At 67.2% G+C, this 111,004-nt stretch carries 106 protein-coding genes and 1 pseudogene (1 of these 107 running past the window's edge); 52 read left to right on the top strand and 55 right to left on the bottom strand.

Features of this window, described 5'->3' with window-relative positions; all coding sequences use genetic code 11:
- Nucleotides 1–262 (bottom strand): transposase family protein (locus tag BMZ38_RS14045; RefSeq protein WP_175484749.1); only part of this gene is annotated, 262 nt, incomplete at its 3' end.
- 334 nt (nt 263–596) lie between these two features.
- Here BMZ38_RS14045 and BMZ38_RS14040 point away from each other — a divergent pair.
- On the top strand, nt 597–1,688 hold the full coding sequence (locus BMZ38_RS14040; protein WP_175483834.1) for a serine hydrolase domain-containing protein: 1,092 nt from the start codon (nt 597–599) through the stop codon (nt 1,686–1,688).
- 94 nt (nt 1,689–1,782) lie between these two features.
- On the opposite strand, the gene BMZ38_RS14035 is transcribed toward BMZ38_RS14040, so the two are convergent.
- The 8 genes from BMZ38_RS14035 to BMZ38_RS14000 all read right to left on the bottom strand — a co-directional run bounded on the left by BMZ38_RS14035 (nt 1,783) and on the right by BMZ38_RS14000 (nt 15,411).
- On the bottom strand, nt 1,783–3,525 hold the full coding sequence (locus BMZ38_RS14035) for a M1 family metallopeptidase (RefSeq protein WP_091338940.1): 1,743 nt from the start codon (nt 3,523–3,525) through the stop codon (nt 1,783–1,785).
- 99 nt (nt 3,526–3,624) lie between these two features.
- The gene (locus tag BMZ38_RS14030; RefSeq protein WP_091338934.1) at nt 3,625–5,475 is read right to left on the bottom strand and encodes a sulfotransferase; all 1,851 of its coding nucleotides are present in this window, start codon (nt 5,473–5,475) and stop codon (nt 3,625–3,627) included.
- Nucleotides 5,476–5,584: 109 nt separating this feature from the next.
- The gene (locus tag BMZ38_RS14025; RefSeq protein ID WP_091338931.1) at nt 5,585–8,476 is read right to left on the bottom strand and encodes a TonB-dependent receptor domain-containing protein; all 2,892 of its coding nucleotides are present in this window, start codon (nt 8,474–8,476) and stop codon (nt 5,585–5,587) included.
- Between the two features lie 202 nt (nt 8,477–8,678).
- On the bottom strand, nt 8,679–10,004 hold the full coding sequence (locus tag BMZ38_RS14020; protein ID WP_091338928.1) for an aspartyl/asparaginyl beta-hydroxylase domain-containing protein: 1,326 nt from the start codon (nt 10,002–10,004) through the stop codon (nt 8,679–8,681).
- A gap of 77 nt (nt 10,005–10,081) precedes the next feature.
- Nucleotides 10,082–11,476: a leucyl aminopeptidase family protein gene (locus tag BMZ38_RS14015; protein WP_091338925.1), complete on the bottom strand. Its 1,395-nt coding sequence runs from the start codon at nt 11,474–11,476 to the stop codon at nt 10,082–10,084.
- A 152-nt stretch (nt 11,477–11,628) separates the two neighbouring features.
- Nucleotides 11,629–12,330 carry an HAD family hydrolase gene (locus BMZ38_RS14010; RefSeq protein WP_091338922.1) on the bottom strand — a complete coding sequence of 234 codons (702 nt, stop codon included), beginning with the start codon at nt 12,328–12,330 and terminating at the stop codon, nt 11,629–11,631.
- A gap of 12 nt (nt 12,331–12,342) precedes the next feature.
- Nucleotides 12,343–13,671 carry a LysM peptidoglycan-binding domain-containing protein gene (locus tag BMZ38_RS14005; RefSeq protein ID WP_091338919.1) on the bottom strand — a complete coding sequence of 443 codons (1,329 nt, stop codon included), beginning with the start codon at nt 13,669–13,671 and terminating at the stop codon, nt 12,343–12,345.
- 363 nt (nt 13,672–14,034) lie between these two features.
- A complete protein-coding gene (locus BMZ38_RS14000) occupies nt 14,035–15,411 on the bottom strand; it encodes a Do family serine endopeptidase (RefSeq protein ID WP_091338916.1) in 1,377 nt (458 codons plus the stop codon).
- Between the two features lie 391 nt (nt 15,412–15,802).
- Here BMZ38_RS14000 and BMZ38_RS13995 point away from each other — a divergent pair, with 391 nt between their 5' ends.
- The 6 genes from BMZ38_RS13995 to BMZ38_RS13970 all read left to right on the top strand — a co-directional run bounded on the left by BMZ38_RS13995 (nt 15,803) and on the right by BMZ38_RS13970 (nt 22,859).
- Complete coding sequence (locus tag BMZ38_RS13995) at nt 15,803–17,953, top strand: adenosylcobalamin-dependent ribonucleoside-diphosphate reductase (protein ID WP_091338913.1); 2,151 nt, start codon at nt 15,803–15,805, stop codon at nt 17,951–17,953.
- 47 nt (nt 17,954–18,000) lie between these two features.
- The gene (locus BMZ38_RS13990) at nt 18,001–18,591 is read left to right on the top strand and encodes a histone H1-like repetitive region-containing protein (RefSeq protein ID WP_175483833.1); all 591 of its coding nucleotides are present in this window, start codon (nt 18,001–18,003) and stop codon (nt 18,589–18,591) included.
- A 238-nt stretch (nt 18,592–18,829) separates the two neighbouring features.
- Complete coding sequence (locus BMZ38_RS13985) at nt 18,830–19,564, top strand: TSCPD domain-containing protein (RefSeq protein WP_091338910.1); 735 nt, start codon at nt 18,830–18,832, stop codon at nt 19,562–19,564.
- A 314-nt stretch (nt 19,565–19,878) separates the two neighbouring features.
- Complete coding sequence (locus BMZ38_RS13980) at nt 19,879–20,373, top strand: toll/interleukin-1 receptor domain-containing protein (RefSeq protein WP_245747349.1); 495 nt, start codon at nt 19,879–19,881, stop codon at nt 20,371–20,373.
- A 511-nt stretch (nt 20,374–20,884) separates the two neighbouring features.
- Nucleotides 20,885–21,778, top strand: coding sequence for a BRCT domain-containing protein (locus BMZ38_RS13975; protein WP_091338904.1), 894 nt, complete (start codon nt 20,885–20,887; stop codon nt 21,776–21,778).
- A gap of 745 nt (nt 21,779–22,523) precedes the next feature.
- On the top strand, nt 22,524–22,859 hold the full coding sequence (locus BMZ38_RS13970; RefSeq protein WP_091338901.1) for a hypothetical protein: 336 nt from the start codon (nt 22,524–22,526) through the stop codon (nt 22,857–22,859).
- A 234-nt stretch (nt 22,860–23,093) separates the two neighbouring features.
- Here the strand turns inward: BMZ38_RS13970 and BMZ38_RS17895 are convergent, their stop codons facing one another.
- Complete coding sequence (locus BMZ38_RS17895) at nt 23,094–23,459, bottom strand: YdeI/OmpD-associated family protein (protein ID WP_217638743.1); 366 nt, start codon at nt 23,457–23,459, stop codon at nt 23,094–23,096.
- A gap of 493 nt (nt 23,460–23,952) precedes the next feature.
- Here BMZ38_RS17895 and BMZ38_RS13960 point away from each other — a divergent pair, with 493 nt between their 5' ends.
- Entirely contained in the window at nt 23,953–24,843 is an 891-nt protein-coding gene (locus tag BMZ38_RS13960) for an acyltransferase (RefSeq protein WP_091338897.1), read from the top strand.
- 231 nt (nt 24,844–25,074) lie between these two features.
- On the opposite strand, the gene BMZ38_RS13955 is transcribed toward BMZ38_RS13960, so the two are convergent.
- Nucleotides 25,075–25,992 (bottom strand): NADP-dependent oxidoreductase, encoded by a 918-nt coding sequence (locus tag BMZ38_RS13955; protein ID WP_091338893.1) that lies wholly within the window; start codon nt 25,990–25,992, stop codon nt 25,075–25,077.
- A 268-nt stretch (nt 25,993–26,260) separates the two neighbouring features.
- Between BMZ38_RS13955 and BMZ38_RS13950 the strand changes: the two genes are divergently transcribed.
- Complete coding sequence (locus tag BMZ38_RS13950) at nt 26,261–26,980, top strand: polyamine aminopropyltransferase (RefSeq protein WP_091338890.1); 720 nt, start codon at nt 26,261–26,263, stop codon at nt 26,978–26,980.
- Nucleotides 26,981–27,362: 382 nt separating this feature from the next.
- Here the strand turns inward: BMZ38_RS13950 and BMZ38_RS13945 are convergent, their stop codons facing one another.
- On the bottom strand, nt 27,363–28,025 hold the full coding sequence (locus tag BMZ38_RS13945; protein ID WP_091338886.1) for a dihydrofolate reductase family protein: 663 nt from the start codon (nt 28,023–28,025) through the stop codon (nt 27,363–27,365).
- Nucleotides 28,026–28,376: 351 nt separating this feature from the next.
- Here BMZ38_RS13945 and BMZ38_RS13940 point away from each other — a divergent pair, with 351 nt between their 5' ends.
- From BMZ38_RS13940 to BMZ38_RS13930, 3 genes are all read left to right on the top strand, one after another.
- A complete protein-coding gene (locus BMZ38_RS13940) occupies nt 28,377–28,862 on the top strand; it encodes a hypothetical protein (protein ID WP_139202423.1) in 486 nt (161 codons plus the stop codon).
- A 220-nt stretch (nt 28,863–29,082) separates the two neighbouring features.
- Nucleotides 29,083–29,550: a hypothetical protein gene (locus tag BMZ38_RS13935; RefSeq protein WP_139202424.1), complete on the top strand. Its 468-nt coding sequence runs from the start codon at nt 29,083–29,085 to the stop codon at nt 29,548–29,550.
- A 308-nt stretch (nt 29,551–29,858) separates the two neighbouring features.
- On the top strand, nt 29,859–30,560 hold the full coding sequence (locus BMZ38_RS13930) for a methyltransferase family protein (RefSeq protein WP_245747234.1): 702 nt from the start codon (nt 29,859–29,861) through the stop codon (nt 30,558–30,560).
- Between the two features lie 135 nt (nt 30,561–30,695).
- Here BMZ38_RS13930 and BMZ38_RS13925 read toward each other — a convergent pair whose 3' ends face one another.
- The 3 genes from BMZ38_RS13925 to BMZ38_RS18080 form a co-directional block, all read right to left on the bottom strand.
- The gene (locus tag BMZ38_RS13925) at nt 30,696–31,463 is read right to left on the bottom strand and encodes an EAL domain-containing protein (RefSeq protein WP_091338874.1); all 768 of its coding nucleotides are present in this window, start codon (nt 31,461–31,463) and stop codon (nt 30,696–30,698) included.
- Nucleotides 31,464–31,772: 309 nt separating this feature from the next.
- Nucleotides 31,773–32,654: a hypothetical protein gene (locus BMZ38_RS13920; RefSeq protein ID WP_091338872.1), complete on the bottom strand. Its 882-nt coding sequence runs from the start codon at nt 32,652–32,654 to the stop codon at nt 31,773–31,775.
- Between the two features lie 34 nt (nt 32,655–32,688).
- Nucleotides 32,689–32,823: a hypothetical protein gene (locus BMZ38_RS18080; protein ID WP_281243891.1), complete on the bottom strand. Its 135-nt coding sequence runs from the start codon at nt 32,821–32,823 to the stop codon at nt 32,689–32,691.
- 288 nt (nt 32,824–33,111) lie between these two features.
- On the opposite strand from BMZ38_RS18080, the gene BMZ38_RS13915 reads away from it, so the two are divergent.
- Both BMZ38_RS13915 and BMZ38_RS13910 read left to right on the top strand, forming a co-directional pair.
- The gene (locus tag BMZ38_RS13915; RefSeq protein ID WP_091338869.1) at nt 33,112–33,648 is read left to right on the top strand and encodes a GNAT family N-acetyltransferase; all 537 of its coding nucleotides are present in this window, start codon (nt 33,112–33,114) and stop codon (nt 33,646–33,648) included.
- 124 nt (nt 33,649–33,772) lie between these two features.
- On the top strand, nt 33,773–34,360 hold the full coding sequence (locus tag BMZ38_RS13910) for a DsrE family protein (protein WP_139202425.1): 588 nt from the start codon (nt 33,773–33,775) through the stop codon (nt 34,358–34,360).
- 52 nt (nt 34,361–34,412) lie between these two features.
- Here the strand turns inward: BMZ38_RS13910 and BMZ38_RS13905 are convergent, their stop codons facing one another.
- The 3 genes from BMZ38_RS13905 to BMZ38_RS13895 all read right to left on the bottom strand — a co-directional run bounded on the left by BMZ38_RS13905 (nt 34,413) and on the right by BMZ38_RS13895 (nt 35,938).
- Complete coding sequence (locus BMZ38_RS13905; RefSeq protein WP_091338863.1) at nt 34,413–34,643, bottom strand: hypothetical protein; 231 nt, start codon at nt 34,641–34,643, stop codon at nt 34,413–34,415.
- Between the two features lie 279 nt (nt 34,644–34,922).
- Nucleotides 34,923–35,513: an NADPH-dependent FMN reductase gene (locus BMZ38_RS13900; protein ID WP_091338995.1), complete on the bottom strand. Its 591-nt coding sequence runs from the start codon at nt 35,511–35,513 to the stop codon at nt 34,923–34,925.
- 182 nt (nt 35,514–35,695) lie between these two features.
- Complete coding sequence (locus tag BMZ38_RS13895; protein WP_091338861.1) at nt 35,696–35,938, bottom strand: helix-turn-helix domain-containing protein; 243 nt, start codon at nt 35,936–35,938, stop codon at nt 35,696–35,698.
- 256 nt (nt 35,939–36,194) lie between these two features.
- Between BMZ38_RS13895 and BMZ38_RS13890 the strand changes: the two genes are divergently transcribed.
- A complete protein-coding gene (locus BMZ38_RS13890) occupies nt 36,195–38,918 on the top strand; it encodes a TonB-dependent receptor (protein WP_245747235.1) in 2,724 nt (907 codons plus the stop codon).
- A gap of 54 nt (nt 38,919–38,972) precedes the next feature.
- Nucleotides 38,973–41,060: an Atxe2 family lasso peptide isopeptidase gene (locus BMZ38_RS13885; RefSeq protein WP_245747236.1), complete on the top strand. Its 2,088-nt coding sequence runs from the start codon at nt 38,973–38,975 to the stop codon at nt 41,058–41,060.
- An 18-nt stretch (nt 41,061–41,078) separates the two neighbouring features.
- On the opposite strand, the gene BMZ38_RS13880 is transcribed toward BMZ38_RS13885, so the two are convergent.
- From BMZ38_RS13880 to BMZ38_RS13855, 7 genes are all read right to left on the bottom strand, one after another.
- Complete coding sequence (locus BMZ38_RS13880; RefSeq protein ID WP_091338857.1) at nt 41,079–42,815, bottom strand: asparagine synthase-related protein; 1,737 nt, start codon at nt 42,813–42,815, stop codon at nt 41,079–41,081.
- Nucleotides 42,815–43,492 (bottom strand): lasso peptide biosynthesis B2 protein, encoded by a 678-nt coding sequence (locus BMZ38_RS13875; protein WP_175483734.1) that lies wholly within the window; start codon nt 43,490–43,492, stop codon nt 42,815–42,817. The genes BMZ38_RS13880 and BMZ38_RS13875 overlap by 1 nt, the downstream gene beginning before the upstream one ends.
- Before the next feature lie 49 nt (nt 43,493–43,541).
- Nucleotides 43,542–43,682 (bottom strand): benenodin family lasso peptide, encoded by a 141-nt coding sequence (locus tag BMZ38_RS17635; RefSeq protein ID WP_139202426.1) that lies wholly within the window; start codon nt 43,680–43,682, stop codon nt 43,542–43,544.
- Between the two features lie 171 nt (nt 43,683–43,853).
- A complete protein-coding gene (locus tag BMZ38_RS13870) occupies nt 43,854–44,483 on the bottom strand; it encodes a GntR family transcriptional regulator (RefSeq protein ID WP_091338850.1) in 630 nt (209 codons plus the stop codon).
- Between the two features lie 243 nt (nt 44,484–44,726).
- Complete coding sequence (locus BMZ38_RS13865; protein ID WP_091338990.1) at nt 44,727–45,023, bottom strand: hypothetical protein; 297 nt, start codon at nt 45,021–45,023, stop codon at nt 44,727–44,729.
- A 156-nt stretch (nt 45,024–45,179) separates the two neighbouring features.
- Nucleotides 45,180–46,100 carry a hypothetical protein gene (locus BMZ38_RS13860; RefSeq protein ID WP_245747237.1) on the bottom strand — a complete coding sequence of 307 codons (921 nt, stop codon included), beginning with the start codon at nt 46,098–46,100 and terminating at the stop codon, nt 45,180–45,182.
- A 399-nt stretch (nt 46,101–46,499) separates the two neighbouring features.
- Nucleotides 46,500–46,979, bottom strand: a complete 480-nt coding sequence (locus BMZ38_RS13855) for a DUF2946 domain-containing protein (protein ID WP_175483735.1) — start codon at nt 46,977–46,979, stop codon at nt 46,500–46,502.
- A 400-nt stretch (nt 46,980–47,379) separates the two neighbouring features.
- On the opposite strand from BMZ38_RS13855, the gene BMZ38_RS13850 reads away from it, so the two are divergent.
- Nucleotides 47,380–47,730 (top strand): gamma-glutamylcyclotransferase family protein, encoded by a 351-nt coding sequence (locus BMZ38_RS13850; RefSeq protein WP_091338842.1) that lies wholly within the window; start codon nt 47,380–47,382, stop codon nt 47,728–47,730.
- 117 nt (nt 47,731–47,847) lie between these two features.
- On the opposite strand, the gene BMZ38_RS18215 is transcribed toward BMZ38_RS13850, so the two are convergent.
- From BMZ38_RS18215 to BMZ38_RS13810, 8 genes are all read right to left on the bottom strand, one after another.
- The gene (locus tag BMZ38_RS18215; protein WP_425477790.1) at nt 47,848–48,144 is read right to left on the bottom strand and encodes a hypothetical protein; all 297 of its coding nucleotides are present in this window, start codon (nt 48,142–48,144) and stop codon (nt 47,848–47,850) included.
- A 367-nt stretch (nt 48,145–48,511) separates the two neighbouring features.
- A complete protein-coding gene (locus BMZ38_RS13840) occupies nt 48,512–49,282 on the bottom strand; it encodes a hypothetical protein (RefSeq protein WP_091338838.1) in 771 nt (256 codons plus the stop codon).
- A gap of 23 nt (nt 49,283–49,305) precedes the next feature.
- A complete protein-coding gene (locus BMZ38_RS13835; protein WP_175483736.1) occupies nt 49,306–49,743 on the bottom strand; it encodes a nuclear transport factor 2 family protein in 438 nt (145 codons plus the stop codon).
- Nucleotides 49,744–49,892: 149 nt separating this feature from the next.
- Complete coding sequence (locus BMZ38_RS13830; protein WP_091338832.1) at nt 49,893–50,813, bottom strand: alpha/beta hydrolase family protein; 921 nt, start codon at nt 50,811–50,813, stop codon at nt 49,893–49,895.
- A 411-nt stretch (nt 50,814–51,224) separates the two neighbouring features.
- Nucleotides 51,225–52,655, bottom strand: coding sequence for a MocR-like pyridoxine biosynthesis transcription factor PdxR (gene pdxR / locus BMZ38_RS13825; RefSeq protein ID WP_091338831.1), 1,431 nt, complete (start codon nt 52,653–52,655; stop codon nt 51,225–51,227).
- A 192-nt stretch (nt 52,656–52,847) separates the two neighbouring features.
- On the bottom strand, nt 52,848–53,792 hold the full coding sequence (locus BMZ38_RS13820; protein WP_217638745.1) for a thioredoxin family protein: 945 nt from the start codon (nt 53,790–53,792) through the stop codon (nt 52,848–52,850).
- Between the two features lie 98 nt (nt 53,793–53,890).
- Nucleotides 53,891–57,043, bottom strand: a complete 3,153-nt coding sequence (locus BMZ38_RS13815; protein WP_245747239.1) for a TonB-dependent receptor — start codon at nt 57,041–57,043, stop codon at nt 53,891–53,893.
- 199 nt (nt 57,044–57,242) lie between these two features.
- Nucleotides 57,243–57,671, bottom strand: coding sequence for a helix-turn-helix domain-containing protein (locus BMZ38_RS13810; RefSeq protein WP_175483737.1), 429 nt, complete (start codon nt 57,669–57,671; stop codon nt 57,243–57,245).
- A gap of 800 nt (nt 57,672–58,471) precedes the next feature.
- Here BMZ38_RS13810 and BMZ38_RS18000 point away from each other — a divergent pair.
- Nucleotides 58,472–59,797 carry a pyridoxal phosphate-dependent decarboxylase family protein gene (locus tag BMZ38_RS18000; protein WP_245747240.1) on the top strand — a complete coding sequence of 442 codons (1,326 nt, stop codon included), beginning with the start codon at nt 58,472–58,474 and terminating at the stop codon, nt 59,795–59,797.
- A gap of 519 nt (nt 59,798–60,316) precedes the next feature.
- On the opposite strand, the gene BMZ38_RS17995 is transcribed toward BMZ38_RS18000, so the two are convergent.
- From BMZ38_RS17995 to BMZ38_RS13785, 4 genes are all read right to left on the bottom strand, one after another.
- Nucleotides 60,317–61,000 carry a c-type cytochrome gene (locus tag BMZ38_RS17995; protein ID WP_245747241.1) on the bottom strand — a complete coding sequence of 228 codons (684 nt, stop codon included), beginning with the start codon at nt 60,998–61,000 and terminating at the stop codon, nt 60,317–60,319.
- An 11-nt stretch (nt 61,001–61,011) separates the two neighbouring features.
- Nucleotides 61,012–62,163, bottom strand: coding sequence for a copper resistance protein B (locus tag BMZ38_RS13795; RefSeq protein WP_175483738.1), 1,152 nt, complete (start codon nt 62,161–62,163; stop codon nt 61,012–61,014).
- Entirely contained in the window at nt 62,160–63,959 is a 1,800-nt protein-coding gene (locus BMZ38_RS13790; protein ID WP_091338818.1) for a copper resistance system multicopper oxidase, read from the bottom strand. Before BMZ38_RS13790 ends, BMZ38_RS13795 begins: the two co-directional genes overlap by 4 nt.
- A 543-nt stretch (nt 63,960–64,502) precedes the next feature.
- Nucleotides 64,503–64,859: a hypothetical protein gene (locus tag BMZ38_RS13785; RefSeq protein WP_175483739.1), complete on the bottom strand. Its 357-nt coding sequence runs from the start codon at nt 64,857–64,859 to the stop codon at nt 64,503–64,505.
- A gap of 165 nt (nt 64,860–65,024) precedes the next feature.
- On the opposite strand from BMZ38_RS13785, the gene BMZ38_RS13780 reads away from it, so the two are divergent.
- A complete protein-coding gene (locus BMZ38_RS13780; RefSeq protein WP_091338815.1) occupies nt 65,025–66,020 on the top strand; it encodes a TolB family protein in 996 nt (331 codons plus the stop codon).
- Here the strand turns inward: BMZ38_RS13780 and BMZ38_RS13775 are convergent.
- Nucleotides 65,944–66,189, bottom strand: a complete 246-nt coding sequence (locus BMZ38_RS13775) for a hypothetical protein (protein ID WP_091338812.1) — start codon at nt 66,187–66,189, stop codon at nt 65,944–65,946. The genes BMZ38_RS13780 and BMZ38_RS13775 overlap by 77 nt on opposite strands.
- 311 nt (nt 66,190–66,500) lie before the next feature.
- Here BMZ38_RS13775 and BMZ38_RS13770 point away from each other — a divergent pair, with 311 nt between their 5' ends.
- From BMZ38_RS13770 to BMZ38_RS13750, 5 genes are all read left to right on the top strand, one after another.
- Entirely contained in the window at nt 66,501–67,463 is a 963-nt protein-coding gene (locus BMZ38_RS13770) for an ABC transporter ATP-binding protein (RefSeq protein WP_091338974.1), read from the top strand.
- Nucleotides 67,463–68,224, top strand: a complete 762-nt coding sequence (locus tag BMZ38_RS13765) for an ABC transporter permease (RefSeq protein WP_091338809.1) — start codon at nt 67,463–67,465, stop codon at nt 68,222–68,224. The genes BMZ38_RS13770 and BMZ38_RS13765 overlap by 1 nt, the downstream gene beginning before the upstream one ends.
- 185 nt (nt 68,225–68,409) lie before the next feature.
- Entirely contained in the window at nt 68,410–70,218 is a 1,809-nt protein-coding gene (locus BMZ38_RS13760) for an amidase (protein WP_091338806.1), read from the top strand.
- Nucleotides 70,219–70,427: 209 nt separating this feature from the next.
- Nucleotides 70,428–70,865: a hypothetical protein gene (locus BMZ38_RS13755; protein ID WP_139202427.1), complete on the top strand. Its 438-nt coding sequence runs from the start codon at nt 70,428–70,430 to the stop codon at nt 70,863–70,865.
- 253 nt (nt 70,866–71,118) lie between these two features.
- Nucleotides 71,119–71,589, top strand: coding sequence for a hypothetical protein (locus BMZ38_RS13750; protein WP_091338801.1), 471 nt, complete (start codon nt 71,119–71,121; stop codon nt 71,587–71,589).
- A gap of 83 nt (nt 71,590–71,672) precedes the next feature.
- On the opposite strand, the gene BMZ38_RS13745 is transcribed toward BMZ38_RS13750, so the two are convergent.
- The gene (locus BMZ38_RS13745) at nt 71,673–72,275 is read right to left on the bottom strand and encodes an SEC-C metal-binding domain-containing protein (RefSeq protein WP_091338797.1); all 603 of its coding nucleotides are present in this window, start codon (nt 72,273–72,275) and stop codon (nt 71,673–71,675) included.
- Nucleotides 72,276–72,649: 374 nt separating this feature from the next.
- Between BMZ38_RS13745 and BMZ38_RS17885 the strand changes: the two genes are divergently transcribed.
- Nucleotides 72,650–73,168, top strand: a complete 519-nt coding sequence (locus BMZ38_RS17885; RefSeq protein WP_091338794.1) for a PH domain-containing protein — start codon at nt 72,650–72,652, stop codon at nt 73,166–73,168.
- 102 nt (nt 73,169–73,270) lie between these two features.
- Entirely contained in the window at nt 73,271–73,876 is a 606-nt protein-coding gene (locus BMZ38_RS13735) for an OmpH/Skp family outer membrane protein (protein WP_091338791.1), read from the top strand.
- A gap of 57 nt (nt 73,877–73,933) precedes the next feature.
- Here the strand turns inward: BMZ38_RS13735 and BMZ38_RS17820 are convergent.
- Nucleotides 73,934–74,089, bottom strand: a pseudogene (locus BMZ38_RS17820) (HupB); the annotation flags it as partial.
- Nucleotides 74,090–74,283: 194 nt separating this feature from the next.
- Here BMZ38_RS17820 and BMZ38_RS13725 point away from each other — a divergent pair.
- On the top strand, nt 74,284–75,207 hold the full coding sequence (locus BMZ38_RS13725) for a M14 family metallopeptidase (protein ID WP_091338971.1): 924 nt from the start codon (nt 74,284–74,286) through the stop codon (nt 75,205–75,207).
- A gap of 439 nt (nt 75,208–75,646) precedes the next feature.
- Here BMZ38_RS13725 and bla read toward each other — a convergent pair whose 3' ends face one another.
- Nucleotides 75,647–76,519, bottom strand: a complete 873-nt coding sequence (bla, locus tag BMZ38_RS13720) for a class A beta-lactamase (protein ID WP_091338783.1) — start codon at nt 76,517–76,519, stop codon at nt 75,647–75,649.
- Nucleotides 76,520–76,736: 217 nt separating this feature from the next.
- Nucleotides 76,737–76,925 (bottom strand): hypothetical protein, encoded by a 189-nt coding sequence (locus BMZ38_RS13715; protein WP_091338779.1) that lies wholly within the window; start codon nt 76,923–76,925, stop codon nt 76,737–76,739.
- 158 nt (nt 76,926–77,083) lie between these two features.
- Here BMZ38_RS13715 and BMZ38_RS13710 point away from each other — a divergent pair, with 158 nt between their 5' ends.
- From BMZ38_RS13710 to BMZ38_RS13690, 5 genes are all read left to right on the top strand, one after another.
- Complete coding sequence (locus tag BMZ38_RS13710) at nt 77,084–77,551, top strand: DUF1203 domain-containing protein (protein WP_091338776.1); 468 nt, start codon at nt 77,084–77,086, stop codon at nt 77,549–77,551.
- A 123-nt stretch (nt 77,552–77,674) separates the two neighbouring features.
- A complete protein-coding gene (locus tag BMZ38_RS13705) occupies nt 77,675–77,944 on the top strand; it encodes a hypothetical protein (RefSeq protein WP_091338773.1) in 270 nt (89 codons plus the stop codon).
- An 85-nt stretch (nt 77,945–78,029) separates the two neighbouring features.
- Nucleotides 78,030–78,239, top strand: coding sequence for a hypothetical protein (locus tag BMZ38_RS13700; RefSeq protein WP_091338771.1), 210 nt, complete (start codon nt 78,030–78,032; stop codon nt 78,237–78,239).
- A gap of 71 nt (nt 78,240–78,310) precedes the next feature.
- Nucleotides 78,311–78,772 (top strand): hypothetical protein, encoded by a 462-nt coding sequence (locus BMZ38_RS13695; protein ID WP_091338768.1) that lies wholly within the window; start codon nt 78,311–78,313, stop codon nt 78,770–78,772.
- Entirely contained in the window at nt 78,769–78,969 is a 201-nt protein-coding gene (locus BMZ38_RS13690; protein WP_091338763.1) for a hypothetical protein, read from the top strand. Before BMZ38_RS13695 ends, BMZ38_RS13690 begins: the two co-directional genes overlap by 4 nt.
- Before the next feature lie 94 nt (nt 78,970–79,063).
- On the opposite strand, the gene BMZ38_RS17625 is transcribed toward BMZ38_RS13690, so the two are convergent.
- Together BMZ38_RS17625 and BMZ38_RS18150 are read right to left on the bottom strand one after the other, a co-directional pair.
- Nucleotides 79,064–79,234, bottom strand: a complete 171-nt coding sequence (locus BMZ38_RS17625) for a small, acid-soluble spore protein, alpha/beta type (RefSeq protein WP_139202428.1) — start codon at nt 79,232–79,234, stop codon at nt 79,064–79,066.
- A 159-nt stretch (nt 79,235–79,393) separates the two neighbouring features.
- Entirely contained in the window at nt 79,394–81,544 is a 2,151-nt protein-coding gene (locus tag BMZ38_RS18150) for a PAS domain S-box protein (RefSeq protein ID WP_091338760.1), read from the bottom strand.
- A 239-nt stretch (nt 81,545–81,783) separates the two neighbouring features.
- Here BMZ38_RS18150 and BMZ38_RS13680 point away from each other — a divergent pair, with 239 nt between their 5' ends.
- Nucleotides 81,784–82,005, top strand: coding sequence for a hypothetical protein (locus tag BMZ38_RS13680; RefSeq protein WP_091338756.1), 222 nt, complete (start codon nt 81,784–81,786; stop codon nt 82,003–82,005).
- 6 nt (nt 82,006–82,011) lie between these two features.
- Here BMZ38_RS13680 and BMZ38_RS13675 read toward each other — a convergent pair whose 3' ends face one another.
- Nucleotides 82,012–82,221 (bottom strand): hypothetical protein, encoded by a 210-nt coding sequence (locus tag BMZ38_RS13675; protein WP_091338751.1) that lies wholly within the window; start codon nt 82,219–82,221, stop codon nt 82,012–82,014.
- Nucleotides 82,222–82,434: 213 nt separating this feature from the next.
- Here BMZ38_RS13675 and BMZ38_RS13670 point away from each other — a divergent pair, with 213 nt between their 5' ends.
- Both BMZ38_RS13670 and BMZ38_RS13665 read left to right on the top strand, forming a co-directional pair.
- Nucleotides 82,435–82,977, top strand: a complete 543-nt coding sequence (locus BMZ38_RS13670) for a hypothetical protein (RefSeq protein ID WP_091338748.1) — start codon at nt 82,435–82,437, stop codon at nt 82,975–82,977.
- A gap of 230 nt (nt 82,978–83,207) precedes the next feature.
- The gene (locus BMZ38_RS13665; RefSeq protein ID WP_091338745.1) at nt 83,208–83,825 is read left to right on the top strand and encodes an OmpA family protein; all 618 of its coding nucleotides are present in this window, start codon (nt 83,208–83,210) and stop codon (nt 83,823–83,825) included.
- A 106-nt stretch (nt 83,826–83,931) separates the two neighbouring features.
- Here the strand turns inward: BMZ38_RS13665 and BMZ38_RS13660 are convergent, their stop codons facing one another.
- Nucleotides 83,932–85,089, bottom strand: coding sequence for a TRCF domain-containing protein (locus BMZ38_RS13660; protein ID WP_091338742.1), 1,158 nt, complete (start codon nt 85,087–85,089; stop codon nt 83,932–83,934).
- A gap of 214 nt (nt 85,090–85,303) precedes the next feature.
- On the opposite strand from BMZ38_RS13660, the gene BMZ38_RS13655 reads away from it, so the two are divergent.
- From BMZ38_RS13655 to BMZ38_RS13625, 7 genes are all read left to right on the top strand, one after another.
- On the top strand, nt 85,304–85,495 hold the full coding sequence (locus tag BMZ38_RS13655; RefSeq protein ID WP_091338739.1) for a KGG domain-containing protein: 192 nt from the start codon (nt 85,304–85,306) through the stop codon (nt 85,493–85,495).
- Nucleotides 85,496–85,616: 121 nt separating this feature from the next.
- Nucleotides 85,617–86,171 (top strand): hypothetical protein, encoded by a 555-nt coding sequence (locus BMZ38_RS13650; protein WP_091338737.1) that lies wholly within the window; start codon nt 85,617–85,619, stop codon nt 86,169–86,171.
- A 59-nt stretch (nt 86,172–86,230) separates the two neighbouring features.
- Nucleotides 86,231–86,620 carry a YciI family protein gene (locus BMZ38_RS13645; RefSeq protein WP_091338734.1) on the top strand — a complete coding sequence of 130 codons (390 nt, stop codon included), beginning with the start codon at nt 86,231–86,233 and terminating at the stop codon, nt 86,618–86,620.
- Nucleotides 86,621–86,950: 330 nt separating this feature from the next.
- Nucleotides 86,951–87,106: a DUF3309 family protein gene (locus BMZ38_RS13640; RefSeq protein ID WP_091338731.1), complete on the top strand. Its 156-nt coding sequence runs from the start codon at nt 86,951–86,953 to the stop codon at nt 87,104–87,106.
- Between the two features lie 58 nt (nt 87,107–87,164).
- Nucleotides 87,165–87,896, top strand: coding sequence for an HAD family hydrolase (locus tag BMZ38_RS13635; RefSeq protein WP_091338728.1), 732 nt, complete (start codon nt 87,165–87,167; stop codon nt 87,894–87,896).
- A gap of 8 nt (nt 87,897–87,904) precedes the next feature.
- Complete coding sequence (locus tag BMZ38_RS13630; protein WP_091338725.1) at nt 87,905–88,393, top strand: PIN domain-containing protein; 489 nt, start codon at nt 87,905–87,907, stop codon at nt 88,391–88,393.
- Nucleotides 88,372–88,560, top strand: coding sequence for a CPXCG motif-containing cysteine-rich protein (locus BMZ38_RS13625; RefSeq protein WP_091338721.1), 189 nt, complete (start codon nt 88,372–88,374; stop codon nt 88,558–88,560). Before BMZ38_RS13630 ends, BMZ38_RS13625 begins: the two co-directional genes overlap by 22 nt.
- A gap of 199 nt (nt 88,561–88,759) precedes the next feature.
- Here the strand turns inward: BMZ38_RS13625 and pncA are convergent, their stop codons facing one another.
- On the bottom strand, nt 88,760–89,374 hold the full coding sequence (gene pncA / locus BMZ38_RS13620; RefSeq protein WP_091338970.1) for a bifunctional nicotinamidase/pyrazinamidase: 615 nt from the start codon (nt 89,372–89,374) through the stop codon (nt 88,760–88,762).
- A gap of 91 nt (nt 89,375–89,465) precedes the next feature.
- On the opposite strand from pncA, the gene BMZ38_RS13615 reads away from it, so the two are divergent.
- Nucleotides 89,466–89,834, top strand: a complete 369-nt coding sequence (locus tag BMZ38_RS13615; protein WP_091338718.1) for a hypothetical protein — start codon at nt 89,466–89,468, stop codon at nt 89,832–89,834.
- A gap of 9 nt (nt 89,835–89,843) precedes the next feature.
- On the opposite strand, the gene BMZ38_RS13610 is transcribed toward BMZ38_RS13615, so the two are convergent.
- From BMZ38_RS13610 to BMZ38_RS13600, 3 genes are all read right to left on the bottom strand, one after another.
- Complete coding sequence (locus BMZ38_RS13610; protein WP_091338714.1) at nt 89,844–91,247, bottom strand: FAD/NAD(P)-binding protein; 1,404 nt, start codon at nt 91,245–91,247, stop codon at nt 89,844–89,846.
- A gap of 25 nt (nt 91,248–91,272) precedes the next feature.
- A complete protein-coding gene (locus BMZ38_RS13605) occupies nt 91,273–91,842 on the bottom strand; it encodes a cupin domain-containing protein (RefSeq protein WP_091338710.1) in 570 nt (189 codons plus the stop codon).
- Nucleotides 91,843–91,931: 89 nt separating this feature from the next.
- Nucleotides 91,932–92,606, bottom strand: coding sequence for an energy transducer TonB (locus BMZ38_RS13600; RefSeq protein WP_091338707.1), 675 nt, complete (start codon nt 92,604–92,606; stop codon nt 91,932–91,934).
- Nucleotides 92,607–92,781: 175 nt separating this feature from the next.
- On the opposite strand from BMZ38_RS13600, the gene BMZ38_RS13595 reads away from it, so the two are divergent.
- Nucleotides 92,782–93,216, top strand: a complete 435-nt coding sequence (locus tag BMZ38_RS13595) for a hypothetical protein (protein WP_091338967.1) — start codon at nt 92,782–92,784, stop codon at nt 93,214–93,216.
- 86 nt (nt 93,217–93,302) lie between these two features.
- Nucleotides 93,303–93,968, top strand: coding sequence for a PAQR family membrane homeostasis protein TrhA (gene trhA, locus BMZ38_RS13590; RefSeq protein WP_091338704.1), 666 nt, complete (start codon nt 93,303–93,305; stop codon nt 93,966–93,968).
- 597 nt (nt 93,969–94,565) lie between these two features.
- On the opposite strand, the gene BMZ38_RS13585 is transcribed toward trhA, so the two are convergent.
- The 5 genes from BMZ38_RS13585 to BMZ38_RS13565 all read right to left on the bottom strand — a co-directional run bounded on the left by BMZ38_RS13585 (nt 94,566) and on the right by BMZ38_RS13565 (nt 99,737).
- Nucleotides 94,566–96,341 (bottom strand): DUF885 domain-containing protein, encoded by a 1,776-nt coding sequence (locus tag BMZ38_RS13585; protein ID WP_091338701.1) that lies wholly within the window; start codon nt 96,339–96,341, stop codon nt 94,566–94,568.
- A 69-nt stretch (nt 96,342–96,410) separates the two neighbouring features.
- The gene (locus tag BMZ38_RS13580) at nt 96,411–96,890 is read right to left on the bottom strand and encodes a DUF456 domain-containing protein (RefSeq protein ID WP_091338698.1); all 480 of its coding nucleotides are present in this window, start codon (nt 96,888–96,890) and stop codon (nt 96,411–96,413) included.
- Between the two features lie 78 nt (nt 96,891–96,968).
- Entirely contained in the window at nt 96,969–97,742 is a 774-nt protein-coding gene (locus BMZ38_RS13575) for an alpha/beta hydrolase family protein (RefSeq protein ID WP_091338695.1), read from the bottom strand.
- A complete protein-coding gene (locus BMZ38_RS13570) occupies nt 97,729–98,868 on the bottom strand; it encodes a DUF3182 family protein (RefSeq protein WP_175483740.1) in 1,140 nt (379 codons plus the stop codon). The genes BMZ38_RS13575 and BMZ38_RS13570 overlap by 14 nt, the downstream gene beginning before the upstream one ends.
- A 92-nt stretch (nt 98,869–98,960) precedes the next feature.
- A complete protein-coding gene (locus tag BMZ38_RS13565) occupies nt 98,961–99,737 on the bottom strand; it encodes a ferredoxin--NADP reductase (protein WP_091338690.1) in 777 nt (258 codons plus the stop codon).
- Between the two features lie 574 nt (nt 99,738–100,311).
- Between BMZ38_RS13565 and tviB the strand changes: the two genes are divergently transcribed.
- The 7 genes from tviB to BMZ38_RS13530 form a co-directional block, all read left to right on the top strand.
- On the top strand, nt 100,312–101,589 hold the full coding sequence (tviB, locus tag BMZ38_RS13560; RefSeq protein WP_091338687.1) for a Vi polysaccharide biosynthesis UDP-N-acetylglucosamine C-6 dehydrogenase TviB: 1,278 nt from the start codon (nt 100,312–100,314) through the stop codon (nt 101,587–101,589).
- Nucleotides 101,589–102,650 (top strand): SDR family oxidoreductase, encoded by a 1,062-nt coding sequence (locus BMZ38_RS13555; RefSeq protein ID WP_091338685.1) that lies wholly within the window; start codon nt 101,589–101,591, stop codon nt 102,648–102,650. Before tviB ends, BMZ38_RS13555 begins: the two co-directional genes overlap by 1 nt.
- 118 nt (nt 102,651–102,768) lie before the next feature.
- On the top strand, nt 102,769–103,416 hold the full coding sequence (locus BMZ38_RS13550) for a 4'-phosphopantetheinyl transferase family protein (RefSeq protein ID WP_245747258.1): 648 nt from the start codon (nt 102,769–102,771) through the stop codon (nt 103,414–103,416).
- 184 nt (nt 103,417–103,600) lie between these two features.
- Nucleotides 103,601–104,995 carry a TIGR03013 family XrtA/PEP-CTERM system glycosyltransferase gene (locus tag BMZ38_RS13545; RefSeq protein ID WP_091338679.1) on the top strand — a complete coding sequence of 465 codons (1,395 nt, stop codon included), beginning with the start codon at nt 103,601–103,603 and terminating at the stop codon, nt 104,993–104,995.
- Between the two features lie 143 nt (nt 104,996–105,138).
- Nucleotides 105,139–106,056, top strand: a complete 918-nt coding sequence (locus tag BMZ38_RS13540; protein WP_091338675.1) for a JmjC domain-containing protein — start codon at nt 105,139–105,141, stop codon at nt 106,054–106,056.
- A gap of 125 nt (nt 106,057–106,181) precedes the next feature.
- On the top strand, nt 106,182–107,012 hold the full coding sequence (locus BMZ38_RS13535; RefSeq protein ID WP_139202431.1) for a hypothetical protein: 831 nt from the start codon (nt 106,182–106,184) through the stop codon (nt 107,010–107,012).
- A 162-nt stretch (nt 107,013–107,174) separates the two neighbouring features.
- A protein-coding gene (locus tag BMZ38_RS13530; protein WP_245747242.1) for a hybrid non-ribosomal peptide synthetase/type I polyketide synthase crosses the window boundary here: on the top strand, nt 107,175–111,004 show its 5' portion. The gene runs 3,448 nt beyond the window's last position; only the first 3,830 of its 7,278 coding nucleotides appear in the window; the start codon lies at nt 107,175–107,177; its stop codon lies beyond the right edge, outside the window.

Below are 111,004 nucleotides of genomic sequence, written 5' to 3'. Positions count from 1 at the left end.
CGCCGCAGCGATCGCACCATACCCGTCGGCGCGGCACCACGAGCACGACCCGAAGCGCAAACAGCGGAAGGTCACGCACCCGGCGAACGGTCGTCTCATGGACCTGCCGGCATCGGTTGCCGCAATGCGCGCAATGCATCGTTTTGGCGGACGGCTTCAGGTGGATCATCACCGTGCGGCTCTCGCCCTCCGGCCACACGACCCGCTCCACCCGGTATCCCTTCCAGCCACCCAGCGCCTCGATCGTCTTCCGATCCAGCATGGAACGTCCCTTAGACCTCTCTCGAAAGGTCTAAGTTATCGATGCTAGGGAAAACGCTCCACGGAAACCTGCGAAGAACCTTTTTTTTGGCCTCCGCGCCGCGGGGGCGCGCTCGTCGGGAGCGCTCCGCAGAATGCGTGGGATCGGGGGCCGGGCCCGCAGATCCCTGTGAAGAACGGAGTCGTACCGTGGCGAACCTGTAGCTGCCGCTTGCGTCGCGCGGCAGCGGCCAGGCACGCGCGGCCTCGCCTGCGCCGCCTCCATCGATGCCCCGCCCCAGGCGCCTCGGTGTCCTCCGGGCCTAGAATCCCAGCTCCTCCCCATGGAAACGGCCATGCGCCTTCTGAGTCGGATTGCCGCCGCCCTGCTCGCCTTGCTGGCGCTGCAGGCGTCCGCCGTGTCCCGCCCGGTCCCGAAAGGCCTGGCCGGCACCATCGACAGATTCGTCAGCGCGCACGCCTTCAGCGGCGACATCCTGCTCGTCGACCACGGGCATCCCGTGTTCGAGCATGCGTACGGTCTTGCCGACCGCGCAGACAAGCGGCCTGTGACAGCCGAGACCCGTTTCCAGGTAGGGTCGGTGTCGAAATGGTTCACCACGCTGGCCGCACTGAAGCTGGCCGACCGGGGTCGCCTGGACCTGTCGGCACCGTTGAGCCATGACCTGCCGGGCTACCCGGCCAGCGTTGGCGATCGCGTGAACCTGATCCAGGTGCTCTCGAACATGAGCGGCATCCAGGACCGCCTGTCCACCCGATACATCAACCGCCCGGACGTGGCGGCGCAGCGCTTGTCCGCGGCTGAGGCCGTGCGCCGTTACGCCCAGGGGCCGCTGGTCTTCGCCCCCGGGACCCGCTTCGACTACGCCCATACCAACTGGCTACTGGCACAGGCGGTGCTCGAAAGGGCCTCGGGCATGCCGCTGGAGCGGCTGCTGCAGACATCAGTGTTCGGGCCCGCCGGGTTGAAGGACAGTGGGGTCACCCATGGCGATTTTCGCCACACGCACCATCACGCGGTGGCGTACGCGTCGCCCGAGCCGGACGCGGCGGTCGAGGTCCACGTGATACCCGGCTACCTGGTCCCCACCGGCACCATCTACAGCACGGCAGGCGATCTTGCGCGGCTGGCGCATGTCGTCTACGAGACGCCGTGGCTGTCCCGCGACAGCATGCGCGCGCTGATGACCGTGCACGACACGGCCGAACACTATGCGATCGGGGGGCGGGTGATGCAGCGGGAACTGGGAGGCGGGCGCGTCACCCTGGCCTGGGAAATCGGTTCCATGGGCGGCTTCAAGGCGCTGCTGGTCCATGCCGTGGGAGACGACCGTTCGCTGGTCGTGCTCAACAACGCCAACCTGGACGAAGACACGCTTTCGGCCTTTGCCGACGACGTGCTGGAGGCCTGGTACGCGAGGCCCTGACGCCGCGGCCTGATCTCCGCCGCAGCGAAGACCCGGCGGCCGCACATGCCCTTGGCGCGGCGGCAACAGAAACGCCGCCGCGCCCGCGCACCGCTCAGTCCTTCTTGCCGTCCTTCTTCTGCGCCGCCTGCGCCTTCTTCCACGCCTGGAACGCCTCCACGTGCGGCATCTCGCGCAGCACCTTCGAGCGCGGGTCGACGATCATCAGGCTGCCCTCCGGAACGCTGAGCTCGCCTGCGCCGCCGGTCATCGGCAGCGTGTGCACGGTGTGGCCGACCTGCACGTCCAGCGGCATCGGGAACGGCTCGCCATGCCCCGTTACCCAATGGAACTGCAGCATGTCGCCGTGGCGCGTCGTCTCCAGCTTCGGCAGCGCGGCGTCATACAGATAGACGTCGAAGAACCACTTCAGGTCCTTGCCGGTGACCTGGTCGACGATGTCGATGAAGTCCCCGGTGGTGGCGTAGCGCGGCTTGAAGTTGCCCGGCTTGGGGTCCGGCCGGCCGTAGACCAGCCGGCGCACGCTCTCGAAGAAGGCGTCGTCGCCGATCAGCCCACGCAGCGTGTGCAGCACCAGCGAGCCCTTGTAGTAGATGTCCAGGCCCGGGCCGGTCTTACCATCGTAGACCTGCTCCTCGGTTTTCGGCTGGCCCGACACGATCGGCTTCTTGTTCGAAAGCGCCATCCGCTCGGTGTGCAGCATGGCGAAGTAGGGCATGTCGCCGTGCAGATACTGGCCGTACAGCGGCTGCATGTAGGTGCCGAAGCCCTCGTGCAGCCACATGTCGTCCCAGTTGCGGTTGGTCACCTGGTTGCCAAACCACTCGTGCGCGAACTCGTGCTGTAGCAGCCAGTCGAAGCCGAACTCGCTCTTCGGGTAGCCATTGCCGTAGGCGTTGATGGTCTGGTGTTCCATGCCCAGGTGCGGCGTCTCGACCACGCCCATCTTCTCGTCGCCGAACGGGTAGGGGCCGATCTCCTGCTCGAAGAAGTCGAGCATGCGCGGGAACTCGGCGAACAGCGCCCTGGCACCGGCCTCGTGGCCGCGCAGGTACCACAGCTGCATCGGGATGGTGTTGCCGTAGCGGCTCTTGTAGTCGCCCTTGAGCTCCTCGAACGGACCGACGTTGATCGTGATCGCGTAGGTGTCCGGCTGCTTGATGCGCCAGTGCCAGGTGCGCGTGGCGCCGTTGTCCTTGATGCCGACCAGTACGCCGTTGCCCGGCGCCGCCAGCGCCTTGGGCACGGTCACCCAGGTGTCGACCAGGTCGGGCTCGCCGGTGGGCTGGTCGATGCAGGGCCAGAACAGGTCGCAGCCCTCGCCCTCGACCGCGCTGGCGATCCACGGCTGGCCATCGGCGGTGTGGCTCCATACGAAGCCGCCATCCCAGGGCGCCTTCTTGGCCACGTGCGGCTGGCCGCCATAGACGATGGTGGTGCTGACGCTGCCGCCCTTGGCCAGGGCATGCGGCAGCTGGATGCGCAGCCGGCCATCCGGATTGCTCCAGGCAGTCGTGGCCAGCGGCTTGCCGTCCACGGCCACGCGCTTGATGGGGAGGTTGCGGTCCAGATCCAGCAGCAGCACGTCGGTCGGCTCGCGCGCGGTGAAGCGCAGCGTCGCCTCGCCGTCGAGATGGCGCCTGGCCGGATCGATGGTGAAGTGCAATTCGGCGTGGTCGAAATTCAGGCGCGCCTGCTCGGCCGGCATGACGCCGCCCGAATCGAGCGTCTGCGCGGTCAGCTTGGGCTGCGCGACGGCGGCGGGTTCGGCGGCATGCGCGCTGGCGGCGAGGCCGAGCGCGATGCCTAGCGCCAGCAAGGGCAGGCGTGGTTGCATGGGGGAGGGCTCCTTGGGGTTCGATCGGGCAGCATGCCGCGTGCGTGGTCGTCGCGACTAGGCCAGAAGTCACGCCGCTGCCGACCGGCCGCACACCACTCAGATCGCGTAGCCGAGGCGGTCGATCAACGGCTGCAGCAGGGGCAGCACCGGTTCGAACCGGTCGCGGTAGCCGTGCCAGCGGTTCACTGCCCGGGGATGAATGCCCTGCGTGACCTGGGCATAGCTGGGCGTGCTGATGAAGCGCTTGTTCCGTGCATGGTCGGCGAAACGTGCCATGGGTGACGGGTCGGCGATGTCCAGAAATTCGCCCAGGCGCCGGAGGTGAGCATCGACGTCGCCGACGACCGTCTCGTAGCGCCACTCGAACACCCGCGGCCCGAACACCTCGACCTGCCGATACCACTGCTCGAAGGCCTGCACGTAGCCCTGCGCCAGGCGCTGCAGCGAGGAACACAGCACCATGAAGGCCGGCGAGCGGAACGGCTGCATGCTGCAACTGAGCAGCACGTCGCAGGGATGGCGCAGGCACAGGATGATCCGCGCCTGCGGGAACAGCCGCATGATCATCGGCAGGCACAGCATGTTGAGCGGATTCTTGTCCACCAGCCGGCGCGCTCCGAGATCCGGCAACACGCGCCCGACCATGCGGAAGTAGACGGCGCGCAGCTGGTCGGCCTCGGATGCGGTCAGGTTCGCCAGGTCGGCGGGGTAGTGCTGGCCGGCCTGCTCCATGCGCCCGGTCAGTTCATGGATGAACGCCCGCTCGTCCATGGAGCGGAAATCCGGATGGGCATCGAGCATCTGCTCCAGCAAGGTGGTGCCCGAGCGCGGAAATCCGACGACGAACACCGGGCTCTGCCGGCTGGCGGGAGCGGGCAGCGGCTTCCAGCGGGCGTGCGCGTCGCGGTCGACCTCGGGCATCTGCAGTGGCCGGCTGTCGGGCGCCAGCAGTTCCGGCAGCACGTCGCGCGCGATCTCGAGCTGCGCCGCGTGCGCGGCCTGCAGGGCCTGCCATGCTTCCGAACGATGCCCCTGCCGATCACACGCCGCGGCCAGGCCGAATCCGGCGCCGGCGCGGACCTCGTCGGTCGCGTCAAGCGCAAGCGCGCGCCGGTACAGCGCCGCAGCCTCGGCCCAGGCGCCAGCGCGCATCGCCAGCGCGGCGTGCGCACGCCAGCCATCCGCGCGTGCCTGGCTTGCCTCTGGCGGCAGCGCGTCGAGGCCGGCGAGCGGCAGCTGTTGCAGCTCTCGTTGCGCCTGGTCGAGTTGGTTGTTGCGCTCATGCAGCAGGACCCGCTGGGCAGTGATGCGCAGCCGCAGCGGCTCGTCCGCCGGTCCGCCGGGCAACTGCGCCCGCGCCAGCGTGCGCATGGCCGTGTCCAGGTCGCCCTGGGTCGACAACATCGCTGCCAGGACCAGCGCCTGCTCGGCGGGCTGGGCGGGCCAGTCGGCCGCCCCGGCCAGCATGGCCTCCTGCTGGACGTTGTCGCCGCAGACGTAGCAGGCGTACGCGGCCTGCAGACGGGCCTCGACGAAGCCCGGCGACCGTTCCACTGCGCCGAGCAAAGTCTCCCGCGCCAGTGGCCAACGTCGCTGCTGGATGTAGAGCAGGCCCTGGTTGTAGAACACTTCGGCATCGTCCGGCGCCAGCGACCTTGCCCTCGACAGCGCCTGCGCGGCGGCGTCGGCATCGCCACTCAGCCGACAGGCAACACCCAGGTTGTTCCAGTAGGCCGAGACCTCCGGCCGTCGCTGCGCCAGTTGGCGAAACGTGGTCGCGGCCTGGTCGTATCGGCCGGTCGCCTGCTGTGCTGCGCCAAGCAACAGTTGCACGCCTTCGTCAGCCTCGCTGCCCGCCTGTGCCGCAAGTGCGATGACACGCTCCATGTCGCCGGCGTTGTAGGCGCCGGCGATGGCGTTGGCGAGGTCGCTGACTGGATGGGGCATGCGTTTCGATCGCGGGTCGGCCGACGCATTATGCAAGAGGGGCCGCGGAGCTATCCGCGACCCCTCCGGTGCTTCGACGCCTTGCGACGTCTGCTTGCGGTCTATGGCCTCAGAACTTCACCGTCGCACGGGCCCAGTAATAGCGTCCGAGGACATCGTAGGTAGCGGTGTCCACGTTGTAGTTCGAACCGTTCTGGTAAAGCCGCGGCGGCTGCTTGTCCATGAGGTTGTCCACGCCGACGTCGAAGCGGGTGTGGATCGAGGGCACCGCGTAGCCCAGCTGGATCGAGTGGTAGAGCACCGAGGCCACCGGGATGTTCACGCCGCCAATGACGGCGTCGGCATTGAGCGCGGTCAGGTGGTTGATGTAGCGCGACTGCCACTGGGCGTTCCAGTTGCCCTTGTTCCAGTTGAGCGTGACCGTACCGCGCCAGCGCGAGATGTTGCCGAATTGCGGGGAGAAGGTGCCGGCGTAGTTGACCGTCTCGGCACCCGGCAGGCCCGGTGTGGCATTGACGTTGTACGTGGAGGTGTAGCTGGTGCTGAGGCCGGCCTGGAAATTGCCCGGGTCCACGCTGCCCACGTCGAAATGCGGGATCTTGTAGCGCAGCGTGTAGTCGATGCCGCTGGTGCTGAGGTTGCCCAGGTTGACCACCGGCGTATTGATCAGGAACACCTGACCCGGCTGCCGGCTGGTGTTGTCCTCGCGATGGATGAACGAGCAGTACGGGCTGCTGGCGTTGTTGAAGCAGGAATTGACCACGATGTCGGCCTGGATCGCCGTCAGCGTGTTGGACAGGTAGATGTGCCAGAAGTCCAGGCTGGTGGACACGCCGGGCAACCAGTCCGGATCGTAGACCAGCCCGATATCGACGGACTTGCCCTTTTCGGGCTTCAGCGTCGAACCCACCGTAGCCGCACCGGAATAGAACGTGTTGACCTGCGCCGGCGAGTTGCCGGCCCAGTTCACCGGAACGAACTGGCAGGCTGCCTGGTGCGCCGCGAGGTCGGCTGCGCTGAGCCCGCGGCACGGATCGTTGAGGTTGGGCTGGACCAGCGTGCGACCATCGTAGAGTTCGTTGAGGTTCGGCGCGCGGAACACCTGTGACACCGTACCGCGCACCAGCAGGTCGTCCGACGGACGCCACTCGATCGCGACCTTGCCGTTCGTGGTGGTGCCGGTGGTGCTGTAGTTGGAGCTGCGCACGCCCAGGTCGATGTTCAGCGAGCGCGCCCATGGCACGTCGGAGACCAGCGGGATCAGCGTTTCGGCAAAGACTTCCTTGACGTTGAAGCTGCCGCGGCCGGGCGAACCGCAGGCTTCCTGCAGGATCTGGCAGGTGGTGGTCACCGGATCGAGCACGGCAAAGTCGCTCACCGTGTAGTTCATGAACTGCTTGCGGTACAGGGCGCCGACGGACAGCTGCACCGGCCCGGCGGGCAGGTCCCACAGCTCGCCGCTCGTGTCGAACTGGGCCTGCTTGGTGGACTGGGTATAGACGTAGATCGGCGTTTTCACGCCGGCACTCAACAGATCGCCGGCGTTGGCCTGGTCGAAAATATTCGCGCCTGCATCGACGGCGGCCTGCAACGAAGGGATATCCACCTCGTTGGTGTCGCGCTGGTCGCGCTTGGTGTGGCTGTAGTTGATCGAGGCATCCCAGATCCAACTGCTGGTCTGGCCGAAATTGCCACGCAGGCCCGCGTTGATCTGGCCGGTGTTGGTGGTGTAGCTGTGCACGCGCGTGCCGGCGCCGGTCAGACGGGTCTGGAAGTTGTAGCCGCTGTTCGGATCGCCAGGAACCGGATCATGGCTGAAGGTGACACCGAACGGATTGATCGGATTGCTGGAGGAGATGATCAGGCCGTCGCCCGTGCCGACCGGGGAAGGCGCATCCTGGCCACTGGATGAGGTGTGGTTGTAGAACGCATCGACGAACGCGGTCACGTTGTCGGTGATGTTGAAGTTGGCCAGGACGAAGCCGTTGGTGCGCTTCTGCGCCGTCTGGATGTAGTTGAGGGCTGCGTAGTTGTAGGTATCGGAAGAAAGGCGGCACCGGTAGTCCGCCTGGCTCGAGCCGTCGCCCGACGCCAGCGTCACCTGGGCGGTATTGGTCGCCGGATCGATCGCGCAGCCATATTGAGCGGCCACGGACGCGGGCACCTGGATGCGGCCGGTCGGGATCGAGCTGGAGCCGGCCGCCACCACCGAACCGCTGGAGAGATAAAGCTGCTGCTTGGAGAACTTGCGCTCGGCGCCGAGTGTCGCGTCGTACTTGTTGTAATCCAGGCCGGCGGCAATGCTGTAGCGCTCGCCCGTCAGGCCGCCGGTCAGGTTGAACCCGCGGCGCTGGGAATCGCCATGGCTGGAAATGCCGTCGTTCAAACTGAGCTGGGCGCCCTTGAAGTCCTTGCGCAGTATGAAGTTGACCACGCCGCCGATGGCGTCGGAGCCGTACACCGTGGAGGCGCCCTCGGCCAGCACGTCGACCCGCTCGATCATTTCCGGCGGAATGAGGTTGATGTCCGGGTTGGCCATGCGCTGGCCGTTGACCAGCACCAGCGTGCGGTTGATCCCCAGGCCACGCAGCGAGACGCGCGAGGCGCCATCGCCGGCCTCCAGCAACGGACTGGCCACGCCACCGCCATTGCTGTTGTTCTGCGGGTTGGTCGCATTGCCGGAAATGCTCGGCATCTGCTGCAGTACGTCGCCCAGTACGGGTTTGCCCGAGTTGGCGATGGTCGCGCGGTCCAGTGTCACCACCGGGCTGGCGGTTTCGGCATCCACGCGACGTATGAGCGAGCCGGTCACCAGGACCGATTCCAGCGTCTTGGCTTCCTTCTTGGAAGGCGGCGTGGTCTGGGCCGGCGCAGTCTGGTCGGCCGGCGGCGGATTCTCCGGCGTCGACACCTGCGCTTGGGCTACTCCCGCTGCCGAAAAAACACCCACACTCAACGCCAGACGCACTGCCAATGACAAGTGGTTCAAGTCGTATTTCATGTGCACTCCCCGGTGAAGTAGATCCCTGCTTCCCCCGCTCTTGCGAGCGCGCCGAGTATGACAGCAAGAACTGTTCGCCCAGCAAGTGCCCCTGCGCTTGGTCATGGGTGCCCCGGTGGGCTGCCGCGGCCCACGCAGAGACTGCCATGGAAGGTATCTGCCGCCGATCCGGACACCGGCGGATGGGGCCCTTGCGGCGAGGCTAGGGCCCCGGCACCGACCGGTTGAAGTCGCCGATGGCCGCGACCAGGTCGGTCACCGCCAGCCGTTCCACCTCGGTCAGGTCGGGGTTCCAGCTGTCCATGATCAGCACCACGCGGGTCTGCCCGCTGTGGTTCCAGGCCTCGTGTTCGAAGGTGTCGTCGAAGGTGACGCAGCGGCCTTCTTCCCACACGTGGGTTTCGCCCCCGACGCGCAGCGCGCAATCCGGCGGCACAACGAGCGGAAGGTGCGTGACCAGGCGCGTGTTGGTGACACCGCGGTGCGGCAGGATGTGCGTGCCCGGACGCAGCACCGAGAACAGCGTTTCCGGCGCGTGGTCGCGCACCCTGACCAGTGGCATGGCGTCCAGCAGTGCGCTGGTGTGCGGGCAGCGCGCGCTGTTCGCGTCGTGGCGCACGCCGTGCCGGTAGAAGAAGAACGCATCCCACGCGCCCTCTTGGGTGCCGGTCGAACCGAGCAGTTGCGCCGCCTCCGCCTCGGCCGTGGATGCACCCAGGAAGGGAACGAGCCGATCCGCCTCCGACAGCACGGCGCGCAGCTCTGCGCCGATCATCTGCACCGCCGCCTCCAGTTGCGTGTGTAGCGCAAAACGCTCACGCGGGTAGAACGGCTGGCTGGGCACGCCGGGAAAATAAAGGAACAGCGGACGCTGCCTCGGATCGGGCAAGGAGGCGGGCTGCTCCTGCAGGTAGATGGCCAGGCACTGGTCGACGCGGTCCAGTTCGGCCCGCCCGTAGCGCTGCCGCAGCGGCTCGATGACCGCGTTGAACAGCTCGCGCCGACCCGCGGCGACATACCGGGTGGCGTGTTTCACCGCGTCGCGCACGCCCGGGGCGGTGGTTTCGTCGCTGAGCCAGCGGCCCTGCGCCTGCGCGGCATGGATCGCGCCCAGATAGGCCACCATCGCTTCGTGCCGGCGCCCTTGCTGCTCGTACACCACACCCAGTCGCAGGCGTGCCACGAACATCCCGGGTGCCAGTTCCAGGCCTTGGCGCAGGCTTTCCTCGGCGCCGCGCAGATCTGCCGCCTGCACCTGTGCGGCGCCCAGCTGATGCAGGATCGCCGCGTCCCTGGGGCGGGCGCGGTGTGCGGCGCGCAGCCAGTCGATCGCGCGCGCCGCTTCACCCCGGCCGAGCTGGCAGGAGGCCAGGAACTGGAGCGCGTCGACGTCATCGGGCTGGATATCCAGCAGGCGCGAAAACGCCCGCTCGGCAAGCGCGACGTCGCCGCGCCGCAAGGCTTCCAGCGCCTGCGCGCGGCAGGTCGCGGCGGCTGCGTCCGGGTGGTCGTCCTTCGGCGCGTTCATCGCGCGAGCGTACCTGACAAGTCCCGGAGCGGGATCATGTGGCAGAGCGCCCGTCAGGCGCCGGCTACGGCGGCAGGTCAGTGCGCGTAGCGGTTCTGCAGGAACGCGAACGTTGCACGCACGCCCATCGCCTCGCCACCACGCGGCCGTCCCGGCCGGTCGGCATCGTTCCAGGCATAGGTATCCAGGTGCAGCCACGAAAGGCCATCGGGCACGAACCGCTCCAGGTAGAGCGCTGCGGTGATCGCGCCGGCGTGCCGCGACGGCCCCGCGTTGGCGAAGTCCGCCACCGACGAATCCAGCATCTTGCGGTAGGGCCGCCACAGCGGCAGCCGCCACAGCGGATCGGCCACCGCGCGGCCGGCATCGAGCAACTGCTCGGCGGCGCCGTCGTGGTTGGCGAACAGCACCGGCAGGTCGGGTCCCAGCGCCACGCGCGCGGCGCCGGTGAGGGTGGCGAAGTCCAGCATCAGGTCCGGCTGCTGCTCGGCGCCGTAGGCGAGCGCGTCGCACAGGATCAGCCGGCCCTCGGCGTCGGTGTTGTCCACTTCCACCGTGTGGCCGGCGCGGGTGGTGATGATCTCGCCGGGGCGCATCGCGTTGCCGGCCACCGCGTTCTCCACCGCGGGGATCAGCAGGGTCAGGCGCACCGGCAGCCCGGCCTGCATCACCAGCCCGGCCAGGGCGATTGCGTGCGCCGCGCCGCCCATGTCCTTCTTCATGTTGCGCATGCCATCGGCGGGCTTGAGGTCCAGGCCGCCGGTGTCGAAGCACACGCCCTTGCCCACGATCACCAGCTTCGGGTCGCTCGCCTTGCCCCAGCTCAGCTCGACCAGCCGCGGCGCGCGATGGCTGGCGCGGCCGACCGCGTGGATGGTCGGAAAGTTGGCCGCAAGCAGTTCCTCACCGACCCACTCGCGCACCTTGGCCTTGTGCGCCTTGGCCAGTTGCTTGACCGCCCCGGCCAGTTGCTCCGGCCCCATGTCCTCGGTGGGCGTATTGACCAGGTCGCGCACCCGTGCGGTGGCCTCCACCAGCGGCGCCAGCGCAGCCAGATCCTCGGCGTCGACGGCCAGCGTCGCCGCCGCCCGGCCGCTCTTGCGATAGCGCTCGAAACGGTAGGCGCCCAGCGCCCAGCCCAGTGCGGCCAGGCGGGTATCGCCCAGCGCGCCCTCGTCAGCCAGGTGGTACGTGCCCGCCGGCAGCGCATGTGGCAAGCCGGCCAGGGAGCCCAGCGGATCGGCCGGATCGATCGCCACCAGCACGCGCGCGAGCTTGCCGTTGCCGTCGGGCACCAACACGAAGCGTCCGGGTCTGGGCTCGAAGCCGGTCTGCTCGACCCAGCGTCGCTGGGTGGCATCCAGCCGGCGCAGGGCCTGCTTGCAGCGCGCGCTGTCGACGGTCTCGATGGCGGTGCCCTGGGCCTTGCCGGCCTTGCGTTCGATCAGGGCGGAGGTGGCGCTCTCCGGCATGGCTTCGTGCCTCGTGGCTTGCGGCGAGTCGAACATGATGCGCCGAACGGCCGGGTATGCCAAACCCGTACTCACTGCCTGGAACAACAAATCTCACGCTCGCGCCGCCTGGAGCCCTCTCCCTCCGGGGCTCGCGGGAACGCCGGTCGAAACTACAAGCCCCCCTGGCTCTGCTCGAGCCAATCGGCCAACGCCTCCATGTCGGGCAGGTCGAGATCCGGCGGCGTTCCCAGTTCGCGGGGCCATGGCAGGCCGTCGCGGTTGATCCACGCCGTACGCAGCCCCGCATCGCGCGCGCCGCATACATCCAGCCCCGGGTCGTCGCCCACGTGCAGGATGTGCTCCGGCGCCACCCCGAGCCGCTGCACCGCCTCGCGGAAGATCCGCGCGTCCGGCTTGCCCACGCCGGTATCCCGCGCGCAGACGTGGCAGTGGAAGTGCGTATGAATGCCGATCCGCTCCAGGTCCGCATTGCCGTTGGTCAGGCTCGCCACCGGCCAGCGCGCGGTGATCCGCTCAAGCGCCGGGAGCGCGTCGGCGTACAGCTCCACTCGGTTGCGCGCGGCGAAGTAGACCTCCCACAGCGCCTCGACCGGCGCCTCGCCCAGCCCGCAGGCGTCGAACGCGCGCTGCATGGTCAGTTGGCGCTGGGTGGTGAAGTCGTGCGCCAGGTCCAGCCGCTCGGCGGCGATCTGCGCGCGCAGCTGCCGCATCGCCGGGATCGGCCAGCGCGTGGCGACCTCCGGATGGTGCCTGCGCAGCCAGTCGTCGACCTCACGGTCGGCGCACTCCAGCGCGGGCAGCACCGGCCACAGCGTGTCGTCCAGGTCCAGCGTGAGCGCGAGGATGCGCACGCGCGCCTGCGCTCAGCGTTCGGCGACGCGCAGCACCTGGCCGGTCTTCACCGCGTTGCCCTTCAGGTGGTTCCAGCTGCGCAGGTCGGCCACGTCCACCGCATGCGCGCGGGCGATCGAGAACAGCGTGTCGCCCTTGGCGACCTTGTAGGTGCGCGCGTGCGCGGCGGCGGACTTGGCCTTGGCGGCGGTGGACTTGACCGTGGCGCTGGCGGTGACCTTGGCGAAGGCCGGGGCGCGCGCGCCGGCGGCATCGACCGTGGTCGCCTCGCCCTTGACGCCCTTCAGGCTCGCCTTGGCCGCGGCCACTTCGGCCGCCTTGGCGCGGCGCTCTTCCAGCGCGCGACGCGCCTCGGCCGTGCGCTCGGAGGTCGGCGCGATGGCGGCGCGCGAAGCATAGGTGGCGCCCGGCGCGGCCAACGGCGGCGCACTCGGCGTCGGCTGCGGCACGGCATGCGCGCCCACCGCGGCCAGGATCTGCGCGCGGCGGGAGGTATCCATCGAGGCCAGTGCGGCGCCGGCGGCGTAGGGCACCGCGCTGTGCGAGCGCAGCGCCGCGGTCACCTTGTCCGAGGTGGCGAAGTCGACGAACGCCTGCGCCTCGGCGGCATGCGGGCTGGACGGGTTGGTCACCAGGTAGAGCGGCGCATACAGCTTGTAGCTGCCGCTGGCGACGGTGCCGGCGCTGGGCGCGACGCCGTCGATGCGGATCATCTTGACCTTGCCGTTGCCGGCCACGCGCGAGAGCGTAGTCGCGCCCAGCGCCTTCGGATCCAGCGTCACCGCCTCTTCCAGCTTGGCGGTGTTGACGTACAGGCGCGGCGCGGCGACCGGCTGGTTGCCGCGGCCGAACAACAGCTTGCGCAGGCTGAACTCGACGCCGTCGCCGGGGCTGGCCACCGCGTACACGTCGATCGGCTCGTCGCGGCCGCCGACCTGGTTCCAGTTGGTGATCTTGCCGTAGTAGATGTCGTGCAGCTGCTTGAGGGTCAGGCTGCTGACCGGGTTGGACGGGTGGGTGACCATCACCAGCGCATCCCACGCCACCGGGGTGAAGTTGAGGCCGGCCTCGGCCGCGCTGCCGTTGCCCGGGCGGGCGCTGCCGGCGATGTCGGCACTGCCGCTGCGCAGCGCGTCCAGGCCCGAGGCGGTGTTGAACGGCTGCAGGTCGATCTTGCCGTGGCCGCTGCGGGCCCAGGCCTTGGCCACCTCCTCCATCATGCCGCGCGTGGTGGCCACGTCGCCGCGCAATACCAGGGTGGGACCGGCCGCGAAGGCGACGGACGTGAGGCAGGCGCCGAGCAGCGCGACGACGAACAGGCGGACGGAACGGACGGGCATGACTTCGGACGACCTACGGCTACGAGGAGTGGCGTGAGCGTGCCGTGCAGACGGCATGCGCGCAGTGATGGGAGTCCGGTATTTCATCGGTCCCATCGCCAAACATCAAGCAGGGTCACAGGTTGGCGTTAAGGAAAGGCGGAGTAGGGCGACACGTGCTTGTGCTCCTTCTGCCGTCCGGGGAGAGGGCTGGGGTGAGGGGCGGGGCTCGCGGGAATATCGCTACAGATCCAAGTCAAAAAGCCCCGGTCGGGCGCACGAACAGGCCTCCTACGCAAGAACGCCCCCCTCACCCAACCCTCTCCCCGCAGCGGAGAGGGCGCAACATCAGTTGAGTGTCGACATCCATCCACGGCGTTGCCCTCAATCCATCGGCACGTACTGCACGCCCTCGTCGTTCTGTACCACCAGCACCAGCTGTTGCGGCTGCATCGCCACCAGCCCGCGCAGGTCGCGCAGGCTGGCGACGCGGCGGTTGTTCACGCCGATCACGATGTCGCCTTGCGCCAGGCCTGCGCGGTCGGCCCGGCTGTCGCGCTGTACCGCCGCGACCGCCACGCCGGCGACACCCTGGCCGCGCTGGGCCATCGACAGCTCGCTGAAACGCATGCCGGCCAGGCGCGCATCCAGCGTGGCGCCGTCGAGCGTGGCCAGCTTCTCCGGCGTCAGCGTGGCGCTCACCTGGCGCGCGGCGCCATTGCGCGAGACGGTCAGCTTCACCTGGCTGCCCAGCGGCAGCAGGCCCTCGGCGTTGCGCAGCTCGTCGCTGTCGTGCAACGGCTTGCCGTCGATCGACTGCAGCACGTCGCCCGGCGCCAGGCCCGCGTTGGCAGCCGCCGAGCCCGGCGCGACGCGGGTCACCACCACGCCCTGGCTGGCCGACAGGCCCAGCAGCTTGGCGATGCGCGGCGTGATGTCCTGCGTCTGCACGCCCAGGCTGCCGCGTACCACCTTGCCGTGCGCGATCAGCTGGCCCATCACCTGCGCGGTGAGGTCGCTGGGGATGGCGAAGCCGATGCCCACGTTGCCGCCCGAGGGCGAGAGAATCATCGTGTTGATGCCGACCAGCTCGCCGCGCAGGTTGACCAGCGCGCCGCCGGAATTGCCCGGGTTGATCGACGCATCGGTCTGGATGAAGTTCTGGTAGCCCGAGCCGCCCAGCCCCGAGCGCCCCAGCGCCGAGACGATGCCCGAGGTCACCGTCTGGCCCAGCCCGAACGGATCGCCCACCGCCACCACGAAGTCGCCCACGCGCAGCTTGGACGAGTCGCTCACCGGCAAGGCCTTGAGATGCTGCGCCGGGATCTGCACCACCGCCACGTCGGTGTCCGGATCGGTACCGATCAGCTTGCCCTTGAACGTGCGCCCGTCCTGCAGCGTCACCGTGATGTCGTCCGCCCCGCCCACCACATGGTTGTTGGTCAGGATGTAGCCCTTGGCCGCATCCACGATCACGCCCGAGCCCAGGCTCTGCTCCACGCGCTCGCGCGGCGAGGAGGGCAGGCCGAAGAACTGGCGGAAGATCGGGTCGTCGAAATACGGATCGCGCACCGCCACGCGCGTCTTGGTCGAGATGTTCACCACCGCCGGCGTCACCTTCTGCAGCATCGGCGCCAGCGACGGCAGCGGCTCGCCGGCCACGCTCGCCGGCAGCGCGGCTTGGCTGGCGAAGGGCCAGCCCAGCAGCAACACGCCACACAGAGCGAACGCACGGGCGAGGGAAAAGCAGCGGGCGGTCATGCGGATCTCCTTGGGTTGAGCAAACTCGTCAAAAAAAGCGCACCGGGTCTGCGACTGTAAACCGGCCAGCCGGGTTCCCCGGTGACGACGACCGCGCGCACGACCGCGCCAGGCCGCGTAGGCACAGGACGATCAATTTTTCAGTTGACGCCTACGCAGGCCAGCGATACCGTTCATGCCCGGTCGCACCACAACATCTTGTGTGAGTCGCTCGGTCGCTCTCCCAAGTACTGTGTCGATGCGACAACCTCGGGGGAGGGCGCCGTAAGGCCGGGAAGATCAGCAAAGCGCATGCCGCCGTGCCGTCCGCAAGGGACGCCACGGCCGTTGCATGGCGTGGACGGAACAACTCTTAAAAGACGGGTCGCAAGGCCGGAGGTCAAACAATCCGATGAGCACGATGCGCGCACCACTTGCCGCCAACCGTGATGCCGCAGCCATCCCGCTGCAACCGGCTTCCTACGACATCTGGGACAAGAAATACCGCCTGCGCACCAAGTCGGGCGAGCCGGTCGACGGCACCATCGACGAGACCTGGCAGCGCGTCGCGCGCGCCCTCGCCGAGGTGGAGGCCACTCCCGAGCTGCGCGCGCACTGGTACGAGCGCTTCCTGTGGGCGCTGCGCCGCGGCGCGATCCCGGCCGGCCGCATCACCTCCAACGCCGGCGCGCTGGAGCACAAGCCGGCGACCTCCACGATCAACTGCACCGTGTCGGGCACCATCCGCGACTCGATGGACGACATCCTGGAGAAGGTCCACGAGGCGGGCCTGACGCTGAAGGCCGGCTGCGGCATCGGCTATGAATTCAGCACGCTGCGCCCGCGCGGCGCGTACGTCTCCGGCGCCGGCGCCTACACCTCCGGCCCGCTGTCGTTCATGGATATCTACGACAAGATGTGCTTCACCGTGTCGTCGGCCGGCGGCCGCCGCGGCGCGCAGATGGGCACCTTCGATATCTCGCACCCGGACGCCAAGGAATTCATCCGCGCCAAGCGCGAGGACGGCCGGCTGCGCCAGTTCAACCTCTCCCTGCTGATCACCGACGGCTTCATGCAGGCGGTCGAGCACGACCAGGACTGGCCGCTGGTGTTCCCGGTGCACGTCAAGGAGCAGGACGAGCTCGACCTCACCGACCCGGCCAAGGTGGTCTGGCGCGAGTGGCCCACCCACGAGAACTACGTCGACCGCGAGGACGGCCTGGTCGCCTGCAAGATCTACGGCCACATCCGCGCGCGGCACCTGTGGGACATGATCATGGTCTCGACGTACGACTACGCCGAGCCCGGGTTCATCCTGATCGACAAGGTCAACGAGATGAACAACAACTGGTGGTGCGAGCACATCCGCGCCACCAACCCCTGCGGCGAGCAGCCGCTGCCGCCGTACGGCTCCTGCCTGCTCGGCTCGATCAACCTGACCACCTTCGTGCGCGACCCGTTCGGCCCCAAGGCCCGCTTCGACTGGGACGAATACCGCGACGTGGTCAAGGTGTTCACCCGCATGCTCGACAACGTGGTCGAGATCAACGGCCTGCCGCTGCAGCAGCAGCGCGACGAGATCATGGGCAAGCGCCGCCACGGCATGGGCTTCCTGGGCCTGGGTTCCACCCTGACCATGCTCAAGATGCGCTACGGCTCCGAAGCCGCGGTCGGCTTCACCGAGGACGTCTCGCGCGAGATGGCCGTGGCCGGCTGGGAAGTGGCGCTCGATCTGGCCAAGGAAAAAGGCCCGGCCCCGGTGCTGGCGCGCGACTACACCGTCACCGGCGACATGCTGCGCAAGCGCCCGGAAATGGCCAGGGACGGCTACAAGGTCGGCGACACCATTCCCGGCCGTGTGCTGCACGCCAGGTACAGCCGCTACATGCAGCGCGTCGCCACCGTCGCGCCCAACCTCGTCGAGCAGCTGGCCGAGACCGGCGCGCGCTTCACCCACCACAGCTCGATCGCGCCCACCGGCACCATCTCGCTGTCGCTGGCCAACAACGCCTCCAACGGCATCGAGCCGAGCTTCGCGCACAGCTACTCGCGCAACGTGATCCGCGAGGGCAAGAAGTCCAAGGAAAAGGTCGAGGTGCTCAGCTACGAGCTGCTCGCCTACCGCGCGCTCATCAACGCCGAAGCCAAGGTCTTCACCGACGAGCCGGCCAACAAGCTGCCGGACTACTTCGTGGCGGCCGACGACATCAGCCCGAAGGAGCACGTGGACATCCAGGCCGCCTCGCAGAAATGGATCGACTCGTCCATTTCCAAGACCGCCAACGTGCCCACCGATTACCCCTACGAAGACTTCAAGGACATCTACTTCTACGCCTACAAGCAGGGCCTGAAGGGATGCACCACCTTCCGCTTCAACCCCGCCGCCTTCCAGGGCGTGCTGGTGAAGGAAGCCGACCTGGAAAGCACCCTCTACCGCTTCGAATTGGAAGACGGTAGCGTTATCGAACTGAAAGGCAACGAGCAGGTGGAATACGACGGCGAAATGCACACCGCCGCCAACCTGTTCGATGCCTTGAAGGAAGGCTATTACGGCAAGTTCTAGCCAACAGCGGGTCCCACACAAAACCAGAGTCGGAGGGGAAGACCACCATGTCCATCGATACCGAAAACCAGGCACCGAACAGTTCCATGCCGTCCACGGGTGACACGCCGGCCGCCGCGCCGATGGGCGCGCCCGCTCCGCAGGCGCCGGCCAAGAAGGCCGCTCCGAAGAAGGCCGCCGCCAAGAAGGCTGCGCCGAAGAAGGCCGCCGCCAAGAAGGCGGCTCCGAAGAAGGCGGCCGCCAAGAAGGCAGCGCCGAAGAAGGCGGCCGCCAAGAAGGCAGCGCCGAAGAAGGCCGCCGCCAAGAAGGCAGCGCCGAAGAAGGCTGCGGCCAAGAAGGCTGCGCCGAAGAAGGCCGCTGCCAAAAAGGCGGCTCCGAAGAAGGCCGCCGCCAAGAAGGCAGCGCCGAAGAAGGCTGCTTCCAAGAAGGCCGCGCCGAAGAAGGCCGCTGCCAAGAAGTCGCCGGCCAAGAAGGCCACCCGTAAGGTCAGCAGCAAAAAGACGGCCGTGAAGAAGGCCGCTCCCAAGAAGGCGGCAGGGAAGAAGTCCGCCAGCAAGAAGGCCGTCGCCAAGTCGACGGTCAAGCGGTCCACTGCCAGCAAGAAGGCGGCGCCGAAAAAGGCAGCCCGCCGCAAGTAAGCAGCACCGGCTCCGGCCCGGGCGCTGCCCGGGCCGGAGTCTCTTCGAAGTTGCCCGCCGCGCACCGCCTCCCGCCAGGGACTTTGCTCCCGCCCCGAGCCTGCGCCGCCGCACCGCCAAAGCGGAAATCCATCTCCCGCTCCGCTGCATCCAGATGGATTTCCCCTTTCGCGATACGCCTGTCGCACACCACCCGGCCGTCGCCCTAGCGACGCCCCAGCACAAAGAGAACACACCCATGACGATCAAGATCGAAAAGAAGATCAAGGGCTACCAGGTCGTCAAGCCCGAAGACAAGGCCGCCCCGGTCGCCGCCGCGCAGCCTGAAAAGAAGGCCGAGCCACGCCAGGCCGAAATCATCCAGATGCACGAGTCCGTCGAGCGCCCCGAGGCGCTGATCGGCTCCACCTTCAAGATCAAGTCGCCGCTGTTCGAGCACGCGCTGTACGTCACCATCAACGACATCGTGCTCAACCAGGGCACGCCGCATGAAATGCGCCGCCCCTTCGAGGTCTTCATCAACTCGAAGAACATGGACCACTTCCAGTGGATCGTCGCGCTCACCCGCATCATCTCCGCCGTGTTCCGCAAGGGCGGCGACGTGACCTTCCTGGTGGAGGAGATGAAGGCGGTGTTCGATCCGCGCGGTGGGTACTTCAAGGCCGGTGGCGTCTATATGCCGAGCATCGTGGCCGAGATCGGGGCGGTGATCGAGCAGCATATGAAGAACATCGGGCTCATCCATGATCCGGAGATGGATGAGGCGCAGAAGAAGCTGGTGGCCGAGAAGCGGGCCGCGTATGAGGCGGCTGCGGCGGGGAAGAAGGCGGCTGAGGCTGCCTCAAACACTGAGAGCAATGCCAGTGGGTTTCCGCCGGGGGCGACGTTGTGCGCCAAGTGCAATACGCAGGCGCTGGTGCTGATGGATGGGTGTCAGACTTGTTTGAATTGTGGGTATAGCAAGTGCGGGTGAGATAGCTTCCGCGAAGCAAGCGAGGCGGCAGTAATGCCGCCTTTTTTGTACACGCTGGTTGGTTAACAACCTAATTGCACATCAAGAGGGACTTTGAAATGGCTAGGTGTACAGCGCCAGTACGTGGACATAGCTCAGCGGCGGCGGCCGCAGCCTGTCCGGCATGCCGTTACCGAAGTAGCGGCTATGGTGGTAGGTCATATTCGGACTACTCGTACCCATCACACACTTCTTTTGGAGGCGGTAGCGGTGGCCGTAGCGGCAGCGGCGGGTCCAGCAGCGCAAGGCCGCGCTGGTCGCGAGCTGGTTCGTCTGTGTCTTACACGGTCGCCCAGGTGCAGGCGCTCACGCCCATCCGCCGCACATTCGAGAACCGAGCGACGTTGCCTGACCTCCGGGACGTCTTCCTTTGCCATGCTTGGGATGACCGGCAGGGCGCCGCGAAGGAACTACACGATTTGCTTGTGGCGCGCGGGGTCTCTGTTTGGTTCAGCGAGAAGGACGTTCTTCTGGGCCTACCCTTGATGCGCGCAATCGACAAGGGCTTGGCAAACTCGAAAATCGGCCTCGTGCTGGTGACTCCAGCCCTGCTGCGCCGCCTGCCTCAGGAGGGCATCGCCGACAAAGAGCTTTCGGCGTTGCTAGCGCGAGATCAGCTCGTTCCCGTCGTGCACAACACGACCTATGAGGCTCTTCGCGACGTCAGCCCGCTCCTTGGCTCGCGCAGCGGTCTAAGTACCGCAGAAGAATCAATGGCGGAGATTGCTGCGAAGCTCGCGGAGCTCGTGTCCCTTAATCTAAGCGAATGACTGTGCGCCATTAGTGAGCCTTGAGCGTAAGGAGTCCTCGTTACGAAAACTGGGAGCAAAGAAAAAAGTCGGATTGCTTCCAAAACGAGTTGCGCTCTGGCCCCCGTTATTTGTCTTCTTAATAAAGAGGGGAACTATGGATCACGAGATCCAGAAGCCGAGGCTATTCATAAGCCACGCGACTAGCGATGGTGAATTTGCAAACGCAGTGAAGGCGGAGATTGAGAAGGTCTTCGCAAACGGGGTTAGTGTTTTCTGCACTAGCTCCCCGGGTCCATGCCCGCGGGGACCGATTGGCTTACCGACATAGAAGACAAGCTCAACTCCGCTCAAGCTGTAATCGCTATCGTCACGGCAATAAAAGGGGACATGGCTAATTAAATGTGGGCCTCGGCCACTGTAGTTAATTTGCCACGTCCCCTTTTTTTGGGACCGGAGTACGCTTTTAAAAGCTCGACTGACCGCCGTTTTCGCTTTTTGTCGCACTCAGAGGATGGACAGGGGGACAAATATGCATCCGGATCACCTCCGCTATGCCAAGTACACGGGGCGCGCGCGTCTAGCCAAGGCGATCAACTCTCTCCTGGGAATCGTGGAGGGGATTGCGATAGACGGGCTGATCAATGGAACTGAGCTTGATTACCTGGACCTCTGGCTAGCAGAGCACCGGGAGCTGCGAGACCGACACCCGTTCAATGAGCTGGTCCCCGCCGTTATGTCCGCAATGGCGGGCCGAGTTCTCTCCCAAGAGGAACGGGAGGACATCGTTTGGTTGTGCGGTCGCCTGCGCTCGGAAGAGTTTTTCGACCGGGTAAGCGCTGACCTTCAGCGGCTCCATGCGGTTCTTGGTGGCGTCATCGCTGATGCCCGCATTTCGGAAGCTGAGCTGCGAGGCCTGTCTGATTGGATGGAACAGCGCCAGCATCTGAGATCCTGCTGGCCGTTCGATGAAATTGGCAGCCTGATCACTGCGGTTCTTGCCGACGGGAAGATCGACGAATTGGAGCACAAGACGCTGTTGTCATTCTTTTCTGAGTTCGTTGCACTGCAGGATGGGCGGACGATTACTAGTGCCCCGATATGCCAGGAAGGGTCGATCGTTGGACTCTGCGCAGTGAACCCCGAGATCGTTTTCGAGGGCCACGGGTTCTGCTTCACCGGGGCCTCGGCGCGTATGTCCCGCGCACAGCTTGAAGCGAAAGTGACTTCGCTAGGTGGCAAGACCTACGCATCTCCCTCGAAGAAGGTGAACTACCTTGTGATCGGGTCCGAAGGTAACCCCTGCTGGGCGTATGCATGCTACGGACGCAAGGTCGAGAAAGCGGTTGAGCTAAGGAAGGCAGGTGTTCGGGTGGCGATTGTTCACGAGGTCGACTTCCACGACGCCGCTCTCGACTATGCGTGAATAAAGGCGAAAGCCGGGTTCAGAGTGCACTTTTAAAAAGTCGACTCTGACCCTTGTTTTGGGCTGCCCCAATTACGCGCCGTTAGGCCAGTTGTTGCTCTCTGATCGTAACCGGTTCGAGGTAAAGGGGACGTGGCAAATTAAATGGAACAAACGGGACGTGGTGTCCGAGAGAGAGCAAGGTAAAAGGGGACGTGGCAAATTAAATGGGACGAACGGGACGTGGTGTCCGAGAGAGAGCAGACCTAGCCAGATCCCGTTTCCCCGGTCCCATCACCTCATGGCCTCCAGAGGGAATGGAGCGAATTAACCGCGAAGCTTCTGTCCCCTGCCCAGCATTTCGACGAACTGGGCGATCTTCCTGGCCCGGGTGTCCGCCTTCTCGACTAACGAGGTCAGAGCTCCTTCTTAGGACCTGATGTTATCCCTTCGAGGCCCACGTCCGCGCGGTGCTCGCCAGCAACAGGAACAGCTAGCGGGGCTAGGTTCACTCTGCTGCCACGTTGGTAAGTATGAGTTGGCGTGCTAACTAGGTCAGGACCGCAGTGAAGTAAGTAAAACAGGGGGTTTTACGATGTCGAAGTATGTAGTGCACTATGAAATGAGGAAAGCGAATGCGTCCGCTTCGTTCTCGAAGACGGCGGAGTGCGAGACCGAGCACGCGGCGATCCGAATCGCGGAGGCACAGGGCCGAAAGGATAGGCCCGGGTACGACTTTAATTTAAAAAGGGTGGAGAAGAAATAAATGAAACTCCCCTATTTCAAATTAAAAGATGCCCTCGGTGAAGTGAGGGATGGGTTTGCTTTCGGCGATAAGAGCGATAAGCTTTCCTCTGTGTCGAAGCTGATCGGGAAGACGGCTGCAAATGTAGGAATGTTAGCGGTCGAGCTCGGTGTGGAAGCCGTTAAGCGGGCTCCTGAGGTGGCTGGCAAAATGGCCAAGGACAATCTCGACTCAAAAGAACATCTAATGACGCCAGAGCAGGTCGAGAAGCATCGAGAGATGATCCTGCGCGGTGAGGAAGCTGAGAGGAGGCGTTTGGAGAAGGAGCAGGCCGAGAGGGAAGTCGATGCCGGGTAGAATCCGGTAACGGGTGATCCGGAATGAAGTGGATTGGGGAATTAAGGCCGTCTTAATCCAATAAAGGGGAGGAGGGCATTACCGAAATATAGGGGACGTGCTAATTAAATGTGGGCTCCGGCCGCCTCGCCACAGTTAATTTGCCACGTCCCCTTTTGTTGTTTCAGCCAGATCCCGTTTCCCCGCGAACCCGTTTTCCCATGACCTCATGGCCTCCAGAGGGAATGGAGCGAATTAACCGCGAAGCTTCTGTCCCCTGCCCAGCATTTCGACGAACTGGGCGATCTTCCTGGCCCGGGTGTCCGCCTTCTTGACGTTCTGGATCCGGTACAGCACGGAAAATCGATTCTGGCTGTCGAGTGTCGCGAAGAACGCCTTGGCCTTCGCGTTGGCGTCGAGCGCCTGTTGGAAGTCGTCGGGGACGGTGGATCGGCTGCGGACGAGTACGCCGCTTCCCAGCGCCCGTCCTGCTTGGCCCGGTCGATCTCGCGGAGCCCCGCAGGGCGCATCCGTCCCGCCGCGATCAGGGCTTCGGCCTTGGCCGTGTTGATCCTGGACCAGGGGCTCCTGGCGGTCCTGGGCGTGAAACGTTGGAGCCAATGGTGCTCGCTCTCCGCCTGCTTCTGGCCGTCCACCCAGCCGTGACAAAGCGCGCTCTCCAGTGCCTCGGCATAGGACACGGTCGGTTGTGCGGCCGTCTTCTTGGCAAGGCGCAGCCACACCCCCGGGGCCGCACTTCCGTTGAGCTCAAGCCAGGCGTCCCACTCGGCTTGTGTCTTGAAGGTCAGGGCCGGATCAGTCATGGAGGGTTCCAAGGGCATGACGGGTGGGAGTTCGCACTCGTCCACGGCGTCAGGTTCACTTCTCTGGCCAATGGAAGCAAACCTGACCCCGTTCGGGTTCGGTATACGGGCAGGAGTCGGCGCAGGACGTTCCAAGGGACTGATCGCTAGCTAGCGGCGTCCGGCTCACCCACCGCAAGCTAGCTGGGGCGTGGTGGCCTATGGGCGGGGCGGATGAGAACACCCAGCTTTGGCCAGGCGACCGCGGCAGCCGCGCGCTACGCTACAGCGCCCCACGACGGTCCAGCCCGATGTTCGCCTCGCTACCCACACCGCTGCGCGTCCCGCTTGCCATGCTCTTGCTTGCCGCCAACACGGTGGCGCATGTGGCGGTGCTGTTCGCGCTCACCCTGGTCAAGCTCGTGTTGCCATGGCGCGGCGCGCGTGTGGCGCTGTCGCGTGCGCTGGTGGCGATCGCGGAGAGCTGGATCGGGGTCAACGGCGTGTTGTTCGATCTGTTCACGCGCACGCGCTGGCGGATCGAGGGGCTGGCGGGGCTGCGGCCGGACGGCAACTACCTGGTGCTGTGCAATCACCAGAGCTGGGTGGACATCCCCGTGCTGCAGAAGACCTTCAACCGCCGCATCCCGTTCCTGCGCTTCTTCCTCAAGAGCCAGTTGATCTGGGTGCCGCTGCTGGGGCCGGCGTGGTGGGCACTGGATTTCCCCTTCATGAAGCGTCACTCGCGCGAGCAGCTGGCCAGGCACCCCGAACTGGCCGGCAAGGATCGCGAGACCACCCGCCGCGCCTGCGAGAAGTTCCGCCACATGCCGGTGTCGGTGATGAACTTCGTCGAGGGCACGCGGTTCACCCGCGCCAAGCACGCGGCGCAGGGTTCTCCCTACCGCCATCTGCTGCGTCCGCGCGCCGGCGGCGTGGCCTTCGTGCTCGACGCGATGGGCGAGGGCCTGCACGCCATCCTGGACGTCACTCTCGTCTATGCCGGCGGCGCCGGCTCGATGATGGACCTGATCGCCGGCCGCATCCGCGACATCCGTGTGCTGGTGCGCCAGCGTCCCATCGAGCCGGCCCTGCGCGGCGACTACGGGAACGACCCTGCCTTCCGCGAGCGCTTCCAGGCCTGGATCAACGCGGTGTGGGCGCAAAAGGATGCCGACGTGGAGCGACTGCTGGAAGGCTGAGAGCTGACGGCGGAACAACGGGGTCAGAGCCCCTTTTCTAAGCTCGCATTAGCTAACAGGGTCAGGCTCACTTTATTTGGGGGAGCAGCCTCTGTCCGCACTTTTCACTGAAATGGATCCTCACCGGTTGCTTCGGGGGCCAAAGGCCTTGTGTTGATGTCGAGCGGCTTGCGAACAAAACAGGGGCAGAGTGGACTTTCAAAGCCGACGCTGACCCCTGTTTTCGTGTCCTCACGGACGTACGTGGATGACCGTCTTCCCGCGGCTCCGCTTGGTCGAATTGAACGCGGCGATGGCATCGTCGAGGGTCGCGTTGCTGCCGATGTTCGTCCGCAGCCGGCCGTCGCGCACGCGCTGGACGATCTCGTTCAATTGCGCGCGGTCGGCCTCGACGACGAAGTCGATCGCCTTGCCATCGCGGGGCGGGACTTCGACCGGGCCGACCGCGGACACCAGCGTTCCCCCGGCGCTCACGAGCTCCGCGGAGCGCTTGCCGATGTCCCCGCCGATGACGTCGAACACCAGGTCGACCGCGCCGATGTCTCCCAGCGTGTCGTTGTCCAGGTCGACAAACTCGTGCGCGCCGAAGTCGAGCGCCTTCTGGCGGTCGGCAGCGCGCCCACTGCCGATGACGTAGGCGCCAGCTTCGCGTGCGAGTTGCGTCACCATCGTGCCGACGGCTCCCGCCGCACCGTGCGCGAGGACGCGCTGGCCCGACTTGAGGCGCCCGTGCTGGAACAGGCCTTGCCATGCGGTCAGTCCCGAGATCGGCAGGCTCGCCCCCATCGTGAAGTCGACATCGTCCGGCAGCGGTGCAAGGTTGCGGGCCTCGATCGCCACGTACTCCGCCAGGGTGCCGTCGCGATACCAGTCCGCCAGACCGAGCACCCGCTGTCCCACCGACAGTCCTGTCGTGCCGTAGCCGAGCGCGGTGACCACCCCGGCCACCTCGTGGCCGGGGATCGACGGCGTTCGATCACGGCCGCGGCGATCGGTCCAGGTCGAGGGCCACTCCAGCTCGGTCCCTACCCATCCAGAGGCGTGGATGCGTACGATGACGTCGTTTATGGCTGCCGTGGGTTCGGGTCGTTCGGACAGTTTCATCCCGGCCTTTCCGGCCGCCTGATCGGTCACGGTGATGGCTTTCATTGAGGTGTTCTCCTCCGCAATGGCAGGGGCGGCGTTGGAGCCCCTTCCTGGCCGGTGCTGCTGAACCTGATCCCTTGCCCACAGCAGGGAGCAGTCAGGACAGCCCACTCTGACCCTGTTTTCTTTAAGTCATGGCGATGAGTTGATGGGCCAGGCGTGAAATGAGGCTCGCCTGAAGCCAGCCCTGTTCCCGTGCCAGCCACCCGTTGCGAGGGCGTGCAGCCCCATCCCTTATGCTCGAGCGCTCCCGTTTGCGCCGGCCGCCTTCATGCATCCGCTCTTCGAAGAACTTGCTTACTGCCCCACGCCGATCGGGCCGGTCAGCCTGCGCCATCGCATGGAGCTGGTGCTCAAGCGCGAGGTCTACGAGATCAAGCTCGGCGACGAGTACCTGATGTCCAGCCTGTTTACCGCGTCGGAGGAGGCGCTGGCGCGGCTCGGGCTGGCGGCGCTGGCAGGCGACACGCTCGACGTGGTGGTGGGCGGGCTGGGCCTGGGTTACACAGCGCGCACGGTGCTGGAGGACGCGCGCGTGGCCTCGCTGGCGGTGGTCGAGTATCTCGATCCGGTGATCGCCTGGCACCGCAGCGGGTTGTTGCCGCTGGGGCCGGCGCTGACCGGCGATCCGCGCTGCCGTTTCGTCCAGGACGACTTCTTTGCCCTCGCGGCGTCGAGCGGAGGTTTCGATCCGCAACGGCCGGCGCGAAAGTTCGACGCAATCCTGCTGGACATCGACCACTCGCCCGAAGCGCTGCTGGACGAACGCAGCAGCAGCTTCTACCGACCCGAGGGCCTGCAGGCGCTGAGCCGGCATCTCAAACCTGGCGGCATCTTCGGGCTGTGGTCCGACGAGCGTCCCGATCCCGCCTTCACCGGGCGGCTGGCCGGCGTGTTCGCCGAAGCCTGGGCCGAGCCGGTGACGTTCGACAATCCGCTGCTCGGCCAGCCCTTCACGCAGACTGTCTACCTGGCACGCGCGCGGCAATGAGGCGGGTCACGACACCGTCCAGTGGATACGAGGTCGGTGCGCAAGTGCGCGTGCATGGCTGGGCTCCCGGCAAGGAGGCGAGTGGCTCGGAGCGCGTCCGTCCTGCGGTACGCGGCGAGCCATGACGTCCCATCCACCCGGCGTATCGTGCCGCCACACGACACACGCAGAACTACAGAACTGGTCAGAGCCCCTTATAACAGTGCGCTCTCCTTTGCTGCGCATAGGCGCGTGAGTGCAAGAGCTCTTGTTGCGCAATGCCGGCGTTCTGCGCAGTTCGGCGGCGCCACAGAAATCGGCGACAAAGCGATTGAGCACGATGCTCAAAGAAGACCCACTGAGCGCTCACCTGCAGAGGGCGCGCTCGTTTCGGAAAGTCGGCTCAGAACCTTGTTGCCGGCGAGTAGACTGCCCCGACCACGCCGGCACTGAATGGCGTCGCGCTGAGGAGACGCAGGTCGGTCGGGCGGGAGAGGCCAGTGAACAGTGGCTGGCCCTCGCCCAAGACCACCGGATGGATTGCCAGCCGGTACTCGTCGACCAGGCCACTGGCGACCAGGCTGCGAGCGAACCGTACCCCGCCATGCGCCACCATCGGACCGCCCTGTTGCGCCTTGAGTCTGTGGATCTCCTCGATGAGGTCGCCGCTCGCCACCGTGGGTGCGGCCCACGACCTCAGGACTTCCTCGCTGGGCTCGATCCCTGGACGCCCTGCGGTGAGCGCGGCATCGGCATCGGCGGTCCGGTCCACCCGCGTACCGTCCTCAATACCAGTCCGGGAAAACACGACCTTGGGAAGCTCGTTCATCGATGCGGAGAAGGGCGTGTCCGAGTACGGCCAGAACGCAGCCATTTCGCGATAACTGCCACTGCCGATCAGATGCACCCCCGCACTTCGCAGCGTGTCCAGGACCCATGCCCTGGAATCGGGACTCGAGGATCGGAACACCCAGTCGAGCTCGCCGTTGGGGCCCGCGACGAAGCCGTCGAGCGAGATGGACATCTTGAGTACGAGCTTTCGTTGTGCCGCGTCGGAGTTGGTCATGGATTTCCTTGGATGAGCGGATAGTTGGGAGGAGCGCGGTGGATGGGCGCTGGTGAGAACGGGTGAGCCAGGTGAAAGCACGGCTTTCTAGCCAGTGCGTGGTAGCGACGAGTGACGATGATGGAGTTCGACACCTCGCATCATGCTGATTGGAGGTTCCCCTAAAAGGGACGGAGGGCATTAAAGCGGCATAATTCCCTCCCTCCCTTTTGCAAGAGCGCTCGGGGCGAAACAGCCTCCGTGAGCCATCGCTTCACTTACATCGTCGGATGGTCGGTGGTATACGGACGGTGGGTGAGGAACGGATGGTTCACTGCCGACTATCGCGCCGGCTGCCACAGGAGATGGAACATGGGTATGAAAGGAGCATTTTTTGTCGTGGGCCTCGCACTGCTTGCGCCTGTCGCATTCGCTCAGCAGCAGTCCACCAAGCCGCCGATGTCGACCAGCCAGCTACAGCAGTTGCAGAACGCGCAGCGGGAAGGCGCGCACAACGCGAAATCCATGGAATTCGCCAATCGCCAGGCGGACAGGGATGCGCTGGCCAACCTGGCCAAGCTGCGGGCCGGTCTGGCCCAGTCCTGGCAGCAGATGGGGCTGTCGCCCGAGGCAGCCCGGCGCGTCGCGGACAGCTACGACCCCGAGTTCGCCGCGCGGATGCATCACACCTCGCTGCGTGGCAAGACCGATGCGCAGGTTGCGGACATGCTGCGCAACGCCGTGGCGTCGAACCGCTTCCTGGTGGCCGACCAGCTCCTGATCGACTACCAGCGGCAGAAGCTCAGCCTGCGCGAGCTGGCAGCCGGCGACAAGAACGAATCGGTGAGCGGAAGGTAAGTTCATCCAGGGAGCAGGCGGTGTCCGCTCCCGTTTTCACGGTGGGAAACGTCATCTCTTTATTGCGGTGCGCTGTCTGATCTTTTGCGCATCGGCTGACCGCGACCCGCGCGTGACCTTTCGGTGCGCTTTCGGTACAACTCGTCGACAACGGAGTCTAAATCCTTTGGCGTCGCAGGCCTCATCGCCGGCAGCGCCGGCCATCGTGGGGAGGTTGGCAATGAACAGGAGATTTCTTGCCTTGGGGCTAACATTGCTTGCGCCGGCGGCATTTGCGCAAACAGCCGGGAAACTGGACCCGGGTTCGGAGAGCCAGGTCGCGCAGCAGCAGCAGATGTGGGACAGGCAACTGCAAAGTGCCGCACACAATACGGAGCAGGCGGAGCGCCAGGCCTGGCTAAGGTCGCTGGCCAACCTTGCCAAGCTTCGCATCAAGCTTGCCGAAGCATGGCAGGACATGGGTATGACGCGGCAGGGTGCGAAGCTGGTGGCCGACGCGTACGACCCCGAAGTGGCCGCGCGCATGCACCATGAACCGCTGCGCGGCAAGAGCGACCAGGAGGTCGCGGCGATGCTGCAGGCTGCCATCAGGGAAGAACATTTCCTGACGGCCGATCAGCTGCTGATCGATTACCAAAGGAACAAGCTCAACCTGGGTGCAAACCAGGCGCCCGCCGTGAACTGGTGAGCTGATAGGGTCCAGGCTGAAAAGCCAGCGGAGTCCCTTCGGCGGCCCCTTGCTGGGCGGAACCTGGGGGACCTCAGGAAACGAGGCACTCAAGTCCGTGCGCGCTCGATGCGCCTGACTCTTTCCACCAGAACGACAACGGCGGCGCGATCCGGATCGGATGGAAACAGGAGGGCCGTCCGGGAGGCTGTTGGAGTCCTTGGCTTGACCTTCACCCCTCGTCGTTCGTCCCCGCCGGTCCGCGGTTCATCACAGCGTCCCGTCAATCAGTCACTTGACTCGGGACGCGCGGCCCGGCGCGCCGCAGCATGGTTGCCCATCACCGGGTCGCCCACGATATCCACGCCCTGCGTGTCTCTCCGGCGCGGGCTTCCGGCGAAACCCCGGCCAAGCTCTTCAACGCGTTCCTGATTGTCACTTTGGGGAAACCGATGCCACTCGTCTTCGAACAAGGATTGCGCCTTACCTGGATCGTGCTTCTGGGCTACTGGCTGTGGGCCTCGCGAGGGGCCAAGCGCCCGACGATGCAGGAGCCCCTGACCGTGCGGCTGGTCGCCTACTGGCTGCCGTTGCTGGTCGCCGTGCTGCTGCTCGGCCCGGGTCCCTGGTTCGGCCATTCCCTGCTGCGGGAGCAGTTCGTGCCGCACAGCGTGCCCGTATACGCGACCGGTCTCGGGCTCGCTGTCGCCGGGGCGGCGCTGGCGATCTATGCGCGCGTACTCCTTGGGCGGAACTGGAGCGCCACGGTGCAGCTGAAGGACAGCCATGAGCTGGTCCAGAGCGGGCCGTATCGGCGGGTCCGACACCCGATCTATACGGGGCTGCTGCTGCTGTTCCTCGGCAACGCCGTCATGGTCGGCGACTGGCGCGGTTTGCTCGCCGTGGCCATCGTCTTCGTGTCGTTCTGGCGCAAGCTGCGGCTGGAGGAGAAGTGGCTCGGGCAGCACTTCGGCGCGGCCTACCAGACGTACCGGCAGCAGACCAAGGCGCTGATCCCGGCAGTTCTCTAGTCAGGACGCGTCACCGGGACCGCATGGCCTGCCGGCAAACGGACGCTCCGGCGTCCTCGTGGACGAACATGAACGACCGTCTTCTCCGCGTGGCTCAGCGTGGCGCCGGGCCACGAGGGAACGGGAAGGAACGGATCAACCGGCCCCAGGACCTTCGTCCTCGGGCCAATGCACCTCTGGCAAACACTCGAAGCCGGGGCGCGCGAACAGGTAGCCCTGGAAGAGGGTCACGCCCAGCGCTTGCAAAGCCTGCCACTCGCCCATCGTCTCTATGCCCTCGGCGATGACGGCGACGCCCAGTTCCTCGCACATGGCCAGGTTGTGGCGCACGATGCACCGGCGCACCGGATCCTGGTCGATACCCCGGATCAGGGCCATGTCGAGCTTGATCCAGTCCGGCCGGATGTCCGCCAGCAAAGCGAGGCCGGAATAGCCGGCACCGAAGTCGTCCAGCGCCGTGAGAAAGCCGTGCCGACGGTATTCGGAAACGATGCTGGCCAGGTGGCTGCGGTCGCGCGCCTGCTCGTGTTCGACGAACTCGAACATCAACCGCTCGGTGGGAAAGCCAACCCGGTTGGCGGTGGCGAGCGTCGCGCGCAGGCAGGTGGCGGCCTGATAGACCGCATTGGGCAGGAAGTTGATGCTCAGGCGGCAATCCACGCCCAGCCTCGCGGCAAGGGAGACCGCCTTGACCCGGCAAGCCTGGTCGAAGCGGTAGAGATTGTTTGCGTCCAGCTGCTCCAGCACGCCCGCCGCGCCGCTGCCGTCGAGGCCACGCACGAGTGCTTCGTAGGCGAACACCCGCCGCTGCCGTGGCTCCACGATGGGCTGCAATGCCATGCTGAAATCGAAGCCCAGCGCTTCGCCATCGCGGCATGCGCCGCAGCTTGAGGTGGGTTCCATGGATCGCGTCTCCCTGATGCGTCGGCCACTGTGTCCGAAGAAGCGTGCGATCAGGTGAATGCGACGGCCCTGAGCCGCTCGATGCCGGCGCGGCCGTGCAGGTCGTCTCCGGGCGGCCCGGCACGGCATGACCCCTTGATTCGGTCGCGGTCCGATAAGGGTTTTCGTCCAGCCGGTCCGCGGTGACCACGGCGGACGCCGTCGATGAGGTGCGGGTCATCGCGCGAAAGTAAGCGGGCGGGCTGAAGGTGCCGGGTCGGTTGCCCGGGCGCGATCAACCTCGCCCCTTTTGCGCTCTCGCTCGTTCGATTACGGTCCGGACGTCGCTACGCTGCGCGGATACCGACGCAGGTGATAGACTCGATGCACGTGGCCCGCGCCGAGCCAGCCGCCCAGTGCCGCGGCCAGCAGCCCGAGCAGCAGGCTGATGAAGGCCGTCCACATCGCCATCGCGGTGTAGTGCGCGGTCTTGTCGGCGGCGGCCTTGAGCTCGGCCTTGGCGGCGTCGACCTGGGGCGACAGGCTGCGCACGCTCTGCTCGGCGTCCGCCGGGGACATGCCCGTGGTGCCGGCGAGCACCGCGCTGGCGGTGTCGGGATGGTTGGCCAGCAGCGCGGTGCTGATCGAGGCAACTGCCGCCGGGTCGGCCGCGGCGTGCGCGCCGGCGCCCCCGGCGTTGATGATCCGCTGCGCGACCTGGCCGTGCAGGCGAACCATCGCGTCGCTGCTGGCGACCATGGCCTGGCTGTCGCCGCGGCCATGGTCGCCAGATGTACCGATGCCTGCCGCGGCGCCGCCGAGCATGGCGCCGCCGGCCGCCGCGCCGGACAGGCCGAGCGCCAGCAGCAGGCCGCTCATCACGATCGCCAGTCCCCACACCGTGACCCCGTGCATGCAGCCGACGGTGGCGTCGTCGCGGCCATCGAACCAGCTGGCGAACATGCCGCCGAGGAACAGCGACGCGATCCAGGTCAGCGCCACCCAGATCACGGTGCCGATGCCGATGCCCTTGGCGGTCGCCGCTGCATCGTTCGGGTCGAACATCTGGAACCCGAACGCGAGGCCGGCGACGTAAAGCACCAACGCGATGCCAGAGGCCACCATCCAGCCCGCGATCACCGCGCCCCAGCGCAGCGAGGGGTGCGCGTTCACATCCAGCACGGATGCCTGTTGCACTTCGATCGGAGTCATGTCCGTTCCTTGAGCGCGTTCGAGGGTGGCTGGCTTACGCGCAGCCGCGGAGTAGGCCGAAGATGATCAGGATCGGCAGCGGCACGCCCAGCAACCAGAGCAGGACATAGCCAATGCCGCCCCGCTGCGCGGCGCGCCAGCTGCGATAGGGATTGATGGAGAAATGCATGGGTCGCTCCCGGTGGAAAGGCAGCGAAGCGTTCAGCCCGCTGCCGACACGGCAACGCTGATCCCGGCGGCGTGGAAAGGTGGTGACGGATGCATCAGCGCCAGGTCAGCATTGCGCCACGCGGGCGGCAAACGCACGGTTCACGTCCCTGTTCCGACGTGCATTAAGGGGCGGCATCGACGCCGCGGAGCGCCGGCCATCGCCGGGAAGCGGCCGGCTCGCGCCGCGGCGCTTCGCCCGTTCGGTAGAATGACTGCTGGACCTCTCTCCGGCAGCTTTCCGATCGCCATGGATATCCGCGCATCGCACGCCGATGTTTCCTTCCGTGACGCCTTGCCGGGTGACGTCGCTGCGCTGCCGCCCGTGGCGCGGCGCATCTTCACCGAGACGTTCGGGGCCCGCTTCGCGGGTGCGGACTTCGATGCGTTCTGCAACGCCGCCTATGACCCTTTGGGAACGATGGCCCGTGACCTGGCCGACCCCTTTATCGGTTGGCGCATCGCCGAACAGGCGGGCGTGCCCGTCGGCTACGCCAAGCTCCGTTCGTGGTCGGGGTCGCCCGGCGAGGCGGGGGCCATGGAGTTGCAGCAGATCTACGTGCTTTCTGCCTGGCACGGCAAGGGCGTTGCCGAAACGCTCATGCATTGGGCGGTGGGCGAGGCGCTCGCGCGGGGCGCACCGTCGCTTTACCTGACGGTGTTCGACCACAACGAGCGCGCCAAGCGCTTCTATGCGCGGCACGGGTTTAGCGAAGTCGGGCACTGCGCGTTCCGGCTCGGCGACCAGGTGTACGACGACCGGGTGTGGCGCCGGCCGCTCGGCTGAAGACGCACCGCCAGGCCCCAGGCCCGCGACAGGCTTCGGGTCAACACAAGTTGCGTGGATGATGGGTTCCGGCTGGCGGCACGTTCGCCGCGCCGCCCTACAACACAGGCGAGGGGAGGACACCATGAGGAACGCACGTAGCGGTTTTGCGGCTTGGGTGGCGGTGTGGGTGCTGGTACTGGCTTTGCCCTGCCAGGCGGCGCGGGCGGGCGAGGTGAAGAAGCCGGCCTCGTTGGCGTGGGTCACCCCGGCGGTGGCCGGTTACGGCAAGGTCCACCCGCGGCCGGACGCGGCGGTGCAACCCGACCCGGCCGCCGACTACCGCATCTTCGTGCGGGTGACCGACGACGGTAAGCATCCGCGCGAGCGCATGCACGCGCTGGATCGGCTGGCGCGGCTGGTCAACGTGATGGCCGTGGCCAAGGTGCCGCCGTCGCACGTGCACATCGTGGCGCTGCTCGATGGGGAAGCTTCGCTCGCCTCGGCAACCGACGAGGTCTATCGGCGTTACACCAAGGTGGCGAAGAACCCGAACCAGGCGATCGTGCACGCCCTGCACCAGGCCGGCGTCCAGCTGCTGGTGTGCGGCCAGGCGCTCGCGATGGAGAACCTGCCCGACAGCGCGGTCGTGCCGGACGTGACCGTCAGCCTGTCCGCACTGACCGATGTCGTGGTCTATGGGCAGAAGGGCTACATCTACATGGAACTCTGACCGGCGCGCTTGCCGGCGCGCAGGTTCACCGATGGCGCCCTATGCCGGGCAACTAAAGACCGGCCTGGCCGACCGCAGCGCCGCGTACCGATTGCTGCAACTGGTGCGCGAACACGTCAGCCGCCAGCAGAGCCTGCTCTTCGGTCTCGAAAGGCAGGTCGGCGCATTCCGGCAGGTGATCTGCGATCTGCACGACGATGGTGTATTCGCCGTCATTGATCTTGTTGAGCCACGCGATGTACGGCCCAAGCTCGGTGTACCGGTCGCATCTGTGGGTGCTCATTGCGATCTCCCCGTGCTGTTCGGTGCATCCATGGTGCGCGTCGTGGTCGAGGGGCAGCAAGCGCGGCAGGGAAAGTCGGGGTTGTCGGGAAGGCGCACGAGCACGCGTGCCGGAACACGCGGTCTCGGGTCTACTTCAGGCGCTGGATAAGAGCCGGCTGTATGCCGCACGCTAGTCCCGGTTGCGTACCAGTGGCGGGAAGGGGAGGTGGCCGCGACGTGAGCCGACTCGGCACTACGGCAGACAGGGACTGGATGGCCCCGCAAGCGTCGATCACCTTCAGTAAGGTGGCGCCTTGCGCTGCCGTTGCGCCCTGGCCGCCTCGACCCACCAGTCGAGGTCGTCGGCGAAGCGGGCAAACGAGCGATCCAGGAATTTGCCGGCCTCGCCGATGGGCTCGCCATCGGAGTCGAGCGTCTGGGTGACCGGTCCCACGGTCACCGTGCTGGAGATGACCACCATGCCCATCTCCGAGAGCGTGCCGTGCCAGAGCAGGTTCGAGCGGGCGCCGCCGATCCGGCCGGCCGAATAGCTGACGATGCCGGCAGGCCGCCAGAACCACTCCTCCAGGAAGTGGTCGGTGAGATTCTTCAGGCCCGGCTGCACGCCCCAGTTGTACTCGCCGGTGACGAACACGAAGCCGTCCGCCGCGCGGATCTGCCCCGCCAGGGTCTCCATCGCCGCCGGGGCGGTTCCGGGCGGGTACTCCTTGTACATCCGGTCGAGCATGGGCAGGCCGACGCGCTGGGCGTCGATGAGCTCGGCGTTCGCACCCCGCGCGGCCAGCCGGCGTGTCACGTACTCGGCCAGGCGGATGCCGGCGCGATCGGAACGATAGGAGCCGTAGAGCACGAGGATGCGGTCGGACATGGCGTTCTCGGTGCGCTTACTGCGAATCGGCAGGACGCACATCATGGCACCGGTTGCGCGGTGTGCTTGATTCCCAGGCCGGTGTCCGGGTTTGGGCGCCCGTTGTTCTCGGGGCCGGGTACGCGCCATTGCTACCGCAAGCGGAGGGCGTCACTCCGCGCCAGCGCACCGCTCGCCGACTTCTAGGCAGGCACCTGCAGCAGATCGAGCACGTCCACGCCCAGGACGTGGGCCACCCGCTCCAGCCCGTCGATGGAGATGTTGGTGACGCAGCGCTCCAGCTGCGACACGTAGGTGCGATGGAACTCTGCCAGTTCGGCCAGTTGCTCCTGGCTGAGTTTCCTCGCTTTGCGCAGGCGACGGATGTTCGCCGCCACGCGCTCGCGGGCGCTCGGTAGGGAGATAGGCGAGGACTTGGAAGGCATATGCCCCAGCCTGGCCATCTACTGGCTTGCGTTCTACAGAATATAAGTCTACTGTGTATTACTCTACTTAGATAGCGCGCCGGCGTGCGTGCGCGAAACGGCACAGGGGCTACGCCTGAAGTCGCTTTCCCCTCCTTCGAGGTGCGCCCCCGGTTGCGCCGCGGAGGACAGCGAGACGAAAGCAGACGGTGCGGTGACGGCTCCTGGCGCGGTGCAGCCGCGCATGCGGAAAGCGCACGCAAACCAATTTCGCCCGATGACCGTGTCGCCGCTTCAGGCAACACGCGAAAGAGGGTCAATCCAGGGGAAAGCAAAGGGACGCAGCATGAAGACAAGTACGTTACGCAATGCCATTTCCGTTGCCTTGTTCGCCGCCACTGCTGCCGCAACCGGACTGGCACTCGCCGACGGGGCCGCCTCGGCCACCTCGACGCCGAACCAGCCAGCGGTGGCCGATGCATCGACAGCCATCGACTTCGATCTTCCCGCAGGCACGCTCGCCGCAGCGCTCGATGCCCTCGGTTCGCAGAGCGGCCTGCGATTGGACTATCCAGCCGAGCTGGTCGCAGCGAAGCAGGTGAGGGAGGTCCGCGGTCGCATGAGCTGGCGCGAGGCACTCGGCCGCCTGCTGCAGGGTAGCGGGCTCAGCTACCGGCAAACCGGTGGCGGCACCGTCGTGATCCAGCGCACGCAGGAACGCACCATCCCTGGCTGGCGCGCCGCCTCCGCGGCCTCGGCCGCGACGACCTCGCCGACGGCGCCCGCGGTGGGCAACCTTGCGACCATCACCGTTACCGGCACGCGCATCCGTGGCGGCACTACGCCATCGCCGGTCATCACAATCGGCCGCCAACGGATCAAGGAAGAAGGTTTCGCCGACCTCGGCGAAGTGATCCGCAGCGTGCCGCAGAACTTCTCCGGCGGTCAGAACCCGGGCGTCGCGGCGGGCGCGGCGGCTGGCGGCCCCAGCGACCAGAACATTACCGGGGGCTCGGGTCTCGACCTGCGAGGGCTTGGCCCGGACGCGACCCTGACGCTGCTCAATGGGCGCCGCATGTCCTATGGCGGATTCGCCCAGGCCGTGGACATAAGTGGCATTCCGGTGGACGCCGTCGATCGTATCGAGATCGTGCCGGACGGCGCATCGGCGATCTACGGCTCTGATGCGGTCGGCGGCGTAGCCAACGTGATCTTGAAGCGTGACTTCAAGGGAGTGACGGCGGGCGCGCGCTATGGCGGCGCCACGGACGGAGGCCTGGTTACTCACGAGTACAACGCCACCGTGGGCACCGCCTGGGATACCGGTGGCTTGCTGGTGGCGGGAAAGAAATCCTCCAACGACCCGATCTATTCGGACCAGCGTGATTACACCCAGTCGATGTATCGGCCCTCGACGCTCTGGCAGGGCAACGATCTACGTAGCGGCTTGCTCAGCCTGCATCAGTCAATAGGCGAGGATGCGGAACTGCACCTGGATGCACTCGGCAGCAGGCGGGATATCCAGACCGACCTGTCGTACGGCAGCGTGTATTACCCCTACCAGGCGCACACGCACTCCACGCTGGTGGCGCCGGGCCTGGATCTCTGGCTCGGTGGCGACTGGACGCTCACGCTCGGCGCCGCCATAGGAAACGAGAAGACCTCGTATGCCCAGCCGACGGTAGCCAGTGCGACGGGGGTTGCCGTTGCCAACAGCCTAGGCGCCTACACCAACAAGAGCCGCAGCTACGAGATCGGGGCAGAAGGCCCGCTGTTCACCGTGCCGGGCGGTGAGGCGCGACTGGCCGCCGGCGTGGGCTATCGCGACAACCGCTTCCTCGCCCAAAGCCTTACCCGGCACACGATAACTGCCGATGGCGGCCAAGGCAGCCGCTATGCCTATGCCGAGTTGAGCCTGCCGTTGATCGGGCCGGGGCAGGGGAGTGGTGGTGCGGATCGCCTGGCGTTGACCGGCGCGGTGCGCACCGAGGACGGCGACTACGGCACGGTGACCACGCCCAAGCTCGGGATCATCTATGCGCCTAGCGCCGATGTGTCGCTCAAGGCGTCGTGGGGCAAGTCGTTCAAGGCGCCCACGTTGTTGCAGCGCTATTCCACCCAGACGGGCATCTACTACACGGCGGCGACGTTCGGGGGTACCGGCTACCCGGCGGATGCCACGGTGTTGTGGCTGTCGGGCGGAAATGCCGACCTGCGCCCGGAGCGTGCCCGCACGTGGAGCGCTTCGCTGGCGTTCCATCCGGAGGCTCTGCCCGGCCTGGATACGGAACTGACCTGGTTCGATATCGACTACGGCGAACGCATCCTCCAGCCCATCACCTCTTACGACGTGTTCGGCAACTCGGTCTACGCCGACTTCGTCACGTACGGACCGACCGGAGCCGCGCAGGCGACTGCGCTAGCTGGCGTCAGCGACTTTTTCAACTACGTAGGAACGCCTTACGACGCCAGCAAGGTGGTGGCGATCATCGATGGCAGGTTCGTCAACGCATCGCGGCAACGGATCAAGGGAATCGATCTGTCCGGGTCAAACCGCTTCGACCTTGGGGCGGGACGGTTGACGCTCCGCGGGTCGGCCAGCTGGTTGCACAGCACCCAGACCCTGACAGCTGCTCAGAGCCCCTACGACCTGGCCGGCACGCTGTTCCACCCGGACAGGACCAGCATCCGGGTTGGCGCCGTCTGGAACCAGGGCGGCTTCACCGCCAGTCTGTTCGGAAATTACAAGAGCGGAGTGAAGAACACCGCCGATGGCCGCAAAGGGGCGTCGTTCCTGACCTTCGACAGCGCGCTGCGCTACGACACCGGCGAGGGCAGGGGATTGCTCGGCAACACGGCATTCGAGCTTGCCGTACAGAACCTGCTCAATCGGGCACCGCCACTGTATGCCGTCACCTCGTTGGCTTATGCGCCCTACGACTCGACCAACTATTCGGCGGTCGGACGCTACCTGAGCCTTTCCGTGTCCAAGCACTGGTGACGCTCGCCGGTTGCCTTGCGCAACCGGCGTTTCCGAGAGGTTGGAGAGAGGCCTATGTTCGTCATGAAGCGCATTTCGCGGCTGCTGATCGTGGCCGTCGCCTTGCTAGTAGCCTGCGTGTCCGCGTGCCATGCCTCCGTCGTGTCGTCCCGTCAGTTGTTGGAGGTCGTTGACATCGATCGTCCGGCGGTGTCGCCGGACGGCCGCAGTGTGGCGTTCCGGATCGAACGCGCGTCGGTGGAGCGCAATACCTACGACACCGTCTGGTACGTGCAAGGCCTGGACGACCGATGGCCCGGGCGCGTGGCCGAGGGCGGCGTGCCGTTGCGCGATTCGGCAGGAGGGTCGTTGCCCGCAACCGCGGTGTGGTCTGCCGATGGCCGCTGGATCTACTACCGCGCCTTGATCGGCGGAAAGATCGAAGTCTGGCGCGCAGCGGCGGACGGCTCCGGCGCGGAGGCGGTGACACATGACGCGGCGGATGTGCGTGATTTCGTGCTGGGGAAGGGCGGTCGCGTTCTCAGGTACTGCGTGGGTGCGACACGCGAGCAAGTCAGATCCGCGGAACGGGCCGAGTACGATAACGGCATCCACATCGACCGGACCGTGCCGATCGGCCAGAGTTTGTTTCGCTCCGGCTACGTCGGTGGGCGCATGGCGACGCAGCGCTTTGGCAAGATTTGGTTCGACCGCATCTCGTTGCTCGACGACGTCCCGGACCGCTGGAAAGAGGTGGATCTCCGAACGAAGGTGATCCGGGAACTCGCTGCCGCCCCTGCAGGTAGCAACAGAGATGTGAGTCGTGACAAGGGACATCCGAACGCGTGGCGCATGTCGCGTGCAGCCGACGAGGGCCGGGTGGCGATCCTGACCCGGATCGGTGATCGACAGGGCTTGCGCCTCAAACCGGAGGTCAGGCTGTCTGCTTCGTTGCCAGGAAGTGGTTCGCACGAGACCGTGTGCCAGGCTGCATCGTGCACAGGCAAGGCGATCACAGGAGTGCAGTGGCGCCCCGACAGCGACGAAGTGCTGTTTACCATTTCGGACCCGAATGCGGGACTGGCGCAATCCATCTATCGCTGGAACGTCAGGTCCGGCGTGGTCCTTCCCGTGGCGCGTTCGTCCGGCTTGCTCAATGGCGGGCGGGAAACCTCCAGCCAATGCGGGGTGTCCCCTGCGGCGATGGTGTGTGTGAGTGCGACCGCCAGCCAGCCCCCACGCCTGGAGCGGATCGACCTGGAGACGGGAGCCCGTCGCGTGCTGTTCGAACCCAACGCGGCGCTCGCGCAGGAGATGGCGACATCCGGCACGGTGCGTCTGCTTCGATGGAAGAATGCAAAAGGGCAGGTGTTCACCGGGCAGTTCTATGCGGCGAAGAACCGTTCCGGGGCCAGGCCACCGCTGTTCGTGAACTACTATCAGTGCGCCGGGTTTGTGCGTGGAGGCGTCGGCGACGAGTGGCCGTTCGCAAGCCTGGCAGCACATGGAATATCAGCGCTCTGCATCAATGCCGCTCCCTATCTCGTCGATGCGGTTGATCGCTACAACGAGGCGCTCTCTGCCGTCCAGAGTGCGGTCAAACTGTTGTCGGCGCGTGGCCAGATCGACGCCGCGAAAGTGGGCATGGGTGGACTGAGTTTTGGCAGCGAAGTCACGCTCTGGGTGGCGATGCGTTCCCGGCTGCTTTGCGCGGCGTCGGTCAGCACGCCGTCGGTGTCTTCTCTTTATTACTTGTTCGGATCCCTCAAGGGGAGCAGGTTCGAGAACGGGTTGAAGGAGCTTTGGGGGCTGGGTTCTCCTGAGCAGACACCGGACCGCTGGCGCCTGCTGTCTCCTGAGTTCAACCTGGACAGGCTGACGGCTCCCATCCTGTTCCAGACGCCCGAGCAGGAATACCTGTATGCGCTCGATTACGAGATTCCGCTGATCCGCGAGCATCGTGCGGACCTCTACGTGTTCCCCAACGAGCCGCATCAGAAGTTCCAGCCGAAGCACAAACTTGCCGTGTACGAAAGGAACCTCGACTGGTTCCGGTTCTGGCTGCAGGGTTACGAGGACGCGGCGCCCTCGAAGCAACCGCAGTACGCGCGCTGGCGTGCCATGCAGGGGCCTGCCGGGCAGGCCGGGTCAGCGGCTCCCTGACTCGCCACGGGCTGCCAGTTACGCATGGTTCCTCACCCAGTTCTCGATCATGCACAGGTCGAAGATCCGCATGAATGATCGGTCGCGGGCGGGCAGTGGGCTTTCCAGGAAAAGGCTCAGTTCGCGCGGATCGAGCAGGCCCTGGGAGCGGAGATGGCCGTCCAGCAGGAAGTGACCGATCGTCGCCTTGTTCTTGCGGTACACCGCGAAGGTGTAGTTCATGAAGGTGCCCTTGCTTCGCCGGTTGAGCACCTCGTGTGGGAGCTGCCCCGAGAAGGCGGACCGGGCGATGGAGCGATTCTGCCCTCCTGATATCCACAGCCAGCTCGGTACACGGAGACAGGCCTCCATGACAGGCTGCGAGAGCAGGGGAAAGCGCACTCGCCGGCCGCCCGATCGGAGCGTGCTGTCACGGAACAGCTGAGTGCCCGCGAGTTCGAAGATTCGCTCGCGATCGCCAGGAAGCACGTGGGGTGGCGCCGAAAACCACGGGTGCATTTCAAGAGGAAGGGCCACGCCGGTTCGCAGCAACCACTGGCCATCGGGTTTGCAGGGGCCTTTGGGAGTGCGATACAGCTTCCGCAGCGCCAGCCGCGCCGCCTTTGCGACAGTGCAGCCATGCAGCCTGCTCAAGTCGACAATGGCCCTGTAGCCTGCTGTGAGCCCGCGTGCCCGGAAGGCGTCTGCGGCAGGAGCAGCAGACTTGAGGTAGCAGAAGACCGTATCGCCGCCTCCCCCGGAGAACAGGCTGTTCACTCGCTGCAGCTCTGCTGCATTGTCCATGGCACGCGCGACCGCACGACCCAGCGCCCATGCCGCAGGACGCAGCGAGTGCCGTGGCAACCGAAAATCGATGTCCGCCTCTGCAAAATCGAGCATCTGCTCCAGCAGTTTGGTGCCAAGCTGTCTTGCGATCTGACTCGCATACCTGCGTTCGTCGGCGCCGGGCAACGGTGTGATGGCTGTGCAACAGGCCATTCGCGTGCGCGCATTCGCGAGGCAGGCGCCGACGATCGATGAATCCAACCCCCCGGACAGCTCGAGCAACAGGCTGCGGTCGGTCTCGGCCATGGCGCGGACCACCGAAGTCGTGGCGTCGCGAATGGTCTGCGCCGCGGCAACGGGATCGCTCTGCCGCTCGGCTGGCGTGACGAAGTGCCAAGGGGACCAGCCCAAGCCGGTGGACGACTTCTGCCCTTCGACCGAGAGCATGCAGCCGGGGAGCAGTTCGCTGATGCCGGCAAGACCGGTGCGCGCGATCTTGATGTGCGGATAGAGCAGGCAGTGGCGCACGAAGTCCCAATCGATCCGGTCGCGATGGAGGCCCAGGCGAGAGGCGATGGCCAGGTCGGAGGTGATGAATCCGTTGCCGCCGCGCAGTGAATAAGCGCAATCCACGCCACCGGATGGATCTCGCAGGACGGTGGTGCCCCCGTCGTCGGAGGGCTGGAACAGTAGATATTCGCCCCAGTAGTGGTCCAGAACATGCTGCCGGATTGCAGCCTGCGTCGGCAGATGCCGAAGACCGGCAAGGTCCCTGACGGGCCTTCCGACCTCGTCGTACAGATCGCCGAGCAGTATGCCGCCGCCAGGGAGGTCGAACGCGGGAGCCTCCTGCGGTGCATACAGCGCAACGCAACCCACGTGGCCCCGGCAGTCCATGGCCAAGCTTCGCAATGAGTCTGCGACGGACCGTTCGAAATCTTCCAGGTTGCCGGCAACGGCGACCGACAAGGCTATGTAGCGGTAGCTCATCAGATCACCCGGATAGGAACATGGGCCTGGGCGGTCCCCACGGTTTCGTTCAACACCAGTGAGCCGTGCTGAACCCAGGCGTGCGCGGAGAACGGGTCACAGGCCACCCCCATGACGAGTTGGGCGCATAGGCCGCGCCTGGCCAGGAACCTGACCATCGACAGCGAGTCGATCAGGCAGCAGGTGCCGATGGGTACGTAGGGGCGCGCACGGTTGAAGGCGGTAGCAGCTTCGGAAATGCGTTGCTGGCAAGCGGCCTGGTCGGCTGCGGGCGGCGATGTCCTCGCTTGGCGGTAGTCGTACAGTCCCTGCAGGATGCTTTTCAGGGGCCTTGTTTTCAGTTGCCAGTACGTGATGGCAACGGCGAGAAACACATCTTGCACCACATCGAGCGTGACGCGCCTGCCGGTGCACGGTGTCTCAACCGCGCTTTGGTCGGGCGGTGTGATGGCCGCCGCGGATGCGTCGCAGGGTATCGTCGTGGGCTGAAGGAGCAGCTGGTGCCTGGCAAGTTCACTGACATCGATGCTTGTGTCGTCAGGAGCTTCCAGATGTCTGAGGAAACTGCGCTCCAGCGCTCCAGACAGCTGGAAGTACCGGTCGTTTTCTATATCCAGGAAGAACAACCGGCCATCCAGCTCGCAGAAGGATAGGTCCGCATTCAGATGCCGGATCACTGTCGCCTCCCATGTGGAAGGGGCGCGCCTTTCAGCGCGCCCCCGACGGTCAGTCTTCGGAAATCCCAGGGGCGATCGGTCCGCCCACCGCCTCGCCGAAACCACCGGTACCGCGGGTTTCCACACTGGCGACGCCGAGCACGATGACGTCGTCGCTCGGGTTGATGCGGGTGTTCTCGTTCGTGTTCATTTCAATCTCCTGCGTTCACGTCATGGCCGTCCCATGACGCGACCAGCGTAGGAGCCGAAAAAATTGATTTTCAAATGATTATTGCGCTGTCACCGAAAGATTATTCGGTGAGGCGCAATGGTCCGCTCGGGGCTGCCGTTGTGTCCGCGATGATGAGCCGCCGCAGGTTGCCTAGTGCAGGTAATCGCCGTGCTCACTCAGCAAGGCCACGATGCGTGGCACGACATGCTTGCGGCGCTCGTGGTAGTCGCGCAGCGCGGACTTCAGGGCGGGAATCTCGCGCGCCTGCCAATACCGGTCCAGCTGCGAAAGCTCTTCATGGGTGCGATCGAGCACACCTTTGGCTGCCCGCCGTACCGGTGCCAGCTGGTCGTTGGCCCGTTGCACGGCGTGGTGCAAGGATCGATGTTCCGTCGCGCGGGCGATTACGTCGAACAGCTGCCAGGTGAGCTTCGCCAGATCATCATCGTCCGCGCCCAGTGCCAGCTTCTCGGTCTTCCGGAAGGCCGGCGCAACACCGATATCGCAGGCCATCAGCAACAGGCGTTCCATCCAGTCGTAGAGGTCGCGCAGGCCCAGCTCGGTATGCAATGGAACGTGCAGTCCACTGCGGGCATGGTCAGCGACCAGGCCTTCGCCGACGAGGCGGTACAGGGCAAATCGAACCGGCGTGGGGCTGGTGTCGAACTCCGTGGCAAGCCGGGCCGGATCGATCCGCTGCCCGGGCGCGTAGCGCCCAGACCGCAGCGCGCGCCTGACCTGCCCATACACAAATGCACTCTTGGAGTGGTTCGCATCCATAGTTCGACTCCATGTCTGCGGATGGTTGTCTCCTGAGCCCCATGGTACAAAAATCGGTAGTCAGGCAAAGGCGCCGCGTTCTCGCTTCGCATCGAGCAAGACGATGAATGCGCCAATCTTCCGGCTGGCGCCTGTTGAAGGCGGTGTGCCGATCCGGTGCGGGCGTTGCCCGCGCGCCGTCTCCATGGCGCGCCCATTGCATTGGCCGGAAGCGACCGCGGTCTTCCCTTCTGCCGTGTAGCGCTAAAGAGACGGCGTTCTCGTTCCCTTCGATGAACGCTTGGGCTTCGCCTCCTTCGCCGCGATGAGCCCCTGCAGGTAGGCAACGCCTTCCTCTTCCGGAAAGAACGCGACGACGTCAGCGACGGTCAGTCCGTGGCGCTCGCGCAGCGCCAGGAATTCCGCTCTTGCCTGGAGCAGGCGAGCATGGCTCGAGTCTTTTTTCGGCATGGGCCTCTCCTTGGCTGGTGGGTTGCGTTTGCCATCCAGGGCCGCAAGCTCTTCCTGGAACCGGCGGAAGTCGTAGGTACTGGGTTTCATAAGGGGAAAGGCTGGAAATTTGCCCATCTTGGCACATCGTCCAACTGTGCTTTTGCCCCCGAGCCACGTGGCTTCACGCGATCGCCGCCGCTACATGGGGGGACCGGTAGGCAGGCGGCCAGGCCTGCCTCCGACTCATGGCGCACACGCAACGCCTCAGAGCCGGTACTGGACGCCGAGCGACCAGAGTCGGCGTGGCTCCAGTTGCAAGCCATTGACGCGTTCCCAGACGGGAAACTGCACGAAGGCGAAGGCATCCAGTCGGCGCGTGAGCTTCACGCTGACCCCGGGACTCAGGTACCCCAGTGTTGCGCCGCTGTTTTCCCGGTCGGCCAGTGCGCCGCTCTCGCGTCGTTCGCTGTGCAGGTTGAGTTGCAGCTGCGGCGTGACCCGGGCCATGCCCATATAGCGCAGCCCCAGGTTCACGTTGACCGAGTTGCCCGGCCGGAACCGGTCGCGCGCATCGAGTGCGACCTGCGCCATCGCCTGCGCGAAATAGCTCAGCGATTCCCCGAGGTTGCCGAACTTGTAGACGCCCAGCAATGCGTCGGTGGTGCCGGTGCCCAGTTGCAGGCCGCGGTCCAGGAGTTCGCCCGCCTGCGGCCCCGCGACAAAGGACTGCCCGAAGCTGCCGGTCGGCAGCTTGATGCCGAACTGCAATCCAAAACCGGCGTCGGGACTCAGGCCCTGGTAGCGGGCAACCACTCGCAGGTCCCCGATACTCCGGGTATCGGAGGTGGATATCGCGGTGTCGCCTTCGGCAATGGTCTGGTGGTAGCGGTCCATGTAGGGCAGCTGCAGGCTCAGTCCCCAGTAGCGCGAGAAGTTGTAGTCGGCGCCGAGCAGGGTGTTGCGATTGATCGTCTCGCGCTGGACCTCTTTATCGGTCGGGTAGGAGAAGCTGCCCGGGCTGACCGAGTCGGTACCGTTGCGCAGCTGGGACTGGTTGAAGTAGTCCTGGCGCAAACTCAGGTGCAGGCCCGAAGTGGTCGCATAACCCTGGCTGGCCCAGTCGGAGTTGAGCGAACACCCGCAGGTGGAGCAGGCGCCGGCCATGCCCGGGATGATTCCGAGCATGGCGGCCATCGTGGCAATCAGTCGCGGGCGCCGTGGCGTCCCGGGGGCACGGGTTGAAGACATGACGGGCATATTCATCAGCAGAGATCCTTTGTCGCGGAAAGTGGTCGCCTGCGGCAGGTCCGCAGGCTCGGCGTCCAGGTTGAGCCAGGTGGTCCGGCCCATCGACACGGATGCCGTCGCTGGCTGGCATGGACCGGCGCGGTGCCCTCGGGGCGGTCACCATCATTCGTGCACCGGTTTCATGGGCGTGTTGGCCACGGTCGGCATGGGCGCCGCGGGCGCGTCCTGCGCCGTCGCAATGTCAGCGGGCACGGGAGACGCGACAGCGGGATGCGCGGCAGCGACGCGGCCGCCGGCAAGCGCGCTGGCGCTCGCCGCCTGCCGGCAGGAATGGACTCAGGCGTTGACGGAACCGGGTGGCCCGCGGGGCGTCGGTGCGAGCGAGGAATACCGCCGGATATGCCACCCGTCCGGCAGGTGGGGCGGGAGGTAGGAGGCCTGCGGGGGAACGATCGGCAGCCAGGCTGCTTCGACGAGGAACAGACTTTGCCCGACGAGCGCGCAGTAGCCGCACCTGTCGGTGGAAGGAAGCTGCGGGTGCGGCCCGTGCGGATCGGTGGCGTGCCCCATGTGCTCGGCACATGCCATGTCCGACGTCGCGGGCGCGGCGGCCCACAGGGGCAATACGCGGGAAATCACCGGAGCGACGATGGTCAGCCAGATGGCGACGAACGCCAATCCGGCAACCACGCGGCGATGTGTATCCGAACGCCCCACTTCATTCCCCTGCTGGCCGCGGAGCCAGCTTGCAGCCCTGATCATCCTTGCCGAACCGTTAGCAGGCCAGTGACACAGTGCCGCGCGGGTGAAGTTCACGTGTGTGCGCCATGAACATGGCCCTGCGCGCATTCGCCGCCCAGGCGCAAGGTTTCGCCGGCTCGGGATGGTCGACAGGCGTCAAGCGCCTGGCGACGGTTGGGGCATTCGCGTCGACGCGCACGTGTCGGGAGCCACCGAAGTTCAACTCCGGTCCCCGGGGCGTCTGCGCGGATGGGTCTGGTGATCTGCGCGCGTCAGGGGTGATGTGCAGGACGAGCGGTTTCTCGAATGGCTGCTGCGCTTCTTGAGGCACCGCCGATGTAGAGTGACTTCTTGCTTGGCGTTTGCTTCCGACGGGCGCATCTCCCCGCTGGGAAGGGGCGCGCCCACAACCCAGGCTTCGGCGGCGTATCGCGGGTCTAAACGCTGCCGCCCATGCCTTGACCGGATCCCGGCAATGGACGCAAACGAACTCATTTTTTCCTACGGCACGCTTCGCCATAGCGACGTCCAGAAGGCGCTCTTTGGGCGCGTCATAGCAGTCGACCCGGATCGACTTGTCGGCTACAGGCTCGGTGACATGCAGATTACCGACCCGGACGTCGTGCGCCTGTCCGGGAGGGCCGTCCACCCGGTGCTCGAGGAAAGCGGACGGTCCGAAGATTGGGTCGACGGCGCCACGCTCGCGGTAACCGGGGCAGAGCTGGCTGCGGTCGACGCGTACGAAGCCGGTGGCTATCGACGGCACCGGGCGACATTGCGCTCGGGTCGCAGCGCGTGGATCTACGTGCGTGCGGATCCCTCATGAGGAGCGATGCCGCGGCGGACCTGCGTCCGTACAAGTGGCTCGGCTGCTCGATCCCGACCTCACCCCGCGCAACCGAAAGTCAAGGAAAGAACTTCCAGCGTCCTTCGGACACGACATTCACCGCGCCGTCGGCGACGCCAATCGCGGTCTGATCGTCGATGGCGTATGCCGGTCGGCCAAGGGCGGCCGCCCAGCGCGCAGCATGCTCGAAGGTGTTCTCGGGCATGCATTCGTTTTCCAGGTGCGGAAAGATGCAGAAGTCGACCGCGCCCAGGCAACTGTCATTGCCGCCAGGCGGCAGTTCGCGAATTGCTCGCCGATGCGCGGCGTCATCACCATGCTCCCGGCGCTGACGCCGACCCAGACGATCCCCGGCAGCGAGGAAAGGAGTGCTGCGAGCCCGGATTGTTTCATCCAGTGGGAGAGGTAGCATGCGTCGCCGCCATCTACCAGCAGCACGTCGGCTTCCCTCACCCATGGTTCCCACCGCTGGTTCCCGATGCTCCGACTCAGGCGTGCACATGGGATCGCCGTACTCGGCGGTAGGAATGCACAGCGCCCTGCACTGGCCAAGAGGCTTGCCGGCAAGGGCCATAAGTGCATCGCGAATACTGGCGTTGGTGACACCGCCAGAGGTGAGTAGCCGCTTCATCTCTCATGGCCCCGGAGACGCGGATTTTTTTCTGCTGGATTGCGAGCCGCAACGCTCACCCAAGGACGCTCATCTCGAGCCCGCGCCAGGTCCGGAAACCCGAGCGCCCGGGCGGAGATCGCTTTGCCTTTATCTGGTTTTGGGTGCAGCAGGCGCCTTGGCCTTTGCTGCATCTTCCGGCCAGCGGGAGGTGACGTGACCGGCCTCGTCGAGGAACAGCAAGCTGGGTGTTCCATCGGCGGCGACCCTCGCGATGAGGCGCGGCCGACCCACGGGATCCTTCAACTCCATGGAGGACGACGCGTCGTCGTTGCGCCCGAGCCACGCCCGTCCCACATGCATGGGACCATGCTCGCGCAGAAATGCTGCGGCATCCCTGGCTTGTGCGGAGGCCGGCTCGTCTTTGCGTGCCTTCATGTGCACAATCAGTCTTTCCAGCGGCCAGTCGGGCTCGTCCTTGATCAGAAGGCCGGTATGCCGCTGATCGCCATCCTGGACTGCATTGAGCGCCATCATCTCGTCCTGGTCGTACTGATCGAAACTCAGGTGGCCGGCGCGCTCGGGCTTGCCGTCGGCGCCGCGTTGTCCCCCGAACGTGAGTCCGCCGCTTTCGGTGCCCTCGGCGTCATAGAAGAGGATGCCGGCTAGGTCGCTACGGGCGCGGTTGGGATGCGGGTAGTCCTTGCCGCGAACGACGATGCCGGGCATGCGCTCATGGTTGGCGATGACCATCCGCACTGTCCCATCGGGCGCCACCACGCGGATCCGCTGCACGTCGATGCTGTCGAAAGTAGCGTTACCCGGCACGCGGGCAAACCCGGTAAGGAGGGCGGTTGCCACGGCCAGCGTCAGTACGCCGGAATAGATGGCAAGGAAACGCGGGTGTGAGAACAGGCGCATGTATCTGTCTCCGGATGCGCGGGTTACGGGACGCGGGTGACCTGCGTGAAAGCCACCTGCCACACGCCGGCTTTTTCGCGCCAGACATCGGCAAACCGCAGGCGCGCCTTGAACGGCTTTCCCTCGCTGGCGCCCTGGAGTGTTACCACGCCTCCGAGTACGGCGCCGTGGGGCCAGACCCGAATCACCTGTTGCTCCACCTTGTACGGTTTCAGTGCGAAACCCTTCGCCGTGTAGTCCTTGATGAATGCGGCCTTGTCCTCGACCTGCGCCCCGCTGTTGAACAGCAGGTAGTCATCGGCAAGCAGGCGCTTGAGCGCAGCGGCGTCACTGGCGATCTGCGCGTGATCGAACTCGGCGGCGGCATGCGCCAGCGAAGCGGGCAGCGAGACTGGGGTCGACCTGGCTGCACCGACATGGGCGGCGCCGGTCAACGCCGCAACGAAGAACAGACTTTTCATTTGATTCCATCCTGATACAGGGGTTGTTGTGCTCGCCCCAGCGGGCAAGCCGCATCTTGTTGGGGACGCTTGGTTCCGCGGTTGAAATTCGGCCCGATGCCCCACGGGGGGCTGGACCGGCATCGATCGACAGCCTGGTTTTTGCTTCGCTAGTGGGTGGCGGCCCCACTCCCATGGGGCAGTCCGGACAGCCAAGCCAGGACTGCCCGGGACAGCTCGATGCGTTTGTCCGAGTAGGCGTGATCGGTAGCCAGGTGCAAGGTGGCCACCCGCTTGTCACCGTCGCGCTGCAACGCCTCGACGAGGGCGTCGCCCATGCCGGCAAAGCCGTCGTCGGCGGTGATGACCAGGACCGCGCGGTCCTTCAGCCTCGGTGCCTGCGTGGGAAATGCCCATTGCGTCGCGTGTGCGGCCGCTTCATGCGCCAGGCCACTGGGAGTGCAGCCAGCGAGCGGTGCCATCCCCTGGCCTCCCAGGGCTGTGGCCAGCTTGCGTAGCGCGACCGGGGCCGTGTCTTCCCGCTGCAGTCCGAGATACCCGGCGCCGAGGTCAGCACCGGAAATCATTCCGATGGCCTCGACTTTCGGGTCGGCCGCGGCTGCCTCGACCGCCATGAACCCGCCCATGCTGTGGCCGATCAACACGATGTGCGCAGGATCGAGCCGCAGCCGTTTCGCGACGGCCGGGTTGCGCAGGTAGGCCAGCGCGGAGGCGGTGTCTTCGATGCCATGAGTGAACGAAAAATCGCCCGGCGTCCCCCAGGAACCGCGGTAATCGAGGTTCAGCACGTCCCAGCCCGCACGGCGGACGTCCTGCGCCACGTCAAGGTTGCGCTCGAAACCGGGGAGCCCGTGCAGCAGGATCACTGCCGGGTGCGGGCCCTCGCCGGCGGCGACGTACACCAGCCCGTTCAACAGCGCGCCGTGGCTGGGAATCTGCACCACCTCCATCGATGCGCGGGTCTGCGAGGGGGGCTCGGCAGGCGCAGAACGAGCCTGCTGGCTGCAGAGGCCGGTCACGCTGGCGGCAAGGCCGGCGAGCAGGAGATCTCGGAGCACATGCTTGTGCATGGTGGTATTCCCCTTCTTGGATGGGCGATAGGAAAGAGCTTCGTGATGGATCGCGTCGATCGTTCGCGGGGTGCGCCTCAAGCGTGTCAGGACAGTCGTCCTCGGAAAGCAGGCGCCAGCTCGATGCCCAAGGCTCGCTCCTTCACACCCCAGGTTTGCGTGCCTTGCCTCTGCCATGGTCATCGCCAAACAAAAAAGAGGCCCGCCTGCCGCTGGGGAGACGGCAGGGCGAACCGAGGACGTCACGGGGGTAACCGCCGGGAGTTGCGCGGAAGCCTAGGCGCTGGACAACCAGGAATACATAGCCAATCCGTTCGGCGGGAACCAGGCCAATTTGCGTGGTTCCGGCTCCCTGCCATGCCCGGTCGACTGCAGGGGAGCAGTGGTTCCGGGCGAAATCCAGGTCGCTTTCTACGGGACCGCATCCATGCATTCGCCCAACAGCTGCGTGGCCTCCCGCAGCTCGGTGACCGACAGGCTGCAATACCCGAGCAGCAGGCCCGGTCGCGCGGGTGGCTGCAGGTAATGTGGCGCCATCGAATACAAGCCGAGCCCGCGTTCGCGGGCGTGCGCGATGAGGGTCTCGGCGCGTTTATGGTCATAACCGTTCAGCCAGGCCACCACATGCATGCCGGCCGGGGAATGCACGATCTCGACGCGCTCTCCCGCATGGCGATGCAAGCCGGCGATCAGGGCTTCGCGGCGGGCCTGCAGCTCCTTGCGCGCATGACGCAGATGGCGTTCGAACCCGCCGCTCTCCATGAAATGGGCGAGGGCGGCCTGTTCGATCCCGCCCGAGGACATGTCGCTCAGGTATTTTGCGGTGATGAAGTCCTCGCGAAGCGCGGCGGGCAGCACGAGATACGCCAGGCGAAGGCCGCCGAACAGCGTCTTGGAGAAGGTGCCGGCGTAGATCACCCGGTCTGCTTCGTCGAGCGCGCGCAGGGCGGCCAGCGGATGGGCGTCGTAGCGGAACTCGCCGTCGTAGTCGTCCTCCAGGATCCAGCAGCGCTTGAGCGAGGCGTAACGCAGCAGTTCAAGCCGGCGTGGCAGCGAGAGGACCGCTCCGGTGGGGAACTGGTGCGAGGGCGTGGTGAGAATGAGCTTGGGCGCCGTTGCCGGCAACTCGGCGCAGACCAGGCCTTCATCGTCGGTCCTCACCGGATGCAACCGGGCCCCGTGCGTGACCATCACGTGGTACGCGCCGAAGTAGTGCGGCTCCTCCAGCACGACCGTGTCGCCTTCGTCGAGCAGAACGCGGGCGCACAACGCGTAGGCCTGCTGGGTTCCCGAGACGATCAGGATATCGTCGGGGCTTGCCTGCAGGCCGCGGCGCCGTGCGAGGTAATCGCAGACCTGCTGGCGCAGTGCCGGCAGGCCCCAGGCGCCGATGACGGTAAGCGGTGAATAGGCGGTCGCACGCGCCAGTTCGCGTCCCCATGCGGCGTTCAGGGCTGGATTGGTGAGCGGGTCGCCGAAGCGCAATTCATAGCGCAGTCCGAAGTGTCGCCTCGCGATCTTTCGCTCGCGGAATTGCCGGGCACGTTCGGCGAAGCGCGACGTGGGCGCATCGTCGCCACCGACAGCCGGTCGCAGGGGCGGGGTGAGCTGGAGGCGGGCCACATAACTTCCGGACCCGACCCGACCCTCTATGTACCCCTCGGCGCGCAACTGTTCGTACGCCGTCAGCAGGGTCGTGCGCGACATGCCCAGGTCACGGGCCAGCTCGCGGGTGGGTGGAAGGCGCGAACCAGGCGCCATGCGCCCATCCAGAATGGCGCTCCTCAGAGAGCGGATCAACTGCGCATAACGGGGACCGCACCCGTCCAGTTCGAGGAACATGCATACGCTCAGTGGTGGTGTGACCGCAGGGGTGGCCGCCGTCAGAGTGTGTGCACAACCCGGGCCTGCATCAACCAGTGGCTTATATCCAGGCTCTATCGTCTGGCCGCAGGCCGTCCCGCGGCCGCCCTGACTTCCCTCGTGCTGCACTGGATTTCGGGCAGGAGCTTGCGTGGGCGATCCGTCGCTCGCTCAACCGAAAGTGACGGAGTAAACGCGTACGTCAGAGGTTCGGATGCGCAGCACGAGCACATGTTCGGCGTCATCATGGCTATCGAACAGCGTGTAGAGGCGGCTGCCCTGCACGATCACGGCCGGTTGCGGCTTGCCATCCACCTGCACGTCGAGCGGGGTCGGCGCCCGGGCACTGGCCACCACGTAGAGCCTGGCGGCCTTGAAGCGGATGTGCAGCTCGGTCTGGCCCATCGAACGGGCGCACTCGCGCGTGATTTCCCAAGGGCCGCCGAGCGCAAAGTGATGCAGGGCCAGCCGCGGCGGGATGGTGAAGCGGCGCACGCCTTCGCGACCGCTCTCCAGGTTGCCGAAGCCGTGCTGGCTGTCGCTGCCCAGGTGCAACTCGGGCGTATCGCCCGGGCCGGGAGCCACTCCGTCGGACCGCGGGCCCGGCGTCGACATGTCCATGCCCAGCAGCAATCGAATGGCGTTTTCCATCCTGTCGTAGTCGCCCTCGCCGTAGTGGTGGCCGATCAGTCGTCCATTCGCATCGACCAGGTACTCCGCCGGCCAGAACGCGTTGTGCCAGGCGCGCCAGGTGTCCAGGTGGTTGTCCATCGCCACCGGATAGGTGATGCGCATGCGTTCCATCGCTGCGCGCACGTTGGCCGGGTCCTGCTCGAAGTCGAATTCGGGCGAGTGCACGCCCACCACCACCAGCCCCTTGTCCTTGTAGGTTTCGTACAGGTGCTCGACATGCGGCATGGCGCGAATGCAGTTGATGCAGGAGTACGCCCAGAAGTCGACCAGCACGACCTTGCCGCGCAGGCCTGCCATCGTGAGCGGTGGCGAGTTGAACCACTGGGTGATGCCGGTGAATTCGGCCGGGACCGGCGACGAGGGATGGCCCGAGCAGGTGGCGATACCCAACAGCCAGCACGCCAGTACCAGCAGCTTTTTCATGGAAGGACTCCTTAGGCGCCGGTACGCCAGTGCATGCGCGTACCGGCGCGAAATCGACATCGCGCCCGGCCTTGCGGCCGGACGCGACGGGAGGCGACTCAGTAGTCGTAGGTGATGCCCAACTGCACGTAGCGCGGCGGCTGCGTCGACAACGGCAGGTTGTAGGTCGGACGCACGTTGGTCGAGCTGCCGTAGCGACCGTTGACCTGCGTGATCCGCTGCTGGTCGAGCACGTTGTAGACCTGTACGTGGAAGGCAAGGCGACGGTTTGCCCAGTCCGGACGGTACTCGGCACCGAGGCTCAGCAGATAGGTCCACGGCTCTCGCGCATAGCCCGGAGACACCGGCGTGCCGCCGCAGTAGTGGTAAAACGATCCGTAGCCGAGGCCCGGATTGGTCTGGTCCGGGCCGTAGAGCCCCAGGCAGGTCTTGGGTGCGCCGGACAGGATCGCGACGTTGCCCGAGACCAGCCATTCGGGCGTGACCTGGTAGTACCCGTACGCCTTGATCTGGTGGCGGCGGTCGTTGGGCAGGGCGCCATTGGCGTAGTCCATGACCTGGGTATAGTCCCAGTCCACGGTCGCCGACACGTCGGTCTGGCCGAAGTCGGAACGCACCTGGCCCTCGGTGTTGCCGTAGTTGCGCGAGAACAGGTAATCGACCTTGCCGTACCACTTGCCGTCGAACGGGTGCTCCAGGTAGAGGTCCAGCGCGTAGTACTTGCGCTTGAGCGAGGTGTTGAAGCCCATGTCCTTGCGCCAGTCCAGCGGCACCTGGTAATAGCCACCTGACAGTTTCGGCACCTGGATGATCGGGTTCTCGCCCGGATTGATCAGGTAGCTGCCCTGGATGCCATTGACCTTGTCGTAGTCATCCATGCCCAGCTCAGCCATCTTGGCTGCGATGCGGCCGGTATCGCCCCAGTCATCGATGGCGCGACCCAGCTTGCGCCAGGTCGCCTTCGCGCCATACACCCAGGCATCGCTGAGCTGCTTGTCGAAGCCGAGGATCAGCTCGTCCTGGTACTCGGACTTGATATTGGTGGCGGCCGCGGTCTTCGGATCGCGCGGCTGTCCGTACTCGAGGTTCCTCGACACTGGCTGCCCTACGCCCAGGTACGTGTCGATCGGGGTCAACCCGGTGGGATATCCGATAGCCGGGTCGATGCCGGTATACGTGTAGAACTGGTTCGTGAACGTGGACGACCCTGCCGAACGCAGCGCCACCGAGGCCGGCACCGCCAGGTAATAGCGGCCCGCGTTGCCATAGACCTTCAGGCTGGAATCGCCGTTGACGTCCCAGGTGAAGCCGAGCCGCGGCGCCAGCTGCGAATGGGTGAGCCGAAGGTAGGGCACGCCGACGCCGTTGTAGTTGGTGAACTGGTCGTTGCGCAGTCCGATCTTGACCAGCCAACGGTCGCTGACCTGCCAGGCGTCCTCGATGTACTGCGCGTGTTGCTTCACTCGCACCGACGCACTGTTGGCGAAGACCTGCCTGGAGACGTAGTAGCCGGTCGAGCCGCCCGGGTAGTTGCCCGGCGCCTGCACCCACGGATAGCCCTGCCAGCCCGCTCCGTTCGCATCCGGCCCGCCGATGATGAAGCTGGCGGGATCGCCCGATTCATACAGCCACCCGTAGCCCGGACCGGAGGTGAACTGGCCGTCGTGGATGTCGCGTACGTCCTGGTTGTCGATACCCGCGGTAAGCATGTGCGGGCCGAGCTTGTAGCTCACGTCCAGGCGCAGGTTGGTGTTCCTGGTGACGTGCTGCGGGTCGAACAGCTGCGACGACGTCTGTGCATTGCCGTAGGTCTGGCCACCGGTGATGTCCGGGTTTTCCGAGGTCTGCCCGATGATCGGGGCGAGCGACGGATCGTACCCGGGCAACTGGCTGTAGTGAGTGCCCTTCATCTTGCCGTACAGCACCGACAGGGTGAGATCGTCGGTGAGAAAGCTGGTGAACTTGCCCAGGTACAGGTCCGAGCCGTCCTTGATGTCCAGGTCCGGATGGTCGAAGGCGCCCTGTTTCCCGGTCGCGTAGTCGTACTGATACAGGTTGCCGCGGTAGGAGGTCTTGTTGGAGGCGCCGGTCAGCTCCAGCAAGTTGCTGTCGTTGATGTTCCAGTCGAGCTTGGCATACCACTTGGGATCGTCCAGGCGGGAGTGGTTCTCGTAGCTCGGCGGCGCGTTGATCCCCACGCCGGCGGGCGCGCCGATGGCGCCGGACGGCGTGCCGCCGGAAGCGCCGGTGCCCTGGATGCGCTCGCCTTCCATCGAAGCGAACAGGTACAGCGTGTCCTTGATCAGCGGACCGCCGACGTAGGCATCCACCGTGGTCGTGCTGGACTTGTTGCTGCCGCGGCGCCAGTACAGCTGGCCCGCGTCGGGGCTGCCCTGTCCGTAATAGATGTCCCGTGGATCGCCCTGCAGGCTCTTTGGCTTCCACAGCACCTGGCCGCCGAAATGCCATTCGTTGGTGCCGCGCTTGCCGACCTGGCTGATCACGCCGCCGTCGGAGCGGCCATAGGCGGCGCCGTAGCCGCCGCTGAGGATTTCTTCCTGGTCGATCGAGCCGTAGGGCAGGGTCAGGCCGCCGAAGCCACTGATCGGGTCGGTGGTGTTGAAACCGTTGATGTAATACGCGTTCTCGGTTACCGACGAGCCGCCGAAGGACACGAATTTCTGCGGCGAGGAGACGCCCATGCCCATGCCCATGAACGTATCGCTGCCTTGCACGGTGCCCGGCGCCAGTAGTGCTATCGCCTCGGCGCTGCGGGCCAACGGCAGCCTGGCCAGTTGCTGCGACGTAATCACGGTGCGCGAGTCCACCTGGCTCACGTCGACCGCCGGCAAGCCGTTCGCCGTGACCGTGACGGCGGACAGGTTCTGCGCGCCGGTCGAGGGCAGGAACGACACCTCGGTACCGGCGCCCACGTGCAACTCGACGTCGTTGCGCGTGTCCAGCGTGGTGCCATCGCGTTGCAGGGTGACCGTGTAGTTGCCCAGCGGCAGTGCACCGATGGTGTAGCGGCCGGCTGCATCGACAGTCGCCTGGCGGGTGACGCCGGACGCGTTTTGCACCGTCACGGTAGCACCGGCCGCTGCGGGCGCCTGTCCGAAAATGCTGCCCGTGGTGGTCTGCGCAAAGGCGGGTGCGCCTAAGGCACCGTACAGCGCAAGTGCGACGGCCATGCTCATGCCGGTCGCAGTGCGCAACGGGCGATGGATGCGCTGGTAATTATCGTGACTCATGCAGCTCCCCTCTCGATGGTTGTTGCGTTGGTGCCTGCCGCGAGGGGAGTGGTGGCCGGGTCGGCCGCTCCGCCCCGGAAGGCGTTTCTGGTGATGCGTTACGTGCCGCGCGCGGCCGCCATCGGAGCGACGGCAGTTGCGCCCGCGGCGACCTCGTTGGCCACACCAAGCACCGCGTGCTGCGTTTTGGCCACAGCGATCACGTGATCAGCCGAAAGCGGTTGCTGCGCAGGTGACCGCCAAGCGTGGTGTGGAAGGCCACCAGCCGCCTCACACTGTCCGGTCCCGCGTGCGCGAGCATGCTGTAGAGCTCCGCTACCGCTTCCGCGCGCTGCGTCAGATCCAACGACCCGCCGGCGAGCACGATGTAGGACTGAAGCACCTGCAGCGCGGCGGCCAGGCGCCAGGCGTCGACGGCCCTGGGCGCCTTGGTCGCGTCGACGGTCGGTATTGCGCTCTCGCCGGTTGAACCGGTCATCTCGCCCTCGCCGCAGAGCAGCCACAACGGCGAGATACCGAGGGCGCGCGCGAGCACCAGACAACGTTCCCGCGGGATGTCGCTGCGACCATCGCGCCAATTGCGGACGGTTCTCTCGCACACCCCACAACGACTGGCGAGCTGGCTCACGCCCCCCGCTCGCTCGATCAGACACCTGACCCGGCCCGGAAAGTCCTGCGGGCTCGTGGGCAAGGACGCGCGGGTCGCGTCGCAGGCGAGCCAGGACAAGTCGCCGCCATTGGCAAGCGCAACCGATGGCTGCGGGCGGTCGGCAGGCGTGTCCGGCCGTTCCTTGGTTGCGACAGCCGTAATGCCATCGGGCAGGGGCGCCGAGACGGGCAAGCGTTTTCACTCCGGATGGGGCCTGTGGGGACTCGGGGCGCGAGTGGGGACTCGCGGCCGGCCGGACGTCGGCGTTAACCGGTTGAAGGCGGCGCCATCAACTTTTCGTTACGGACGTCTGGAGGCAAAGATCGCCTCGCACCGGCATGCCGGTACATAGCCAATCGTTGCGGATTGGTTGATGCCAATCGCCTCGAAAGCCAGGGGTCGGGGGAATCGTGAGCTCCGGATCAGGCTCGAGTGCACTACGTCGGCCGGTCAGCCATGTCCCACCAGGGCCATGTGTTCGAAAAGCCACATTGCCCATCGGAGCGAGGGACCTCGATCCGGCATCACGCCAGTCGGCGAGGCCTGGCTCCCGTGGATCGGGACCCATGGCTGTTCGGCGCATCGCCGTCGGCAAGTAATCTCTGTGAGCAATGCGCGGCTACGCCTGTTGGGTAGTCGTGCACCTCGTGCTTCTTCGGTGCACCAGCTGCGTTGTCCGCGGGCTATTGATTGCTGTGGGACGATCGACGCAAAAAAACCGTGCGGTCTGTTTCGCCGGACGACAACCCGACGCGGCTCCCGCCGCTGGAGTCCTTCCCATGATCCCCCACGACTACAACCCTGCACTCGACCACGCGCGCCGCCTGGCAGACACCTTTCTGCAGGAACTGCACCTGCGCCGGGTCACGCCAGAGGCCCTGCCGCCGGCTCCCATGCCGCCTGACGATGTCGGACTGGATCGCACGTTCGCGCTGCTCGCGTCCGAGGTCGCGCCCTATCTGTCCGCCTCGCCGGGGCCGCGCTACCTCGGCTTCGTCACCGGCGGCGTGACGCCTGAAGCGCTTGCGGCGGACTGGCTCGCCAGCGCCTGGGATCAAAACCTTTCGAGCCGCATCGGCTCGATCGCGGCGGATCTGGAAGACCGCACGGTAGCCGCCTACGCCGGCATCTTTGGCCTCGAGCCGGTCATGCACGGGCAGTTCGTCAGTGGTGCAACCATGGCGAACCTGGTTGGGATGGCGACCGCGCGGCAATGGGCCTACCGGGTGCATGGCGAGCTGCCAACCGTATTCGCCGGATCGGCACACTCGAGCATCCTCAAGGCCATGGCCATCACCGGCATCGGGCGCAACCGGCACGTATCGATAGCTACCCTGCCGGGGCGCACGTGCGTCGATACCGCAGCCCTGCGGGTCGCGTTGGCGCAGCACCGGGGACCGGCGATCGTCGTGGCAAGCGCCGGCGAAGTGAACACCGGCGACTTCGACGACCTGCGCGGCCTGGCCGATATTTGCGCGGCCGCCGGGGCCTGGTTGCACGTCGACGGCGCGTTCGGGCTTTTCGCGGCATTCGACGATGACCTGCGGTCGCTGGTCGCGGGCGTCGAACGGGCCGACTCCGTCACCGTGGACCTGCACAAGTGGCTCAACGTGCCCTACGACAACGCACTGGCGTTCACCCGCCGGCCCGATCTTCAGAAGGAGGTTTTCGCTGCGAGTTCGGCCTATCTGGGGGACGATCCCGATCCGCTGCATTACACGCCCGAGAACTCGCGCCGCTTCCGCGCGCTGCCGGCCTGGGCCGTGCTGGCAGTGCGCGGGCGCGCCGGGATCGGCCGCTGGGTCGCGGCCAACTGTCGCCAGGCCAGGGCGCTCGCCCGGGGCCTGGAGGGACTGGGGCTGGATGTTCTCAATGAGGTGCCCCTCAACATCGTGGCGTTCGCCCTGCGCGGCGCCGGCACTGCCGCGCGCGATGCGTTCCTGCAAAGACTGAACGGGACGGGCGAGGTGTTCATGACCCCTACCCATCTGCATGGGCGCCCGGCGATACGGGCCGCGTTTTCCAACTGGGCCACGGCCGACGAGGACGTGCCGCGCATTCTGGCCGCGGTCGCCCGGAGCATCTCTGGCGACTTCGCAGGCTGAGCTCGGAAGTTCCCTTTCCCGTAGCCCGGTTGCCGCCTTTGCGTCCGATCTGGTGCCGCAGCGGTCGCGGCTGCAATTGTTCGAGCAGGCATATGTGATCCGAGGGCTCAGCCAGAGACCCCCGCAGCGCATCGATGACAGCACCATGCGCCGCGGGCGGTGCACTACCTGTCCGCCTTGGCGCGGGGCATGAGGCGAAAGTGACGCCGAGACGGTTGATCGCATTCATTGCGGCGATCGTCAACCTGAGTCCGCCAGGTCCCGAAATGCGCGTCTCGCTGGCGACCACGGCAGTATCGTCCATGGCATGGAGCCCGTCCGGAGCGGCACCACCTTTCTTCAGGAAGGCAAGCTCCTGGCCCAGATGGTGGGCGGCGTATTCGTCACGCGACTGTCTCTGGCCATCTTCACTGATGATGCCGCCCGGAGCCCGGCAAACCAATCACGATGGTCCGGTCGCCGTGTTCGAGTGCGGCGTGGAAAGTCTGGGCGGGCGACCCCGGGCGTATAACCGTCGGACTACGGTTGCGTGCCGCCCACAGAGGCGTCAGCGGCAGGATGGCTGTGCTGATGCTCGGTGTCCGATCGACCGGGCATTTCCCCGCTGCCTGGTTCGCCCCCGGCATCCTCTCTGCCGTGGTCGTGGTGATGGCGCGTGTCGTCATCGCCCCCGTGCATGTCTTCGTCCGGCGGCGCCTTGGCGACCATGGCCTTGTACTGCTCGGGCGTCATCCCGGGCAGCTTCTGCAGGAAGGCGACCATGCTCCAGATGGTCGGGTCGTCATGACTGGTACCCCACGCCGGCATCGCGCTCATCTTGATACCGTGCTTGATCACCCAGAAGGCCTCTTTCGGGTCTATGCGGACCTGCGAGAGGTTGGGTGGCTGCGGATAGAGCCCCGGGCGAATTTCCGAATCAGCCATGCCGGGCTTGAGATGGCAGTCGGTGCACATTGCCGCGTACTGGCCGGCGCCTTTGAGGATCAGTCTCGGATCCCCGAGGTTGGGCACCTGGATGTCGCCCGAGTGGGCGTCGATCGAGCGCTCCCGCAAGACCTGCATCAACGCATAGACGGGACGCGTGTGGTGCGCGTCCGCGCCGATGTTGTAGACGCCTGAGTAGACGAAAGCCAGCCCGCCGGCGAAGAGGATCACCAGCAGGACGAGGATCGCGATGCCGTAGTGCTTGAGGTGATGTTTCACGGACAGCCCTCTCAGAACCAGATGCGGACGCCGGCGACCCATTGCCGGTCGAAGATGCCCTCGCCCTCGGCGCGGGCAAAGTCGGCGGTGCCACCAAGACGACGTACCCAGACTACGCCGATGTAGGGCGCGAATTGGCGGCGGATTTCATAACGCAGGCGGAGGCCGAGCTCGGCGTCGGACAGGCCCGCACCCAGGCGGCGCGCCGGGTCGGCCCGGCCGTAGAGATTGGCGTCGAACTCCGGTTGCAGGACCAGGCGCTGCGTCAGGAGCAGCTCGTAATCGGCGCGGACGCGCGCCGCCGTGCGGCCGGCCGCACCCACGTAACCGGTCGCTTCCAGCTCGAACCAGTAGGGCGCCAGCCCCTGGATGCCAAACGCTGCCCAGGTCCGATCTGGGCCGCGTCCGGCGTCGGTGCGCAGGCCGATCTGCGTGTTCCAGAAGGTGCCGAGGGTGTGGTTCCAGAATGCCTCCAGGTCCGCGCTCTCCAGCGCCCCGCGCGCGCGCTCGCCCTCGGTTCGCAGCCACAGCTTGTCGTCATCGTTGCCGTACCAGGCTTCGGCATCCCAGCGGTGGCCGTTGCCTTGACGACCGTGGGCCACCTCGAGCTGGTTCAGCAGCAGCTTGCCGAAGCGGGGGTTGTCATTCATGGCCATGCCAAGTCCGTGAGTCGGACCATAGTCCGTGCCCGCCGAGTAGTCGGGGTCGCGTGCATCCGGGGGAGGGCTGCCGCCCTGCATCGGCCCCATCGGCATGCCTTGTTGGGAACTGTCGTCCATCCCGGGCATCGATCCCTGCTCGATCATCTGCGGAGAGCTGGCATCCTCATGCTGAACGGAACCTTCGTCCATGCCTTCCATGGAGCCCTGATCCATACCCTGCATGGAGCCATGATCCATAACCTGCATAGCGCTGCTCGCATGTGCGTGGGTTGTGGACGCAGGCGCGAGCTTGCGGGGGTGCGCAGGGCGGCGGGCCGTGCCCGCAGGGGCCGGCATGGCCATCCCGTCCATGCTTCCGTGATCCATGCCCGGCATGGTCGCCATGGCATCGGCGTTGGCCGCTGGGACGTTCTGGGCCCATCCCGCAAGAGGCATCGACGCAAGCAGCGCGATGGCGAGGGCCAAGCGTGGCAACGCGGGCGATAGACGTGTGCCGTTCATGACACCACTACCTCGCGGAACATGCCCGCCTCCATGTGATACATCAGGTGGCAGTGGTAGGCCCAACGCCCCGGGTTGTCGGCATTGACGCGGTAGGTGATCCGCTGTGCCGGCTGCACGTTGATCGTGTGTTTGCGGGCGATGAACCGGCCCTGCGGGTCCTCCAGCTCGCTGAACATGCCATGCAGGTGGATCGGGTGGTTCATCATGGTGTCGTTGACCAGCACGATGCGAAGCCGCTCGCCGAAGTTGAAATGCACGGGCTTGGCCTCGGAGAACTTCTCGCCGTCGAACGACCACATGAAGCGTTCCATGTTGCCGGTCAGGTGCAGTTCGATTTCGCGCTCGGGCTCGCGCGGGTCGATGGGGCCGTCCAGCGAGCGCAAATCGGCATAAGTGAGCACCCGTCGGCCGTTGCCACGCAGGCCCACGCCCGGATCGTCCAGGTTGGTGCGCGGCATGTCGACGTGCATGTCCACGCCCGGGCCGTATTCGGTGCGGGCATGGCGGATCTTGGGCATGCTGTGCGCGGTCGTGCCCCCCGGTTCCTGCATCCCGGACATGTCCATGCCCGGCATGTCGCCCATGTCCTTACCCGGCGCGGTGTGCTGCGAACCCTGCGGGCCGCCATGGTCGGTGTGACCCATGGGCATGGCACCCATCATGTCCTCCATGCCGAGCCACACGCGTGGATCCATGGGCGGGACTTCCGCCTCCATTCCGCTACGCGGCGCAAGCGTGCCGCGGGCGTAGCCCGTGCGGTCGATCGACTGGGCGAACAAGGTGTAGGCGCGCTCGTCCTGCGGTTCCACGATCACGTCGTAGGTTTCCGCCACCGAGACGCGGAACTCGTCCACCGGGACGGGCGCGATGTCCTGACCGTCGGCCGAGATCACGGTCATCTTCAGGCCCGGGATGCGCACGTCGAAAATCGTGGAGGCGGAGCCATTGATGAAGCGCAGGCGGATCTTCTCGCCAGGCTTGAACAGGCCGGTCCAGTTGCCGGCCGGCGCCTGGCCATTCATCAGGTAGGTGTAGGTATGGCCGCTCACGTCCGACAGGTCGGTCGGGCTCATCCGCATCTCGTTCCACATCCTGCGTTTGGCCAGGGCCCCGCCCAGGCCCATCCGGCGCACGTCATGGAAGAACTCTGGCGCGGTCGGCTGGTGGAAGTTGTAGTAGTCGCTCTGCTTCTTGAGCTTGGCGTAGACGCGCCCGGGGTCTTCGTCAGTCCAGTCGTTGAGCATGACCACGTAGTCGCGGTCGGCCGGATAGCGCTCGGGACCGGCCGGCTCGATCACGAGCGGACCGAACAGTCCGGTCTGTTCCTGGAAGCGCGAGTGCGAGTGGTACCAGTAGGTGCCCGCCTGGCGCACCGCGAAGCGGTAGGCGAAGGTCTCCCCAGGCGCGATGCCGTCGAACGCAATGCCTGGCACGCCGTCCATCCGGAAGGGCAGCACGATGCCATGCCAGTGGATCGAGGTGGGCACGCGCAGGCGGTTGGTGACCCGCAAGGTCACCGTGGTGCCTTCCTTCCACCGCAAAAGCGGCCCGGGAAGGCTGCCGTTGACTGTCGTGGCGGAACGAACCACGCCGGTGTAGTTGACGGGCGTCTCTGCGACCTCGAGGTGGAAATTGGTGCCGCTGAGGACGGTCGGCTGGCCCGGGCTCGTCAGGGCCCAAACGTTGTTCGGCCGGAGCAGACCCAGACCTGCAGCTGCGCCTCCCAGGGCCACACCCTGGACGAAGCGCCGCCGCGACAGGTCAGTCGCGGCGGGAGGATGGAACGACTTCATGAAAACTCTCCGATGGTTAAGCGTCGCGCGCTGGCGCGATCATCACGGCGGGGGCACGGTGACCACCGCCGCAGGCAGAGAATCAACCGGGGGGAGAGTCAGGCGGCGGGTGGCCGCAGAGGCGGTGACGTCGGCGCCGACGGCGCGTGCAGTCCCGATCGCTGGGCAGGCGCCCGGGAAGCGCGCGAAACGAGGAATAGGCCAGCGGGCGCAGGCCGCACTGCACTGGAGCAGAGGCCGATGCATCCGCAGGCCTGCCCAGGGGCGTTGCCCGAGCCATCGGCGTGGTGATCGCAGCAGTCATGGGATGACGCATGGATATGACCGACCGCGCCCATCGCCGCATGCGAGGCATGCACGTGGGCGCTTCCCATGGCCATGGGCGTGGCACCCAGCGAGGGGATGACCAGCATGAGCCACGCCATCAGTCCGAGAGCACGCAGGCTACGGGAATGGGTGAAAGGGCGGAGCGAGGCGGTCATGCGGAGGAGCCTACCGACCGGGGCCCGCCCCCTCAAGTCTGGAGGCGGGCCCATGCGGTCCTTACGGCTTGCTGAAGCCCATGTGCACGGTGATCTTGTCGCCGGCCTTGAGGTTGGCGAGAGCCGACGGCGGGAAGTGCACCTTCAGGCTCATGCCCTCGGAGGTGACACCGACCAGGCCCGTCTTCTGGTCGACGGAATCGACGGTCGCCGGCATGGCATGCATGCCCATCACGTTCTTGTGCATGCCCATCATGCGGTCCATGTTGCCGTGCCCGGAATGCATGGAACCCATAGTGTCGGGATTCTGACCGGTGTCGGTCGGGGATGTGCTCTGCGCCCATGCGGCACCGCCGGTGGCGAGGAAGAGCGCGAGGGCCAGGGTGCCCAACATGCGGGAGGACGTGCGTGTCTTCATGAGAGTTCTCCTGTCGTGAGAGGGGACGCGAGGGTGCGCCCGGTTGCGTGTAAGGCGATTGAATTTCGCTACCGAGGACACGAACAATCGATACGGGCCGCAGGCATCGAGCAAGTCTTCGGCGGTCTCCCGCCTCACGGTCCGACCCTGTTACAGGGAGCGAACATGCCTATCCGGTTTCTTGGCGGGGCCATCCTCGGTTTGATCTGCTGCACTGGCGGGGTCCACGCCTCCGGCGACACTGCCGGCCCGCTGAGCAAGAGCGGTTCGCCCTCGCCCGATGGCCGCAAGGTGGTGTTCGAGGCGGACATGGATGGCACCGGCGACGCCACGCATCTGTGGGTGTGCAGCATCGACGGGAGCGCCTTGCACCGCATCGTGGGCGGCGCGCGCTCCGAAGGCGATCCGGCCTGGTCGCCGGACGGCAGCCGTATCGCGTTCGAGGCGCTTGGCCGCAATGGGAACACCGATTTGTGGCTGGTCAACCCCGATGGCTCGGCGCCCATCCAACTGACACATGGTGCGGACGACAAGAAGCCGGCGTGGTCGCCCGACGGCCGCCGGATCGCCTACGCCTCCAACGCCGGCGGCACCAGCGACATCTGGATCATGGATGCCGACGGGCGCAACGCGCAGCGGCTGACCAGCCTGCCGGGCGAGGAGGACCATCCCAGCTTCTCGCCCGCGGGCGACCGCGTCGTGTTCTCCGAAACCGACCCGTCGGACTTCACGGCCAACCTGCAGATCGTGCCCTCGGTGCCCGGTGCCGCGCCGCAGCCGCTGACGAGCCAGGGCTTCCATGACTGGAACCCCTCCTGGGGGCCGCTGGGCATCGTCTTCGCCTCCGACCGCCATGCGACCGAGGGCTACGCCATCATGAAAGTGCAGCCGGATGGCAGCGGCCTGACGGGCGTCGGCAGCGTGCGTGCGCTCGATCCGGTGTGGACGCGCGACGGGCGGCTGGTCTTCACCGACGAGATCGACGTGGCTCGCCGCGGTCAGTCTTTACGGCCCTGCCACCGGGCTGCGGCACAGGATCGTGCGCCACGTGCTGAAGATGGCAGCCCTGCGAACCAAGTAAGGCTCAACCGACCGGGCGCATCGGCACTGGGCCGTGCGGCTCGCCCTGGGGCAATTGCGGGTGGGTGCGACCCAGGGTGATGTTCTTGCTGGCGCGTACGTCGCGGTTGGCAAAGGTCCATATTTCGCCGGTGGCCGTGATGAACACGGTCCAGTAGAGGTCGGATTCGGGCCCATAGTCGATCAGGATGTGGGCGAACCCCTCGCCTTTGGGGGTATTGAGCGGCAGCGGCGGATTGAGCTGGAGCATCGGCGGACTCGGGTGGCAAGTCACGTTAGGCTGCGCCCTGGCGGCGTGAAAGGTGCGCAAACCGCGCGAGGCCGATAGGTCGTCCGTCCTGGCTGCCCCGGCGTCATTCCCGCGAGCAACCGGAGCGGCGGACGGCTGATCCAGCTCCTGCGGGAAGCCATGCCGTTGGCCTGGCCGGTCCTGCCGACTGCATCGATGGACTGCTCGCGCTAGGATGCCCCGGCGGCACGTCCCCTGCGGCCGATATCGGCCCGCTTCCCCACAAGGAACGCCATGAGCACGCAATGCGCAACCCGGCGGGGTGCCTGCCGATGACCTTGCTGCACACCGAGGCATCGGCACCCACGGCCGTCGACCCGGTCATCGTCGTCAAGGGCCTGGACAAGACCTACGCGGGAGGCTTCCAGGCGTTGAAGCCGATCGACCTGACCATCCGCCGCGGCGAGATCTTCGCGCTGCTGGGCCCCAACGGTGCAGGCAAGACCACGCTGATCAGCATCATCTGCGGCATCGTCAACCCGGGTAACGGTTCGATCACCGTGGACGGCCACGACGTGGTGCGCGATTTCCGCGCCACCCGCTCGAGGATCGGCCTGGTGCCGCAGGAGCTGACCACCGACGCCTTCGAGACGGTGTGGAACACGGTGAGCTTCAGTCGCGGCCTGTTCGGCCTGCCGCCCAAGCCGGCGCACATCGAGCAGGTGCTGCGCGACCTGTCGCTGTGGGACAAGCGCAACAACAGGATCATGACGCTCTCCGGCGGCATGAAGCGCCGCGTGATGATCGCCAAGGCGCTGTCGCACGAGCCGAGCGTGCTGTTCCTGGACGAACCCACGGCCGGCGTCGACGTCGAGCTGCGCCGGGACATGTGGAACCTGGTGCGGCGCCTGCGCGACAGCGGCGTCACCATCATCCTGACCACGCATTACATCGAGGAGGCCGAGGACATGGCCGATCGCGTGGGCGTGATCAACAAGGGCGAGCTGATCCTGGTGGAACAGACCGCCACGCTCATGCACAAGCTGGGCAGGAAGGAGCTCACCCTGCAGCTGCACGACCCGCTTGCGGCGGTTCCGGCGTCGCTCTCCCGCTACCCGCTGGCGCTCTCTGCCGACGGCACCGAACTCACCTACACCTACGACACCCAGGCCGAACACACCGGCATCACCGCCTTGCTTGGCGACCTGGCCGCTGCCGGCATCCGCTTCCGCGACATCAGCACGCGCCAGAACTCGCTGGAAGAGATCTTCGTCGACCTGGTGAGGAGCCGCTGATGAACTGGTATGCCATTGCCGCCATCTACAAGTTCGAGATGGCCCGCACCCGGCGCACGCTGATGCAGTCGATCGCCTCGCCGGTGCTGTCGACGTCGCTGTACTTCGTGGTGTTCGGTTCGGCCATCGGCTCGCGCATCACCTCGGTCGAGGGCGTCAGCTACGGGGCCTTCATCATTCCCGGGCTGATCATGCTGTCGCTGCTGATGCAGAGCGTGTCCAACGCCTCGTTCGGCATCTACTTCCCGAAATTCACCGGCACCATCTACGAGATCCACTCTGCTCCGGTGTCATTCGTGGAGATCGTCGCCGGCTACGTCGGCGCGGCGGCGACCAAGTCGGTGATCGTGGGCGTGATCATCCTCGCCACGGCGCGATTGTTCGTCGATTACCGCATCGCCCATCCGCTGCTGATGGTCGCGTTCCTGCTGCTGACTGCGATCACCTTCAGCCTGTTCGGTTTCATCATCGGCATCTGGGCCGACAACTTCGAGAAGCTGCAGGTGATCCCTTTGCTGGTGATCACGCCGCTGACCTTCCTTGGCGGCAGCTTCTATTCCATCCACATGCTGCCGCCGCTGTGGCAGAAGATCACCCTGCTCAATCCGGTGGTCTACCTGGTCAGCGGCTTTCGCTGGAGCTTCTACGACCTGGCGGACGTCGGTGTCGGCGCCAGCCTGGCGGCCATCGCCGGCTTCCTGGTCGCGTGCCTGGTGGCGGTGGGCTGGATCTTCCGCACCGGCTACAAGCTCAAGAGCTGACTGCAGGATCAGGCCCGTCCGATCGCGGTACCGGTGGCACAGTTGCCTCCGCACGGGCGGTTCGCCAAAGTGGGTGGACGCTCCGGTAGCCATCGGAGCCATGGCCAGCTCATGGACGCGTGGCCGTTCCATTCGTGCCGCCGCGCCGCCAGGAAGTCCCGGCGCGGGCTCGCTGGGGGAAGACCATGAAGACGCGTCGCGATTTCCTGACCCAGGCGCCGCTCGGCGTGCTGGGTGCCGTGGTGGCCGGCCGTGCGGTGGCGCAGGCCGGGCCAGCGCCGGCCCAGACCACGCCGCCGCCCGGTTCGCCGGGGGCATTCAACACTGCGTCGCCGGTCGGGCCCAAGCTGACCACGGCCACCTTCGCCGAGGCCGAAAAGCTGGTGCAGGTGACGTTGACCGAGGCGCAGCGCGAGATGGCCGTGGCCAACTGGCCCACTTCCATGGCCGCGCTGCTGGAGCGCCGCACCGGTCCGCGCAAGGTTGCGCTGGACGAGGGATTGGCGCCGGCCTCCACCTGGTTCCCGGCGATGGGGCGCACGCACGTCGGTCCTGCCCATGACCGCTTCGTGCCGTCCCGGGTGCCCGTCGTGCCGTTGCCGGCAAAGGACGAGGACATCGCCTTCGCGTCCGTGGCCCAGCTGGGTGCCTGGATCCGTGCGCGCAAGCTCACCTCGACCCGGCTGACCCGGATCTACCTCGAGCGCCTCAAGCGCTTCGACCCCCAACTGCGCTGCGTGATCACGCTGTGCGAGGAACACGCGCTGGCGCAGGCGGCGCAGGCCGACAAGGAGATTGCCGCCGGCCGCTACCGCGGGCCGTTGCACGGCATCCCATGGGGTGCCAAGGACCTGCTCGATACCGCCGGCATCGCCACCACCTATGGGGCGGAGCCGTTCCGCCATCGCGTGCCGGACGAAGACGCGGCGGTGGTGCGCAAGCTCGACGCGGCCGGCGCGGTGCTGGTGGCCAAGCTGAGCCTCGGTGCGCTGGCGCTCAACGACATCTGGTTCGGCGGACAGACCATGAACCCGTGGCTGCCGCAGGAAGGTGCCTCCGGTTCCAGCGCCGGCCCGGCGTCGGCTACCGCCGCCGGCCTGGTCGCCTTCGCCATCGGCAGCGAGACCCAAGGCAGCATCATCAGTCCGTGCATGCGTTGCGGTACCACCGGCCTGCGCCCGACCTACGGCCGCGTGCCGCGCACCGGTGCGATGACCCTGTGCTGGACCATGGACAAGCTCGGGCCGATCGCCCGCTCGGTGGAGGACACCGTGCTGGTGCTGCACGCCATCAGCGGCCCGGATGCCGGCGATACCGCCAGTGTGCCAGCGCATCTGGACTACGAGGCGAGCGCTTCGATCAAGGGCCTGAAGGTCGGCTACTTTCCCGGCTGGATGAAGGAGGCGCCGGCCACCGACCTGGACCGCGCCGCGCTCGACCAGTTGCGCGCGCTCGGGCTGGTGCCGACCGAGGTGTCACTGCCGGACTTGCCGTACGACGACCTCAACGTGCTGCTGTTCGCCGAGTCCGCGGCCGCATTCGAGGAACTCACGCTCTCGGGCAAGGCCGATCAGATGCGCGAGCAGACGCCGGATGCCTGGCCGAACCTGTTCCGCGAATCGCGCTTCCTCTCCGCGGTGGACTTCGTGCAGGCCGACCGCCTGCGCCGCAAGGTGGCGCTGGAGATGGCGCGCGTGATGGGCGAAGTCGACCTGCTGCTGGTGCCCTCGCTGCGCGACGAGATGATGGTGATCTCCAACATGACCGGCCAACCCTCGCTCACCCTGCGCACCGGTTTCGTCGAGGTGAACCAGGTGCGCAGCGACTGGGCACCCAACCCCGCGCACCCGCGCCCGATGCTGCCCCGGCCGCACCGGGTGCCCTACGGCGTGACGCTGATCGGCCGGCTGTTCGAAGAGGGCACGCTGGCCCGCGTCGGCCGCGCGCTGGAGGCGAAGGCCGGCGTCGCCGGGCAACGGCCGCCGGGGTTCTGATTACGCGAATGGCCGGGCGCTGAAACAGAAAATCGAATCGGATTGATTTGCCGGTATGCGGGCTCGGGCCACCTTTCTTGTCGCCCGCCGGCCGGTTCCCCGCCCTGGCATCACTTTTCTTCGGCGGTGCCGGCTGGTATACGGGAGGACGGGGTGAGATGGACGTCCACTCCCGGTCATCGGAGGTCGGCTCAGCCGAGGAGAGGGACATGATCAGCAGGCCTGTTCTTTTCGCCGTAGCGTTGACTCTGGCTGCGCCTGCAGTCCTTGCGCAACAGCAATCCAAGCCGCCTCAGGAATCGCTGCCCAGCAGTTACATCCAACACCAGCAGCAACTGCAGCGGCAATCGGCAAGCATTGCCAAGGCCGTGCGGCTAGGTAACGAGCAGGCATTGCGGAACGCCTTGACCAACCGAACCAAGCTTCAGGCCAAGCTGGCCGAGGCATGGCTTGGCATGGGCCTGTCGCCGCAAGCGGCCAAGACGGTTGCCGATGCTTACGATGCCGACCTCGCGATGCAAATGCATCACACCTCACTGCGCGGTAAAAGCGATCACGAGGTAGCCGCGCTGTTGCAGTCGGCGGTGGCATCGAAACGTTACATGGTCGCCGATCAGCTGTTGATCGACTACCAGCGGCAAAGCTGAGCCTTGGCGAGATGGGGGCTCATCCGATCCCCACACGGTGTTGAGCGGCATGTGAATCGCCGGTGCGAGCCCGCTTTGGCGGACTTTGGCTGGGCGCAGGCGGCTTCGTCACGGTATCGCGCATGAGGGGCGACTTCCGGAAAAACCGGCTTGGCGACTCTCTTTTCCGGTCGTGCAGGCTGGTATCCGAAACTTGGGGTGGTTGGACATCCATTGCCGGTCATTAGAGGCCGGCTCAGCCGGGGAGAAGGAGATGATCAGCAGACTTAGTATTTTCGTCGTTGCATTGGCACTGGTTACGCCTGCATGCTTTGCGCAACAGCAAACCAGGCCGCAACCGTCACTCAGCGCCGTCCAAAGGCAGCAGCAGCAGAATCGGCAGGTCGCGGACTATGCCAAGACCTCGCAGCTGGGTAATGAACAGGCATTGCGGAACGGCATGACGAACCAAACCAAACTGCGCGACAAGCTGGCCGAGGCATGGCGTGGCATGGGGTTGTCGCCGCAAGCGGCAAAGACCGTCGCCGATGCCTACGACGCGGATCTGGCATCGCAGATGCATCACACGTCGATACGTGGCAGGAGCGATCAAGAAGTGGCTGCCATGTTGCAGTCGGCGTTGGCAGCAAAGCATTACCTGGTCGCCGATCAGCTGTTGATCGACTACCAGCGGGCAAAGTTGAACCTCGCCGAGATGGGAAAATCGGACGCCGCTACGCATTGATCGGCTGACGGGTTGCCAGCGAGTCTGTTTCGGCGGGCTCGTTGGCAGCCGCGGTGAAACTGCCGCGTGCACATTCGGCACGCTCAGCCCAGCGCCCGCTCCAGTTCGCAGCCATGGCATCGCCGGTAGCGCGATCCGCTGCCGCACAGGCAGGGGTCGTGTTCGCGCAAGCCCGCATGGATCGAGTGTCCGACGAAGCGTTGCGCCCTGCGCAACGAGGCGATGCGTTTCGGACGATCGCCGGCACGCGTGCCGTCCGCGCTTGCCTCGACGATGGCCCGGGAGACGCGGATGAAATGGTGGATGAGCTGGTCGTCATCCAATGGCACGCGCACGTTGTCGACCACCTTTCCTTCGTAGCCGCAGCGTTCGTCGGGTACGAAGAGCACCGACGTCTCGCCGTGACGCTTGGGCGTGATCTCCTCCATCTGCCCGCCGGGCGACAGCCAGACCGCGTGGAACTCGGCTTCGACCAGTACGCGTGGCCATTCCCAGAGCTGCCACCCGCAGAGCATGCGGCCGCCGTCGCGTTCGCTCTTGGCGCGCACGTTGGAAAAGCACCCGTCGAACGCCGCACCCGGTTCCGGACGGACATCGAGGTAGCTCGCCTGCCCGCCGGGCGCGAGGCTTTCGATCAAGTGGCGGACCGAGGAATCGATCCTGGCAGGTGTCGTCGTGGTGTACATCGCATCCTCGCTCGGGTGATGAACCTCGTGTCGATGGCGGCGTGCCGGACGATTGCGGGCGGACGCGCCTCGTCCGGAAAAACCGGGAGACTGCCACGGTCTTTGCGAAGGCGGCATCGAAGCACGGTTGCGCCTGGTCCGGTGGCTGCCGGATAGCCTTTCCCATCTTCGGCCGCGAGCCAGGACTCGCTTGTCCGGACGCTTGCTGGTGGCGGCGCCGCGCGGTGTTTTCACCGGCCATCGGGGCCTGCTGCCTCTGGACTGCACCATCCCCCCCTGCCGGTCCAGCTCCAGGAGAGCCGCGCGTTGCATGACCTGCGTGGGTCGGCGCTACCATCGCCGCGGCGGCCGATGCGGTCGAACGGAGCAAGGACATGAGCGACGAAATGAAGCGCTGCCCGGCATGTGCCGAGCTGATCCAGGCGGCAGCCCACAAGTGCCGTTATTGCGGCACGGACCTCGATGCCTATGCCGCGGCACACGAGGCCACCGTGGAGCAGACCCTGTTCAGCGGCCATCCAAAGGTCATCTACACCTTCGGGCAATACGTGCTGGCCGTGTGCACGCTGGGCATCGCCCTGCTGGTCTACTGGCTGCGCAGCCTGAGCCTGACCTTCACCATTACCACCCAGCGCGTGCGGGTCGAACGGGGTCTGTTCTCCAAGGCGCAGGACAACGTGGAGCTGTTCCGCGTCGACCACTTCGACGTGTTCAAGCCGCTGGGCATGCGCCTGCTGGGCCTGTGCCGGGTACAGCTGCATTCGTCGGATGCGGAAATGCCGGTGGTCGATCTCTTCGGCATCCCGGGGCTGGAAGCCATGGCCGACACCCTGCGCGAGTGCTCGCTGCGCGAACGCACCTGCCGGCGCGTGCTCCCGATGGAACAGATGTAGGCAACCGCACCGGGAAAGCCCGGGCTTGGGTATGCTGGGGAACCGCCGGGCCCCCGTGGGGTCCACGGACCATGTGCCTCAAGCCACCATTGGACTTACGACATGAACCTGCATCGTTCCCTGCTTGCCGCCTCGTTGGTCGCCGCGGCCGGCCTTTCCATCATCCCCGTGGCCTCCGCGCGCGCGGCCGAAGGCCTGGGCGGCACTGCCGTGCCGGGCGTCTGCATGCTTTCGCGCGAGGGCGTCTTTGCGCAGTCCAAGGTCGGCCAGGCAGCCAGCCAGCGGCTGGGGCAGCTGGCGGAGCAGGCCAGGACGCAGCTGGACAACCAGCGCACGCCACTCGACAACGACCTGAAGAGCTTCCAGCAGAAAGCCGCATCGTTGAGCGAGGCGCAGCGCAAGCAGCAGGGTGAAGCCCTGCAGCAACGCGTGCAGACGTTCCAGGGCCAGGCCGGCGAACTCAACCAGCGCATCCAGCTGACCCGCGGCAAGGCGATGCAGCGCATCGGCCAGGATGCCGAGCCGATCGTCGCCAGCGTCTACAAGAACCACCATTGCGGCCTGCTGCTGGACCGCGATTCGGTGCTGGGCGGCAACATGACCAACGACCTCACGCCCGAGGTGGTCCAGGGCCTGGATCGCAAGGTCACCACGATCTCCTTCGACCTCGAGCCAATGCCGACCCATATCGGCAACACCGGCAAGTAGGCCTGCGCAGGATGGGCTTCGGCCCACCCTGAGCACGGTGGGCAACGTCCGCGGCTAGGATTTCTTGCCGTCGCCGTCCTGCTTGTTCACCGTGGCCCAGGCAATGCGTTCGGCGGTGTCCTGCGACTTGCCTTCCTTCTTCTCGCTTTCTTCGATGTGCTGGGCCTGGCGCTTCTGCTTGTCGGTGTACGAGGACTTGTCGCCCTTGGACATGGCAGTACTCCCGTGGTTTCGGATGGCCACACGCTAGCGTGTGGCCGGTTAACGCGGGGTCGCCGATCGACCGCGACGATGTAAAGGCCTGTTCGCGTCGCGCACCCCGCCGGGCAAGGCGTGAGGGCGCTGCGCCGGTTTGGCGGGTGATACAGTGCCCCGCTTTCACTCCGCACATGCAGGGCGACGACGCGATGACCAAGCAGGCAACCTCTCCGATCGGCACGCCCGGCGTTCCCTGGGGACCGGCGGAGGTGGCCGCCTGGCGCGCCGGCCAGACCCGCAAGCGCAGCTTCGAGGCGGAGGTGCTTGGCGCCATCCAGGCGCTGGGCGAGCGCTGGGATCTCGTCCAGTATGGCCGCCTGGACTATCCGCCCGACACCTACCCGCTGCTTGCGATCAAGAGCCGCAACTGGCGCGACGAGTTGCCCTGCGCGCTGGTCACCGGCGGCGTGCATGGCTATGAAACCAGCGGCGTGCACGGCGCGTTGCGGTTCGTCGGGGAACATGCGGCGAGCTATGAGGGACGGGTCAACCTGATGGTCGTCCCGTGCGTCAGCCCCTGGGCCTACGAACGCATCCATCGCTGGAATGCGCAGGCGATCGATCCCAACCGTTCGTTCCGCCAGGACAGCCCGGTGCAGGAATCGGCCGCACTCATGCGACTGGTCGAGCCCCTGCGCGACCGTGTGCTGGTGCACATCGACCTGCACGAGACCACCGACTCCGACGAGTCGGAGTTCCGCCCGGCGCTGGCCGCGCGCGACGGCGTGGCGTTCGTGCCGGGGAACATCCCCGACGGTTTCTACCTTGTCGGCGATACGCAGGATCCGCAGCCGGCGTTCCAGCGCGCGGTGATCGCCGCGGTGGCCAAGGTCACCCATATCGCGCCTGCCGATGCCGAGGGCCAGATCATCGGCTCGCCGGTGGTGGCGCCGGGCGTGATCAACTATCCGCTCAGGCAATTGGGCCTGTGCGCCAGCATCACCAACGCGACGTACAAGACCACCACCGAAGTCTATCCCGACAGCCCGCGGGCGACCGCGGAACAGTGCAACGAGGCGCAGTCTGCCGCGGTGCGTGCGGCGATCGACTTCGCGCTGGCGGCGAAGGCATAGCGGTCGCTCGGCCCTTTTCTTCACCAGGCGGGGAGTTCTTCGGCTCGTGAACCCGGGGTCCTGCGTGCCGTCCATCTTCGCCAAGCTCAACCTGAGGGACCAATCGGAGATCCTGGTGGCGCGCGCGTGGCAGAGCTTCGAGCCGAAGCTGCGCACGCTCGAAGGCGTCGCGGTGTTGCGCGGCCCGGTGCAAGCGGCGGCGACTTTCTTCGCGCTGGTCTTGGTGAACACGCAGGCCGCATTGGATGACTTCCCGGCTTTGCTGGCCACCGGGGCGCAAGGCGATGCCGTGCTCTGGTTCGCCTATCCGAAGCAGGTCGCCATCGATGAGGACTGGTCCGCGCTGCGCTTCCGGCGCGCCGAGTACCTCGGGCGCGCGGTGCGCAATAACCACCGCTCGCAACCGGGGCGTGCGCTCACCGCGCCGCATCTACCGCCTCTAGATCGAGGCGGCGATCCTCCCGACTTCGGCAAGCACCGCGCTGCGCAGCTGGGCCTCCGCCGCGGGTGCGGTGTAGTAGGCGGTGACCAGCAGCGGCGGTCGTGCGGGCGGGAACAGGATCGCCACGTCGTTGCTCTCACCCTGCGCGCCGCTGCCGGTCTTGTCGCCCGCGCTCCAGCCGTCGGGCAGGCCGGCGCGCAGCTTGTCGGTGCCGGTCAGGCAGCCGCGCATCCAGCCCAGCAGGCGCGCCCGCGAGGTCGCCGACAGCGCCTCGCCAAGCAGCAGCTGCCGCAGCGTGTCGACCGCCGCATGCGGCGTGGTGGTGTCGCGCAGGTCGCCCGGCCGGGTCACATTGAGTTCCGGTTCGGTGCGGTCGAGCCGCGTCACGCGGTCGCCCAGGCCAAGCACGAAGGCGGTCACCGCCGGCGGACCGCCGAGGGTCGCCAGCAGCAGGTTCGCTGCGGTGTTGTCGCTGACAGTGATCGCCGCCGCGCACAGATCTTCCAGGCGCATGCCGGGTGCGCCGGTGTGCAGCCGGGTGACCGGGGCGTGGCCGAGCAGCGTATCGCGGCCGAATACGATGCGGCGTGACAGCTGTTCGTCGCCGCGGTCGACGCGCGCCAGCACGGCCGCCACGGCCAGCACCTTGAAGGTGCTGCACATGAGGACGCGTTCGTCGCCACGATAGGCCACGCGGCGACCGTTGGCGGTATCGAGGATGGCCACGCCCAGTCGTCCGCCGTGCTGTTTCTCCAGGGCGGCGAGCCGGGCTGCCGGGTCCTGCCCGGGACCGGTGGATGCGGCCTTGACCAGCGAGGCCGGGAGCAGGGCGCCCATCAGGCTGCCCTTGATGAAGTCGCGGCGTTTCATGGGAGGTTCGCCCGTGCGGGAAGGAATGGTCGATCCTGCACCGGCGGAGGGCGGCTTTGCGGTCCTGCCGCAGGCAATGCCCGGGCACCGGCAAGCGGATGCGCGTGCGCCACCGGCGGCGCGAGGCAAGGCCACCGAGCGGACCTGCCGCCTGCGCCGCGCAGGTGCGGACGGATGGATGGCCGGCGGAACCTTCGCAAGGGAAGGCCCGGGCGCATCACTTGCGCACGTAGTCCCCGGCCGGCCGTTCGCCCTTCTGGCGCTGGTTGTCCTCGCCGGTGTCGTTGTTCGCCTCGCCGCTGGCGTTGCTGTCCGCGGGACGCTTGGGGATTTCCTCGCCCGGGCCGTCGCCCGCGTGCTTGTCCTGGCCAGGCCCGTTGCCCTTGCCGGGGTTGGAGTGGTTCATGTGCTTCTCCTGCCTGTCTGGTTGCGGGCCATTCTCGGTGCCGAGCGGAAAGCGCGCGTGAGGGAGTCGGCGCCGATCGTATCGCGCACGCAAGAAGCGGATGGTGGCGCTGCGGCCACCCGCCTAGCCTTGCGCCATCCATCGATGGGAGTTGCGCCATGGCCTTCCGCATTCGCGGCCTTTCACCCGAACCTTTCCGCCACCTGTTCGGCCTGGATGACGCGGCGCTGGCTGCCGCCGGCGCGCGGCGCTACGTGGTCGACCACGCACCGGGCTTCCCCGACCGCATCGAGGTACGCGACTTGCAGCCGGGCGAGACGGCGCTGCTGGTGAACTACGTCCACCAGCCGGCCGGTACGCCGTACCGCGCCAGCCATGCCATCTTCGTGCGCGAAGGCGCCACCGCCGCCCACGACGCGGTCGACGAGGTTCCCGAAGTCATCCGCATACGGCCGATCTCGCTGCGCGCGTTCGACGCGGCCGGCATGATGGTCGACGCGGACCTGCTGGATGGCCGCGACATGGAAGCGGCGATCGGACGCCTGTTCGCCCGGCCCGAAGTGGCCTACCTGCATGCGCACTACGCCAAGCCTGGCTGTTACGCGGCGCGCATCGAACGTGCCTGAGGCGGTTGCGATGCTCGTGCTGCGCTCGCCGTCACACTCGTCCCCGCTTTCGTTTCGCCAATTTCATCTTCGCGTGATGCCGGCCGCCACCACCATGGAAGCGCCGCGGCAGGGAGCGATGACATGGCGTACCTCGTCGGAGACATCGTGGTGGTCGGATCGTGGGCGCTGCCCGGCGAAGGGCGGGGTTTCATCGGCCAGTTCGCCCTGCTGCGGGCGCAACCCGGCTTGCCGGTGATCCGCACGGAGACGGTCAACAGAGCCAGCCGGTTCGACGACCTGTTCGAGGCAGCCGAAGCGGGATGCCAGGCCGGCATCGAGGCCGCCAAGGCGAAACAGGACGACACGGCGCTGGTGCCGATTCCCTACCCGCCCGGCCCGCTGCCGCTCTAGCGGTGGCCCTGCCAACGGCCGCGCCTGCTTGCGTTGGTGGACGGCGGCCGCAAGATCGGATGCACCTACCCACGGGAGCCCCTCCATGCAGCACACCCACCATGAGCGCACCTTCGAGGACAGCGGCAAGCACTTCGTGGCGATCCTCAACGAACAGCCCGACGGACTGCTGAGCGTCACCGTGCGACTGCCGGACGGCACGCTGCGCGTGGTGCCCGGCGAGCACTTCGACAGCGAGGACCGGGCGATGGCGGCGGCTAGTTCGTTCGCGCACGAACTGGTGGGATCCTGCTAGCCGCCGTCGCACGCAAGCGTGCGGTCGCCGGCCGATTGGCCGGGTACTGGCCGCGGCTGGCGCTGGGTGGCATGTGGACTTCGCCCAATACCCTGCTCGGCCTGCTTGCCGGCGGCTTCGGCCTGGCGCTGGGCGCACGCGCGCAATGGCATGGACGCGAGCTGGCGTTGGCGTTCGGGCGGATGCCGTGGCTGTGGCCGGGAGCACTGACGTTGGGCAACGTCATCCTGCACACCGGCGACAGCCTGCAGGTCGCCTGCACGACCTACGCGCATCGCGCGCGGCGCGCCGTCGAGCCGCGCGTGTCACTGGCCGACCACGAGCGTGCACACGTGTACCAGTACATGGTGCTGGGACCGCTGTTCCTGCCCGTCTACCTGCTTTGCGGTGGCGTGAGCGTGCGCAATCCATTGGAGCGGGCTGCCGACCATTACGCGCGGCACGGTTGCGGATGGTGGCCATGGCCGCCGCGACGCAATCGAGCCGTCGCACCGCGCAGAATCGGGCCGGGCCACCATGGATTTCAACCATGACCGACAAGCTCGATCTCGATGACCTGCGCCATCTGGCCCGGGTGGCCGAAGGACGCGGTGCTGCCGTGCCCGAAGCGGCGGTGGCGCGGCTGATGCTGGCAGGGCTGGTGCGTCGGCCGGTACATGTCTGCGAGGGCGCGCCGATACTGGAGCTCACACCCGAAGGACTGGCGCGGGTGCGATCGAGCGACCAGTAGCACTTGTTTCGCTCCCGGGCAGCGTCACGGGGGATCACGAAGAAAAGCCTGGCCCACCCGCCAGGCTCTCTTCAGTCCGCAGGCGAACGGCGCCTCAGCGATCGCTGCCGCGGTCGCCCTCGGATTGCTTGCCTTCCTCGACCAGTTCACGCACGCGCTGGCCGCCCTTTTGGCCAGCCTCGCGCACGCTCATGTCGCCGTTGTCATCGTTGGCGGAGCGACCGGACTGGTTGTTGCTGCGCTCGTTGTCTGGCTGGTTTGCCATGGAACCTCCTCGGGTTTGGATGCGAAAGAACCTGGCCGGCTGGCCGGGCACCGGGAGCGTTGCAAGGGTGGCGCCAAGCGCGATCCCGCCGCAAAGCGCATCGGCGCGTCCGCGCGCACCGTGCATCGCATGAAAAATGGCATCGGCCTGGGAGATTTTTCAGTCGCCCGCGGGCGGCGCATCGCCGGCGAGCATGTCGCGGATGCGCAAGGCGAGCGCCTCCATCGCGAACGGCTTGGCCATCACCTGCATGCCCGGTTGCAGCGTGCCGAGCACGGCGTTCTCGGCATAGCCGGTGATGAACAGCACCTTGAGTGCCGGGCGGACCCGCCGCGCAGCATCGGCCAGCCGGCGCCCATTGACGTCGCCGGGAAGGCCGACGTCGGTGACCAGCAGATCCACGCGCGCCTGCGACTCCAGCACCCGCAACCCGGAAGCGCCATCGGCCGCCTCCAGTGCCGTGTAGCCGAGCTCGCGCAATACCTCGCCGACCAGCATGCGCACGGTCGGCTCGTCATCGACCACCAGCACGGTCTCGTGGGCGCCAGCCGTCAGCGGTGCGGCCAGCCGGTGGCCGCCCGGGTCAATCTCGGCCTCGCCCTCGCAGCGGGGCAGGTAGATCGTCACCGTGGTGCCGCGGCCCGGAGTGGAGTCGATGCGCACCTGGCCGCCGCTCTGCCGCGCGAAGCCGTAGACCATCGACAGCCCGAGCCCGGTGCCCTGGCCCTGCGGCTTGGTGGTGAAGAACGGCTCGAAAGCGCGCGCGATCACTTCCGGCGCCATGCCCGTGCCCGTGTCGGCCACGCGCAGGGCCACGTAGGGACCGGGCACCATGTCCCGCGCCTTCGCCTCGGCGGCATCCATCCGGCTATTGGCGGTTGCGACGGACAGGCGCCCGCTGCGGGGCATCGCGTCGCGCGCGTTGATACACAGGTTGAGCAGTGCGTTCTCCAGCTGGTGCGGATCGCACAGCGTGGTCCACAGGGCGTCGGGGGTGTCCACTTCCAGCGTGATATGCGGCCCGATGGCGCGCCGGAGCAGATCGGCCATGCCGTGCACGAGCGCGTTGAGGTCGGTGGGCCTGGGATCCAGCGTCTGCTGCCGCGAGAACGCCAGCAGCCGGTGGGTCAGCGCGGCCGCGCGATCGGCCGCGCCGCGGGCGGCGGCGATGTAGCGGTCCATGTCCCCGTAGCGGCCCTGGGCGGCGCGCCGGTGCAGCAGGTCCAGGCTGCCGACGATGCCGGTGAGCAGGTTGTTGAAGTCGTGCGCGAGGCCGCCGGTGAGCTGGCCGACCGCTTCCATCTTCTGCGCCTGGCGCAGCGCGTCCTCCGCCTGCGCGCGATCAAGTGCCTCGGCGTGCAGCGCCTCCACGGCGTGGCGAAGCTCGGCAGTGCGCGCCTCGACCGCGGCCTCGAGCGTCTCGTTGAGGTGGCGCAGCGCCGCTTCGCTCTCGCGCAGCCGCTCCTGCGCCACCCAGCGATCGGTGACGTCCTGGCCGATCTTGAGCAAGCCGCTCGGCTCGCCATCGGGGCCGCGCAACGCAACCACGTGGCCCTCGATGAAGACACGCGAGCCATCGCGGCGCTGGTGCCAGCGCACATCCGGCGCGACGCCCTGGCGCAGCGCGGTGGTGATCTCCTGCGCCGGCCTGCCAGCCGCGCGGTCTTCGGGCGTGAAGAGGATGCCGGCCGGTTGGCCGACCATCTCCTCAGCCGACCAGCCGAACACCGCGGCGGCACCGGGCAGCCACTGGGTGATGCGTCCGCCGACGTCGGTGGTCAGGATCGCGTAGCCGCGCACGCCTTCGACGATCAGGCGCAGCTGTTGTTCGCTTTCGCGCAGCGCCTCCTGCGCCAGCCTGCGGCTACTGACATCAAGGACGACGCCGAGCGTCTCTTCACCAAGCCGGCGCGCCGCGAACAAGCCCCACCCGCAGGAGCCGTCCTTGCGGAAATACTGCTTTTCGTAGGGCGTGGTTTCGCCCTTTTCCCGCAACTCCTCGAGGGCCAGGCGGGAAACCCCATGGAATGCTTCCGGCGTCAGGTTCTGCCAGGCCAGCCCCATGGCCTCCTCGCGGGTGAAGCCGGTCATCTGCAGGAAGCCATCGTTGACGTCGGTGAGCGTGAGCTCCGGGCCCCACAGGGTGACCCCGAGCGTCTGCATGGCGAACAGTCCGTCGAGCCGTTTGCGGCTCTCGTTCAAGGCCTCCCGCGTTTGCGCCAGGGCGTCGCGCAGCTGCGCGTTCGGGTCGTCCGGGGGCGCGCGCTCGGGCCGGCCGTGATTTTCGGAGGCATCGTCGGTGGCGGTCATGGGCGTCGGTGTGCGTGTGGATGGACCACTTGCGCGGACCGTGCGCAGGCATGTCCGAGCGTGTGACCGGACCGGGCAAAGGAACGTGTAGGTTTCGTTCGGCGCGTTGGCGCGGGTCAGCCTGATCGAGAAGGCGACGACCCGGCGCGCGCGGGAACTTCACCGCCGTGGCCGTAGGGTGGCCGGAACGGTGGGGCCAGGGCCCGCACCGGCGAGTCTTTCGCGCGGGAGTCGACGAGGTGGATGCCGACCATGTGATCCAGGCCAACGCCAAGACCGAGCGTCTGCGTTACGACGGCTTCCGGGCGTTCTTGGTCGGGCGGGATCCGACCCGGCGCCTGGCCGATGCCTTCGCCCGGCAGATCGTCGCGCGCGGCGAGCAGGCGCGGTACGGGTATGTGCAAGGGGCGGGCGAAAAGGTGATCGCGCAGGATTTCTATTACTGGGTGTGCGATGCCTAGGAGCAATCAGTGGCGGCTGCGCGCCACTTCCATCGCGCGGCGTTGTTCGGCGCGCCGCTGGTCCTGCGCCGCAAGCAGCTGCTGGCGGCGCGTCGGCGGCAGGATCGGCGCCTCCTCGGCAATCAGGCCCAGTTGACGGCCGAGCCGGAGCGCAAGCTGGCGCCACTTGGTCGCGGGCCACAGGGAGGGGTGGTGGAGCTGGACGTGGGTCGACATATGCGCATCCTGGCCGGGCTGACCGTCGGCAACGAAAAACCGTGGCGGCACGCGGTTCGCTGCCTCAGGCGCTGAATGTGCACCGAACCATGTTAGCTGCCCGTAATCCCCAGGCTACGGCCGTGGCGATGAGCCCGCCGAGCGCCCCGTGACGCTGCCCTTACAGCGCCCACGGCACACTGGGCGCACGATCAGAAAACAGGAAAAGCGGCCATGGGCAACGAACGCAACGAGCGCGAACGCGAGCCGATCGGGGGCCCGATGGCACCCGACGCCGGCGGCAAGACCGCCGGCTCCAATACGCAGAGCCAGGGTGGCATCAGCCACCAGGTGGCGCAGGCCGCGCACGAGCAGTTCGATGCGGCGGCCGGTGTGCCCGGCGGGCTGCCGCGCGTCGACCCGCCCGGCATGTCGCTCGACGAAGGCGGCCCGGCGCGCAAGGGTAGTGTCGAGCAGGGTTTCAGCGGCGACGACGGCGAACACCTACCCAGCGACAGCACCGGCGTGCCGGCATCACGCCATCCCGGTGCGGCGGCCGACCTGGGTGCGCAGCAGGATCCACGCGTCCACGGCCAGCCGCGCGAGCCGGCCGACCGCACCACCGGCGCCGACTCGCCCAACCGCGGCGGCACAGCCGGCTCGCCCGGCAGAAGCGCACGCATGGCACCGGCGCGCATGCCCGGCCAGGAGCCGGACGAGGTCGTGGTCCAGGGCGGCCAGAGCGGCAACGATGCGCAGCGCGACCAACAGATCTGACGCATGCGCTTCCTCTTCTTCCAGAGAGGGAGTCGTGATGCGCCATCGACATCCATGAACCGAAACCCTGCGGCCGACATTCCGTGGCGCGCGCCGGCCATGCGAGTCAGGCAACGTCAAGGTAGGCGCCGCCCAGCGGTGCTACGGTCCCAGGCTCTGGGCCAAACGGCTGGTGGCCGTCCTAGGGGCAGGCACCCGCCAAGCGCTCGCTAGCGAGGAGATAGGCGCACATGATCAATTCGACATTCCGATGGACAGCGGGGTCGCTGATCGTGGCCACGATGGCGCTGGGCGGCTGCACGAGCTACGTCAAGAAGGCCGACTTCGATTCCGCGATCGCCGAGTTGCGCGCCAACGACCAGAAGCAGCAGCAGCAACTGGATTCGTTGACCCAGGAAATGCAGCAGCGCTTCGCCAAGTACGACGCGCAGATCTCGCAGATGGCCGGCCGCGTGCGGCTCGACACCGCTGCGCACTTCGCCTTCAACGACGCCACCCTGCGCGACCAGGACAAGCCGCTGCTGGATGACTTCGCCAAGGTGATCAGCCAGCACTATCCCGATGCGGTGGTCACGGTCGAAGGCTTCGCCGACCCGGCTGGCTCGGCCAGCTACAACCGCCGCCTGGGCGAACGCCGTGCCGCCGCGGTGCGCGACTACCTGGTGCAGAACGGGCTGTCCGCCGAGCACCTGCGTGCGGTGAGCTACGGCGAGGCGACCAATCGCCAGGTCGAACGCGGCAAGACGCGCGACCAGGGCGAGCCCAACCGTCGCGTGACGCTGGTGGTGGATTTCGCCGGCCAGTCGAGCGGCGAGCCGGCCGCATCCAGCAGCACTGCCGCGGGCTGAGCCAGGAGCAAGCCCTCCCCCTCGTGGGAGGGCTTGGGTCGGCCAGGGGCCTGTCCGGGCCTTTTCTTCACCGCGCCGCGTGCACCACGCGGTGGGCTGGAGCGGCCTACCTGAGATCGACCTGCGGGCGTCGTGCACCCAGGCGCACGAGCAGTTGCTCCGCCGCACGCACGACGTCCTGCGGCTCGGGCAGGTCGAGCGTGATCGCCACACGCGTGTCGCCCGCGCACGCGTAGACCTCCGGCTGGCCCTGCAGCAGCCGTTCGAGCACGGCCTTGTCCACCATCGCGCCGTGGCCGAGGTCAAGCACGCCCCCTTCGCGATGCAGTTCCAGTCGCGCGATGCCGAGCGAGCGCGCCATCAGGCGCAGCCGCGCCAGCGTGAACAACTGCGCCGTGAGCCCGGGCAGCAGGCCGAAGCGGTCGACCAGCTCCACTTCCAGCGCGCGCAATCCATCCTCGTCGTCGGCGCTGGCGATGCGCTTGTACAACGACAGGCGTGCGGCCACGTCCGGCACGTAGTCGTCGGGGATCAGCGCGGGCAGGTGCAACTCGACTGGATGGTCATCGTCGCCCAGCCCGAGGTCAGGCTCCTCGTCGGCCTCGAGCGCGCGCACGGTGCGCTCCAGCAGGCGCGCGTACAGGCCGAAGCCGATGGCCTGAATCTGCCCGGACTGTTCCTCGCCGAGCAGTTCGCCGGCACCGCGGATTTCCAGGTCGTGCGTGGCCAGGGCAAAGCCGGCGCCGAGTTCTTCCTCCGCCGCGAACGCCTCCAGCCGCAGGCGCGCCTCTTCGGTCAGCGCCTCCGGGTCGGCGACGTAGCCGGCCATCTCCAGCCGGCGTCGGCCGTCGGCCGGCGCCAGCGTGTCGCCGGTGGCCACGCACAGGCCGCTGGCAAGATGGGCAGGCGGCGCGATCCGCTGCATCAGCGCGGTCACCGGCACCACCAGCACGCCGCGCTGCAGCGCAGGCAGGCGCTGCAGCGTGGCGATGCGTTGCGACACGATGCGCGGGTGCGGGTTGAACCGGTCGTGGGGCAGCGTTTCCCCATCGGTTAAGTGCAGCACCGGCACGCCGTTCGCGAAGAACGCGAGCTCGTCCTCCAGGGCACAGGCCTGATCGGCCACGACCGGCACCACCGGCGCCGCGTGCGGCTGCGCCGCCACTGCCACCCACAGCGACAACGCACTGCCATGCGGCAGGGGCCAGTCGCTCGGCGGCTCGGCGGAGCGCGGCAGCGGCGGCGGGGGAATCGTCCTGGGCATCGCTTGCAATGGTGTGCGACGGCCCGTGGACCACCGGTATCGGGTGGGGAGAGAGGGAGTGGTGCTTACGCGGCTGCCGCCGCGCGTCCAACGTGAACGCAACGCTGTAGAGGAGCCCGTTGACCGAGAGCTAAGGGGTTCTTTATGGGCTCGCCGCTAGGGTGGAAAGCGTTCGCCAGCTGGGCGGACTTTTCCCACTCAACAGGAGAACTCCATGAGCAACGACAAGCGCGGTTTTGCATCGATGGATGAAGACAAGCAGCGTGAGATCGCCAGCAAGGGCGGCAAGGCCGGTGGCGGCGATCACGCCACGCACGAAGAGCACGTGCGCGCCGGCAAGCAGAGCAGCGGCGGCACCCACGAGCAGCATGTCAAGGCTGGCCAGCAGAGCCACAAGAACGACTGACCCCAACAGTCCCTAGCGAACGCGAAAGGCGGCCATTCGGCCGCCTTTCGCCTGTCCGGTGCCCGCCCGTATGATCGCCCGGCCGCAGCGTGCGGCCTGGGAGGAGAGGGAGGAGCATCCGATGAAGCGTATCCACGTGGCGCTGGTGCTGGGCGGCCTGCTGTTGGCCGGTTGTTCGTCGCACGCCCCGGCGGACGGGGCGACTGCCAGCGCGCAGGCAGCAGCGCAGGCATCACCTGCCGACCAGCCGCTCGATCTGTGCCGGCTGATGCCAGTGGCGGACGTCGCGTCCACCTTGCAGGCGAACGGCGCCGATACCGTCACCGAGCAGAAGCCGAGCGTCGGCGGCATGTGCTCGTACCTGCACGTGCCGGAACCGGGCGACTACCGCACCAAGCTGCTGATCGATTTCACCCGCATGTCCTCCGCCGACCAGGCGCAGCAGGCACTGGCTGCGCATCGCCAGGATTTTGCCGGCCGCGGCATCGCCGTCACGCCGGTTCCGGGGCTGGGTGACGAGGCCTTCCTCGCCGAGACCGAGGGCACGGTCGGACTGAAGCTGCGGGTCGGTTCCTACCAGGGCCAGATCAACCTGAGCGTGGAGGACCGCGACCCGGCCTCGCTGCGTCCGGCGGTGCTGGCGCTGGGCAAGCAGGTGGTGGCGCGCCTGCCCTGAAGCTGCACCGGTGCCCGGGGCCGGCCATAATCGACCGACCCCAGTTCCCGGAACCGCCGATGAAATTCCTGATGATGGTGTACGTCGAAGACGCCCTCCTGCAGGCGCTGCCCGAGGGCGAGTTCGACACGCTGATGCGCGGCTGCCTCGCACACGCCGACGAACTGCATGCCACCGGTTGCGTGCTCGACTCGCAGCAACTGGAACCGCCTGCCACGGCACGCTCGTTCCGCACGCGCCAGCAGCGCACCACCGTGTTCGATGGGCCGTTCGCCGAGACCAAGGAATACCTGGCCGGTTTCAACCTGATCGAGGCCGACGACCTGGACCATGCGCTGCGCATTGCGCAGGAGTTCCCGTGGGCACGGATCGGCGCGATCGAGGTGCGTCCGGTGCGTGACATGGACTCGGTGCGCCGACGCGTGGGCGCCGAAAGAGCCGCCGTCTGACCTGTATCAAAAAAAGGCCGCGCCCTGCACGGGGCGCGGCCTGAAGAACCGAACCACTGCCAAGTCGATCGGTGTGCCGGCGGCGGAGGGACCGCATGCGGCCAGCGCACGTTAGGCGGTGCGCGTCTCACCTTTTCGGACGCGGTCGCCTTGCCGAAGCCGCAGCCGATCATCCCCTGTTGGCGCCTGCTTCACCGATCCCCAACCTTCGCCCTACCGGTGGGCGCGCCGGGCCAGCGCCTGCACGCGCCGCGCTCGCTTGGCTCACACCCCCTAGACGGGTGCCGCGCGCACGATGGCAATCACCTCAATGGCCGCAAGGAGTCGCACATGCTGATTACCATCCTGGTCATCCTGGTCATCCTCGCGCTGCTCGGAATGCCGACCTGGGGCTATTCGCGCTCCTGGGGCTACGGGCCGAGCGGCGGCCTGGGTCTGATCATCGTGATCGTGATCGTGCTTTGGCTGCTGGGCGTCTTCCACTGACGTCCAGCGTGCGGGCCGTGCGTGGGAGAATGGGCAGCTCCCACCACGGCACGCACCCATGCTGGAACTGATCGGCTTCGACGGCGACGACACCCTCTGGCACAGCGAGGGCTACTACCAGGCGGCCGGCGCCGCCTTCCGCGACATCCTTGGCCGCTACCTCGACGTCACCGACCGCGAGGTGCAGGAAGGCATGCTCGCCACCGAACGGCGCAACCTGAAGCTGTTCGGCTACGGCGCCAAGGGCATGACGCTGTCGATGGTGGAAACCGCCGTTGCCATGACCGACGCCCGTATCGGCGCGCGCGACATCCATCGCATCGTCGAACTGGGCAAGGCCGTGCTCGAGCATCCGGTGGAACTGCTGCCCCACATCCGCGCAGCGATCGAGGCGGTGGCCGCCCGCCATGCGATCGTACTGGTCACCAAGGGCGACCTGGCGCACCAGGAGAAGAAGGTCGCGCAGTCGGGCCTGGCCGACCTGTTCGGGCGCATCGAGATCGTCTCGGAAAAGAACCAGGCCACCTACCGGCGCGTGCTGGGCGAATTCGACCTGGCGCCCGCGCAGTTCGCGATGGTCGGCAACTCGTTGCGCTCGGACATCGAGCCGGTGCTGGCGCTCGGCGGCTGGGGCGTGCACATGCCCTACCACGTAACCTGGGCGCACGAACTGGAGACCGGCCTGAGCGGCGGGGAGGAACGCTTCGTCACGGTGGACGATGCGCAGGGCATTCCCGCTGCGGTGGCGCGGCTCGCCGAACGGGCGGCCGCGTCGCTGGCGGCCTCCTGAGCCGGTCAATGGTGGCCTTGCCGCCACGCATGGTGCTGGACACCAACGTCTGCCTGGACCTGTTCGTGTTCGACGATCCGCGGTGCGCGGGCCTGGCCGAAGCGTTGCGACGAGGCGCCGTCGAAGCGGTTAGCGCGAGGCCGTGCCGCGACGAATGGCAAGCCGTATTGACCTACCCCCAGCTGGCGCTGGAACCGTCGGCGCGCGAGCGTGCCGTGCTGGCGTTCGATGCGAAGGTACGCCTGCTGCCTGCGGCCACCGGGCGTGCGGCGCCGTTGCCGCGCTGCGCCGACCGCGATGACCAGAAGTTCCTGGTCGTGGCCGCCGAAGCCGGCGCGCGCTGGCTGCTCAGCCGAGACAACGCGCTGCTCAGGCTCGGTCGGCGCACGCTGCGGGACGCCGGCTTTGCGATCCTCACGCCGGAGCAATGGTCGAGCGCGTGGAATACGGGCGCCGAATCCAGGCGAGAGGATCCATGCTCATACCCGCTGACGTGACCTGCCCCTATTGCGGCGAGCCGATCGAACTGTTGCTCGACGCCTCGGCCGGCGAGCAGGCCTACATCGAGGACTGTCCGGTGTGCTGCCGGCCCATCGGCGTGCACGTCAGCGTGGATGAGGAAGGCGAACCGCGGGCGACGGTATCGGGCGAGAACGAGGCCTGACGTTCTGGTCATGGCGCGCTCTCTTGAACCCTCCCCCTTCCGCGGAGAGACAGGTGAGGGCGGAGCTCGCGGGGGTGTCGATCGGGTAGGGTGGGGCCTTCAAAAAAGGCCTCGCCAAGCGGGCAGGTATGTGGCCAGCGTGGTCCCTCACCCCAGCCCTCACCCCGCAGCGGAGAGGGAGCCAGTCCGCCCTGAAAGCTCACACGCAACCGCTCAGCGCGGCCCGGGTGGCCTCGTCGGTCTCGGGCGTCACCGGCCGCGTCAGCTCCCACAGCATCCGTGCGCGAAAGCCCAGCGCCAGCGCGTCCTGCACTGTCCACAGCACGCACACGTCGCGTGCCAGGCCGCATACGTGCACTTCGGCCACGCCGCGCTCGCGCAGCCATCCGGCCAGGCCGGTCGGTGGCCGCGCGCCATCCGGGCCGTGGTTCTCGCGGAAGGCACTGTAGGAGTCGACCGCAGCATCCGTGCCCTTGCGCACGACCAGGTCCAGCGGCGACCAGTCGATCGCCGCGTGCAGCGCGGCGCCGGGCGTCCCGGCCACGCAGTGCACCGGCCATAGCGTCTGTGGCTGGCCATGCAGGGTGATCTGCGCGAACGGCGCCTTCCCCGGGTGGTTGGCGGCGAAGGAGACGTGGCCGCGCGGGTGCCAGTCCTGCGTGGCGACCACGTGGCGGTAGCGCCGTGCGCGCAGCAGCGCGTCGATACCCGGCACGATCGCGTCGCCCTCGTGGCAGGCCAGTGGGCCACCGGGCATGAAGTCCGGCTGCACGTCGACGAGGATGAGGGCGGTGTCGTGCGGTTGTCCGTTCATCGGGACAGTGTAGTCGCGCGGGCAGGCGTTGCCCGCGAGCGGCGACGCGTCCGCCGACGGCATAATGCCGTCTCAACCACGGCGGACATCGATGCATTACGACCAATCCTGGATGGGCTACGGCTGGATCGGCGGCCTGCAGGCCGGCCTGATCGCAGCCGTCGCCGGCGCGCTGCTGTTCCTGCTGTTCCGCTGGCGCACGCGCGAGGCCTGGAGCCACGGCGCGCAGATGGCCTGGTCTTATGTGCTGGGCGCCGCTCTGGCCGCCAGCGGCGACCTCTCGGATCTGTTCTATTTCAACTACGCCCGGCTGCAGTCGTTGCAGCTGCTGCGCGCGAAGCTTGCCGAAGTGCATGACCCCGATGGCCTGGGCACGCGCGTATTGTGCGAACTGGCGGGCGTGGCGGTCGGCATCGGCGCCGCCTGGCTGGCCAGCGAGTGGGCCGCGCGGCGTCGGTAAGGCGCTCGTTCAACCGGCCTGCGGGGCCATCCTGCGGCGGGCGGGCACGGCCTCGGCTTGCAGCAGCCGTCCGGCCAGCATGCGTGCCTGCAGGCGGATCTCCGGCATCGCGACCGATTCCCAGCGCGCACCGCGCAGCAGGCTGCCGATGCCGAACAGGCGCGGCCAGGGCGCACCGTCGCGGCACAGGCGACCATCCAAAGTGGCCTGGCAGCCGAGGCCGAACGGATCGGGGGTGACGTGGCCGTTGGTGACCAGCTGGCGCATCAGCGGATGGGCCGTGTTGCGCACGTCCGTATCCAGGCCGACGGTCTGGATGGCCAGGTCTGTCGACAGCGACGTGCCGATGCCGGCGTGGCACATGTCCAGTTGCACGCGTCCCTGCGCCTGGCGCGCCCCGGTGACGCGGCCGCACACCCTTTGCAGGCGTCCCGAAGCTTCGAGCGCCTGCACCTGCTGTCCGACCTGCGGCGGCATGCGATGGCGCGCGCGCTCCCATGCCCAGCGTGCGTGCCTCAGGAAGCGGGCGCGTTGCGGCGCGGGCAGAACGTCCCAGAGATCGGCGGTGGAGGGGCGCAGGCTGTCGACCACCACGCGCCAGTCCTCGCTGGCGGCGATCGCTTCGCGCAACAGGCGCAGCCAGCGACGCACTTCCGGCGCGTCGTGCATGGCATCGACCAGTGCACCGCCATCGTCATCCGGCACGGTCGATACCGGCAGGTGCGTCGCCGGCAGGCGACCATGGCGGGAAACGGCGGTGAAACGCGCGGCGGGCCAGCGATCGGCCAACTCCAGCAGCACGTCGACGGCGGTGAGGCCCAGGCCGATCAACGCCACGTCGCGCGGCGTCGAATCGGGCGCGGCACGGCGCAGCAGCGACCAGGGATCGATCACATAGCGGCCTTCGTCGAGCAGCTCTCCGTCGACGCCCGCCAGCGGCCGTACCGGCAGGGCGCCGATGGCCAGCACCGCTGCGTCGGCACGGCTGGCGCGCTCGCCCTGGACCACGGTGACGCCCTCGGTCTCGGGCACCAGCGCATCGGCCGCGAACGGAACCACGCGCACATCGACGCCGCGGCTGCGCGATTGTGCCAGCGCATGCGCGGCTTCGTCCTCGAGGTAGTCGCCGTACAGGCGGCGCGGCAGGAAGTCGGTGCCTGCGGCCTGCGGATCGGCACGCTGGGCGAAATCCAGGAACCCGCGGGGCCGGGGCGAGAACATGCCCATGGTGGCCGCACGTACGTTGAGCAGATGGCGCGGCGATTCGGTGCCGTAGGCGATACCGCGGCCGGGATGCGCCGCACCACCGGTGTACCAGTCCAGGTGCAGCGGCGCATTGGCGCGCTCGACCAGCTCGCTGAGCAGGGCGACGGCGGCAGCGCCGCCGCCGATGATGGCGACCCGTCGGAACATGGCGGCTCTCCGGAGCGCTGGGCTGTCAGCCCGGCAGCGGTCCGGCGATGGCCGACCGCGATGGGGGCATCCGCTGCCGGGTGGAAGGTGAGGGGGCGTAGGGCAGACCCGCGCCGGGCGCCTCGCCGAATACGTGCAGGCTCAGCGCCGCCTCGCGTCCGGACAGGTTGCGGCATCGGTGCAGGCGCGACTGGTCGGCGTCGAACCACAGCGCGTCGCCTGGGCCGAGCCAGTGGCGCCCATGTGCCAGCGGCTCACCACCATCCGCCTGGCGGCGCCAGGCCTCGATCTCCAGCGCGCCGTGGAGGGGAATTTCCAGGCCCCAGCGCGCGCCGTGGTCATGCAATACGGAGGTGTGGTTGACCGGCCAGGCAATCAGCCACAGCTGCAGTTGCGCGGTGCCGGTGCGCAGCGGGCGGATGCGCGGGCCATGGGTGGTGCGGACGCGGGCGGCCAGCGCATCCAGGCCGTCGGGGTGGCAGCGCACGGCGCTGCCCAGTTCGCGGGCGAGGGTGGCCAGGTCGGGGTGTTCCCCTCGGCAGTGCGCCAGCGCGATGTGGCGCAGCGCCTTCAAGCTTTGCCTGTGGTTTGCCATGCGCGGGACCGTGCGGAAAACGGCGCCCAGTGGAGCATGGGCGCCGTTAAGTCGCAGTTACCCCCAAGTGGGTGATCTTGATAGGCTTTTCACAGCTGGCGCAGCTCGAAACTCACCGGTATCCGTGCCCAGGCGCGTACCGTGCGGCCGCCCACGCTGGCCGGCTGGAAGCGCCAGCGCGCGAGCACCTGCTCTTGCGCACTGCGATCGAGCAGCTTGTAGCCGCTGCTTTGCTCGACGACCGCCTGCACCGGCTTGCCTCCTTCATCCACCAGTACGCGCAACAGCACCGTGCCATGCATGTGCTGGCGGACCGCCTGCGGTGGGAACGCCAGCGGTGCGCTGCGGTAGGCCAGGCTGGCTTCGACCGGCGGCCCGGGCAGCGTCGCCGGCGGCGCTGCGTCCGTGTCCGATGGCGCGCTCGTGGGCAGGTGGATCGTCGGCGCGGCGACGCGCCCTTCGTCGGTTGCCGGCGGCGCGGTCGCCACGGGCGGCGCGATGGTCGGCAGATGCGTGGGCCGGGTCAGTGGCCTGACGTCGATTGGAGGCGGAGGCGGAGGCGGCGGCAGCGGCCTGGGTTTGGGCTCCTCGATCAGGCGCACGCCCAGGTCCGGCATGGCCAGGAGCAAGGCCGGCGGCGGCAGCGGCCGGGTGGCGGCGATGAACACGGTGAGGTTGATGGCCAGGGCCGCGCTCAGCGCGCTGATGCGGACGGGGTCGGGGTGGGCGTGCGTGCGGGGTGAAGCCAGGGTTGCGGACGACATGGCGATCCTCCTGAGCTTGGCGTGGCGCAGGCACGCTGCAAGGGCAGAGGGGATCGTGCCGGCGCGGCCCCAGCCTAGGCCTGCCGCTCTTCGGTGCGCAAGCATTCCCGCGGCAGGGCTCTTGCCGCACAATCGGCCGGCGCGGCCGCGGGGCCGCCGGGAGGCAGTCATGACGATGTGGAAACAATGGGGTGCCGCGGCGTTGCTGGCGGGCGCGCTGGCCATGGCGCCGGCTGCGGCGCACGCGGGTGAGATCTCTTGCAAGATGACCTTCTCGCTGTCGGGCTGGTCGGTGTTCTACAAGACCGCCAAGGGCAGCGGCACGGTCCGCTGCAGCAACGGCCAGAGCATGCACGTGAAGCTGCGCGCCAAGGGCGGTGGGTTGACCTTCGGCAAGACGCGCATCGACAACGGCATCGGCAAGTTCACCGGCGTCTACGACATCCACGAGGTGCTAGGCCACTACGCCAGCGCCGAGGCGCATGCTGGCGCGGTGAAGTCGGCCGGCGCGCAGGCGCTGACCAAGGGCAACGTGGGCCTGGCGCTGAGCGGCAAGGGCGAGGGCTGGAACCTGGGCGTGGCGTTCGGCGCGTTCATCATCGAGCAGTAGCTTCAAAGGGACGTTTAGACGTCCATTGCAAAACAGTGCGCGCGGGCATGGTAAGGTGCCGCTTCGGTCCTTCCCCGGAACTTGCCATGCCCGCGCGCTCCGCCGTTCGTCCGCCGCGCTACCGTTTCGGCGACGAGCTGGCCAGCACGCTGATCCACGGCGTCGGCATCCTGCTCAGCATTGGCGGGCTGGCGACGCTGGTGGCGTTCGCCGCGCTGCGCGGCGATGCACGGGCGGTGGTGGCCTGCGCGGTGTTCGGCAGCACACTGATCCTGCTCTACACCGCCTCCACCCTCTACCACGCCATTCCCGGCGAATTGCCGCGGCGGGTGCTGCGCACGCTGGACCACATCGCGATCTTCCTGTTGATCGCCGGAACCTATACGCCGTTCACGCTGATCGTGTTGCCGGGCGCATGGGGCTGGGGCCTGTTCGGCACGATCTGGGCACTGGCGCTGGCCGGCAGCGCGCTGGAGCTGGGGCTGCTGCGGCGGATCCGCACGCGGGCGCTGGCGGTGTCGATTTACGTGGCGATGGGATGGGTGGCGCTGGTGGCATTCGAGCCGCTGCGCACGCACTTGGCGCCGGGTGGCCTGGCGCTGCTGATCGCGGGTGGGGCGACCTACACGCTGGGGGTGCCGTTCTACCTGTGCCGGCGGCTGCCGTTCCACCACGCGGTGTGGCACGGTTTCGTGCTGGCCGGCAGCGTGCTGCACTACCCGGCGGTGCTGCTCTACGTCATCCCCGATTGAGCCGCTTTGCTCCCTCTGCCCTGCGGGGAGAGGGTTGGGGTGAGGGGCCGGGCTCGCGGGGAAGCCTGTTGGGGGTGCGTTTTGCTTGTCGTTCTTGGGGGGCGCTTCCGCGATTTGGCTCGCCTGCGGCGGGCTTCCTAGCGCCTGCCGGCGCTCGGGTCACTTTCTTTGCTGGCCAAAAGAAAGTAACCAAAGAAATGGCCTGGCTCAGCCCGGGGCGGGATAAGAGCTAGGTACCGCCTCGCCTTGCCGGGTTAGCGCCTGCTCTTAGAGGAGCTGCAGCCGCTATACCGCGGGCGCTCGAAAGTTACGGTATGGGAGGCATGCCGGTGCGCTTGACCGCATCGGCGGTAACAACTCTTTCTTTGCGTGCCGTCGTTCCGGCAAGACGGAACCTGTTGGTGGGCTTCAGCCCTACCAATCCGATACTTCACGCAACCATGAAACTTCGCCCCGCACTGCGACGGCCACGCCCCAGGGAAGCCATACCTTGCCCCAGCTTCCGAGCGCCCGCGGCGCTCGGGGGCTGGGGCAAAGGGAGCAGGCTTATGCGCGCTTTGCCCTCCCCTGCGAAGCAGGGGAGGGCAATCGAAGCGATTACTTCTTCTGCTTCTGCTGCGGAACGAACTGCGTCTGCACCGCTTCGGCCAGCTGGGCCGGGGGCAGCAGGCCCTGGCCGATCACGAAGTCGTTGAAGGCCTTGCGGTCGAACCTGTCGCCGAGCGCCAGCTCGGTCTGCAGCCGCAGTTGCTGCAGGCGCAGATAGCCGTAGAAGTAGGCGGTGGCCTGGCCGGGGCTGTCGAAGGTGTAGCGGTCAAGCTCCTCGCGAGCCAGGGCTTCGGACAGGCCGACGTCGTGGACGAGCACGTCGTGTGCGCGCTCGCGGGTGATCAGGCCCAGGTTGAGCATCGGGTCGAGGTAGGCGCGGGCGGCGCGCATCAGGCGCGCCTGCAGCGCGGCGAACTGGCCGGCCGGCGGCTCGTACGGGAGCATTTCCGACTCGGCGTAGAGTGCCCAGCCTTCCACGTTCACGCTGTTGAAGGCGAACAGGCTTCGCGCCAGCGACACGCCGCGCTCGACCATCGCGGCGAACTGCAGCTCGTGGCCGGGACGGCCCTCGTGCGCGGTCAGTGTCCAGGCGGCAGCCTTGAAGGTGAAGTCATCGTAGGCCTGGCTGTTGTCCTTGCCGTTGCCGGGGTTGCCCATGGTCAGCACGAAGGTGCCGCGCTCGCCGTGGTTGTTGAGGAACGGCGGCGGGTCCATGTGCGGTGCGGGCACCTGCGCGGCCTCGGCCTCGGAGGCGACGCGCATCTGCATCTGGCGCCTGGGCAGCGTGACGATGCCCTTGTCACGGATGGTGTCCTCGATGTGGCCGAGCACCTCGTGGTACCAGGGCTCGACCTGGTCGCGGCTGAGCTGCTGCTTCTTCAGCGCCTTGAGCACGTCGCGGTAGTCGGTGGCGTCGAAGCCCTCGGCCTTGGCCACCACCGGTGCCATCGTCTGCATCATGCCGCGCAGTTCCATGAACTCCAGCTCCGCCTGTTTCATCAACTGCTCGGGCGGAATGTCGATGCCGACCTGCTTGAGGTTGTAGGCGTACAGCGGCTCGGGCAGGCGGAAGTCGGCGCGCGCGCGCGGCAGCACGGTGCTGCGCACCCAGGCGTCGTAGTCGGCCAGCTGCTTGTCGAGTGCGTCCAGCGCGGCCTTGCCCTCGGGCGTGTCGAGCTTGTACTTGGCGAACAGCTTGCGGATGCCCTCGACGTAGCGGGGCGTGTTGGCGAGCTTCTGTTCGACCTCGCCCTTGTAGGGCCCCAGCAGCGACTTGTCGCCGAGCCGCGCCACCATCAGCGCCTTCGCCTCGTCCGTGACCGGCGTGCAGCCGGGCGCCTTGCCGACGTAGCACTGCAGGCGCTTGAGCGCGGCCGGCCGGCGCTTGGCATCGACGTCGTCCTTGAGCAGCGCGAACTCGCCACTGAAGACCAGCGAGCCGATGTCGTTGTACGGCAGCAGGTACTTGCGGTTCAGGTCGATGCCTTCGATCTGCTCGGCGGCGGCCTCGATCATGATCTGCAGGTCTTCGCGCACGTTCGGGTCCTTCTCCGTGGCGAGCAGCTTCTCCAGCTTGCCCTTGGCATCCACCAGCGCCGCGCGCGAGCGCGCGTCGATACCGGGCTTGAGGTCGGACACCTTCGTGTCGTATCCGGGCAGGCCGACCTGGGTGGCGAACTCCGGGCTGAAGCGGGCGATGGTGTCCAGCAGCACCTTGGCGTCGGCGTTGCTGCGCTGGACCCACGAGGCGGGGGCGGCCTGCGCGTGCAGGGATCCGGCAGCGGCCAGCGTGGCGGCCAGGGCGAGGGCGAGGGTCTTGCGCATGGGGTTTGGCTCCTTGGATGGCCGGCGCAGCGTACGCTGGCGCGATCGGACTATGCCTGTGCCGGAGGTCTACAGCAGCATGGCCAGGCCGAACAGGCCAACCATCAGGAACGAGAGCACCAGTTTGACCAGGGCGCCGGCAAGCAGCCCGACCCAGGTGCCGACGCCGACGTGCGCCGAGCGCAGCACGCTGGTGCCGGCGGAGAGCTCGCCCAGCAGCGCGCCTGCGAACGGCCCCAGGATCAGCCCGGGAATGCCCAGGAACATGCCGACCAGCGTGCCGAGAGTGGCACCCCACAAAGCACGTGGGCTGGCGCCGACCCGTTTGGCCCCCATCGTCCCGGCGACGAAATCGACCAGCACGCCGAGCGCCCCCAGCGCGCCGATCACCAGCAGCCATCCGGCGCCCAGGTGCCGGTAGCCGTCGACCGCGGCGACGAGCCAGATGCCGCCGAAGATCATCGGGATGCCCGGAAGGATCGGCAGCACCGTGCCGGCGAGTCCACCGACGATGAGCAACGCGGCGAGCAGGTAGAGCGCGATTTCCATCGGGACGTCTCTACGGAAGGACGATCACTGTGACGCCACCTTCCCGCATGGGCAAGCCGGGAGCGGCCGGCATCCGTTCTAGCCGGAGCGCAGTGTGGCCTGGCCAGGTGCGCCGCCGGCGCGCGCGCCGAACACCATCTCGGTGGTCCAGCCCAGCAGCATCGAGGTGTAGGCGCGCTGCCCATCCGGGCTCGACAACGCATGGTCGGCCTCGTCGATGATGCGGTAGGTGACCGAATGGGTGTGCTCGAAGGCGTTGCGGTAGCTGACGATGGCCGGATGCGGCACCAGGTGGTCGCGCCCCGATTCGACCACCAGCACATCACCGCGGAAATCTCGGCACGCGCGCAACGCGCGGTTGTCGTCCGGATCGAGTACGCGGCTGCGGTAGGCGTCCAGATCCTTGCGCGGCAGCGAGCGCTTCGGTTCGCTCCAGTCTTCGTCCCGATACAGCGCCGGCACGCGCAGTGCGAGCCACTTCACCGGGCGCAGCGAGGTCAGGATGGCGGCCAGGTAGCCGCCGTAGCTGGCGCCGACCACCAGGATCGAGTCCGGATCCACGTGCGGCTGCATGCGCAGGTGGTCGTAGGCTGCCACGACATCGGCGAGGTTCTGTTCGCGCGTCACGGTCTGCCGCAGGGCCTCGGTGCGCACGTGGCCGCGCATGTCGAAGGTCAGGCAGATGCAGCCCAGCGCGGCGATCTGCTGGGCGCGCCCCAGGTCGCGTTCCTGGCAACCGCCCCAGCCGTGCACGAACAACACGCCGGGGATGGTCGAGCCGGGCGCCAGCACGGTGCCGGCCAGGCGGGCGCCGTCGACGGCGATGTCGATCGTTTCGCTACGTGTGGTCATCGTCCTCCACCAGGGTGTACTTGAGCAGCGGGCCGCAGCCCGGGTCGACGCCGTGGAACAGCACCGTGGCGCCGGCCGGCACCGTGGCGTCGGCGCCGTAGCGCTCCTCGGTGCGCAAGCTGAGCCAGCGGCGACCGGGTTCGTCGCGGAAGCGCAGCAAGGCAGTGGCTTCCGCGCCGCTGGCGCCGCCGATGCGCCAGGAGGATTCGAGTACGCCGGCGTGCGGGCGGCCGGCATGGTCCTTGCCCTGCACCACGTCGTAGTTGCGGCGCGAGGCGAACATGCGCGGGAAGCACTGCCGTGCGGCCTCGTCGTAGAGCTGCGCCTGCGCCGCCGCCTCGCGCACGGGTGGCGGCAGCGGTTCGCGCAGCAGCGCGTCGAAACCACCGCGGTGCACGCGCAGGCTCGAGCCGCCGTAGGCGACGTCGCCACCGTTGTCGCGGGTCAGCCACTGCGTGCCGTAATAGGCGATGGTGTGGTAGCCCACGCGCACCTGGCCCACGCTCCAGGTGGTCAGGTCCAGCAGGTCGGTTTCCAGCACGATGCCATCGAGGGCCAGCGCGTCCTCGTCGAAGCCGGCGACGGTGGCGTCCAGTGCGCTGATGTCGGCGGCCACACGCTGGCCGCGGCCAGCGTTGCCTTGCGCCGGCTTGATGCGCACCGGGCCTGAGTGGAGCAGCGCGCGCCCGGCGCGGCGTGCATCGGCCGCCGCGAACGCGCTGTAGCCGGGCAGCACCACCGGTCGCACGCGCTCGGCGAAGCTGTCCGACCAGCCATCGGGCACGCGCGTGGGCGAATCGACCAGCGGATGGGTGATTGCCTTGGAGGCCGTCACGCGATCGGGCACCACGCCGCCGAACAGGTCGCCGGCACCGCGGATGCCGCAGGACCGGGCCGCATCGAGTCCGATCAGCACATCGCCCGGCACGAAATAGAGCGGGCCCGGGTAAGGCCGGCCCGGCACCCAGGCGCCGGCGAACTCGTAGCCCAGCAGCTCGGCCAGCTGCTGTGCGATCGCCTGGTGCGCGGCTGCTTCATGGGCGGAATGCGCGGCATCGCGACCCACGCCAAGGACCACGCTGCCGCGTGCGTGGCCTGCCAGGTGGGGCGGGATGCTGGACGCCACGGGGTCTCCGAACGGGCGCCGTCGGGTCGACGCCGATCCGCGGAGGCTAGTGGCGCAAGTGTGGACAGGCTGTTGAAGCTTGGCTGCCGACCCTACTTCTCGACGAATGCCCGCTCGATGACGTAGTCGCCCTGCTCGCGCGTGCGCGGCGAGGCCTGGAAGCCGCGCCCGTCCAGCAGCGCGCACAGGTCCTCCAGCATCGCCGGGCTGCCGCACAGCATGACGCGGTCGGTGGCGGGGCTGAGCGGCGGCAGGCCGGTGGCCTGGCTCATCACGCCATCGACGATGGCATCGGTGATGCGTCCGCGGTTGCGATAGGGCTCGCGGGTGACGGTGGGGTAGTAGATGAGCTTTTCGCGGACCAGTTCGCCCAGGTACTCGTGCCGCGGCAGTTCGTTTTCGATGTAGTCGGCGTAGGCCAGGTCGCTGACGTGGCGCACGCCGTGTGCCAGCACGATCTTCTCGTAGCGTTCGTACGTCGCCGGATCGCGCACGATGCTCATGAACGGCGCCAGGCCGGTGCCGGTGCCGAGCAGGTAGAGGTTCCTGCCGGGCTTGAGATCGTCCAGTACCAGCGTGCCGGTCGACTTGCGGCTGACCACCAGCGGGTCGCCGGGCCTGAGATGCTGCAGGCGCGAGGTGAGCGGGCCGTTGGGCACCTTGATCGAGAAGAATTCCAGGTGTTCCTCCCAACTGGCGCTGGCGATGGAGTACGCGCGCATCAGCGGCCGGCCGTCCACTTCCAGCCCAATCATCACGAATTGCCCGCTCTCGAAGCGGAAGCCCGGGTCGCGCGTGGCGCGGAAGCTGAAAAGGCTGTCGTTCCAGTGCCGCACGTCGATCACGTGCTCGGTCGCCAATGCCACCATGGTTGTGTTGTCTCGTCGAAAGCCGTCGCGCGGCGGCAGCCATGCGCGGGCGGGCCGGGGTTGTGGGAAAAACGCGCGGGCGGCGGAATGGGCTGCGCCTGGCGGACGCCGTGGAGGATGCGGCGGCAACTGCACAGGATACGTGATCCGCTCGCTGGCTGCGCGTCATGGCGTCGCCGGGTGCGCTGGCGCGATCGTCCATCCGCTGCGGACAGCCGGGTGATCGACCACTGCCGTGCGCGGGGCGGCTTCGCTGCGATGCCCCCACCCGTCCTCGCCCGAAGGGGCGAAGGCCAGCGGATTGGCGTGCGTCACCTGCTCCCGGTCCAGCGAGGCCGGGTACCTCGCCCGAGGGCTTGAAAAAAGGTCCGCTGCGGCTGTATATGCGGGCTGCGCCAGCGATCGAGCAGGAGCAGGGGTCCTGACCTGCTGGCGTGCCAGCCGTCCAGCGTGCCCGATCAGGCCGAAGTGTTCCGGCAGATCGTCGACGGACACGTCGCATCATCCGCTTCCTGTTTTTCCCGGCATGTCGAACAGACCGCCGGGTGCCGCCATCCGGTCAGGGACGTATCGCATGCAGACCCTGGAAGACAGCAGGATTGCCATCATCGGCCTCGGTTACGTCGGATTGCCGCTGGCCGTGGAATTCGGCAAGCGCTACGCCACGCTCGGCTTCGACGTCAATGCCGCACGCATCGACGAACTTCGCGCCGGCCGCGACAGCACGCTCGAGGTCGACGCCGCCGAACTGGCCGCGGCCACGCGCCTGAGCTTCAGCACCCGGCTGGACGACCTGCGCGCCTGCAACGTCTACATCGTCACCGTGCCGACGCCGATCGACTCGGCCAAGCGGCCCGATCTCACGCCGCTGGTGCGGGCCAGCCAGACGCTGGGCCAGGTGCTCAAGCCCGGCGACGTGGTGGTGTACGAGTCCACCGTGTATCCGGGATGCACCGAGGAAGTCTGCGTGCCGATCCTGGAGCAGGGCTCGGGGCTGACCTTCAACCGCGACTTCTTCGCCGGCTACAGCCCCGAGCGCATCAATCCGGGCGACAAGCAGCATCGCGTCACCAGCATCCTGAAGGTCACCTCCGGCTCGACGCCGCAGGTCGCCGACTTCGTCAACCGGCTGTACGGCTCGGTCATCACCGCCGGTACCCATCGCGCCAGCTGCATCAAGGTCGCCGAGGCGGCGAAGGTGATCGAGAACACCCAGCGCGACCTGAACATCGCCCTGGTCAACGACCTGGCGATCCTGTTCAACAAGCTCGGCATCGACACGCTCGAGGTGCTGCAGGCGGCCGGGACCAAATGGAACTTCCTGCCATTTCGCCCGGGCCTGGTCGGCGGCCACTGCATCAGCGTCGATCCCTACTACCTCACCCACAAGGCGCAGGAGGTCGGCCACCATCCGGACGTCATCCTGGCCGGCCGGCGCACCAACGACGGCATGGGTCCCTACATCGCCAGCGAAGTGATCCGGCTGATGGTGCGCAAGGGCATCAACCCAGTGAACGCCCGCGTGCTGCTGCTCGGGCTTGCCTTCAAGGAAAACTGCCCGGACCTGCGCAACACGCGCGTGGTCGACATCGTGCACGCCCTGCACGGCTACAACGCCCACGTGGACGTGCACGACCCATGGGTCAACGCCGCCGAAGCCCGGCACGAATACGGCCTGGTGCCGGTCGAGCAACCGGCACAGGGAAGCTACGACGCGGTCGTGGTTGCGGTCGGGCACCGGCAGTTCGTGGCGATGGGAGCCGACGGCGTGCGCGCCTTCGGCAAGCCGGCGTCGGTGGTCTACGACGTCAAGTACGTGCTGCCGCGCGAGGCGGTGGACGGGAGGCTGTGATGGCGACGCTGGATGCGCTGTTGCCGCGCCAGGTGCAGGCGCGGGTGCGGGAGGAGGCCGGGACGTGGCTGGTCACCGGGGCGGCGGGCTTCATCGGCTCGAACCTGGTCGAGGCGCTGCTGGGCCTCGGCCAGCGCGTGGTCGGGCTGGACAACTTCGCCACCGGGTACCAGCGCAACCTGGACGAGGTGGAACGGCTGGTCGGCGCCGAGGCATGGTCGCGTTTCCGCTTCATCCGGGCCGACATCCGGGAACTGGCGGACTGCCAGGACGCCTGCGCCGGCGTGCGCCACGTGCTGCACCAGGCCGCACTGGGTTCGGTACCGCGCTCGATCGAGAACCCGCTGGCCACCCACGCCGCCAACGCCACCGGTTTCCTCAACATGCTGGTGGCCGCGCGCGATGCCGGGGTCGGCAGCTTCACCTATGCCGCTTCCAGCTCCACCTACGGCGACGAGCCGAGCCTGCCCAAGGTCGAGGACGTGATCGGCCGGCCACTCTCGCCCTACGCGGCGACCAAGCTGTTCGACGAGCTCTATGCCGAAGTATTCGCGCGCTGCTACGGCTTCAGGGCGATCGGCCTGCGCTACTTCAACGTGTTCGGGCGGCGGCAGGACCCGCAGGGCGCCTACGCGGCCGTGATCCCGCAGTGGATCGCCACGATGATCCGCGACGGGGAGGTCCACATCAACGGCGATGGCGAGACCACGCGCGACTTCTGCCACGTGGCCAACGCAGTGCAGGCCAACCTGCTGGCGGCGATGGCCGCCGAGGAGCATCGCGACCGCGTCTACAACATCGCCGTCAGCCAGCGCACCAGCCTCAATCGCCTGTTCGAGGCACTGGTGGCTCAGCTGGCGGCCGAAGGCGTGCGCTACGGGAAACCGCCGGCCTATCGCGACTTCCGCGCAGGGGACGTGCGCCATTCGCTGGCCGACATCAGCCGCGCCGCCTCGCGCCTCGGCTACGCGCCTACCCATACCTTGCCCGAGGGCCTGCGCGAGGCGATGCCCTGGTATCTCCAGTTCATCGCGCAGCAGGCGGCGTGCCACGCCGGCTGACGGGCCGGGCTCCCGGATGATTCGGCCCGCCAGCCAGGACAACTTCGCCGACCGGGCGCAGCGTGCCCTGGTGGCCTCGGGCCTGGCGCCGCCACATGCTGGCGAAGTCAGCGTGGTGATGTTCGATACCTCCGAGTGGAGCGCCTTCCAAAGCGAAGCGTGCGGGTGGCTCCGCGACCACGAGCGCGCGCGTGCGGCGCGTTTCCGCTTCGATCGCGACCGTTCGGCCTACGTGCTTGCGCATGCGCTTTGGCGGGCGGTGCTGGCGGTTTCCCTGGCACGTGCTCCGCGCGAGGTGCCGCTGGATTTCCTGCCCTCCGGCCAGCCAAACCTTCCGGGCACGTCGCTGGCCACCAGCCTGAGTCACAGTGGTCCGGTCGCGCTCGTGGCGGTGGGCGTGGTGCGCATGCTGGGGGTCGATCTGGAACGATGGCCACCGCGGATTGCGCTCGATGAACTGCTGCCCGCGATATGCACTCCGGGCGAGGCGGAGGTGTTGGGCCGGCTGTCGCCCGGACCGCGCGAGCGAGCGCTTCTGCAGCTTTGGACGCGCAAGGAGGCGTTGCTCAAGGCATTCGGCACCGGCCTTGCGCAGGCGCCCGCGGCGTTCGGCGCGATGGCTGGTGAACCGGTGCGGCTGGCGTCGCATACGGAGGGACCGCCGTGCCGTGTCCTCGACCTTGCGCTTCCGGCGGGTCGGCTGGGTGCCCTGGCGACGTCGCTGGATATGGATCAGTACCGCCTGCTCGCTCCTCTGGCCGGGTAGGTCCCGGGCTGGAGATTTCACGCCAAATAGGCGTCCGAACTCCTGCGCAGGTCGCCAAAGCGTGAACGATTAGCCAATTTGAGGTATTGCGCAAATATTTCATCCATGCTATGGACAGCAACCTTTACGCAGCGTAGCCTTCCCCACCCCGCTGTACCGAATCTGCCGGACGGGGGATGGGGACATGCTTCGCTTTCTGCATAGACAGACCTGGCGCTGGCTATTGTTGCTTGGCGTTGCCGAGTCGCTGCTGCTGGGCGCCTCGATGTATGCGGCAACCTACCTGCGTTTCAGTACCCCGGACGAGATCCAGTACGTCCGCTACCTGCCGGCCCAGGCCGTGGTGTTCGCCGCCCTGATCATGCTTGGGCTGGGAGCGCTGGGCCAATACCAGACCTACATGCGTGCAGGCTGGTTCGGGCTGCTGGCGCGCCAGGCGATCGGCTTCGCGCTGGGCGGCTTCGCGCTCGTCGTGACCTACTACGTGATTCCGCAGGCCTACGTCGGGCGCGGCGTGCTGGGCATCGCGCTGGTGTTCGGCTTCGTGGCGGTCACCACGTTCCGTGCGGCGTTCCTGCGGCTGGTCGAGGTCGAGGTGTTCAAGCGCCGCATCCTCGTGCTGGGCGCCGGGGAGCGTGCGTCGCAGATCCACAATCGCCTGCGCCGCCGCTCCGACCGGCGCGGCTTTTCGCTCGTCGGTTTCCTGCCCACCCAGGGCGAGCCGGTGGCCGTACCTGCCGGGTTGCTGGTGGCGCCTGACCGGCCGCTGCGCGAATGGGCCGAGCAGCACGAGGTGGACGAGATCGTGGTGGCCGTGGAGGACCGCCGCGGCAGCCTGTTGATCGAGGAACTGCTCGAGTGCCGCCAGCTCGGCATCCTGGTCACCGACCTGACCACGTTCTTCGAGCGCGAGGCCGGCCGCGTGCAACTGACGCTGACCCATCCCTCGTGGCTGGTCTATTCGGGCGGTTTCAACGCCACGCCGGTGCGTCGCTTCAGCAAGCGCAGCTTCGACCTGCTCGTATCGCTGTGCGTGTTGCTGCTCACCTGGCCGCTGATGGTGCTGGTGATGCTCGCCATCCGCATGGAGTCAGGTCCCCGGCAGCCGATCTTCTACCTGCAGGAGCGGGTCGGGGCGCGTGGCCGCACCTTCTGGCTGGTGAAGTTCCGCAGCATGCGCACCGACGCCGAGATGGACGGCGTGGCGCGCTGGGCCTCGGCGGACGACGACCGGGTCACCCGCGTCGGCCGCCTGATCCGCAAGGTGCGGCTGGACGAGCTTCCGCAGATCTGGAACGTGTTCAAGGGCGAGATGAGCTTCATCGGCCCGCGGCCGGAGCGTCCGCAATTCGTCGCCGACCTCGGCAAGAAGATCGGCTACTACCACCTGCGCCACTGCCTCAAGCCCGGCCTGGCCGGTTGGGCGCAACTGCGTTATCCGTACGGCGCATCCGAGGAGGACGCAGCGGAAAAGCTCAAGTACGACCTCTATTACGTGAAGAACCACAACCTGCTGTTCGACATGCTGATCCTTATCCAGACGGTCGAGGTCGTGCTGTTCGGGAAAGGCGCACGGTAAGGCGAGGTACCCTGGCGATGTTCCGCGGTGTATCGAAATCCGTCGCCGGACGCCATCGGCATGCAAGACGTTCGTTGAGTGCGCGAGTCAAGCCACAGGGGGCAGCAAGCCGCAAGGCGGCCCATTCCCGAGAGGTGCGTGCCATGAACTCCGTCGCCAGCCCGTTGGTGGATATCGACTGGACCGTGTTCCATCCGTCGCGTCCGCAGGCGTTGCGGCACGGCTTGTCCGGGCATCCGTTGCTGCAGACCGGGCAACTGGTCGAGCTGGGCAAGCGTTTCCGCGGAACGCGCCGGTGGTTCGCGTTCAACAACGACGCCGGCGCCGACGCGGATTTCGACCACGCCAACACGCTGTTCCCTTGCAGCCGCTCCTTCGTCGATGCGATCCGCTCGATCAGCGATGCCAAGGCGTGGGTGCTGCTGCGCCATATCCAGGCGGATCCGACCTACCGCGAACTGGTGGACATGGTGCTCGATTCCATCAAGCCCGGCATCGAGGCCCGCGATCCTGGCATGTTCTACCGGGCCGGATGGATCTTCGCCGCGTCGCCGAACACGACCACACCATTCCATATCGACCGGGACCACGTCGTGCTGCTGCAGATCAGCGGCAGCAAGGCGATCTACGTGTGGGATTCGGACGACGCCTACGTGGTGAGCGACCGCGCCCGCGACTGCTTCCACACCAGCCACGACCTCAAGCTGGTGCAGTGGCGCGAGGAGTTCCGCCAGCGTGCGCACCTTTTCCAGCTGCAGCCCGGCACGGGCGTCTACATCCCGCAGGCGAGCGCGCATATGGTGGAAACCAGCGACGAAGCCTCGATCACCATCAGCTTCAGCTACGGCACGCATGCCACGCGCCGCAGCGCCATGCTGCACGTGGTGCGCGACCTGCTCTACCGCGCCGGCATCACCCCGCCGGCGGTCGGCAGGAGCCGGGTCTTCGACCGCATGGCGTATGCGTTCGGCAAGGCGATGGTGGCGGTAGGTGGGCCCGGCAGCCGACCTCCCGCATGCCCCTCGCTGCGCCGCCGCCATGCTTATGCGGTATCCGATTGAAGGCCGGTCTTCATACTCGCAGAGGTAGGCGTGATTCTGGTTATGACCGTGCATTTTCTATACATTGCTGGAAACGGCTTCGTATGCACGGATTCGCATTTTGGCACGGACGAAGGGATGGTCCTATGCGAACAAGCCATTTTTTGCCGGCGGCTGGCGTCCGGAAAATACCGCCAGCCATGACGGCACTTTTGCTGGTCCTGGCGATGGGGGATGCCGGACCGGCGCGCTCGCACGACGGTCCGGAGCAGGCGCAGGCTTCCTCGATCGGCTCGCACACGCTGCTCGTGCAGCCCGACGGCGAGGGTACCGACCCCGCTGTCGCGGGACCGATCCATACGCAGAGCACCGGCAGTTCGCTGCTGGTCCTGGTTGGCGGTTATGCGAGCAATGCCGCCCCGCCCTCGGACAGTTACGGCAATACCTGGGCGCAGCAGGGCGCCAGCATTACCTATCACGGCTATAGCGGAAGGTTTAATACGTCCGCTTATGTCGCGCTGTCGGCCAAGGGTGGCGAAAACCACCGGGTGACGCTGGCAAAAAACGGCGAGGCGGCGGGTGAAATAACCGCTCCTTTCATTGAGATCAAAAACGCCGGCGTATTGAAGGACGTTGCCACCAACTATGCCGTCCCCGGTTTCGTGGCGCGGCTCGGCAGGAAGCTCGGGCAGGGCTGGTCCGGGTCGGGCCTGAGCAGCGGCGTGGTGACCACGACCGGGCCGGCGACGCTCGTGGCGGTGTGGTGGGGCGATGCCTTCGTCTACCGGATGACCGCCGTGCCCGACAACGGCTTCAGGGTGATCGAGCGCTTCCTGGACCTGCCGCCGAGCAGCGGCGTGCAGTGCGCCGTGGCGGTCCGGCAAGTCGATCGGGCAGGTACCTATCGGGTGACCTGGAGCGGTACGCCGGCGCAGGGGGCAATCCTGTGGCTGTTCGCGTTCCAGGCCAGGAGCTAATCGCAGGACGCTGACGGAAACGGCGGGCGCTGCGCCGGATCCGCCAGGGGAAAAGGGGGCAAGGCCGCAGGTTTTCAGAGGTACCCGCGTGATCGGACCCGCCGCCTGGCGGGCGCAAGGCGTCGTTGGCGTTGAAGCATTCCTGACCGAGACACCACGGATATGACCAGCTCACTCGAAGGTGGTTGCGCGACCCAGCTGGATGGCTCGTTGCTGGACCTTTTCGTACGGCGGCCCCACGCAGGCAGCGATGCCACCAAAGGGCAACTGTCCCTTCCGCTGGAAGCCGGGATCATCGCCGCGCTCGGGCAGCGCGCCGCACGACTGGCCGTCACGCCCGCGCAGTTGAAGCGCGCCGCGCTGGCCGTACTCCAGGCGCGCCTGAGCGGGCGTGCGCGAGTGGCCATCAGCGCGCCAGGGTTAGCCCGCGGCATGGCGATCTACGAGCTTCCGAGCGCCGCGCCGCTCGATGCCTGGCTCGCTTCGGCGGGGCTGGAGCCGAAGCGGCCGGACGACGCAGACATCGCCCCGATCCTTCCCAGCGTGATCGGCCGCTGGACCAACGATCGAGCGCAGGAAGCCTCGGCAGATGTGCCGATCCTGTGGTCGCTCGACCCTGGCGACCCGGCTGCGTTGCGCGTGCGCTTCCTCGTTCCGCTGGTCGATGAAGGGGTGGCCGCCACGCTGGCCCGCGGCCTGGTCAACGTGCTGCGCGGCCTGGCCGGCGCGGCGGATCTGGGCGAGGTCCAGGCGATCGATCCGGCCGAGCGGCATCGCCTCGCGCATGCGTGGAACGCGACGTCGGTCGTCCGCAACGGAAGGGACACGGTACACGGATTGTTCGGCGAGGTCGCCGGAGAACATCCGCAGCACGTGGCGATCGAATGGATGGATGGACGGCTGTCCTATGCCGAGCTGGACGCGCGTGCCGAGCGCGTGGCGCATGGCCTGCAAACGGCCGGCGTCACTGCCGGCGTCGTCGCGCTGCTGCTGGACCGTTCGGCCGACGCGATCGTCGCCCTGCTGGGTATCCTGAAGGCCGGCGCCGCCTACCTGCCGCTCGACCCCTCGCATCCGGCCGAGCGCCTGGCCTTTGCCATCAACGATGCCCAGGCGGCACTGGTGATCGCAAACGATCCGTCGCTCGTCTTGCCGGGCACGGACGCAAGGGTGGCATCGATCGGGCAACTGGAGGCCATCACGGGGAGTGGGTGGCAGCTCCCGGCCACGGACGGCCGATCGCTGGCCTACGTGATGTACACCTCCGGCTCGACCGGGACGCCCAAGGGCGTGGAGATCCCGCACCGGGCCATCATCCGGCTGGTGCGTGGCGTGAGCTACGTCGACCTCGCGCGACAACCGCGCGTGCTGCACGCCGCACCGCTCGGCTTCGACGCAGCCACGCTGGAAATCTGGGGGCCGCTGCTCAACGGCGGCACCTGCGTGATCCACGACGAGCGCATTCCCAGCGGCAAGGGCCTGGCCGCCACGATCGGCCGCCACGGGGTACGCATCGCGTGGCTTACCGCGGCGCTCTTCAATGCCGTGGTCGACGACGATGCGCGCAACCTCCGCGGCCTGGCGCAACTGTTCATCGGCGGCGAGGCCTTGTCGGTCGCGCACGTGCGCAAGGCGCAGGCGGCGCTGCCGGAGCTTGCCATCATCAATGGCTACGGACCGACCGAATGCACGACGTTCTCGGCGACCTACCCGATCCCGCGCGAGCTGCCGGCGGAGCTGCGCTCGATCCCGATCGGACGGCCGATCGCCGACACCACGCTGCACGTGCTCAACGCGCGCGGCGAACCGGTGCCGGTCGGTGTGATCGGGGAGCTGTACATCGGTGGCCTGGGCCTTGCGCGCGGCTATCTTGGCCGGCCCGAACTGGCCGCCGAGCGCTTCGTCGCCGATCCGGCCGGCGGCGCGGAGGAGCGGCTCTACCGCACCGGCGATCTGGTGCGCTGGCTGCCCGAGGGCGTGGTCGAATTCGTCGGACGGGCGGATGGCCAGGTGAAGGTGCGCGGCTACCGCATCGAGACCGGCGAGATCGAAGCCGCGCTGCAGAAGATTCCCGGTGTGCGCGCGTGCGCCGTGCTTGCGCGCGAGGACCGGCCCGGCCAGAAGCGCCTGGTCGCCTACTACGTCGCCGACGATCCGGCGCCCGCCGCGCCGCAGTTGCGTGCCGAGCTGGCGCGCCATCTGCCCGAGTTCATGGTGCCGGTGGGCTATCTGCGGCTGGAAGCCATGCCGGTCACCGCCAACGGCAAGCTCGACCGCCGCGCGTTGCCGATGCCGGACCGCCGGCGGCCGGAACTGGCCTATCCCTACAGCGCGCCGATGGGCGCGACCGAGCGGGCGGTGTGCGACCTGTTCGCCACCCTGCTGGGTCTGGATCAGGTCGGGCGCGAGGACAACTTCTTCGAACTAGGCGGCCATTCGCTGCTCGCCATGCAGCTGGTCGCGCGCATCCATGCGGAACTTTCGCCGCTGCCGACCATCGCTGGCTTCTTCGGTGGCCCGACGCCCGCCGCGGTGGCGGCCAGCATCGAAGGCGACGCCGGCCCGGCGGTCGCCGCCGAGCGGCTCGCCCGCCGGTGCGACCCGGCCGACGCGCACGAGCCGGTGGCCATCATCGCGATGGCTGGCCGCTTTCCCGGTGCCGGCGACGTGGAGTCGTTCTGGTGCAACCTCTGCGAGGGCAGGGACTCGATCCGCTTCTTCGCGCTGGAGGAGCTGGACCGCTCGATCCCGTCGGCGCAACGCGACGATCCGTCGTACGTGGCGGCGCGCGGCGTGATCGACGGCGTCGAGGAATTCGACGCGGCGTTCTTCGGCATCCCGCCGCGCGAAGCCGAACTGATGGACCCGCAGCAGCGGATCTTCCTGGAATTGTGCTGGGAGTGCATGGAGCGTGCGGGGCACGTGCCCGACGCGCACGCGGTCCCGGTGGGTGTGTTCGGCGGCATGTACAACGCCACCTATTTCCAGCATCACCTCGCGCCCCGTCCGGAGCTGATCGACAAGCTCGGTGCCTTCCAGGTCATGCTCGCCAACGAGAAGGACTATCTCGCCACGCGCGTGGCGCACCGGCTCAACCTGACCGGTCCGGCGGTCAGCCTCAACACCGCATGCTCCACCTCGCTGGTAGCGATCTGCCAGGCGCTCGATGCACTGCGCGCCGGCCGCTGCGGCATGGCGCTGGCCGGCGGCGCGTCGGTCACCTGCCCACCGCGCAGCGGCTACCTGGCCCAGGAAGGAACCATGCTCTCGGCCGACGGGCACACGCGCAGCTTCAGCGACGACGCGACCGGCACGGTGTTCAGCGACGGCGTGGCCGTGGTGCTGCTCAAGCGGCTGTCCGAGGCGTTGGCCGACGGCGATCCGGTCATCGCGCTGATCCGCGGCGGCGCGGTCAACAACGACGGAGGCACCAAGGCCAGCTTCATGGCGCCGAGCAGCGCGGGGCAGGCGGCGGTGATCGCAATGGCGCACGCCGATGCGGGCGTCGAGGCGCGCAGCATCTCCTACGTGGAAGCGCACGGCACCGCGACGCCGATCGGCGATCCGATCGAGCTGGAAGGCCTGACCCGCGCCTTCCGCCACGGCACCGCTGACGTAGGCTTCTGCCGCGTCGGCTCGGTCAAGAGCAACGTCGGCCACCTGGTGATGGCCGCCGGCGCCGCGGGCGTGATCAAGACCGCGCTGGCGCTGGCCGAACGGCGGCTACCGGCGACCCTGCATTACCGCGCACCCAACCGGTCGATCGACCTCGCCCACTCGCCGTTCGTGATCAACGACAGGACGTGCGAATGGACCAGCGAAGGCGGGCCGCTGCGCGCGGGGGTCAGTTCGTTCGGTGTCGGCGGCACCAATGCCCACGTGGTGATGGAGGAGCCGCCCGCGCGTGAGCCTTCCGAAGCGTCCGAGGGTCCGCACCTGCTGGTGCTGTCGGCACGTAGCTCGGCCGCTCTCGGTGCGGCGGCGACGCGCCT

The organism is Frateuria terrea, assembly GCF_900115705.1.
Taxonomy (GTDB): Bacteria; Pseudomonadota; Gammaproteobacteria; order Xanthomonadales; family Rhodanobacteraceae; genus Frateuria_A; species Frateuria_A terrea.
This window is presented reverse-complemented; position numbering and strand designations above follow the sequence as displayed.

Coding starts and splice junctions, on each gene's coding strand:
- BMZ38_RS14040 (WP_175483834.1), top strand. CDS start 597: ATGCGCCTTCTGAGTCGGATTGCCGCCGCCCTGCTCGCCTTGCTGGCG.
- BMZ38_RS14035 (WP_091338940.1), bottom strand. CDS start 3,525: ATGCAACCACGCCTGCCCTTGCTGGCGCTAGGCATCGCGCTCGGCCTC.
- BMZ38_RS14030 (WP_091338934.1), bottom strand. CDS start 5,475: ATGCCCCATCCAGTCAGCGACCTCGCCAACGCCATCGCCGGCGCCTAC.
- BMZ38_RS14025 (WP_091338931.1), bottom strand. CDS start 8,476: ATGAAATACGACTTGAACCACTTGTCATTGGCAGTGCGTCTGGCGTTG.
- BMZ38_RS14020 (WP_091338928.1), bottom strand. CDS start 10,004: ATGAACGCGCCGAAGGACGACCACCCGGACGCAGCCGCCGCGACCTGC.
- BMZ38_RS14015 (WP_091338925.1), bottom strand. CDS start 11,476: ATGCCGGAGAGCGCCACCTCCGCCCTGATCGAACGCAAGGCCGGCAAG.
- BMZ38_RS14005 (WP_091338919.1), bottom strand. CDS start 13,671: ATGCCCGTCCGTTCCGTCCGCCTGTTCGTCGTCGCGCTGCTCGGCGCC.
- BMZ38_RS14000 (WP_091338916.1), bottom strand. CDS start 15,411: ATGACCGCCCGCTGCTTTTCCCTCGCCCGTGCGTTCGCTCTGTGTGGC.
- BMZ38_RS13995 (WP_091338913.1), top strand. CDS start 15,803: ATGAGCACGATGCGCGCACCACTTGCCGCCAACCGTGATGCCGCAGCC.
- BMZ38_RS13990 (WP_175483833.1), top strand. CDS start 18,001: ATGTCCATCGATACCGAAAACCAGGCACCGAACAGTTCCATGCCGTCC.
- BMZ38_RS13985 (WP_091338910.1), top strand. CDS start 18,830: ATGACGATCAAGATCGAAAAGAAGATCAAGGGCTACCAGGTCGTCAAG.
- BMZ38_RS13975 (WP_091338904.1), top strand. CDS start 20,885: ATGCATCCGGATCACCTCCGCTATGCCAAGTACACGGGGCGCGCGCGT.
- BMZ38_RS13970 (WP_091338901.1), top strand. CDS start 22,524: ATGAAACTCCCCTATTTCAAATTAAAAGATGCCCTCGGTGAAGTGAGG.
- BMZ38_RS13960 (WP_091338897.1), top strand. CDS start 23,953: ATGTTCGCCTCGCTACCCACACCGCTGCGCGTCCCGCTTGCCATGCTC.
- BMZ38_RS13955 (WP_091338893.1), bottom strand. CDS start 25,992: ATGAAAGCCATCACCGTGACCGATCAGGCGGCCGGAAAGGCCGGGATG.
- BMZ38_RS13950 (WP_091338890.1), top strand. CDS start 26,261: ATGCATCCGCTCTTCGAAGAACTTGCTTACTGCCCCACGCCGATCGGG.
- BMZ38_RS13945 (WP_091338886.1), bottom strand. CDS start 28,025: ATGACCAACTCCGACGCGGCACAACGAAAGCTCGTACTCAAGATGTCC.
- BMZ38_RS13940 (WP_139202423.1), top strand. CDS start 28,377: ATGGGTATGAAAGGAGCATTTTTTGTCGTGGGCCTCGCACTGCTTGCG.
- BMZ38_RS13935 (WP_139202424.1), top strand. CDS start 29,083: ATGAACAGGAGATTTCTTGCCTTGGGGCTAACATTGCTTGCGCCGGCG.
- BMZ38_RS13930 (WP_245747234.1), top strand. CDS start 29,859: ATGGTTGCCCATCACCGGGTCGCCCACGATATCCACGCCCTGCGTGTC.
- BMZ38_RS13925 (WP_091338874.1), bottom strand. CDS start 31,463: ATGGAACCCACCTCAAGCTGCGGCGCATGCCGCGATGGCGAAGCGCTG.
- BMZ38_RS13920 (WP_091338872.1), bottom strand. CDS start 32,654: ATGACTCCGATCGAAGTGCAACAGGCATCCGTGCTGGATGTGAACGCG.
- BMZ38_RS18080 (WP_281243891.1), bottom strand. CDS start 32,823: ATGCATTTCTCCATCAATCCCTATCGCAGCTGGCGCGCCGCGCAGCGG.
- BMZ38_RS13915 (WP_091338869.1), top strand. CDS start 33,112: ATGGATATCCGCGCATCGCACGCCGATGTTTCCTTCCGTGACGCCTTG.
- BMZ38_RS13910 (WP_139202425.1), top strand. CDS start 33,773: ATGAGGAACGCACGTAGCGGTTTTGCGGCTTGGGTGGCGGTGTGGGTG.
- BMZ38_RS13905 (WP_091338863.1), bottom strand. CDS start 34,643: ATGAGCACCCACAGATGCGACCGGTACACCGAGCTTGGGCCGTACATC.
- BMZ38_RS13900 (WP_091338995.1), bottom strand. CDS start 35,513: ATGTCCGACCGCATCCTCGTGCTCTACGGCTCCTATCGTTCCGATCGC.
- BMZ38_RS13895 (WP_091338861.1), bottom strand. CDS start 35,938: ATGCCTTCCAAGTCCTCGCCTATCTCCCTACCGAGCGCCCGCGAGCGC.
- BMZ38_RS13890 (WP_245747235.1), top strand. CDS start 36,195: ATGACCGTGTCGCCGCTTCAGGCAACACGCGAAAGAGGGTCAATCCAG.
- BMZ38_RS13885 (WP_245747236.1), top strand. CDS start 38,973: ATGTTCGTCATGAAGCGCATTTCGCGGCTGCTGATCGTGGCCGTCGCC.
- BMZ38_RS13880 (WP_091338857.1), bottom strand. CDS start 42,815: ATGAGCTACCGCTACATAGCCTTGTCGGTCGCCGTTGCCGGCAACCTG.
- BMZ38_RS17635 (WP_139202426.1), bottom strand. CDS start 43,682: ATGAACACGAACGAGAACACCCGCATCAACCCGAGCGACGACGTCATC.
- BMZ38_RS13870 (WP_091338850.1), bottom strand. CDS start 44,483: ATGGATGCGAACCACTCCAAGAGTGCATTTGTGTATGGGCAGGTCAGG.
- BMZ38_RS13865 (WP_091338990.1), bottom strand. CDS start 45,023: ATGAAACCCAGTACCTACGACTTCCGCCGGTTCCAGGAAGAGCTTGCG.
- BMZ38_RS13860 (WP_245747237.1), bottom strand. CDS start 46,100: ATGCTCGGAATCATCCCGGGCATGGCCGGCGCCTGCTCCACCTGCGGG.
- BMZ38_RS13850 (WP_091338842.1), top strand. CDS start 47,380: ATGGACGCAAACGAACTCATTTTTTCCTACGGCACGCTTCGCCATAGC.
- BMZ38_RS18215 (WP_425477790.1), bottom strand. CDS start 48,144: ATGAAACAATCCGGGCTCGCAGCACTCCTTTCCTCGCTGCCGGGGATC.
- BMZ38_RS13840 (WP_091338838.1), bottom strand. CDS start 49,282: ATGCGCCTGTTCTCACACCCGCGTTTCCTTGCCATCTATTCCGGCGTA.
- BMZ38_RS13835 (WP_175483736.1), bottom strand. CDS start 49,743: ATGAAAAGTCTGTTCTTCGTTGCGGCGTTGACCGGCGCCGCCCATGTC.
- BMZ38_RS13830 (WP_091338832.1), bottom strand. CDS start 50,813: ATGCACAAGCATGTGCTCCGAGATCTCCTGCTCGCCGGCCTTGCCGCC.
- pdxR (WP_091338831.1), bottom strand. CDS start 52,655: ATGTTCCTCGAACTGGACGGGTGCGGTCCCCGTTATGCGCAGTTGATC.
- BMZ38_RS13820 (WP_217638745.1), bottom strand. CDS start 53,792: ATGAAAAAGCTGCTGGTACTGGCGTGCTGGCTGTTGGGTATCGCCACC.
- BMZ38_RS13815 (WP_245747239.1), bottom strand. CDS start 57,043: ATGAGTCACGATAATTACCAGCGCATCCATCGCCCGTTGCGCACTGCG.
- BMZ38_RS18000 (WP_245747240.1), top strand. CDS start 58,472: ATGATCCCCCACGACTACAACCCTGCACTCGACCACGCGCGCCGCCTG.
- BMZ38_RS13795 (WP_175483738.1), bottom strand. CDS start 62,163: ATGAACGGCACACGTCTATCGCCCGCGTTGCCACGCTTGGCCCTCGCC.
- BMZ38_RS13790 (WP_091338818.1), bottom strand. CDS start 63,959: ATGAAGTCGTTCCATCCTCCCGCCGCGACTGACCTGTCGCGGCGGCGC.
- BMZ38_RS13785 (WP_175483739.1), bottom strand. CDS start 64,859: ATGAAGACACGCACGTCCTCCCGCATGTTGGGCACCCTGGCCCTCGCG.
- BMZ38_RS13780 (WP_091338815.1), top strand. CDS start 65,025: ATGCCTATCCGGTTTCTTGGCGGGGCCATCCTCGGTTTGATCTGCTGC.
- BMZ38_RS13775 (WP_091338812.1), bottom strand. CDS start 66,189: ATGCTCCAGCTCAATCCGCCGCTGCCGCTCAATACCCCCAAAGGCGAG.
- BMZ38_RS13770 (WP_091338974.1), top strand. CDS start 66,501: ATGACCTTGCTGCACACCGAGGCATCGGCACCCACGGCCGTCGACCCG.
- BMZ38_RS13765 (WP_091338809.1), top strand. CDS start 67,463: ATGAACTGGTATGCCATTGCCGCCATCTACAAGTTCGAGATGGCCCGC.
- BMZ38_RS13760 (WP_091338806.1), top strand. CDS start 68,410: ATGAAGACGCGTCGCGATTTCCTGACCCAGGCGCCGCTCGGCGTGCTG.
- BMZ38_RS13755 (WP_139202427.1), top strand. CDS start 70,428: ATGATCAGCAGGCCTGTTCTTTTCGCCGTAGCGTTGACTCTGGCTGCG.
- BMZ38_RS13750 (WP_091338801.1), top strand. CDS start 71,119: ATGATCAGCAGACTTAGTATTTTCGTCGTTGCATTGGCACTGGTTACG.
- BMZ38_RS13745 (WP_091338797.1), bottom strand. CDS start 72,275: ATGTACACCACGACGACACCTGCCAGGATCGATTCCTCGGTCCGCCAC.
- BMZ38_RS17885 (WP_091338794.1), top strand. CDS start 72,650: ATGAGCGACGAAATGAAGCGCTGCCCGGCATGTGCCGAGCTGATCCAG.
- BMZ38_RS13735 (WP_091338791.1), top strand. CDS start 73,271: ATGAACCTGCATCGTTCCCTGCTTGCCGCCTCGTTGGTCGCCGCGGCC.
- BMZ38_RS13725 (WP_091338971.1), top strand. CDS start 74,284: ATGACCAAGCAGGCAACCTCTCCGATCGGCACGCCCGGCGTTCCCTGG.
- bla (WP_091338783.1), bottom strand. CDS start 76,519: ATGAAACGCCGCGACTTCATCAAGGGCAGCCTGATGGGCGCCCTGCTC.
- BMZ38_RS13715 (WP_091338779.1), bottom strand. CDS start 76,925: ATGAACCACTCCAACCCCGGCAAGGGCAACGGGCCTGGCCAGGACAAG.
- BMZ38_RS13710 (WP_091338776.1), top strand. CDS start 77,084: ATGGCCTTCCGCATTCGCGGCCTTTCACCCGAACCTTTCCGCCACCTG.
- BMZ38_RS13705 (WP_091338773.1), top strand. CDS start 77,675: ATGGCGTACCTCGTCGGAGACATCGTGGTGGTCGGATCGTGGGCGCTG.
- BMZ38_RS13700 (WP_091338771.1), top strand. CDS start 78,030: ATGCAGCACACCCACCATGAGCGCACCTTCGAGGACAGCGGCAAGCAC.
- BMZ38_RS13695 (WP_091338768.1), top strand. CDS start 78,311: ATGTGGACTTCGCCCAATACCCTGCTCGGCCTGCTTGCCGGCGGCTTC.
- BMZ38_RS13690 (WP_091338763.1), top strand. CDS start 78,769: ATGACCGACAAGCTCGATCTCGATGACCTGCGCCATCTGGCCCGGGTG.
- BMZ38_RS17625 (WP_139202428.1), bottom strand. CDS start 79,234: ATGGCAAACCAGCCAGACAACGAGCGCAGCAACAACCAGTCCGGTCGC.
- BMZ38_RS18150 (WP_091338760.1), bottom strand. CDS start 81,544: ATGACCGCCACCGACGATGCCTCCGAAAATCACGGCCGGCCCGAGCGC.
- BMZ38_RS13675 (WP_091338751.1), bottom strand. CDS start 82,221: ATGTCGACCCACGTCCAGCTCCACCACCCCTCCCTGTGGCCCGCGACC.
- BMZ38_RS13670 (WP_091338748.1), top strand. CDS start 82,435: ATGGGCAACGAACGCAACGAGCGCGAACGCGAGCCGATCGGGGGCCCG.
- BMZ38_RS13665 (WP_091338745.1), top strand. CDS start 83,208: ATGATCAATTCGACATTCCGATGGACAGCGGGGTCGCTGATCGTGGCC.
- BMZ38_RS13660 (WP_091338742.1), bottom strand. CDS start 85,089: ATGCCCAGGACGATTCCCCCGCCGCCGCTGCCGCGCTCCGCCGAGCCG.
- BMZ38_RS13655 (WP_091338739.1), top strand. CDS start 85,304: ATGAGCAACGACAAGCGCGGTTTTGCATCGATGGATGAAGACAAGCAG.
- BMZ38_RS13650 (WP_091338737.1), top strand. CDS start 85,617: ATGAAGCGTATCCACGTGGCGCTGGTGCTGGGCGGCCTGCTGTTGGCC.
- BMZ38_RS13645 (WP_091338734.1), top strand. CDS start 86,231: ATGAAATTCCTGATGATGGTGTACGTCGAAGACGCCCTCCTGCAGGCG.
- BMZ38_RS13640 (WP_091338731.1), top strand. CDS start 86,951: ATGCTGATTACCATCCTGGTCATCCTGGTCATCCTCGCGCTGCTCGGA.
- BMZ38_RS13635 (WP_091338728.1), top strand. CDS start 87,165: ATGCTGGAACTGATCGGCTTCGACGGCGACGACACCCTCTGGCACAGC.
- BMZ38_RS13630 (WP_091338725.1), top strand. CDS start 87,905: ATGGTGGCCTTGCCGCCACGCATGGTGCTGGACACCAACGTCTGCCTG.
- BMZ38_RS13625 (WP_091338721.1), top strand. CDS start 88,372: ATGCTCATACCCGCTGACGTGACCTGCCCCTATTGCGGCGAGCCGATC.
- pncA (WP_091338970.1), bottom strand. CDS start 89,374: ATGAACGGACAACCGCACGACACCGCCCTCATCCTCGTCGACGTGCAG.
- BMZ38_RS13615 (WP_091338718.1), top strand. CDS start 89,466: ATGCATTACGACCAATCCTGGATGGGCTACGGCTGGATCGGCGGCCTG.
- BMZ38_RS13610 (WP_091338714.1), bottom strand. CDS start 91,247: ATGTTCCGACGGGTCGCCATCATCGGCGGCGGCGCTGCCGCCGTCGCC.
- BMZ38_RS13605 (WP_091338710.1), bottom strand. CDS start 91,842: ATGGCAAACCACAGGCAAAGCTTGAAGGCGCTGCGCCACATCGCGCTG.
- BMZ38_RS13600 (WP_091338707.1), bottom strand. CDS start 92,606: ATGTCGTCCGCAACCCTGGCTTCACCCCGCACGCACGCCCACCCCGAC.
- BMZ38_RS13595 (WP_091338967.1), top strand. CDS start 92,782: ATGTGGAAACAATGGGGTGCCGCGGCGTTGCTGGCGGGCGCGCTGGCC.
- trhA (WP_091338704.1), top strand. CDS start 93,303: ATGCCCGCGCGCTCCGCCGTTCGTCCGCCGCGCTACCGTTTCGGCGAC.
- BMZ38_RS13585 (WP_091338701.1), bottom strand. CDS start 96,341: ATGCGCAAGACCCTCGCCCTCGCCCTGGCCGCCACGCTGGCCGCTGCC.
- BMZ38_RS13580 (WP_091338698.1), bottom strand. CDS start 96,890: ATGGAAATCGCGCTCTACCTGCTCGCCGCGTTGCTCATCGTCGGTGGA.
- BMZ38_RS13575 (WP_091338695.1), bottom strand. CDS start 97,742: ATGACCACACGTAGCGAAACGATCGACATCGCCGTCGACGGCGCCCGC.
- BMZ38_RS13565 (WP_091338690.1), bottom strand. CDS start 99,737: ATGGTGGCATTGGCGACCGAGCACGTGATCGACGTGCGGCACTGGAAC.
- tviB (WP_091338687.1), top strand. CDS start 100,312: ATGCAGACCCTGGAAGACAGCAGGATTGCCATCATCGGCCTCGGTTAC.
- BMZ38_RS13555 (WP_091338685.1), top strand. CDS start 101,589: ATGGCGACGCTGGATGCGCTGTTGCCGCGCCAGGTGCAGGCGCGGGTG.
- BMZ38_RS13550 (WP_245747258.1), top strand. CDS start 102,769: ATGTTCGATACCTCCGAGTGGAGCGCCTTCCAAAGCGAAGCGTGCGGG.
- BMZ38_RS13545 (WP_091338679.1), top strand. CDS start 103,601: ATGCTTCGCTTTCTGCATAGACAGACCTGGCGCTGGCTATTGTTGCTT.
- BMZ38_RS13540 (WP_091338675.1), top strand. CDS start 105,139: ATGAACTCCGTCGCCAGCCCGTTGGTGGATATCGACTGGACCGTGTTC.
- BMZ38_RS13535 (WP_139202431.1), top strand. CDS start 106,182: ATGCGAACAAGCCATTTTTTGCCGGCGGCTGGCGTCCGGAAAATACCG.